The 114,340-nt window shown below is 61.0% G+C and carries 102 protein-coding genes and 1 riboswitch (1 of these 103 only partly in view); of the genes, 57 read left to right on the forward strand and 45 right to left on the reverse strand.

Annotated elements, in window-relative coordinates; all coding sequences use genetic code 11:
* Window positions 1-1,205 carry the 5' portion of a methyl-accepting chemotaxis protein gene (locus C0058_RS07780; protein ID WP_023659094.1) on the reverse strand. Its footprint begins 421 nt before the window's first position, so 1,205 of the gene's 1,626 nt are visible here — the first part of the coding sequence; it begins with the start codon at window positions 1,203-1,205; its stop codon lies beyond the left edge, outside the window.
* Between the two features lie 411 nt (window positions 1,206-1,616).
* Between C0058_RS07780 and aceK the strand changes: the two genes are divergently transcribed.
* From aceK to C0058_RS07810, 6 genes are all read left to right on the forward strand, one after another.
* Window positions 1,617-3,338, forward strand: coding sequence for a bifunctional isocitrate dehydrogenase kinase/phosphatase (gene aceK, locus C0058_RS07785; protein ID WP_102368332.1), 1,722 nt, complete (start codon window positions 1,617-1,619; stop codon window positions 3,336-3,338).
* Between the two features lie 70 nt (window positions 3,339-3,408).
* Entirely contained in the window at window positions 3,409-7,320 is a 3,912-nt protein-coding gene (hrpA, locus tag C0058_RS07790) for an ATP-dependent RNA helicase HrpA (protein ID WP_102368333.1), read from the forward strand.
* A 264-nt stretch (window positions 7,321-7,584) separates the two neighbouring features.
* The gene (locus tag C0058_RS07795; protein ID WP_003210699.1) at window positions 7,585-8,706 is read left to right on the forward strand and encodes a beta-ketoacyl-ACP synthase III; all 1,122 of its coding nucleotides are present in this window, start codon (window positions 7,585-7,587) and stop codon (window positions 8,704-8,706) included.
* 25 nt (window positions 8,707-8,731) lie between these two features.
* Window positions 8,732-9,346, forward strand: coding sequence for an RNA polymerase sigma factor (locus tag C0058_RS07800; protein ID WP_008437987.1), 615 nt, complete (start codon window positions 8,732-8,734; stop codon window positions 9,344-9,346).
* The gene (locus tag C0058_RS07805) at window positions 9,340-9,573 is read left to right on the forward strand and encodes an anti-sigma factor (protein ID WP_003210701.1); all 234 of its coding nucleotides are present in this window, start codon (window positions 9,340-9,342) and stop codon (window positions 9,571-9,573) included. Before C0058_RS07800 ends, C0058_RS07805 begins: the two co-directional genes overlap by 7 nt.
* Window positions 9,574-9,913: 340 nt before the next feature.
* Window positions 9,914-11,248 (forward strand): OprO/OprP family phosphate-selective porin, encoded by a 1,335-nt coding sequence (locus C0058_RS07810; protein ID WP_003210703.1) that lies wholly within the window; start codon window positions 9,914-9,916, stop codon window positions 11,246-11,248.
* Between the two features lie 34 nt (window positions 11,249-11,282).
* Here the strand turns inward: C0058_RS07810 and C0058_RS32990 are convergent, their stop codons facing one another.
* Window positions 11,283-11,438, reverse strand: a complete 156-nt coding sequence (locus C0058_RS32990; RefSeq protein WP_157222855.1) for a hypothetical protein — start codon at window positions 11,436-11,438, stop codon at window positions 11,283-11,285.
* Between the two features lie 39 nt (window positions 11,439-11,477).
* On the opposite strand from C0058_RS32990, the gene C0058_RS07815 reads away from it, so the two are divergent.
* On the forward strand, window positions 11,478-12,602 hold the full coding sequence (locus C0058_RS07815; protein ID WP_102368334.1) for a GNAT family N-acetyltransferase: 1,125 nt from the start codon (window positions 11,478-11,480) through the stop codon (window positions 12,600-12,602).
* An 11-nt stretch (window positions 12,603-12,613) separates the two neighbouring features.
* Here C0058_RS07815 and aqpZ read toward each other — a convergent pair whose 3' ends face one another.
* From aqpZ to C0058_RS07840, 5 genes are all read right to left on the reverse strand, one after another.
* Window positions 12,614-13,312, reverse strand: a complete 699-nt coding sequence (gene aqpZ / locus C0058_RS07820) for an aquaporin Z (RefSeq protein WP_008437990.1) — start codon at window positions 13,310-13,312, stop codon at window positions 12,614-12,616.
* Window positions 13,313-13,491: 179 nt separating this feature from the next.
* On the reverse strand, window positions 13,492-15,324 hold the full coding sequence (locus C0058_RS07825) for an ABC transporter ATP-binding protein (protein WP_003210707.1): 1,833 nt from the start codon (window positions 15,322-15,324) through the stop codon (window positions 13,492-13,494).
* A gap of 83 nt (window positions 15,325-15,407) precedes the next feature.
* Window positions 15,408-15,971, reverse strand: a complete 564-nt coding sequence (locus C0058_RS07830) for a peptidylprolyl isomerase A (protein WP_003210708.1) — start codon at window positions 15,969-15,971, stop codon at window positions 15,408-15,410.
* Between the two features lie 3 nt (window positions 15,972-15,974).
* Window positions 15,975-16,778, reverse strand: a complete 804-nt coding sequence (locus C0058_RS07835) for an alpha/beta fold hydrolase (RefSeq protein ID WP_008437992.1) — start codon at window positions 16,776-16,778, stop codon at window positions 15,975-15,977.
* 13 nt (window positions 16,779-16,791) lie between these two features.
* Window positions 16,792-17,715: a LysR family transcriptional regulator gene (locus C0058_RS07840; RefSeq protein WP_003210710.1), complete on the reverse strand. Its 924-nt coding sequence runs from the start codon at window positions 17,713-17,715 to the stop codon at window positions 16,792-16,794.
* 49 nt (window positions 17,716-17,764) lie between these two features.
* Between C0058_RS07840 and C0058_RS07845 the strand changes: the two genes are divergently transcribed.
* The 3 genes from C0058_RS07845 (at window position 17,765) to C0058_RS07855 (ending at window position 19,915) form a co-directional block, all read left to right on the forward strand.
* The gene (locus C0058_RS07845; protein ID WP_102368335.1) at window positions 17,765-18,079 is read left to right on the forward strand and encodes a 3-phosphoglycerate kinase; all 315 of its coding nucleotides are present in this window, start codon (window positions 17,765-17,767) and stop codon (window positions 18,077-18,079) included.
* Window positions 18,080-18,230: 151 nt separating this feature from the next.
* A complete protein-coding gene (locus C0058_RS07850; RefSeq protein WP_008437994.1) occupies window positions 18,231-18,830 on the forward strand; it encodes an FMN-dependent NADH-azoreductase in 600 nt (199 codons plus the stop codon).
* 203 nt (window positions 18,831-19,033) lie between these two features.
* Window positions 19,034-19,915: a carboxylate/amino acid/amine transporter gene (locus C0058_RS07855; protein ID WP_102368336.1), complete on the forward strand. Its 882-nt coding sequence runs from the start codon at window positions 19,034-19,036 to the stop codon at window positions 19,913-19,915.
* Here the strand turns inward: C0058_RS07855 and C0058_RS07860 are convergent.
* Window positions 19,860-20,765 carry a LysR family transcriptional regulator gene (locus C0058_RS07860; protein ID WP_102368337.1) on the reverse strand — a complete coding sequence of 302 codons (906 nt, stop codon included), beginning with the start codon at window positions 20,763-20,765 and terminating at the stop codon, window positions 19,860-19,862. The two genes, C0058_RS07855 and C0058_RS07860, sit on opposite strands and share 56 nt — an antisense overlap.
* Window positions 20,766-20,918: 153 nt before the next feature.
* Here C0058_RS07860 and C0058_RS07865 point away from each other — a divergent pair, with 153 nt between their 5' ends.
* Window positions 20,919-21,563 carry a hydrolase gene (locus tag C0058_RS07865; protein ID WP_003210715.1) on the forward strand — a complete coding sequence of 215 codons (645 nt, stop codon included), beginning with the start codon at window positions 20,919-20,921 and terminating at the stop codon, window positions 21,561-21,563.
* 50 nt (window positions 21,564-21,613) lie between these two features.
* Here the strand turns inward: C0058_RS07865 and C0058_RS07870 are convergent, their stop codons facing one another.
* Complete coding sequence (locus tag C0058_RS07870) at window positions 21,614-22,912, reverse strand: mechanosensitive ion channel family protein (RefSeq protein WP_003210716.1); 1,299 nt, start codon at window positions 22,910-22,912, stop codon at window positions 21,614-21,616.
* A gap of 193 nt (window positions 22,913-23,105) precedes the next feature.
* On the opposite strand from C0058_RS07870, the gene C0058_RS07875 reads away from it, so the two are divergent.
* Entirely contained in the window at window positions 23,106-24,452 is a 1,347-nt protein-coding gene (locus tag C0058_RS07875) for a DEAD/DEAH box helicase (RefSeq protein WP_063034035.1), read from the forward strand.
* 46 nt (window positions 24,453-24,498) lie between these two features.
* On the opposite strand, the gene C0058_RS07880 is transcribed toward C0058_RS07875, so the two are convergent.
* The gene (locus tag C0058_RS07880) at window positions 24,499-24,774 is read right to left on the reverse strand and encodes a hypothetical protein (RefSeq protein WP_102368338.1); all 276 of its coding nucleotides are present in this window, start codon (window positions 24,772-24,774) and stop codon (window positions 24,499-24,501) included.
* A gap of 154 nt (window positions 24,775-24,928) precedes the next feature.
* Between C0058_RS07880 and C0058_RS07885 the strand changes: the two genes are divergently transcribed.
* On the forward strand, window positions 24,929-25,318 hold the full coding sequence (locus C0058_RS07885) for a hypothetical protein (RefSeq protein ID WP_003210719.1): 390 nt from the start codon (window positions 24,929-24,931) through the stop codon (window positions 25,316-25,318).
* Between the two features lie 3 nt (window positions 25,319-25,321).
* On the opposite strand, the gene C0058_RS07890 is transcribed toward C0058_RS07885, so the two are convergent.
* The 3 genes from C0058_RS07890 to C0058_RS07900 all read right to left on the reverse strand — a co-directional run bounded on the left by C0058_RS07890 (window position 25,322) and on the right by C0058_RS07900 (window position 27,368).
* Complete coding sequence (locus tag C0058_RS07890) at window positions 25,322-26,188, reverse strand: DUF6279 family lipoprotein (protein WP_102368339.1); 867 nt, start codon at window positions 26,186-26,188, stop codon at window positions 25,322-25,324.
* Window positions 26,189-26,254: 66 nt separating this feature from the next.
* Window positions 26,255-26,980 (reverse strand): TorF family putative porin, encoded by a 726-nt coding sequence (locus C0058_RS07895; RefSeq protein ID WP_003210721.1) that lies wholly within the window; start codon window positions 26,978-26,980, stop codon window positions 26,255-26,257.
* 208 nt (window positions 26,981-27,188) lie between these two features.
* Window positions 27,189-27,368 carry a hypothetical protein gene (locus C0058_RS07900; RefSeq protein ID WP_003210722.1) on the reverse strand — a complete coding sequence of 60 codons (180 nt, stop codon included), beginning with the start codon at window positions 27,366-27,368 and terminating at the stop codon, window positions 27,189-27,191.
* A gap of 323 nt (window positions 27,369-27,691) precedes the next feature.
* Between C0058_RS07900 and C0058_RS07905 the strand changes: the two genes are divergently transcribed.
* The 3 genes from C0058_RS07905 (at window position 27,692) to C0058_RS07915 (ending at window position 30,643) form a co-directional block, all read left to right on the forward strand.
* The gene (locus C0058_RS07905; protein WP_008438162.1) at window positions 27,692-28,528 is read left to right on the forward strand and encodes a S1 RNA-binding domain-containing protein; all 837 of its coding nucleotides are present in this window, start codon (window positions 27,692-27,694) and stop codon (window positions 28,526-28,528) included.
* Window positions 28,529-28,581: 53 nt separating this feature from the next.
* Window positions 28,582-28,989, forward strand: coding sequence for a DUF2177 family protein (locus tag C0058_RS07910; RefSeq protein ID WP_008438163.1), 408 nt, complete (start codon window positions 28,582-28,584; stop codon window positions 28,987-28,989).
* A 211-nt stretch (window positions 28,990-29,200) separates the two neighbouring features.
* Complete coding sequence (locus C0058_RS07915; protein WP_087694816.1) at window positions 29,201-30,643, forward strand: NCS1 family nucleobase:cation symporter-1; 1,443 nt, start codon at window positions 29,201-29,203, stop codon at window positions 30,641-30,643.
* Here C0058_RS07915 and C0058_RS07920 read toward each other — a convergent pair.
* Window positions 30,555-31,763, reverse strand: coding sequence for an MFS transporter (locus tag C0058_RS07920; RefSeq protein WP_003210726.1), 1,209 nt, complete (start codon window positions 31,761-31,763; stop codon window positions 30,555-30,557). The two genes, C0058_RS07915 and C0058_RS07920, sit on opposite strands and share 89 nt — an antisense overlap.
* 104 nt (window positions 31,764-31,867) lie before the next feature.
* Here C0058_RS07920 and C0058_RS07925 point away from each other — a divergent pair, with 104 nt between their 5' ends.
* From C0058_RS07925 to C0058_RS07930, 3 genes are all read left to right on the forward strand, one after another.
* Window positions 31,868-32,761, forward strand: coding sequence for a LysR family transcriptional regulator (locus tag C0058_RS07925; protein WP_003210727.1), 894 nt, complete (start codon window positions 31,868-31,870; stop codon window positions 32,759-32,761).
* Between the two features lie 137 nt (window positions 32,762-32,898).
* Window positions 32,899-33,021 carry a PA1414 family protein gene (locus C0058_RS32995; protein WP_003210728.1) on the forward strand — a complete coding sequence of 41 codons (123 nt, stop codon included), beginning with the start codon at window positions 32,899-32,901 and terminating at the stop codon, window positions 33,019-33,021.
* 441 nt (window positions 33,022-33,462) lie between these two features.
* Entirely contained in the window at window positions 33,463-35,562 is a 2,100-nt protein-coding gene (locus tag C0058_RS07930; protein WP_102368340.1) for an FAD-dependent oxidoreductase, read from the forward strand.
* 61 nt (window positions 35,563-35,623) lie between these two features.
* On the opposite strand, the gene C0058_RS07935 is transcribed toward C0058_RS07930, so the two are convergent.
* The 4 genes from C0058_RS07935 to speB all read right to left on the reverse strand — a co-directional run bounded on the left by C0058_RS07935 (window position 35,624) and on the right by speB (window position 40,020).
* Window positions 35,624-37,006, reverse strand: a complete 1,383-nt coding sequence (locus C0058_RS07935; protein WP_003210730.1) for a sodium:solute symporter — start codon at window positions 37,004-37,006, stop codon at window positions 35,624-35,626.
* 111 nt (window positions 37,007-37,117) lie between these two features.
* Window positions 37,118-38,623 (reverse strand): cytosine permease, encoded by a 1,506-nt coding sequence (locus C0058_RS07940; protein WP_003210731.1) that lies wholly within the window; start codon window positions 38,621-38,623, stop codon window positions 37,118-37,120.
* A gap of 21 nt (window positions 38,624-38,644) precedes the next feature.
* Entirely contained in the window at window positions 38,645-39,070 is a 426-nt protein-coding gene (locus C0058_RS07945; protein ID WP_008438173.1) for a nuclear transport factor 2 family protein, read from the reverse strand.
* On the reverse strand, window positions 39,070-40,020 hold the full coding sequence (speB, locus tag C0058_RS07950; protein ID WP_003210733.1) for an agmatinase: 951 nt from the start codon (window positions 40,018-40,020) through the stop codon (window positions 39,070-39,072). Before speB ends, C0058_RS07945 begins: the two co-directional genes overlap by 1 nt.
* 244 nt (window positions 40,021-40,264) lie before the next feature.
* Here speB and C0058_RS07955 point away from each other — a divergent pair, with 244 nt between their 5' ends.
* From C0058_RS07955 to C0058_RS07985, 7 genes are all read left to right on the forward strand, one after another.
* Window positions 40,265-41,158 carry a LysR family transcriptional regulator gene (locus C0058_RS07955; RefSeq protein ID WP_003210734.1) on the forward strand — a complete coding sequence of 298 codons (894 nt, stop codon included), beginning with the start codon at window positions 40,265-40,267 and terminating at the stop codon, window positions 41,156-41,158.
* A gap of 6 nt (window positions 41,159-41,164) precedes the next feature.
* Window positions 41,165-41,761 carry a tRNA-uridine aminocarboxypropyltransferase gene (locus C0058_RS07960; protein ID WP_003210735.1) on the forward strand — a complete coding sequence of 199 codons (597 nt, stop codon included), beginning with the start codon at window positions 41,165-41,167 and terminating at the stop codon, window positions 41,759-41,761.
* Window positions 41,762-41,861: 100 nt separating this feature from the next.
* Window positions 41,862-42,764: a cysteine synthase CysM gene (gene cysM / locus C0058_RS07965; protein ID WP_003210736.1), complete on the forward strand. Its 903-nt coding sequence runs from the start codon at window positions 41,862-41,864 to the stop codon at window positions 42,762-42,764.
* Window positions 42,764-44,116: a 23S rRNA (uracil(1939)-C(5))-methyltransferase RlmD gene (gene rlmD, locus C0058_RS07970; RefSeq protein WP_102368341.1), complete on the forward strand. Its 1,353-nt coding sequence runs from the start codon at window positions 42,764-42,766 to the stop codon at window positions 44,114-44,116. Before cysM ends, rlmD begins: the two co-directional genes overlap by 1 nt.
* Window positions 44,117-44,252: 136 nt before the next feature.
* Window positions 44,253-46,496 carry a GTP diphosphokinase gene (gene relA, locus C0058_RS07975; protein ID WP_008438176.1) on the forward strand — a complete coding sequence of 748 codons (2,244 nt, stop codon included), beginning with the start codon at window positions 44,253-44,255 and terminating at the stop codon, window positions 46,494-46,496.
* A gap of 153 nt (window positions 46,497-46,649) precedes the next feature.
* A complete protein-coding gene (mazG, locus tag C0058_RS07980) occupies window positions 46,650-47,483 on the forward strand; it encodes a nucleoside triphosphate pyrophosphohydrolase (RefSeq protein ID WP_008438185.1) in 834 nt (277 codons plus the stop codon).
* A 25-nt stretch (window positions 47,484-47,508) separates the two neighbouring features.
* Complete coding sequence (locus tag C0058_RS07985; RefSeq protein WP_003210740.1) at window positions 47,509-48,054, forward strand: DUF2058 domain-containing protein; 546 nt, start codon at window positions 47,509-47,511, stop codon at window positions 48,052-48,054.
* Between the two features lie 188 nt (window positions 48,055-48,242).
* Here the strand turns inward: C0058_RS07985 and C0058_RS07990 are convergent, their stop codons facing one another.
* The 4 genes from C0058_RS07990 to purM form a co-directional block, all read right to left on the reverse strand.
* On the reverse strand, window positions 48,243-48,431 hold the full coding sequence (locus tag C0058_RS07990) for a hypothetical protein (protein ID WP_008438187.1): 189 nt from the start codon (window positions 48,429-48,431) through the stop codon (window positions 48,243-48,245).
* 253 nt (window positions 48,432-48,684) lie between these two features.
* Entirely contained in the window at window positions 48,685-49,398 is a 714-nt protein-coding gene (locus C0058_RS07995; RefSeq protein ID WP_003210742.1) for a DUF3108 domain-containing protein, read from the reverse strand.
* A gap of 8 nt (window positions 49,399-49,406) precedes the next feature.
* On the reverse strand, window positions 49,407-50,057 hold the full coding sequence (gene purN, locus C0058_RS08000) for a phosphoribosylglycinamide formyltransferase (RefSeq protein ID WP_008438189.1): 651 nt from the start codon (window positions 50,055-50,057) through the stop codon (window positions 49,407-49,409).
* Window positions 50,057-51,115 carry a phosphoribosylformylglycinamidine cyclo-ligase gene (purM, locus tag C0058_RS08005; protein ID WP_003210744.1) on the reverse strand — a complete coding sequence of 353 codons (1,059 nt, stop codon included), beginning with the start codon at window positions 51,113-51,115 and terminating at the stop codon, window positions 50,057-50,059. Before purM ends, purN begins: the two co-directional genes overlap by 1 nt.
* A gap of 359 nt (window positions 51,116-51,474) precedes the next feature.
* Between purM and C0058_RS08010 the strand changes: the two genes are divergently transcribed.
* The 5 genes from C0058_RS08010 (at window position 51,475) to C0058_RS08030 (ending at window position 56,094) form a co-directional block, all read left to right on the forward strand.
* Window positions 51,475-52,515 (forward strand): DUF2066 domain-containing protein, encoded by a 1,041-nt coding sequence (locus C0058_RS08010; protein WP_102368342.1) that lies wholly within the window; start codon window positions 51,475-51,477, stop codon window positions 52,513-52,515.
* Between the two features lie 53 nt (window positions 52,516-52,568).
* On the forward strand, window positions 52,569-53,642 hold the full coding sequence (locus tag C0058_RS08015) for an AI-2E family transporter (RefSeq protein ID WP_003210746.1): 1,074 nt from the start codon (window positions 52,569-52,571) through the stop codon (window positions 53,640-53,642).
* A gap of 217 nt (window positions 53,643-53,859) precedes the next feature.
* Window positions 53,860-54,564, forward strand: coding sequence for a DnaA regulatory inactivator Hda (gene hda, locus C0058_RS08020; protein ID WP_003210747.1), 705 nt, complete (start codon window positions 53,860-53,862; stop codon window positions 54,562-54,564).
* A 213-nt stretch (window positions 54,565-54,777) separates the two neighbouring features.
* Window positions 54,778-55,407, forward strand: coding sequence for a C40 family peptidase (locus C0058_RS08025; protein WP_102368343.1), 630 nt, complete (start codon window positions 54,778-54,780; stop codon window positions 55,405-55,407).
* A 144-nt stretch (window positions 55,408-55,551) separates the two neighbouring features.
* The gene (locus C0058_RS08030) at window positions 55,552-56,094 is read left to right on the forward strand and encodes a C40 family peptidase (protein WP_003210749.1); all 543 of its coding nucleotides are present in this window, start codon (window positions 55,552-55,554) and stop codon (window positions 56,092-56,094) included.
* 133 nt (window positions 56,095-56,227) lie between these two features.
* On the opposite strand, the gene C0058_RS08035 is transcribed toward C0058_RS08030, so the two are convergent.
* Window positions 56,228-57,541, reverse strand: a complete 1,314-nt coding sequence (locus C0058_RS08035) for a sorbosone dehydrogenase family protein (protein WP_102368344.1) — start codon at window positions 57,539-57,541, stop codon at window positions 56,228-56,230.
* 99 nt (window positions 57,542-57,640) lie between these two features.
* A riboswitch (cobalamin riboswitch) is annotated at window positions 57,641-57,878 on the forward strand.
* A gap of 79 nt (window positions 57,879-57,957) precedes the next feature.
* On the opposite strand from C0058_RS08035, the gene cobO reads away from it, so the two are divergent.
* The 13 genes from cobO (at window position 57,958) to C0058_RS08105 (ending at window position 70,071) form a co-directional block, all read left to right on the forward strand.
* Window positions 57,958-58,569, forward strand: a complete 612-nt coding sequence (gene cobO, locus C0058_RS08040; protein WP_003210751.1) for a cob(I)yrinic acid a,c-diamide adenosyltransferase — start codon at window positions 57,958-57,960, stop codon at window positions 58,567-58,569.
* The gene (locus C0058_RS08045) at window positions 58,566-59,957 is read left to right on the forward strand and encodes a cobyrinate a,c-diamide synthase (RefSeq protein ID WP_102368345.1); all 1,392 of its coding nucleotides are present in this window, start codon (window positions 58,566-58,568) and stop codon (window positions 59,955-59,957) included. The genes cobO and C0058_RS08045 overlap by 4 nt, the downstream gene beginning before the upstream one ends.
* The gene (gene bluB, locus C0058_RS08050; RefSeq protein WP_003210753.1) at window positions 59,954-60,604 is read left to right on the forward strand and encodes a 5,6-dimethylbenzimidazole synthase; all 651 of its coding nucleotides are present in this window, start codon (window positions 59,954-59,956) and stop codon (window positions 60,602-60,604) included. The genes C0058_RS08045 and bluB overlap by 4 nt, the downstream gene beginning before the upstream one ends.
* A complete protein-coding gene (gene cbiB, locus C0058_RS08055) occupies window positions 60,601-61,509 on the forward strand; it encodes an adenosylcobinamide-phosphate synthase CbiB (RefSeq protein WP_087694822.1) in 909 nt (302 codons plus the stop codon). Before bluB ends, cbiB begins: the two co-directional genes overlap by 4 nt.
* A complete protein-coding gene (gene cobD / locus C0058_RS08060) occupies window positions 61,502-62,491 on the forward strand; it encodes a threonine-phosphate decarboxylase CobD (protein WP_102368346.1) in 990 nt (329 codons plus the stop codon). The genes cbiB and cobD overlap by 8 nt, the downstream gene beginning before the upstream one ends.
* Window positions 62,488-63,939 carry a cobyric acid synthase gene (locus C0058_RS08065; RefSeq protein WP_102368347.1) on the forward strand — a complete coding sequence of 484 codons (1,452 nt, stop codon included), beginning with the start codon at window positions 62,488-62,490 and terminating at the stop codon, window positions 63,937-63,939. The genes cobD and C0058_RS08065 overlap by 4 nt, the downstream gene beginning before the upstream one ends.
* Before the next feature lie 844 nt (window positions 63,940-64,783).
* Entirely contained in the window at window positions 64,784-65,305 is a 522-nt protein-coding gene (gene cobU, locus C0058_RS08075; protein ID WP_102368348.1) for a bifunctional adenosylcobinamide kinase/adenosylcobinamide-phosphate guanylyltransferase, read from the forward strand.
* Window positions 65,302-66,357, forward strand: a complete 1,056-nt coding sequence (gene cobT, locus C0058_RS08080) for a nicotinate-nucleotide--dimethylbenzimidazole phosphoribosyltransferase (RefSeq protein WP_008432703.1) — start codon at window positions 65,302-65,304, stop codon at window positions 66,355-66,357. Before cobU ends, cobT begins: the two co-directional genes overlap by 4 nt.
* On the forward strand, window positions 66,354-66,929 hold the full coding sequence (cobC, locus tag C0058_RS08085; protein WP_102368349.1) for an alpha-ribazole phosphatase family protein: 576 nt from the start codon (window positions 66,354-66,356) through the stop codon (window positions 66,927-66,929). The genes cobT and cobC overlap by 4 nt, the downstream gene beginning before the upstream one ends.
* A gap of 2 nt (window positions 66,930-66,931) precedes the next feature.
* On the forward strand, window positions 66,932-67,660 hold the full coding sequence (locus tag C0058_RS08090) for an adenosylcobinamide-GDP ribazoletransferase (RefSeq protein ID WP_003214923.1): 729 nt from the start codon (window positions 66,932-66,934) through the stop codon (window positions 67,658-67,660).
* Between the two features lie 42 nt (window positions 67,661-67,702).
* Window positions 67,703-68,107 (forward strand): MarR family winged helix-turn-helix transcriptional regulator, encoded by a 405-nt coding sequence (locus C0058_RS08095; protein ID WP_003214925.1) that lies wholly within the window; start codon window positions 67,703-67,705, stop codon window positions 68,105-68,107.
* 62 nt (window positions 68,108-68,169) lie between these two features.
* Window positions 68,170-69,369 carry an MFS transporter gene (locus C0058_RS08100; protein ID WP_161635735.1) on the forward strand — a complete coding sequence of 400 codons (1,200 nt, stop codon included), beginning with the start codon at window positions 68,170-68,172 and terminating at the stop codon, window positions 69,367-69,369.
* Between the two features lie 150 nt (window positions 69,370-69,519).
* The gene (locus C0058_RS08105; protein ID WP_102368350.1) at window positions 69,520-70,071 is read left to right on the forward strand and encodes a glutathione peroxidase; all 552 of its coding nucleotides are present in this window, start codon (window positions 69,520-69,522) and stop codon (window positions 70,069-70,071) included.
* A 65-nt stretch (window positions 70,072-70,136) separates the two neighbouring features.
* On the opposite strand, the gene C0058_RS08110 is transcribed toward C0058_RS08105, so the two are convergent.
* From C0058_RS08110 to C0058_RS08120, 3 genes are all read right to left on the reverse strand, one after another.
* Window positions 70,137-71,411, reverse strand: coding sequence for an OmpP1/FadL family transporter (locus C0058_RS08110; RefSeq protein WP_026078188.1), 1,275 nt, complete (start codon window positions 71,409-71,411; stop codon window positions 70,137-70,139).
* Window positions 71,412-71,557: 146 nt separating this feature from the next.
* Complete coding sequence (locus C0058_RS08115) at window positions 71,558-72,040, reverse strand: hypothetical protein (protein ID WP_087695206.1); 483 nt, start codon at window positions 72,038-72,040, stop codon at window positions 71,558-71,560.
* 265 nt (window positions 72,041-72,305) lie between these two features.
* Window positions 72,306-72,530, reverse strand: a complete 225-nt coding sequence (locus tag C0058_RS08120; RefSeq protein ID WP_003214941.1) for a hypothetical protein — start codon at window positions 72,528-72,530, stop codon at window positions 72,306-72,308.
* An 846-nt stretch (window positions 72,531-73,376) separates the two neighbouring features.
* On the opposite strand from C0058_RS08120, the gene C0058_RS08130 reads away from it, so the two are divergent.
* Both C0058_RS08130 and rmuC read left to right on the forward strand, forming a co-directional pair.
* A complete protein-coding gene (locus C0058_RS08130; protein WP_023659092.1) occupies window positions 73,377-73,700 on the forward strand; it encodes a sel1 repeat family protein in 324 nt (107 codons plus the stop codon).
* Window positions 73,701-73,875: 175 nt separating this feature from the next.
* Entirely contained in the window at window positions 73,876-75,240 is a 1,365-nt protein-coding gene (gene rmuC, locus C0058_RS08135; protein ID WP_173406092.1) for a DNA recombination protein RmuC, read from the forward strand.
* Window positions 75,241-75,342: 102 nt separating this feature from the next.
* On the opposite strand, the gene C0058_RS08140 is transcribed toward rmuC, so the two are convergent.
* Window positions 75,343-78,813 (reverse strand): PAS domain-containing hybrid sensor histidine kinase/response regulator, encoded by a 3,471-nt coding sequence (locus C0058_RS08140; protein WP_102368351.1) that lies wholly within the window; start codon window positions 78,811-78,813, stop codon window positions 75,343-75,345.
* A gap of 120 nt (window positions 78,814-78,933) precedes the next feature.
* A complete protein-coding gene (locus C0058_RS08145) occupies window positions 78,934-79,680 on the reverse strand; it encodes a 3-oxoacyl-ACP reductase family protein (RefSeq protein WP_102368352.1) in 747 nt (248 codons plus the stop codon).
* Window positions 79,681-79,794: 114 nt separating this feature from the next.
* Here C0058_RS08145 and C0058_RS08150 point away from each other — a divergent pair, with 114 nt between their 5' ends.
* Window positions 79,795-80,718, forward strand: coding sequence for a LysR family transcriptional regulator (locus C0058_RS08150; RefSeq protein WP_008432691.1), 924 nt, complete (start codon window positions 79,795-79,797; stop codon window positions 80,716-80,718).
* Window positions 80,719-80,836: 118 nt separating this feature from the next.
* Here C0058_RS08150 and C0058_RS08155 read toward each other — a convergent pair whose 3' ends face one another.
* The 3 genes from C0058_RS08155 to C0058_RS08165 all read right to left on the reverse strand — a co-directional run bounded on the left by C0058_RS08155 (window position 80,837) and on the right by C0058_RS08165 (window position 84,195).
* Entirely contained in the window at window positions 80,837-81,565 is a 729-nt protein-coding gene (locus tag C0058_RS08155) for an aspartate/glutamate racemase family protein (RefSeq protein WP_088426086.1), read from the reverse strand.
* A gap of 13 nt (window positions 81,566-81,578) precedes the next feature.
* Entirely contained in the window at window positions 81,579-83,108 is a 1,530-nt protein-coding gene (locus C0058_RS08160; RefSeq protein WP_102368353.1) for an NCS1 family nucleobase:cation symporter-1, read from the reverse strand.
* Window positions 83,109-83,460: 352 nt separating this feature from the next.
* Entirely contained in the window at window positions 83,461-84,195 is a 735-nt protein-coding gene (locus C0058_RS08165; RefSeq protein WP_003214958.1) for a phosphoadenylyl-sulfate reductase, read from the reverse strand.
* 152 nt (window positions 84,196-84,347) lie between these two features.
* Between C0058_RS08165 and thrH the strand changes: the two genes are divergently transcribed.
* Window positions 84,348-84,965 (forward strand): bifunctional phosphoserine phosphatase/homoserine phosphotransferase ThrH, encoded by a 618-nt coding sequence (gene thrH / locus C0058_RS08170; protein ID WP_102368354.1) that lies wholly within the window; start codon window positions 84,348-84,350, stop codon window positions 84,963-84,965.
* Between the two features lie 115 nt (window positions 84,966-85,080).
* Here the strand turns inward: thrH and C0058_RS08175 are convergent, their stop codons facing one another.
* The 6 genes from C0058_RS08175 to C0058_RS08200 all read right to left on the reverse strand — a co-directional run bounded on the left by C0058_RS08175 (window position 85,081) and on the right by C0058_RS08200 (window position 90,371).
* Window positions 85,081-85,437, reverse strand: a complete 357-nt coding sequence (locus C0058_RS08175; RefSeq protein ID WP_087695204.1) for a type II toxin-antitoxin system HigA family antitoxin — start codon at window positions 85,435-85,437, stop codon at window positions 85,081-85,083.
* Window positions 85,437-85,739, reverse strand: coding sequence for a type II toxin-antitoxin system HigB family toxin (locus C0058_RS08180; protein ID WP_003214964.1), 303 nt, complete (start codon window positions 85,737-85,739; stop codon window positions 85,437-85,439). Before C0058_RS08180 ends, C0058_RS08175 begins: the two co-directional genes overlap by 1 nt.
* A gap of 228 nt (window positions 85,740-85,967) precedes the next feature.
* A complete protein-coding gene (gene pabB, locus C0058_RS08185) occupies window positions 85,968-87,308 on the reverse strand; it encodes an aminodeoxychorismate synthase component I (protein WP_102368355.1) in 1,341 nt (446 codons plus the stop codon).
* A gap of 5 nt (window positions 87,309-87,313) precedes the next feature.
* Window positions 87,314-88,300 carry an alpha-L-glutamate ligase-like protein gene (locus C0058_RS08190; protein ID WP_003214969.1) on the reverse strand — a complete coding sequence of 329 codons (987 nt, stop codon included), beginning with the start codon at window positions 88,298-88,300 and terminating at the stop codon, window positions 87,314-87,316.
* Complete coding sequence (locus tag C0058_RS08195) at window positions 88,300-89,832, reverse strand: inactive transglutaminase family protein (protein WP_003214971.1); 1,533 nt, start codon at window positions 89,830-89,832, stop codon at window positions 88,300-88,302. Before C0058_RS08195 ends, C0058_RS08190 begins: the two co-directional genes overlap by 1 nt.
* 5 nt (window positions 89,833-89,837) lie before the next feature.
* A complete protein-coding gene (locus tag C0058_RS08200) occupies window positions 89,838-90,371 on the reverse strand; it encodes an ATP-dependent zinc protease (protein ID WP_023659091.1) in 534 nt (177 codons plus the stop codon).
* Between the two features lie 272 nt (window positions 90,372-90,643).
* Here C0058_RS08200 and C0058_RS08205 point away from each other — a divergent pair, with 272 nt between their 5' ends.
* From C0058_RS08205 to prpD, 6 genes are all read left to right on the forward strand, one after another.
* Window positions 90,644-91,357: a GntR family transcriptional regulator gene (locus C0058_RS08205; protein WP_008432676.1), complete on the forward strand. Its 714-nt coding sequence runs from the start codon at window positions 90,644-90,646 to the stop codon at window positions 91,355-91,357.
* Window positions 91,354-92,247 carry a methylisocitrate lyase gene (gene prpB, locus C0058_RS08210; RefSeq protein ID WP_003214976.1) on the forward strand — a complete coding sequence of 298 codons (894 nt, stop codon included), beginning with the start codon at window positions 91,354-91,356 and terminating at the stop codon, window positions 92,245-92,247. Before C0058_RS08205 ends, prpB begins: the two co-directional genes overlap by 4 nt.
* 40 nt (window positions 92,248-92,287) lie before the next feature.
* Window positions 92,288-93,415, forward strand: coding sequence for a 2-methylcitrate synthase (prpC, locus tag C0058_RS08215; RefSeq protein WP_102368356.1), 1,128 nt, complete (start codon window positions 92,288-92,290; stop codon window positions 93,413-93,415).
* 201 nt (window positions 93,416-93,616) lie between these two features.
* Window positions 93,617-96,211 (forward strand): Fe/S-dependent 2-methylisocitrate dehydratase AcnD, encoded by a 2,595-nt coding sequence (acnD, locus tag C0058_RS08220; RefSeq protein ID WP_102368357.1) that lies wholly within the window; start codon window positions 93,617-93,619, stop codon window positions 96,209-96,211.
* A 42-nt stretch (window positions 96,212-96,253) separates the two neighbouring features.
* Entirely contained in the window at window positions 96,254-97,444 is a 1,191-nt protein-coding gene (gene prpF / locus C0058_RS08225) for a 2-methylaconitate cis-trans isomerase PrpF (protein ID WP_102368358.1), read from the forward strand.
* A 161-nt stretch (window positions 97,445-97,605) separates the two neighbouring features.
* Window positions 97,606-99,090 carry a 2-methylcitrate dehydratase gene (prpD, locus tag C0058_RS08230; protein WP_102368359.1) on the forward strand — a complete coding sequence of 495 codons (1,485 nt, stop codon included), beginning with the start codon at window positions 97,606-97,608 and terminating at the stop codon, window positions 99,088-99,090.
* Between the two features lie 113 nt (window positions 99,091-99,203).
* On the opposite strand, the gene C0058_RS08235 is transcribed toward prpD, so the two are convergent.
* The 7 genes from C0058_RS08235 to C0058_RS08265 all read right to left on the reverse strand — a co-directional run bounded on the left by C0058_RS08235 (window position 99,204) and on the right by C0058_RS08265 (window position 107,953).
* The gene (locus tag C0058_RS08235; RefSeq protein ID WP_008432668.1) at window positions 99,204-100,526 is read right to left on the reverse strand and encodes an AAA-associated domain-containing protein; all 1,323 of its coding nucleotides are present in this window, start codon (window positions 100,524-100,526) and stop codon (window positions 99,204-99,206) included.
* A 14-nt stretch (window positions 100,527-100,540) separates the two neighbouring features.
* Window positions 100,541-102,286, reverse strand: coding sequence for an ABC transporter permease subunit (locus tag C0058_RS08240; RefSeq protein WP_102368360.1), 1,746 nt, complete (start codon window positions 102,284-102,286; stop codon window positions 100,541-100,543).
* 227 nt (window positions 102,287-102,513) lie between these two features.
* Complete coding sequence (locus tag C0058_RS08245) at window positions 102,514-103,242, reverse strand: alanyl-tRNA editing protein (protein ID WP_003214990.1); 729 nt, start codon at window positions 103,240-103,242, stop codon at window positions 102,514-102,516.
* Window positions 103,243-103,244: 2 nt separating this feature from the next.
* A complete protein-coding gene (locus C0058_RS08250; protein ID WP_003214992.1) occupies window positions 103,245-104,237 on the reverse strand; it encodes a serine O-acetyltransferase in 993 nt (330 codons plus the stop codon).
* 22 nt (window positions 104,238-104,259) lie between these two features.
* Complete coding sequence (locus C0058_RS08255; RefSeq protein WP_043225528.1) at window positions 104,260-105,174, reverse strand: PLP-dependent cysteine synthase family protein; 915 nt, start codon at window positions 105,172-105,174, stop codon at window positions 104,260-104,262.
* A gap of 24 nt (window positions 105,175-105,198) precedes the next feature.
* Window positions 105,199-107,058: a molybdopterin-synthase adenylyltransferase MoeB gene (gene moeB / locus C0058_RS08260; protein ID WP_102368361.1), complete on the reverse strand. Its 1,860-nt coding sequence runs from the start codon at window positions 107,056-107,058 to the stop codon at window positions 105,199-105,201.
* A 1-nt stretch (window position 107,059) separates the two neighbouring features.
* Entirely contained in the window at window positions 107,060-107,953 is an 894-nt protein-coding gene (locus tag C0058_RS08265; RefSeq protein ID WP_166742189.1) for a DMT family transporter, read from the reverse strand.
* Between the two features lie 150 nt (window positions 107,954-108,103).
* Here C0058_RS08265 and C0058_RS08270 point away from each other — a divergent pair, with 150 nt between their 5' ends.
* Window positions 108,104-109,528 carry a PLP-dependent aminotransferase family protein gene (locus tag C0058_RS08270; protein ID WP_102370226.1) on the forward strand — a complete coding sequence of 475 codons (1,425 nt, stop codon included), beginning with the start codon at window positions 108,104-108,106 and terminating at the stop codon, window positions 109,526-109,528.
* Window positions 109,529-109,717: 189 nt separating this feature from the next.
* On the opposite strand, the gene C0058_RS08275 is transcribed toward C0058_RS08270, so the two are convergent.
* On the reverse strand, window positions 109,718-110,536 hold the full coding sequence (locus C0058_RS08275; RefSeq protein ID WP_003215001.1) for a pyruvate, water dikinase regulatory protein: 819 nt from the start codon (window positions 110,534-110,536) through the stop codon (window positions 109,718-109,720).
* A 178-nt stretch (window positions 110,537-110,714) separates the two neighbouring features.
* Between C0058_RS08275 and ppsA the strand changes: the two genes are divergently transcribed.
* On the forward strand, window positions 110,715-113,090 hold the full coding sequence (gene ppsA / locus C0058_RS08280; RefSeq protein ID WP_003215003.1) for a phosphoenolpyruvate synthase: 2,376 nt from the start codon (window positions 110,715-110,717) through the stop codon (window positions 113,088-113,090).
* A gap of 107 nt (window positions 113,091-113,197) precedes the next feature.
* Window positions 113,198-114,187, forward strand: coding sequence for an alpha/beta fold hydrolase (locus C0058_RS08285; RefSeq protein ID WP_102368362.1), 990 nt, complete (start codon window positions 113,198-113,200; stop codon window positions 114,185-114,187).
* The last annotated feature ends 153 nt before the right edge of the window (window positions 114,188-114,340 follow it).

Genomic DNA, 114,340 nt, shown 5'->3' on the forward strand with positions numbered 1-114,340 from the left:
GCCTCGCCCGCGCGTGCCGCCTCAATCGCTGCGTTGAGTGCCAGCAGGTTGGTTTGCCCGGCAATCCCGCGAATCACTTCAAGCACCTTGCTGATGTCCTGGGCCTGCGCCGCCAGGCCCTCGGCCTTGGTCGAGGCACCGAGGACTTCGTCCACCAGGTTCTGGATCGAGCTGATGGTTTCGCTGATCTGGTAGTGACCGTGCTTGCTGTCTTCGTCGGAGGCCTTGGAGGCTTCGGCGCTGGAAACCGCATTGCCCGCCACTTCATCGACTGCCGCGCTCATCTGCGTCACGGCGGTGGCAGCCTGTTCGATCTCGTCGTTCTGCGCTTGCAGGCCGCGGGTGCTCTGCTCCATTACCGAACTCATCTCTTCCGCCGCCGAGGCCAACTGCTGCGACGATTCGCTGATGCCACGGATGGTTTCCTGCAGGTTGGCCTGCATGGTGGCCAGCGCGGTGAGCAGTTGCGCCGGCTCATCCTTGCCCTCCACGACGATCGGCCGGCTCAGATCGCCGGAGGCGATGGTGCGGGCCACTGTCAGTGCCTGGCCAATGGGCGCGGTGATACTGCGGGTCAGCAGCCAGGCCAGCAACAAGGTGGCCAGCAGGGCGGTGATGATGATCAGGCCTACGATCCATTGGGCGCTGTAGTACATCTGCGCCGCCGACTCTGCGGCTTCCTGGACGCCTTTCTGGTTGAAGGTGATCAGGTCTTCCAGGCTCTTGTTGAGCACCAGGCCCTGGGGCGCGAGGCGGCTGTTGAGCAGGTCCATGGCCTGCTGCTGTTGATCCTGGTCCACCAGCTGAATCATCTGGCCCATGATGCTCATGTACGTCGATACGGTACTTTTCAGCTGGTTGAGCATCTCGGCGTCCTGCTCGTTGACCACCAGTGTTTCGTATTGCTTGAAGCTTTCCTGCAGGTCTGCCTGTTCCTTGCTGATCAGGCTCTTGCTGTTGTCGCGCACCCTGGATTCGTCGGTGGTCAACAGGCGCAGTGCTTCCAGGCGGATGCTGGCGATAAAGGCCGCGCTGTCGTGGACCGTCTCTATGCTCGGCATCCAGGAATCCTCAATCACGGTGGCGCTTTCCCGCAGCTTGGCCATTTGCCCCAAGCCAAACAGACCCACCACTACCAGCAAGCCGGCCAGTACCGCAAAACTCAGACTGGCGCGCAGGCCGATCCCCATATTCCTCAATGACATCTCAATGCTCCTTTGGCGGTTAGAACCTGTTCCCGGATCGGTCTTCTGACCTTGTTAGGTGGGAGAGGGCGCGCTATATAGCAAAGTGCCACTATCTAGGGTAGTCAGGGTTTCCCTTACGTTGGATCCAATGGTCGAGAAGCCACCAGTACCGGAGCAGTAGAGCAAAGACTCTTATTTACCCCGGCTCGCACAGACAGGCCACGTCACACAAGGCCTGTAGATGAAACGTTTAATGCGGGGAGGGTGACGCGCGGGTTTTTTGTTGACCGGTTAGTCGAATTAAATAAAGAGTAAATAAATGTACGAAATGAACAATCTTGTACAAGTCTGAATGAAAAATGATCCTTCTCCTGTTCCCGCACACTGGCTAAGCTCAGCTCACTCCAAATGCCCGCAGAGGTTTCCCGAATGCCGCAGCCAACGCCCGCCCTCGACATTGCGCAGATGATCCTCGACGGCTTCGACGACTACCGCGAGCACTTCCGCCAGATCACCGACGGCGCCCGGGAGCGTTTTGAAAAGGCGCAGTGGCAGCAAGGGCAGGCGGCATCGGCTGCGCGCATCAATCTTTACGAAGAGAAGGTCAGCGAAGTCACGGCGCGGCTGCGGGCAGCTTTCGATGAAGCCGTGTTGCTCGACATTGCCGACTGGCCGCTGGTGAAAAGTGCCTACATCAGCCTGATCGACCTGCGGTTTGACGATGAGCTGTCCGAGACCTGGTACAACTCGACGTTTTGCGGGCTGTTCAGCCATGACCTGATCAGCGACGGCTGCATGTTCATCCATACCACCCGGCCCAGCCTGCGCCGCGCCCGGGCGGCGCAAACCCGCACCTACAAGCCGGGCGGCAAGCTGGCGGGCATGCTGGAGCAGATTTTCGCCGACTACAGTTTCAGCGAACCCTACGCCGACTTGCCCGCCGACCTGCGCCGCCTGGAGGCGCAATTGCGCGAAAACCTGCCGGACTGGGTGTGCAAGGACCCGGACCTCAACGTCGAACTGTTTTCCTCGGTGCTGTACCGCAACAAAGGCGCGTACCTCGTCGGACGCATCTACACCCGCGACGAACAGTGGCCGCTGGTGATCCCGCTGCTGCATCGGGAAGGGCGCGGCATCCAGATCGACGCGCTGATCACCGACGAGGCCGATGTGTCGATCATCTTCTCGTTCACCCGCTCCTATTTCATGGTGGACGTGCCGGTGCCGGCGGAGTTTATCGGCTTCCTCAAGCGCATCCTGCCGGGCAAGCACATCGCCGAGTTGTACACCTCCATCGGCTTCTACAAACACGGCAAATCCGAATTCTACCGGGCGCTGATCAACCACCTTGCCACCACCGATGACCAGTTCATCATGGCGCCGGGCGTGCGCGGCATGGTCATGAGCGTGTTTACCCTGCCGGGTTTCAACACCGTGTTCAAGATCATCAAGGACCGGTTTTCACCGTCGAAAAACGTCAACCGCGCCACCGTGATCGAGAAGTACCGGTTGGTGAAAAGTGTCGACCGGGTAGGGCGCATGGCCGACACCCAGGAGTTCGCCGACTTCCGTTTTCCGTTGAGCAAATTCGAGCCTGAATGCCTGGCCGAACTGCTGGAAGTCGCCGCCGGTACCGTCGAAGTCGAAGGCGATACGGTACTGATCCGCCACTGCTGGACCGAGCGGCGCATGACCCCGCTGAACCTCTACCTGGAAAACGCCAACGAAGCCCAGGTGCGCGAAGCCCTGGAAGACTACGGCCTGGCGATCAAGCAACTGGCGGCGGCGAATATTTTCCCGGGCGACATGCTGCTGAAGAATTTTGGCGTCACCCGCCACGGTCGCGTGGTGTTCTACGACTATGACGAAATCTGTTTCCTGACCGAGGCCAACTTCCGCCACATTCCGGCGCCGCGTACCCCGGAAGATGAAATGGCCTCCGAGCCCTGGTATTCCATCGGTCCTCTGGACGTGTTCCCCGAGGAGTTCCCGCCATTCCTGTTTGCTGATTCCGGCCAGCGCCGCCTGTTCGACGAACTGCACGGCGAGTTGTACAACGCCGACTACTGGAAAGGCCTGCAAGAGGCGATTCGCGCCGGCAAGGTAATCGATGTGTTTCCTTACCGGCGCAAGGGCCTGGACAATGAATGAGGGGAGCGCGCGGCGGCGCTTTTCTGCGACAATCCGCCCCCTGCCTACATAGACGACCTTTGCGTACCTGATGACTGACCAAGCGCCCGCTATCGACCAACTGCTGAAAAACCTCGATCACGCCATGCTCGCCGACCGCCACCGCCTGCGGCGGCAGCTGCTTGAGCTGCGCAAGAAACCCGATGAGGAAAAACTTGCGCAGTGGGTGACGCGGATGCAGGCCTCCTGCGCCCAGGTGACGGCGCGGCGCGCCAGCCTGCCGGTGATTCGCTATGACGACAGCCTGCCGATCGCCGCCAAGCGTGACGAGATCAAGGAAGCGTTGCTCAAGCATCAGGTGCTGATCATTGCCGGTGAGACCGGTTCGGGTAAAACCACCCAGTTGCCGAAAATCTGCCTGGAAATCGGCCGCGGCCAATACGGCCTGATCGGCCACACCCAGCCGCGGCGGATTGCGGCGCGCAGCGTGGCGAGCCGGGTCGCGGAAGAGTTGGCGACGCCGCTGGGTTCCCTGGTGGGTTATCAGGTGCGGTTTGAAGACCAGAGTGATTCCAACACCCTGATCAAGCTGATGACCGACGGTATCCTGCTGGCCGAAACCCAGAACGACCGCTACCTCGAACGCTACGACACGATCATCGTCGACGAAGCCCACGAACGCAGCCTGAACATCGACTTCCTGCTGGGTTATCTGAAAACCCTGCTGCCGCGTCGCCCGGACCTCAAGGTCATCATCACCTCGGCCACCATCGACCTGGAGCGCTTTTCCAAGCACTTCGACGATGCGCCGATTGTCGAGGTGTCGGGCCGCACCTTCCCGGTGGAGACCTGGTACCGCCCGCTGACCCTGGAGCAGGACGAGGAGGGCAACCGCGTCGAGGACGACCTGACCGTCGACCAGGCGATTCTCGCCACCCTCGATGAGATCGCCGCCTTCGAGCGCAGCGAGCGCAAGAGCCCCGGCGATGTGCTGGTGTTCCTGCCCGGCGAGCGCGAGATTCGCGACGCCGCCGACATGCTGCGCAAGGCCCAGCTCAAGCACACTGAAATCCTGCCGCTGTATGCGCGCCTGTCGCCGGCGGAGCAGCAGCGGATCTTCCAGTCGCACCCGGGCCGGCGTGTGGTGCTGGCGACCAACGTCGCGGAAACCTCGCTGACCGTGCCAGGCATTCGTTATGTGATCGACAGCGGCACCGCGCGCATCAGCCGCTACAGCTACCGGGCCAAGGTGCAGCGACTGCCGATCGAGGCGATTTCCCAGGCCAGTGCCAACCAGCGTAAAGGCCGGTGCGGGCGGGTCGAACCCGGTATCTGCGTGCGCTTGTACAGCGAAGAGGATTTTATCGGGCGCCCGGAATTTACCGACCCCGAGATTCTTCGCACAAACCTCGCGGCCGTAATCCTGCAGATGCTGCACCTGCGCCTGGGCGAGATCACCGATTTCCCGTTTATCGAGCCGCCGGACGGCAAGGCCATCAGCGACGGTTTCAACCTGCTGCAAGAGTTGTCCGCCGTTGACCGCAACAGCCAGCTGACACCGATGGGCCGCCAGTTGGCGCGTCTGCCGGTGGACCCACGCATGGGCCGCATGTTGCTGGAGGCGGCCAAGCTTGGCAGCTTGCAGGAAGTGCTGATCGTCGCCAGCGCCATGTCGATCCAGGACCCGCGCGAGCGTCCGCCGGAGCGCCAGCAAGCCGCCGACCAGGCTCACGCACAATGGAAGGACGCGGATTCGGACTTCGCCGGGTTGGTGAACCTGTGGCGTGGTTTTGAAGAGCAGCGCCAGGAATTGACCGCCAGCCCGCTGCGCAATTGGTGCCGCAAGAATTTCCTGAACTACCTGCGCCTGCGGGAGTGGCGTGACTCCCACCGCCAGTTGAGCCTGATCTGTCGCGACATGCAGTTGACCGTCAACAAAGAACCGGCGGACTTCCCCAAACTGCACAAGGCGGTGCTGTCCGGCCTGCTCAGCCAGATTGGCCAGAAGACCGAAGAGGGCGATTACCTCGGCGCGCGTCAGCGGCGTTTCTGGATTCACCCGTCGTCGGGTATTGGCAAGAAGCGTCCGCAATGGCTGATGACCGCCGAGCTGGTGGAAACCACCAAGCTGTACGCGCGGATGGTGGCCAAGATCGACGCCGACTGGATCGAGCCGTTGGCCGGGCACCTGATCAAGAAAAACCACTTCGAACCCCATTGGGAAAAGAAGCGCGGCCAGGTGGTGGCGTTTGAGCAGATCACCCTGTTCGGGTTGATCATCGTCGGGCGCCGGCCGGTGCATTACGGGCCGATTGATCCGGTGACGTCTCGCGAGCTGTTTATCCGCGAAGGCCTGGTGCGCGGCGAGATCCAGTCCCGGGCCCGCTGCCTGACGGCCAACCAGCAATTGTTGGAGCAGCTCGACGAACTGGAAGCCAAGGCCCGCCGGCGCGATATCCTGGCGGACGAGGAAACGCTGTACGCCTTCTACGATGCGCGCCTGCCGGCGGAGATTCACCAGACCGCGACCTTCGACAGTTGGTACAAGGTCAACAGCCAGAAAGACCCGCAGCTGTTGATCATGCGCGAAGAAGACGTGCTGGCCCGCGAGGCCAGCGAAGTCACCGCCGCCCATTACCCCGACACCTTGCACCTGGGCGACCTGGCGCTGGCCTTGAGTTATCACTTCGAACCCAACCATCCACGGGACGGTGTGACCCTGCGCGTACCGGCGCCGTTGTTGCCGGCCTTGCCGCCCGAGCGCCTGGAATGGCTGGTGCCGGGTGTGATCGAGGCCAAGTGCATTGCCCTGGTGCGCAACTTGCCCAAGGCCCTGCGCAAGAACTTCGTGCCGGTGCCGGATTTCGTCAAGGCGGCGTTGCAACGTATCGAGTTTGGCCAAGGCTCGTTGCCTCAGGCCTTGGGGCGCGAGTTGCTGCGCATGACCGGGGCACGGGTCAGCGATGAAGCCTGGGCCGAGGCTGCGCAGCAGGTGGAGAGCCACCTGAAGATGAACCTGGAAGTGGTCGACGGCCAGGGCAAGTTCCTCGGTGAAGGCCGCGACCTGGCCGAGTTGACCGCGCGTTTCGCCGAGGCCAGCCAAGCTGCGTTGGCGGTGCCGCAGACTGCGAAGAGCCAGCAGCCGGTGGAGGCCAAGGTGTTCGCGGCGGTGGCCGAGAAAACCCAGCAAAACATAGCCGGGCTTTCGATGACGGTGTATCCGGCCTTGGTCGAAGAAAACGGCACGGTCAAGGAAGGGCGTTTCTCTACCGCTGCCGAGGCTGAGTTCCAGCACCGTCGAGCCTTGCAGCGCCTGCTGCTGCAACAACTGGCCGAGCCGGCAAAGTTCCTGCGGGGCAAATTGCCGGGCCTGACCGAGTTGGGGTTGATGTACCGCGAGCTGGGGCGTATCGAAGCCCTGGTGGAAGACATTCTGTTGGCCAGCCTCGACAGTTGCGTGCTGGAAGGCGAAGCCAGCCTGCCGCGGGACGGCGCCGGCCTGGCCGCCCTGGCCGAGCGCAACCGTGGCAGTTGGACCGAGCACGCCGAGCGCCAGGCGCGCCTGACCCTCGAAATTTTGAAACTGTGGCATGGCCTGCAAAAACGCTTCAAGGGCAAGATTGACCTGGCCCAGGCGGTGGCGCTGAATGATATCAAGCAGCAACTGAGCAATCTGGTGTATCCCGGTTTCGTACGGGAAACCCCGGCGCAATGGTTCAAGGAACTGCCGCGCTTCCTCAAGGCCATCGAGCTGCGCCTGGAGAAATTGCCAAGCCAGGTGCAGAAGGACCGGGTCTGGAGTACCGAGTTGGGCGGCTTGTGGAGCCAGTATCAGAACCGCCTGAACAAACACGCCCAGGAAGGCAAGCGCGACCCTCAGCTGGAGCTGTATCGCTGGTGGCTGGAGGAATACCGGGTTTCGCTGTTTGCCCAGCAGTTGGGCACCAAGGTACCGATTTCCGACAAGCGCCTGAGCAAGCAATGGAGCCTGGTCGAAGCGTGACCGACGTGCGGCAAGCAACTGTGGCGAGCGAGCTTGCTCGCTCGCCACAGGGAAGGTGTTTGCGCGGGATAGGCGCCAAGTGTCCGATGTTGTGGCAAACTTCGCGGTTATAAATGCCGGGATCGTCGAGTTGGGCTGGTGCAGCCGTGGCGCGATGGAATAAAGCGTTTCCAGTTTGAAGGCCGCTGGGCGGCATAAAACTACTTACGGTTTGGTACGACGGTACCAATACCCTTCTGCCTGAACAGATTTAGAGGAACGACCGTGCATAACGTCGTCATCAGCGGCACAGGCCTGTACACCCCGGCCAACAGCATCTCCAACGAAGAGCTGGTGCAGTCTTTCAATGCTTACGTGCAACAGTTCAACCTGGATAACGCCGCCGCCATTGAACGCGGTGACGTGGAGGCCCTGACCGAATCCAGCGCCGCCTTTATCGAGAAGGCCTCGGGCATCAAGAGCCGCTTTGTCATGGACAAGGCCGGCATTCTCGACCCGCAACGCATGGCGCCACGCCTGCCCGAGCGCTCCAACGACGAATGGTCGATCCTCTGCCAGATGGCCGTCAGTGCTGCCGAGCAAGCGTTGCAGCGTGCCGGCAAGACCGCCGCCGATATCGACGGTGTGATCGTCGCCTGTTCCAACCTGCAGCGGGCGTACCCGGCGATTGCCATCGAAGTCCAGGAAGCGCTGGGTATCCAGGGTTTTGGCTTTGACATGAACGTGGCGTGTTCCTCGGCGACCTTCGGTATCCAGAACGCCGCCAACAGCATCCAGCTGGGCCAGGCGCGGGCGATCCTGATGGTCAACCCGGAGATCTGCACCGGCCACCTGAACTTCCGCGACCGCGACAGCCATTTCATCTTTGGCGATGCGGCCACCGCCGTGATCCTGGAGCGGGCCGACCTGGCCACTTCCGAGCATCAGTTCGATGTGGTGAGCACGAAGTTGCTGACCAAGTTCTCCAACAACATCCGCAATAACTTCGGCTTCCTCAACCGCGCGGCGGAAGAGGGGATTGGTGCCCCGGACAAGCTGTTCGTGCAGGAAGGCCGCAAGGTCTTCCGTGATGTCTGCCCGATGGTCGCCGAGTTGATCGGCAAGCACCTGTCGGAAAACCAGCTGAATGTTGGCGATGTGAAGCGTTTCTGGCTGCACCAGGCCAACCTCAGCATGAATCACCTGATCGTCAAGAAACTGCTGGGCCGCGAGGCTTCTGTGGAAGAGGCGCCGGTGATCCTCGATACTTACGCCAACACCAGTTCGGCGGGTTCGGTGATTGCGTTCCACACCTACCAGGACGACTTGCCGAAGGGCGCTGTGGCTGTGCTTAGCTCGTTTGGCGCAGGGTATTCGATTGGTAGCGTGATCCTGCGCAAACGCTGATCATGTTTTGAAATCGAGGTCTTGAATGGCAGCAGCGGACGACGCGCACCTGCTTGAACGATTGCTCAAGGGTGAGCAGCGGGCCTACAAGGAGTTGGTCACCACTTACCAGAGCGCTATGCGCGCGGTGGCCTATGCCATTGTTGGCCAGCGCCATGCCGACGAGGTGGTGCAGGACGCCTGGCTCTCGGTGGTGCGCAACCTGGCGAAATTCGAGGGGCGTTCCAGCCTCAAGACCTGGCTGCTGACCATCACGGCCAACTCGGCAAAGGGCCGCTACAAGCAGAACCGCCGGGAAGTACTGCTCGATGACTTGCCGGCGCCCCATGGCACCATCGGTGATGATCGCTTTGTGCCCGACGATGGCCACTGGGCCGTCGCGCCGTTTGCCTGGCATCAGGACACTCCCGAAGCGCTGCTTACCGAAGACGAACTGCGTAATTGCCTGGAGCACACGCTGGCCAGTCTTTCCGAACTGCAAAGCAGCGTACTGCTGCTGCGTGAGCGCCAGGGGCTGGAGTTGGAGGAGATTTGTAATCTTCTGACGCTATCGCTCTCCAATGTTCGTGTGCTGTTGCATCGAGCACGGCTTAAAGTCTTCGCCACGGTGGAGCATTTTGAGGAAACCGGCGAATGTTGACCTGTAAGGAACAAGTGGCACGTTCCAGTGACTATCTCGATGGGCAACTGACCTTTCGCGAGCGCCTGCTGGTGCGCCATCACCTGATGTTCTGCCCCAACTGCCGGCGCTTTATCCGGCAGATGCGCTTGATGCAGGCGACGCTGAAGATCCTGCCCGAGCCGCCTATCGCCGATGTTGATGCGTTGGCCGAACGCCTGGCCGCCGAGCGCTCCCGCGACCAATAATATCCATCACTTTTCACACTGAAACGAAGCCCGCATCGATAAAAGATGCGGGCTTTTTTTTTGCTCAAAAAACAACCAAGATGAAAAATATTTCATTTTTCTCGGGTGTTTTTACATTTTGTATCATCTGCCATTTTCACCAGTTTTCAGAGCTGGAGCCTTGATTTCCGTAGGCTCTTGCTTATTTCGAATGGCTATTAAAAAGTTCCCGAGTAACAAAATATTGATGTTCCGGCAACCCAGCTGAAATATCCCCTCGCCAAGATCGCCCCCCAACACCAGCGGCTCTAAACCGCGTGTTTTACCAGTGCACAAGACCATCAATTAGGGGAATTCTTCGATGATCCGCAAGCACTTCGCCGGTTTCGCGGCCAGCGCCTTGGCCCTGGCCGTCACCGCCCAGGCTTTCGCCGGTACTGTCACTACTGACGGTGCCGATATCGTTGTCAAAACCAAGGGCGGCCTTGAGGTTGCAACCACCGACCAGAATTTCAGCTTCAAGCTGGGTGGTCGTTTGCAGGCCGACTACGGCACGTTTGATGGCTTTTACACCAAGAATGGCAACTCGGCTGACGCCACATACTTCCGACGTGCCTACCTCGAATTGGGCGGCACGGTGTACAAGGACTGGAAATACCAGATCAACTACGACTTTTCCCACAACTCCGGCAATGCCGATGATGGCTACTTCGACGAAGCGTCCTTCTCGTACGTAGGCTTCAAGCCAGTGGTGATCCGCGCGGGTCGTTTCGACCAGGACTTCGGCCTGGAAAAAGCCACCAGTTCCAAATGGGTGACCGCCATCGAGCGTAACCTCGGTTATGAAGTCGCCGACTGGATCAACTCCCACGAGAACGGCATGGGCCTGCAGGTCAGCGCCGTGGTGGCTGACATGGCCTACCTGTCCTCCAGCGTGTCGTCCAAGGACATCAACGACAAGGACGGCAAAGGCGTGAAGCAGTTCAACGGCCGTGCCGTGTTTGCGCCGATGCACGACAGCGGCAACGTCTTGCACCTGGGTGTGGACGTGGCGGTGCGTGACCTGAAGGACACCTCGTTCGACTCGCGGATCCGTCCTCGCCTGGACGCTCGTGGCGTTGCCACCAACGGCGGTAACGATGCCGGGGCCAACGGCAACCGTGCGACCTTCGGCGGCGGTGTAGGGCTGGACTCCGGCAACCTGACCGCGAACGACGCCTACGACACCGACACGGTGTTCGGCGGCGAATTTGCCTTCGCCCGCGGTCCGCTGTCCCTGCAGGCCGAATACCTGAACCGCAAGATGAAGGCCGACAGCAGCGCTTATCAGGACGTGAAGGCCACGGGGTTCTACGGCCAGGTGGCCTACACGCTGACCGGCGAGTCCCGGGTCTACAAACTCGACGGCGCCAAGTTCGACACCATCAAGCCGCAGAACAAGCAGTTCGGTGCGTGGGAAGTGTTCTACCGCTACGACAACATCAGCGTTGACGACAAAAACGTAGTGCGTAACAGCGCGACCCGTGAAGTGGGTGACGCCAAGGCAAGCCTGAACACCATCGGTGTCAACTGGTACGCCAACGAAGCGGTGAAGGTGTCTGCCAACTACCTCAAGGTCAGCACTGACAAGATCCAGAACGCCAATGGCGACGACAGCGGCGACGCCATCGTGGCCCGCGTGCAATACGTGTTCTAGGCAAGCTGTAATACCGCTCCAAAGCGCTATTTCTTCATCCGTCAAAGCGCTCCTCATTTGGTTTGCCCCGCCGTTTGGCGGGGCTTTTTTTTGCGCCGTGTCCTGTAGGCGCGAGCTTGCTCGCGAAGAACCCGAGATCACCGCGTTCTGTCAGAATGGTCGCGTTGTCGTTAACGATCATCGCGAGCACGCTCGCTCCTACACAAAGCCGTGACCGTCGGGGAATGGGATGCCGTTACAACGTTTGAATAACCTGTCCGAGATTGCGCCCGATGAATGGAACGCGTTGGTCCCCGTCGATCAGCCGTTTCTGCGCCATGCGTTCCTCAGTGCCCTGGAAGACAGCGCCAGCATCGGCCCGCACTCCGGCTGGCAGCCCGAGCATTTGCTGCATTATGAAGGTGGACGGCTGATTGCCGCGTTGCCCAGCTATCGCAAATGGCATTCCTATGGCGAGTACGTGTTCGACCACGGTTGGGCCGATGCCTGCGAGCGGGCGGGCATCGACTACTACCCGAAATTGCTGACGGCCGTGCCCTTCAGCCCGGTCAGCGGCCCGCGCCTGTTGGCCGCCAGCGCCGAGGACGGTTTCGAATTGCTTAAAAGCCTGCCCGGTTACCTGGAAATCGAAGGCCTTTCCAGCGCCCATATCAACTTTACCGACGCCCTCGCAGACACCGCACTGGCCCGGCAGCCGGGTTGGCTGCAACGCCTGGGCTGCCAGTTTCATTGGCAAAACCGCGGCTACCGCGACTTCCAGGACTTTCTCGACGCGCTGAGTTCGCGCAAGCGCAAACAGATGCGCAAGGAGCGCGAGCAAGTGGCGGGGCAGGGCATCGATTTCGAGTGGCTGCAAGGTCATGAGTTGAGCGAGGCGCAGTGGGATTTTGTCTACGCCTGTTACGCCAATACCTACGCCATACGCCGACAATCGCCGTACCTGACCCGGGCGTTTTTCAGTCTGCTGGCCGAGCGCATGCCCGAGGCGATTCGCGTGGTGCTGGCCAAGCAAGGCTCACGGCCGGTGGCCATGGCCTTCAGCCTGATCGGCGGCAACAGTTTTTATGGGCGTTACTGGGGCTGCCTGGCCGAGTTCGACCGGCTGCATTTCGAGACTTGCTTCTACCAAGGCATGGATTACGCGATTGCCCATGGCCTGCAGCGTTTCGACGCCGGCGCCCAGGGCGAGCACAAGTTGATTCGCGGGTTTGAGCCGGTGATCACGCACTCCTGGCATTACCTGCGACACCCGGGATTGAAGACCGCCGTGGCGGATTTCCTGGAGCGCGAAAGCGTGGGGATCCTGGCGTATGCCGAGGAGGCGAGGACAGCCCTGCCTTATCGGCAGGGCTGAACCTGTCTGGCTCAGGCGGTTTTTTCCGCGCCCAGCCATCGATAGGTAATGCCGCCGACCACTGCACCGAGGATCGGCGCCAGCCAGAACATCCACAACTGCTGGAGCGCCCAACCGCCGACAATCAGCGCCGGGCCGGTGCTGCGGGCCGGGTTGACCGAGGTGTTGGTGACCGGGATCGAGATCAGGTGGATCAGCGTCAGCGCCAGGCCAATGGCAATGGGCGCGAAGCCCGTCGGCACACGGCGGTCGGTGGCGCCGAGGATGATCAACACGAACATCGCCGTCATCACCAGCTCGCACACAAACCCCGCTGCCATCGAATAACCACCAGGCGAATGCTCGCCGTAGCCGTTGCTGGCCAGGCCCGAAGCCAGTTCGAACCCCGGCTTGCCGCTGGCTATGAAGTACAACAGTGCAGCGGCAACGACGCCGCCGATTACCTGGGACACGATGTACGCCGGTAACTCCCTGGCCGGAAATCTTCCGCCCACTACCAGCCCCACCGACACTGCAGGGTTCAGGTGACAACCGCTGATGTGCCCGATGGCAAATGCCATGGTCAGCACCGTGAGCCCGAACGCCAGGGCCACACCGAGCACACCGATCCCGACCGGGGACGATGCGGCCAGTACCGCACTGCCGCAGCCACCCAACACCAGCCAAAACGTACCCAGTCCTTCCGTAACGGAACGTTTGAACAGTGACATGAACACATCCTTAATAGATTGCTCTATCTGATTAACGGGTCTGTGATGCATCCCTGCTGCCTTAAATCAGGGCCCTCCTGGGGCCTGATTGGAGTACAGCAGGATTGTGTAGCAAGACCAGCGGGATAGAGAAAACTGTCAGAATTGTTCGGAATTGAGGTTGCAGTTAACCAACGGAATCAGTCTATTCCGACGAAGCCACCGGTCTGGTGTTGCCACAATCGCGCATACAAACCGCCGTGTGCGAGCAATTCGGCATGGCTGCCGGTCTCGGCGATCTGGCCTTTTTCCAGCACCACCAGCCTGTCCATTCTGGCAATGGTGGACAGCCGGTGGGCGATGGCGATCACTGTCTTGCCCTGCATCAGGGTTTCCAGGCTTTCCTGGATCGCCGCTTCGACTTCCGAATCCAGCGCGGAGGTGGCTTCGTCCATGATCAGGATCGGCGCGTCCTTGAGCAGTACCCGGGCGATGGCGATGCGCTGGCGTTGCCCGCCGGAGAGTTTCACCCCGCGTTCACCGACGTGGGCGTCGAGGCCGGTGCGGCCCTCGGCGTCCGACAGCAATGGGATGAACTCGTCGGCGCGGGCCTTGTGCACGGCGGCCCAAAGCTCTTCGTCGGTGGCGTCCGGCTTGCCATACAGCAAGTTGTCGCGGATCGAGCGGTGCAGCAGCGAGGTGTCCTGGGTGATCATGCCGATCTGTTCGCGCAAGGTTTCCTGGGCGACGTCGGCGATGTTCTGGCCGTCGATCAGGATACGGCCGCCTTGCAGGTCGTACAGGCGCAACAGCAGGTTGACCAGGGTGGATTTGCCCGCGCCGGACGGACCGATCAGGCCGATCTTTTCACCCGGTTTAATCGCCAGGTTCAAGCCGCTGATGATCCCGCTCTTCTTGCCGTAGTGGAAATCCACCTGATCGAACCGCACCTCGCCATGGGGCACTTCCAGGCGCGGGGCATTTTCCCGGTCGGTCACTGCCAACGGCTGGGCGATGGTTTTCAGGCCGTCCTGGACCATGCCGATGTTTTCGAAAATGCCGTTGACCACCCACATGATCCAGCCGGACATGTTGACGATACGAATCACCAGGCCGGTGGCCAGGGCGATGGCGCCCACCGAAATCAGGGATTGGGTCCACAGCCACAGGGCAAGGCCGGTGGTGGTGACAATCAGCAGGCCGTTCATGGTGGTAATCACGATGTCCATGCTGGTCACGACGCGGCTGGCCAGCTGGGTTTTCTCGGTCTGCTCGACGATCGCTTCCCTGGCGTAGTTCTGCTCGAAATTGGTATGAGCGAACAGCTTCAAGGTGGTGATGTTGGTGTAGCCGTCGACGATCCGCCCCATCAGTTTTGAGCGTGCCTCGGAGGAGATGACCGAGCGCTCCTTGACCCGTGGCACGAAGTACCGCAGGGCCAGGCTGTAGGCGACGATCCAGGTGATCAGCGGGATCATCAGGCGCCAGTCGGCTTCGGCGAACAGCACCAGGGCGCTGATGGCGTAGATCGCCACGTGCCAGATCGCGTCCACGGCGGCCACTGCGGAGTCGCGCAGGGAGTTGCCGGTTTGCATGATGCGCTGGGCAATGCGCCCGGCGAAATCGTTCTGGAAGAAGTTCAGGCTCTGTTTGAGCACATAGCTGTGGTTTTGCCAGCGGATCAGGCTGGTCATGCCGGGGCTGATGGTCTGGTGCACCAGCAGGTCATGCAGGGCGCCGAAGATCGGGCGCAACAGCAGGGCGACCACGGCCATCCAGATCAGCTCGGTGGCGTGGATCTGGAAGAAGTTGGCGGGCGGCGTGCCCTGGGCCAGGTCGATGATGCGGCTCAGGTAGCTGAACAGCGCCACTTCGATCAGCGCGCCGATCAGGCCCACCACCAGCAAGGCGGCAAAGCTTGGCCATACCTGGCGCAGGTAATAGACGTAGAAGGGTAGGACTTTGTCTGGAGGGGCCGCGCTGGGAGGTTCGCGGAAGATGTCGATCAGTTGTTCAAAACGACGATAGAGCATTAGGTCTGACGCCCGCGCGGCGGGCTCTCCTGTTCAAATGCGCGCGACGCCTTGCGGGCCCCGCGCGAAACTCCCTGTAGCCTTCAGTCGATGCGCTTGGCCGACTTGATCAGGACAGGATCGATTGGCACGTTCTGCATGCCCTGTTTGGTGGTGGTCTGCGAGTTGACGATGATGTCGACCACGTCCATGCCCTTGACCACTTTGGCGAACACCGCGTAACCGGCATCACGGCCCGGGTCGAGGAAGGCATTGTCCGCAACGTTGATGAAGAATTGGCTGGTGGCGGAGTTCGGGTCGTTGGTACGCGCCATCGACAGGGTGCCGCGCACGTTATGCAGGCCGTTGCTGGCTTCGTTCTTGATTGGTGCTTCGGTCGGCTTTTGCGACATTTGCTGGGTAAAACCACCGCCCTGCACCATGAAGCCCGGGATTACCCGGTGAAAAATGGTGTTGGTGTAGAAGCCCTTGTCGACATAGGCCAGGAAGTTCTTGGTACTGATCGGGGCCTTGACCGGGTCCAGTTCGATCTCGATGTCGCCATTGGTGGTGGTGATCAATACGTGGGGTGCCTTGGCGGGTTCGGCCGCCATCAGGTTGGCAGCGAACAGTACGGAACCGGCAAAGAAGGCGATTTTTTTCAGCATGGGTCAGTGATCCTGGGTTGTGGTTTCGACTGTCTTGAGAAAATCGAGCAGGGTGTTGTTGAAGCGTTCGGGTTGGTCCAGCGGCGTGGCATGGCGGGAATCCTCGATCACCACCAGCCGCGCATCGGGCAGCAGTTTTACATAGATTTCTTTCTGCGCCACGGGGGTGTAGTCGTGGTCGGCGCTGATGACCAGGGTTGGACAGGATATTTTCGAAAGTTGTTCCTGTACGCCCCAGCCAACAATCGCATCGAAGCTGGCGAGGTAAGCACGTTTGTCGTTTTTTGCCCAGCGTTCGGCCATCTTGCGCCGCAGTTCGGCCTGTTCGGGCTTGGGAAACAGCAGGCTGCCCAGGGCTTTGCCGATGGTGGTCAGGCTGAGGATGCGCGCCAGGCTCCAGCGCTTGGCCCACTGCCAATAGTCGCTGGCGCTGCGAACCTTGACCTGGGGCGCACTGTTGACGATGCACAGGCTCTTGAGCATTTGCGGCTCATCCACTGCCAGTTGAAAGGCGATCATGCCACCCATGGACAGGCCGACCACGTGGGCCGGCGGCAAATGCAGGTGTTCGATCAAGGCCACCAGGTCGGCGGTGAAGCCGGCGATGCTGTAGCGCTCACGGGGTTTGTCGGAGCGGCCGTGACCGCGCACATCCACCACCACCAGGCGATAGTGTTGGGACAGCACGGGCACTTGCAGTTCCCAGTCCAGGCAACTGGAGCCCAGGCCGTGGATCAGGATCAGCGGCGCGCCGTGGCCATATTCCTCGTAATGCAGGGTGCAACCTTCATGTTCGAAATAGGCCACGTGAACTCCTTGTTCAGGCTTGCTGCGGTGCGGCGAATGGCGCGTCCAATGGTGCAGTGTCGAAGGTGCGCAGCAACTCGACGAGAATCTGCGTGGCCGGGCCCAGGGGTTTGTCCTTGTTCGAGTAAAGATAGAAGGTCGGGTTGCGGCTGCCACCCCGTTCCAGGGGCAGTAGCTTGAGCAGGCCTTCCTTGAGTTCGCGTTCGATCAGGTGTCGCGGCAGCCAGGCGAAGCCCAGGCCGCTGCTGACGAAGGTGGCGGCGGTGGGCAGGCTGCCGACGGTCCAGCGCTGCTCGGCGCCGAGCCAGCCGACGTCCCGTGGCTGCTGGCGGCCGGAGTCGCGGATCACCACCTGCATGTGGCTTTCCAGATCCTGGAAGCTCAGTTCGCGGTGCAATTGATGCAGCGGATGTTCGGGGTGGGCCACGGCGACAAATTCGACGTCGCTCATTTCCGTACCGAGGTAACCGGGAATGATGAACCCGCTGATGGCGAGGTCGGCCATGCCGTCCATCAACAGCTCTTCGACGCCGGACAACACCTCTTCGCGCAAACGCACCCGGCAGCCACGGCTTTGCGGCATAAAGGCAGTGAGGGCGCGCACCAGGCGGGCGTTGGGGTAGGCCGCGTCGACCACCAGCCGCACCTCGGCTTCCCAGCCTTGTTCCATATGGTGGGCCAGGTCTTCCAGTTGGCTGGCGTTTTTCACCAGTTGCCGGGAGCGGCGCAGCAGCACTTCACCGGCTTCGGTGAGCACGGCCTTGCGCCCGTCAATGCGCAGCAGCGGCACGCCGAGCTGATCCTGCATGCGGGCCACGGTGTAGCTCACCGAGGATTGCGAGCGGTGCAGCGCTTCGGCCGCCTGGGCGAAGCCGCCATGGTCGACCACGGCTTGCAAGGTGCGCCATTGATCAAGGGTAACGCGGGGCGCTTTCAAGATGAGCTCCTCTTGTCCTAAGCTGGCGGTCCTTATTGGAGACTGCCGAATGAGAAAATTCTGTTGTGTGCTGCTGGCGTTGCTGCCGTTGAGTGCGTTTGCATTCAGTACCGATGTGGCGAAAGACATTCAGGGCGTGAAGATCGATTACAGCGCGTCAGACGTCGACAGCAATATCAGTTCGATCCAACTCACCAACTACGGCCCCAATGACGCGGAGTGCAAGGTACGCTTTACCAATGGTCCGGAAGCCCCGCGTACGCGCAAGGTCACGGTCGCGGCAGGGAAAACCACCAACACCACGGCCAATTTCAGCCGTGCCATCATCAAGATGCGTATCCAGCTGACCTGCGCACCGAAATAAGGCAAAAGCGGAGCTTGCGTACAGCAATACTCCGCTTATAAACAAATTTCTAGATGGGTTATAGCAGTTTTTTACGCTTTTTAATCGAACGGACCCTGTCTAACCTTCACTCCATCGCCTTACAGCATTCACCGATGGAGCTTACATAATCATGGCCCGTGTTCTGATCATCGAAAGCAGCGCCCGTCAGCAGGATTCAATCTCCCGCCAGATGACCCAACAATTCATCAGCCAATGGAAAGTCGCCCACCCGGCTGATCAGATCACCGTACGAGACCTCGCCATCAACCCGGTTCCGCACCTGGATGCCAATCTGTTGGGCGGCTGGATGAAACCTGCCGAGCAGCGCAGCACGGTTGAACAGGCCTCCCTGGACCGCTCCAACGAACTGACCGATGAGTTGCTGGCCGCCGATGTGTTGGTGATGGCCGCGCCGATGTACAACTTCGCGATTCCCAGCACCCTCAAAGCCTGGCTCGACCATGTGCTGCGTGCCGGTGTGACCTTCAAGTACACCGCCACCGGCCCCCAGGGCCTGCTGACCGACAAGCGCGCCTTTGTGCTGACCGCCCGCGGCGGCATTCACGCCGGTGGCAGCACCGACCACCAGGAACCGTACCTGCGTCAGGTCATGGGCTTTATCGGCATCCATGACGTCACGTTCATTCATGCCGAAGGGGTGAACCTGGGCGGTGATTTCCAGGAGAAGGGTTTGAACCAGGCCAAGGCGTTGTTGGCCCAAGTGGCATGAGATGTTAATCGTCAGATAATCGCCCGCTGTTTAGATAGCTCCACGCAACCCTTCAAGTACGCGTATCGAACCTCCCTTTGCACTTTTTGCTCCTGAGTGCTCCCGCCCGACTGACGCTTTTAGCGAGGTCGGGTTTTTTTTGCCTTGAGTTTCGTAACGCGCGGAAAACCGCTAATGTCGCGCCCATTCAAAATGAGGCGAGCATGGGCTATCTACTTGTTGTGACGCTGATCCAGGCGTTTTCCTTCAGCTTGATCGGCGAATACCTGGCCGGTCACGTCGACAGTTATTTCGCGGTGCTGGTGCGTGTACTGTTGGCCGGGCTGGTGTTTATCCCGCTGACCCGCTGGCGCTCGGTGGAGCCGGCGTTCATGCGCGGCATGCTGTTGATCGGCGCACTGCAGTTCGGCGTGACCTACGTGTGCCTGTACCTGAGCTTTCGCGTACTGACGGTGCCGGAGGTGTTGCTGTTCACCATCCTGACACCGTTGCACGTGACCTTGATCGAAGACGCCCTGAACCGCCGCTTCAACCCGTGGGCGCTGGTGGCCGCACTGGTGGCGGTGGCGGGGGCAGCGGTGATTCGCTTCGACCAGATCACCCCGAACTTCTTCATGGGCTTCCTGCTGCTGCAACTGGCCAACTTCACCTACGCCGCCGGGCAGGTGCTTTATAAGCATCTGGTGGCCCGTCATCCGAGTGATCTGCCGCATTACCGGCGCTTTGGCTACTTCTACCTCGGCGCGTTGGCGGTGGCGTTGCCGGCGTTCCTGATGTTCGGCAAGGCCAACTACCTGCCGGAAGCGCCGTTGCAGTGGGGCGTTTTGGTGTTCCTCGGTCTGGTCAGCACGGCACTGGGTATGTACTGGTGGAACAAGGGCGCGTGCATGGTCAACGGTGGCACGTTGGCGGTGATGAACAACCTGCATGTGCCGGTGGGGTTGTTGCTGAACTTGCTGATCTGGAATCAGCATGAACCGTTGGGCAGGTTGCTGCTGGGCGGTTTGGTGATTCTCGGGGCGGTGTGGATCAGCCGGCTGGGCCTGCGGTCGTCGGCGCCAATTGCGTCAGCAAAAAATCAATGAATGCGCGGGTCTTTTGCGGCACGCGTCGCGCTGACGAATAAACCGCATTGATGGTGATTGCCGGCGCCTGCCATTCGCAGAGCACCGGCACCAGGCGCCCGGCGCTCAGGGCGTCTTCGACGATAAAGTCCGGCAACAGCGCGATGCCCATCCCGGCCTCTGCCGCCTGGGCCAGCAGGTCGCCGTTGTTGGCGTGCAGAGGGCCGGTAATGTTGACTCGCTGGGTTTCCTGGCCCTTGCTCAATTGCAGGCTGACGCCGCTTTGCAGATACCCATAATTGAGGCATTGGTGGTGGCGCAGGTCTTGCGGGGTCTGCGGTGTGCCCGCGCGTGCCAGGTAGGCTGGCGCAGCCACCATGATCCGTGGCGCAGGTGCCAACTGGCGGGCGATCATCGTTGAGTCGGGCATGCTGGCGATGCGGATGGTCACGTCGAACCCGCCGCGTACCGGGTCGACCTGTTGGTCGCTGAGCACCAGTTGCAGCTCGATATGCGGATGCTGTTCATGGAACAGCGGAATCAACCGCCCCAGGCGATGCAGCCCGAACGACATCGGCGCATTGACCCGCAACACGCCCCTTAGCTCGCCGATACCATCCCGGGCCCGCTGTTCGGCTTCGTCCAGGGCGGCCAGTACCTCACGTGCTGCTTCAAAATACTCGGCCCCGGCCTCCGTCAAATGCAGGCTGCGGGTGGTGCGCTGAAGCAGTTGCACGCCTATGGATTCTTCCAGCGCCTGAATCTGTTTGCTGACTTTTGAGCGCGGTACGTCCATGGCTCGCGCGGCGGCCGCGAAGCCGTTCTCGCCGACCGTGACGACAAACGCCCGCATGCATTCGATACGGTCCATGATTGTCCCTTTTTTAGAATCAATGATTCTCGATTTTAGGTAATTGTCTCGATTTTATCCATCCCATAAAGTTACTTCCAAGCCGCCAGCCAAGCTTCACAGCGGCGCTGAACGCACCCCTAACCGAATCGAAACCATTAAAAGGAAGTCACCATGTCTATTCGCGAATTGCTCAACCCAGCCAACTCCACCCTGATCCTGATCGACCACCAGCCGCAGATGGCCTTTGGCGTGCAGTCGATCGATCGCCAGACCCTGAAGAACAACACGGTGGCGCTGGCCAAGGCGGCCAGGATCTTCAACGTGCCGACCATCCTGACCTCGGTTGAGACCAAGAGCTTCAGCGGCTACATCTGGCCGGAACTGCTGGACGTGTTCCCGGACCAGCAGCCAATTGAGCGCACTTCGATGAACTCCTGGGAAGACAAGGCGCTGGTGGCCGCGGTGAAGGCCACCGGGCGCAAGAAGCTGATCATGGCGGCCCTGTGGACCGAGGTGTGCCTGAACTTCCCGGCCCTGGAAGCCCTGGCCGAAGGCTACGAGGTGTACATCGTCACCGACGCCTCCGGCGGCACCAGCAAAGAAGCGCATGACATGTCGGTGCAACGGATGATTCAGGCAGGCGCGGTACCGGTCACCTGGCAGCAAGTGCTGTTGGAATACCAGCGTGACTGGGCTCACAAGGAAACCTACGACGCGGTGATGGGCCTGGTACAGGAGCACAGCGGCGCTTACGGCATGGGCGTGGATTACGCCTACACCATGGTTCACGGCGCGCCGCAGCGTCAGGTCAAGTAAGGTCCAACGCAAAAAAAACGGCACAACTCGGGTTGTGCCGTTTTTTGTTGTTACATCACTGCCTTTTCCGCCGGGGGCAGGTGACTGGCCCCCAGCACCGCCGGTAACATCCCCGCCCGCAAGTCACCGCCGCTCGGCTGCTGGTACAGGCTCAAACCAAATTCCGGCAGCACCGCCAGCAGGTAGTCGAAGATATCGCCCTGGATCCGCTCGTAGTCGGCCCATGCGGTGGTGCGGGTGAAGCAGTAGATCTCCAGCGGAATGCCCTGGGCGGTGGTCTGCATCTGCCGCACCATGCAGGTCATGTTCGGCTGGATCTCCGGATGGCTTTTCAGATAGGCCAGGGCATACGCGCGGAAGGTGCCGATATTGGTCATGCGTCGGCGGTTGGCGGACATCGCCGCGACATTGCCCTGGGCTTCGTTCCAGGCCTTGAGCTCGGCCTTCTTGCGGCTCATGTAGTCGGTCAGCAGGTGTACCTGGGTGAGCTTCAGCTCTTCGTCGTCGCGGATGAAACGCACGCCGCTGGCGTCGATATACAGGCTGCGCTTGATCCGCCGGCCACCGGAGGCCTGCATGCCGCGCCAGTTCTTGAACGACTCGGACATCAGGCGCCAGGTGGGAATCGAGACGATGGTCTTGTCGAAGTTCTGCACTTTGACGGTGTGCAGGGTGATGTCGACCACGTCACCGTCGGCGCCGACCTGGGGCATTTCGATCCAGTCGCCGACCCGCAGCATGTCGTTGCTGGTCAGTTGCACACTGGCGACGAACGACAGCAGGGTGTCCTTGTAGACCAACAGAATCACCGCCGACATTGCACCCAGACCGGAAAGCAGCAGCAGTGGCGAGCGGTCGATCAACGTGGCGACGATGATGATTGCGCCAAACACGAACAGCACCATCTTCGCCAACTGCACATAGCCCTTGATCGAGCGGGTGCGGGCGTGTTCGGTGCGGGCATAGATGTCCAGCAGGGCGTTGAGCAGTGCACTGATCGCCAGCACCATGAACAGAATGGTGAACGCCAGGGCGACATTGCCGATGAACAGGGTGGCGGTCTTGCTCAGGTCCGGCACCAGGTACAGGCCGAACTGGATCACCAGTGACGGCGTCATCTGTGCCAGGCGATGGAAGACTTTGTTGTGCCGCAGGTCATTGAGCCAGTGCAGCGCGGGTTGCCGGCCCAGCAGCTTGACGGCGTGCAGGATGAGGTAGCGGGCCACTCGTCCGAGCAGCAATGCCACTACCAGCAACACCATCAGCGCGAGGCTGGAATGCAGCAGCGGGTGTTCGTCGAGGGTGCCCCAAAGGTCTTTGACGTTGAGCCAGAGCTGTTTGATATCCATGGGTAAACGCGATTCTTCTGTAAGACGTGACGGGCCGATTAGAGCATTTAAGTAAGTCAAAGTTGTGGTTGTGGACAAATCCCCTGACAAAAAAGCGCCTGATTAACCCAGTTCGCGTAAAGAAACTCGGCCTCGGCGCCCGAAACCGTTACCCTATGCAGCTGTTTTTTTGTATTTCTTCGAGGTAGCACCCGTGTTTTCCCAATTCGCCCTGCACGAACGCCTGCTCAAAGCCGTGGCCGAGCTTAAATTTGTCGAGCCAACGCCTGTGCAAGCAGCGGCCATCCCGCTCGCGCTCGAAGGGCGTGACCTGCGGGTGACGGCTCAAACCGGGAGTGGCAAGACTGCCGCTTTCGTCCTGCCGATCCTTAACCGTCTGATCGGCCCGGCGAAAGTCCGTGTCAGCATCAAGACCCTGATCCTGCTGCCGACCCGCGAACTGGCCCAGCAGACCTTGAAGGAAGTGGAGCGCTTCTCGCAGTTCACTTTCATCAAGTCCGGCCTGATCACCGGCGGCGAAGACTTCAAGGTCCAGGCTGCCATGCTGCGCAAGGTGCCGGACATCCTGATCGGCACCCCGGGCCGGATGATCGAACAACTGAACGCCGGCAACCTGGACCTCAAGGAAGTCGAAGTCCTGGTGCTCGACGAAGCCGACCGCATGCTAGACATGGGCTTTGCCGACGACGTGCAGCGCCTGGTGCAAGAGTGCGTGAACCGCCAGCAGACCATGCTGTTCTCGGCCACCACCGGTGGTTCGACCCTGCGCGACATGGTCGCCAAGGTCCTGAACAACCCTGAGCACCTGCAGGTCAACAACGTCAGCGACCTGAACTCGACCACCCGTCAGCAGATCATCACTGCTGACCACAACGTGCACAAAGAGCAGATCCTAAACTGGTTGCTGGCCAACGAGACCTATCAGAAGGCTATCGTGTTCACCAACACCCGGGCCATGGCCGACCGCATCTACGGTCGCCTGGTGGCTCAGGAGTACAAGGCGTTCGTCCTGCACGGTGAGAAAGACCAGAAGGACCGCAAGCTGGCCATCGACCGCCTCAAGCAAGGCGGCGTGAAGATCCTGGTCGCCACCGACGTTGCCGCCCGCGGCCTGGACGTGGATGGCCTGGACATGGTGATCAACTTTGATATGCCCCGCAGCGGCGACGAATACGTACACCGTATCGGTCGTACCGGGCGTGCCGGCAACGATGGCCTGGCGATCTCGCTGATCTGCCATGGCGACTGGAACCTGATGTCGAGCATCGAGCGCTACTTGAAGCAGTCGTTCGAGCGCCGCACCATCAAGGAAGTCAAAGGCACCTACGGCGGGCCGAAGAAGGTCAAGGCATCGGGCAAGGCCGTTGGCGTGAAGAAGAAAAAGGTCGACGCCAAGGGCGACAAGAAGAAGGCCGGTGCCAAGTCGCCGACCAAGCGCAAGATTGCCAACCGTCCAAAGACCGACAACCTGTCGTTGGTCAGCAAGGACGGCATGGCGCCTCTGAAGCGCCGCAAGCCGGAAGCACCGGCTGCCGAGTAAAGCTTGAGCCATAAAAAAACCGGACAATGTCCGGTTTTTTTTCGCCTCAGTTTTTAGTTTTGTCGGTCGCCTCATTGAGTTCCGTGAGGCGCTGGTCGATCAGTTGGCACTTGTCGGGCAGGTCTGCGCTGGCGGTTTCCAGCTTCATGTTCTGCAGTTCTTCGTTGATCTCCTTGGCCTTCTCTGGATTCTGTTGGGTGAGCTCGGTCACCTTCTTGGCCAGTTGCTCACGTTTGGCGGTGGCTTCTTCCGGCGTGCAGGCCCAGGCGGGCAGGGCGGCAAGCAGCGTGGCGGCGACGGCCATATTCAGCAGGGTTTTCATGATTCGGACCTCCATGGCGGTAATGAACGGTTGAGGGCCGTGAGCACTGAAAAGTTCAGCGAAATCGCGTCCGTCCGCTAGGCTGAACGGACGACGGGTCCGGCATGTCACACCTTTGAAGGGCCTATTTCGTGTGCCTTCAGGAGGAATCAGGATGACGACTTACGATTGGGATTTGATCGAACGACTGCTGCATGAGGTACAGAACGGTGGCGCCAGCTTCGCCCCACGCAAATACGCCGAGGAAGAAGCGACTAAAAGGGCCGCCGCCGGAGAGCCCATCGGTAATCTCGATGAATTTAAAAAGCTCGCGGCGGATTACGAGGCGTTGTTGTTCAAGCACGGCTTTATTGAGTCGCGGTCAGAGGAAGAGTGCGGCAATGGTGAGAACTTCAAATTGACCCAGCGCGGCTCACAGTTGCTGAGCCTGATCGACAGCTGTATCCCCGGTGATAATCACCCGCGTCAGGTGCTGGACGAGCAGGCGGATGCTCTGGATCCGGCGACGTTTGATGAACTGGCTTCCAAACCACAGATTGCCTGATGACTATGGGGTGCCAGCCTTCAGGCATTTAAGGGCCTTGAAGTCGCTGCGCACCTTGTCGATCTTTTGTGTCAGCTTCTGGCGTTGTTGCACGGTGCTTTCCGCCATCAGGTCGACGATCAGGCTGCGGGCAGCGGCTTCGGTCTGGGCGTAGGCCTGGCGATATTCCGGCGTCCACAGGCTTTCGCGATTCACCAGCAGTTGCTCGATCTTCTGTGGGAAATCGCTGCTGTGGCGGTCTTTGACGGCTGCGATAAATAGTGTTTGCCAGTGGGCGCGGTTGCCAATCCATTGTTGGTTCTGCTCACCCAAGGCGATCGACCAGGCGGTGACGCGATTCTGCTGGCTGGCACTTAACGGCCCGAGCCACGCATCGAGGCGCTTGTTCATGCGCTCGGCGCGTTCCTTGATCTGCTGCTCGAGGGGCGGTTTCAGGTATTCGTCCTGACGCTTGCGCAGGTCCTTGGCGAACGCTTGCTCCATATCCTTTACTTGCTGATCGTCCAGCCCCTGCAGTAGCTCGACGGCGGACGGCGTGATCGCCCGGGCGCTCTCGGCAATAGCTTGTTTGGCTTCGGCGGTACGGGTTTGCAGGGCGGCGTCGGTCACCTGGTTGGTGTCGACCATCTGTTGCAGGCGATCGAGCCAGTCCAGGTAGCCCGGCAGCTGGGTGGTGCAATGCCAGGCCAGGTGTTCCTTGAGTGTGTCGTTGAACCAGCTCTTCTGCCCGGCGTTCATTTCCAGGTAGTCGCTGAGGGTCCAGGGGATGATCACATCCAGATTGCGATAGGCCAGGCCCACCCGATTGCAGCCGGCAAGCACCAGGCTGAGGGTCAGCAACATCACCAGAAATTTTAACCGACGCAGCATGAGCGAGTCCTTGCGCAGACGAGAGTATTGCATCTGAACCCGTCAGGGCAGCGACAGTTCAGCCCATCAATAAAACGCCCGCTCGGCCTTCAGGGTCAACAGCCCGTCGCATTGCGAGTTGTGTCCGGAGTAGGCGGAGCAATCGCCGCCGCTGAGGCTGGAGTCGCTGTAGATCAGGTTCAGGTCGACGCCCATCCATGGCCTGGAAAATTGTACCGACCAGTCGCTGAAGCTGCGGATCGAGCTGCCATCGGCCACCGAGACCGGGGTGCCGAGCTGGTGGGTGGTGTATTTCATGCTGACGCCGATGCCGAACGGCTTGGTGCCGCCGAGGTCGGCGAACAGGGTGCTGTCCTGCCGGTCCGGGTCGTTGCTGAAGGAGGCGCCGAAGCGATTGCCCAGCAAGGTCAGGCCGCCGTAGAACTCCTGGCTGTCGAGGGGGCTCAGCTTGGGATAGCTGTAGTGAATCATCCCCAGTTCATAACCCAGGGTCTGGTCGAAGGGGCGTTTGAAACCCAGGTAGGAGTCGACTTCCAGGTTGCTGGTCGGGGAAATGCCCATGCTCGGTGAGAATTGGCCGAGGTACAGGCCGCTGCCGTGGCTCAGGTCCAGGCCGCCATGGAACGAGTCGCTCCCGGGCGCCGTGGGCTTTACCAGGCCTTGAGCCATGCTTCGGCTGGGTGTCGTACCCAATTTCAGGTCGAAATCACCCAATTCACGCTGGAAAACCTGCGCTTCGGCGAGGGGGCTGGCCAACAGGGCACCGGCCAGGAATATGCAGGATTTGAGCATGCTTCACTCCATGAAAAGCGAGGAGCAGTAACGGGAAATATCAGGCAAATGCCCGATCTAGACGTGTGCAAGCATACCGGCGATGGTTCGCAGATGAGGCCCGTTCGTCGATTGGCGTAATAAAGGGGTGTATCAGGGGGTAGTGCGGGCTCTAGTCCTAGCGCCTTGAAAGGCAAAGCGCATAGGGACCAGGTGTAATGCGCGAGTCTTACTTTTTACCCAGGGTGATCTGCTTGGACGGGCCGAAAGTCTGGCCGCTTACGCCTTTGGCAATCTGCTGGATTTCGCCGCCCTGCTTGAGGAATGCAGCAATTTGGCTGTTGATCGATTCGCTGGTTTCAACGGCGGGAGCTGGCTTTGCTTTGCTGTTGGATGCTTTTACGCGCATGGCGGCCACTAACCTGTAGAAAATTAACTTGGCCATGCATCGTACATGAAATGCTTGACAATTGCTTGGCAAATATCCCCCTGAAATATACTTAGGGTTTATGAATCGCCTGGATTATTAAGTGAAATACTCACCTAACTTGCTGTTTTAACTCGAATCCCTCGAGGAAATCCGGCCGTGGGTACTGGCCGGATTCAGCCCGATGACCTGACGAGCGGGGCGCTTCTCGGCAAACCCATGATTTTTCAGGCCTGTACGCCGGTACGCGGGACCGCCGTCGTCAACTCGGGTAGAATGCCGCCCACGCAATGAGGGTATTTGAGATGGCTTTAGTCGGGCGCTACAACAGCTTGCAAGTGGTTAAACACACTAACTTTGGTTTGTACCTGGATGGTGATCAAGAGGGCGAAATCCTCTTGCCCAACCGATATATCCCCAAAGATATTCCCAGTGAAGATGAAGACTGGCTCAACGTTTTCATTTATCTGGACAGCGATGACAAACTTATCGCGACCACCGAAAAACCAAAAGTACAGGTGGGTGAATTTGCCAGTCTGAAAGTGGTTGAAGTCAACAGTATCGGTGTATTCCTCGATTGGGGCCTGCCCAAGGATCTGCTGCTGCCTTACTCCGAAGAAAAGCGCCAGCTGACCGCCGGTGAGTATTGCGTGGTACACGTCTACCTCGACAAACACACCAAGCGCATCACCGCCACCGCACGCCTTGACCGCTACCTGGACAAGACCCCGGCCACCTACAAGGTCGGCCAGGAAGTTGACTTGCTGGTGGCCGAAGCCACCGACATGGGCTTCAAGGCCATTATCAACAACAAGCACTGGGGCCTGATCCACAAGAACGAAGTGTTCAAGTTCCTGCGCCCGGGCAAGGAAGAGAAAGGCTTCATCAAGGAAATCCGCGCCGACGGCAATATCAGCCTGAGCCTGCAGCCTGTGGGTGAAGAAGCGGCCTCCAGCCTGAACTCGAAGATCCTCGCCAAGTTGCGCGACAACAACGGCACCTTGCCGGTCAGCGATAAAAGCGACCCGGCACTGATCAGCAGTTTGTTCGGTGTCAGCAAAGGCAACTTCAAGAAGGCCATCGGCGCCCTCTACAAGCAGGGTCAGATTGTGATCCACGCGGATCGCATTGAACTAAGCTGATCGTGGTTTGCTCTTCTGTAGGAGCACGCTTGCTCCTGCAGAAGGCCGCCTCAATGTCCAGAAAAACGCTTTTCGCCTACCTCGGTACGTTGCTTGCCTTTCTGATGCTTGACGGCCTGTGGCTCGGTGTCCTCATGGGCCCGACCTACAAAGCGCTGCTCGGCCCGTTGATGCTTGACCAGCCGCGCCTGTTCCCAGCCGTGGCGTTCTATCTCCTCTATGTATTCGGTTGTGTGGTGCTTGTCGTCCTGCCTGCGTTGGCGAGCGGCGGCTGGCAGCGTGCCGCGCGGCTTGGTGCACTCCTGGGATTGGTAGCCTACGGCACCTATGACCTGAGCAATTGGGCAACCCTGCAGGGCTGGTCCGCCGGTTTGGCCTTCATGGACATCGCCTGGGGCACCTTCCTGACTGCCGTTTGCTGCACCGTGGGCTATCAATGTGCGCGCAGGGTGCACAATTGATTGTGTACAGGATTGCCCTGCACCATCGCTGAGCGAATCACCACCGTTCAATCGTCTCTACGCCGCCTGAAGAGCCAAGCTCCACGGGGGATTGTGCCGAGTTTTATTGCATTGGCACGCATTCTGCTCATCAACTCGTATACAAACCATGCCGCCTCCCGTACGCACTCCCGTCGCGGGTGGCAGGCCGGTATTTACGAGGAGCCCTGCGATGACCGAACAATTGCCCAAAGGCTACAGCCCGCGCCTGTACAACCAGGACCTGGGACCGCTGCCGCAAAAATGGAACTGGTACAACATCTTCGCCTTCTGGATGAGCGACGTGCACAGCGTCGGCGGCTACGTATTCGCCGCCAGCCTGTTCGCCCTGGGGCTGGCCAGTTGGCAGGTATTGATCGCCTTGCTCGCCGGGATTTGCATTGTGCAATTGATCGCCAACCTGGTGGCCAAGCCGAGCCAGCAGGCGGCAGTGCCGTACCCGGTAATCTGCCGGTTGGCCTTTGGGGTATTCGGGGCGAATATCCCGGCGGTGATTCGTGGCTTGATCGCAGTGGCCTGGTACGGGATCCAGACATACCTGGCGTCCAGTGCATTGATCATCGTGGTGCTGCGCTTTTTCCCACAGATGGCGGTATACGCAGAACCGCACTTTGCCGGCCTGTCGTACCTGGGCTGGTTCGGTTTCCTCAGCCTGTGGACGCTCCAGGCGCTGGTGTTCTGGGCGGGCATGGAGTCCATCCGTCGTTTCATCGACTGGGCGGGGCCTGTGGTCTATGCGGTGATGTTTGCCCTGGCAGGCTGGATCGTCTGGAAGGCTGGCTGGGCCAATATCAGCTTCACCCTGGCGGAAAAATCCCTCTCAGGCTGGCAGGCGTTTGGCCAAATCATCGTGGCAACCGCGTTGGTGGTGTCGTACTTTTCCGGGCCGACCTTGAACTTCGGTGATTTCAGCCGCTACTGCCGCACGATGAAAGACGTGCGTCGCGGAAATTTCTGGGGCTTGCCGGTAAATTTCCTGGCGTTCTCCCTGGTCACCGTGGTGATCGTCTCGGGCACCTTGCCGGTGTTCGGCGAAATGCTCCACGACCCGATTGCCACCGTTTCGCGCATCGACAATGACATGGCTGTGTTGCTGGGGGCGTTCGCCTTTGTCACTGCGACTATCGGCATCAACATCGTCGCCAACTTCGTCTCGCCGGCCTTTGACTTCGCCAACGTGGCACCGAGCAAAATCAGCTGGCGTGCCGGTGGAATGATTGCGGCGGTGGCCTCGATCTTCATCACCCCATGGAACCTGTTCAACAACCCGCTGATGATCCACTACACCCTCGATATCCTCGCCGCGTTTATCGGGCCGTTGTTCGGGATTCTGCTGGTGGATTTCTACCTGATCAAAAAACAGAAGATCGACGTGGATGCGCTGTTCGATGACAGCCCGAGCGGGCGCTACTACTTTGACGGCGGCGTGAACTGGACGGCGGTCAAGGCACTGGTGCCCGCGACGCTGGTAGGCGTCGCGATCACCTTCACCCCGGTGCTGCAGGGCATGGCCAATTTCGCCTGGTTTACCGGCTGCTTCCTGGGTGGGCTGTTTTTCCTGGTGTTGGCGCGGCGTGAACAGGTTCGCGCGCCTGTGTCGATGGTTGCCGGCTGACCAGCACCGATCCGGCCACCAACAAACCGGCGCCTGCTACCACCAGCGCCGGTTGCAGGCCGCCGCTGAGGTGGCTGCTCACCGACGCCAGCAACGGACCGCTCAATTGGCCGATCGCAAAGCTGGCGGTCAGCAACCCGGTGCTGCGCTGGTAGCCGTGGGGGGCGACCTCACGCAAGCGCGCCATCACCAGTTGCATGCACGCCAGGAATGGCCCACCGCACAGCAACACCCCCAGCGCCAGCCCCCAACCGTTGCCCAGCAGGCAGGCAAACACGCCGGCCGCTTGCAGCCAAAGGGTTGTCATCAGCCAGCGACGGGTAGTGTCCGGGTCCTTGCGGCGCAAACTTGCCGCCACCACGCCAATCGCGGCAGCCAGGCCAAAGCAGGGCCAGAACAGGTCTGCTTGCCATGCGCCCTTGAATTGCGCGCTGGCCATCTGTGACAGGAATGTCGCCGGGATGATGTAGCCAAGGCCATACAACACGTAGATCCAGCACAGGTGTGTGATGCTGCCGTTGCTGGCCACGTCGGTGTGGCTGGCAGCGGGCGAGTCGGCAGCAGAAGGCTTGGGCAGGAACGGCAGGATTGCCAGCAGCATGACCAGGGCGACTACCCCATACACCAGCCACAAGGTTGCAGAGTCTTGCCCCAACAGGTTGGAGCCCAGCGCCAGCAACCCGGTCAACAGAATTCCCAGCCCCGGCCCCGCAAATACCAGCGCACCCAGGCGTGGGCGCCCGGCCGCAATGGCCAGCGGCTGGCTCAGGCTGGTAATCATCACCAGCGCCCAGGCACTGGCTACACCGGTACCAAAGCGCAACAACAGATGCGGCCAGAACCCGTGGGCCCAGTACGACGCCAGGGTCAGCAGCACACACAGCCACAGCCCACCGTACAAACGCCCGCGTACATGGTGATGGCTGCGGGCAAAGATCGAATCCACCGCGCCGACGAAATAACCCAGGTAGTTGGCCGCCGCAATCAGGCCGGCGCCGGTCAGGTCGATCTGCCCTTCACTGAGCAAATGCGGCATTTGCGGGGTGAGTGCGAATCGACCTATGCCCATGGCCATCATCAGGGCGATAAAGCTGGCGAGTAAGCGGATCAGCGGTGACATGGTGGGTTTTCCTGGGAGCAGCGAGTGACCATCAGGCTAAAGCGGATTGACTTTCTTTAAAAATGAATAATAGTGAGTAACTTGTTCAGTTTTGGAGAATGGTGATGGAGTTCAGTCAATTGCGGATTTTCCAGGCCGTGGCCGAGGAAGGCTCCATCACCCGTGCCGCTGAGCGCTTGCACCGGGTGCCGTCCAACCTGTCGACCCGGCTTAAACAGATGGAAGAACAACTGGGCGTCGAGCTGTTCGTGCGCGAGCGCCAGCGCTTGCAGCTTTCTCCTGCAGGCAAAGTGCTGCTGGACTACAGTGCGCGCCTGCTGGCCCTGCATGACGAAGCCCATGGCGCGGTGCAGGGCGGGCAACCGGCTGGAGACTTTGTGCTCGGCAGCATGTACAGCACGGCGGCGATTCATTTGCCCAAGCTGCTGGCGCGTTACCACAAGGCGTATCCGATGGTGAACCTGCAGGTGCAGTCAGCTCCCAGCGGTGAACTGCTGGAAGGCTTGATCACCGGGCGCCTGGACGCCGCATTGGTGGATGGGCCGTTGACCCTGGCCACCCTCGACGGCGTGCCGCTGTGCGAAGAGCGCCTGTTGCTGATCTGCGAGGCGGATCATCCGCCGGTGCGTGGGCCGCAGGATGTTGCCGGCCGTTCGGTGTTCACGTTCCGACGCAGTTGTTCTTATCGGGCGCGCCTGGAAGCCTGGTTTTCCCACGATCGCGTGGCCATGGGCCGGGCCATCGAGATCGAGTCCTACCAGGGCATGCTGGCCTGTGTAATCGCCGGTTCCGGCGTGGCGTTGATGTCGGAATCGATGCTCGACAGCCTGCCGGGCAAGGACAGCGTGTCCATTCATCCGCTGGCCGAGCCTTTTGCCAGCGCCACCACCTGGTTGATGTGGCGCAAGGGCATGCTCGGCGCTAACCTCAACGCGTGGATTGACCTGCAGCAGGAGGGCAAGGTGCTACCGGAAACCGAAACCCGAGCGATTGCTTGAACGATCCGTCAGGATTTTGATCAATTCAGTAATAGTTCGTTGTGGTTTCGTTCAAGCAATACGTAAGACTTAAGACTACTATCTGTAGGAAGCGGCCACAGAATTCCAGCCGCTCGGCATTACCCCAAGGGGGCACCATGAAAGAGAAACTGCAAAACTGGCTGCACGACCTCGGCGTCGCACTCGGCTTGATCGAGCCACCGCTGCAACCGGTGCCAATCCGCACCGATGACGAGCAGCGTCGCCCGCGTCGCAGGTAAGTCCTGGAAAGCGCTCAAGCATGTTTGTTTGGGCGCGGCCAGGTGGTTTGCCTATGTATTGGAGTCATGATTGATCATGACCCGTTGCTGTGTACTTCAATTCTTCGTCTGGCTTTGGCCGGACGTTTTCATTTCCGGGGTTTGGTGATTTTCTCAAGACACCTGCTTTCGGAATAATCCTTCAATTATTTAATTTAACAATGCCACGGTAATACCGATTGGTAGTCCGGACGTGTGCGCGTCAGTCGAGTTTTGCCATTAAGTATCGGAATTGGACTACCTGTTTGTCAGAGTCGACGGGCTTATTTGATTAATAGGATAGGCGTAGGTTGAGTTTCATCACGAAAAGATTTGTAGCGTTTGCAGTTCTTGCAAGCCCCCAACTTCATTGAGTTGCGCTCTCCGGAGTAGGAGCCAGTCAGAACTGTTGGAGACAAAACCATGATGTTCTCTTCCGTTCCGCCAGTCGCCGCGTCACTTATTGCCACCACCGAAAACATCTTGCATATCGCCCGTGCATCGCGTGGCTGGAAAGCTGATGCACCCGGCAACGTGGTGTTTTTCCCGCCGACGTTAACCAAGCAGGCTCTGCTTATACAGATTGCACTGCTGCGCCCATCAACGCTCGTTGTCGCAGACCAGGTTATTGATGCCGACGTCATCAACCAATGGCGTATATCCCACCCATTTGGCGAACTCTATTTGGTCCGCAGAGGTACAAGTCTGGATAAGATCCGATTGGATCTGTGCGAGCGCAACAATGTTCGAGTGATTAACACGCCAGGGGTCAATGCGCCGCATGTTGCTGCCTATATTGCGCACTGGCTGACGCTGGCCGATGGCTCCTTGCCCCATGACATCTGTGTACTGGGATACGGCAATGTAGGGAAAGAGCTTGTTAAGTTGTTGCTTGCTCGAGATCCGGATGTTCGGATTAAGGTGTTGGATCGACGCGATCGAGTGTCGGACAGTTTCGGGAAAGCCTCTTCCGATTGTAGGGTTTCATTGGTTGACGACTGGCTTGAGGCGCTCGAGGGGGCCAATGCAGTCGCCCTATGCTTATCCCTGAATGATGAATCCATTTATCGCATTGATCGGACCCTCATTCAGTGCCTGCACAGAAAGGCTCGCCTTGTCTGTGTCGCCAAGCCGGATGTCTTTAGCGACGATGCGTTGCAGACCCTGGCAGTCTCCGAAGATATCCAGCTCATATTGGACTACGGCCCCAGGACACTGGATGCGTTTCGGGTGCACACACAAGCGCTCGGCTGCAGTGTCTCCACATGGTACAAGCCGGCGACGCTGACCACACAGGCGGCCACCACCGAAGCCTGCCATTGCGACCTCGACTATGTGGTCTCGGTGCAACTGAGCTTGATGGCCTTGCGCGGCCTTGTCCGGCGCAAACTCGCACACTCTTTGGCGATCCCCTCTCGGCAAGCCGATGCCGGTGCGCCGCGTGTGTCGATCATCGGCAGAGGTATCAACGGGCTGCTCCAAGCCGTGATGTTCCGCCTGGCAAATTATCAGGTCACGGTTTACGGAGGAAATCAGCAGCGCGATGGTGCCAGTCACAAGCAGGTGAACATGCGTCATCTGTCGGCAACGGAGACGACTGCAAAACCGCTGCCTAACGATTACCTGACTCCCGCAAATCAGTACCTGGCCATTGAGTGCAATCGCGCAGGCATCGAGCTGTTTGAAAAATTCCTGGCCGACAACCCATCGCTGGCACGATTTGCACGGTCGCGAATTGTACGAGCCTATGTGGACGACTCCAGTGGCACGGAGGCCGCGATCCGCGAGCAACGGGATATCGAAAACAGGCCTTGGCCGAGTGGCAAGCCGGGGCGAGAGCTTGCAGAGATCAGTCAGCTGCAATTTCAGGCAATGTATGGAGTTCCCGAGGTCGGGCGGGCGATTGAGGTGTCGGGCTACGATCTGGAATTTATCCATTTAATGGATGAGATGGTGACGCTTTTGCAGCGCTCAGGGGTTGAGTTCCTGCCACGGCACCTGAGTCCGGTCCAAATTGCCGATCTGAGTAGAGAGCACTTTGTCGTCACGGCCATGGGGGTGGACGAACCAGAGGTCATCCCGATCATTGGCTGGTTTTTCAAGCTGCGCGCCGTTGATGATGAAGGTGTCGACATGCGCGGACTCAAGCTGCAGTACGACCGGCCAATCGGCGTCATGAATTGCCGCCTGGACGGGAACTGCATCCTTGTCTCCGCCGGGCAGGTGCCGCCCGATTCGACGCCGCAGTACAAGGAACAGATACGGGCGGCGTGCCTGGCTGCCGTTTCTCGACACTTTCCAAAGTCCTGCAGCCGCGCAATCGAACGTGGCGACTTGCAACAAATCGAATGTGTCAGGCCCGGCACCGCAGATGGACTTTCAATCGTGCATTGGTCCGCCTACAACCGCATTGTCGCGGGGGCAACTTATGCCGGGGGCACCACGCAGGGATTGGTATGGGCGTCTTTGGTCCAGGAAGTCATCCAGGCCAGAGCGCCGGCGGTTTCGGCAATGTGGGAATAAAAAAAACGGGTGCGACATCCGACGTCGCACCCGCTGAAGAAAGCTTCTTTCAACTGTTTTTTCAGATCGCCCGAGCCGCAACAGCCTCCGGACGACGGGACAGCAAACTCACCAGCACAAAACTCACCAGGCCCACGCCCAGGCTGTAGTAGATCGGTGTATTGGCGTCCAAACCATCCTTGATCATGAACACCAACGCGGTCACAAAACCCAGGGTCATGGAGGTGATCGCCCCGGAAGTCGTCGCACGCTTCCAGAAAATCGCCCCGATCAGCGGGATCAACATGCCGCCCACCAACAGGTTGTACGCCAGGGTCAGTGCGCTGATCACATCACTCACCACCAGCGCGATACCCAACACAGCGATACCGGTCAGCAAGGTAAACAGACGGTTGATCTTCAAGCTTGACTGCTTGCCACCACGCAGGCGCGGCAGCAGGTCTTCGGTCAATACGGTGGAAGCGGCGAGCAAGCCGGCGCTGGCGGTGGACATCATCGCGGCCAGTGCAGCGGCGATCACCAGGCCGCGGATACCGTCGGGCAGCGAGACTTTGACGATGGCGGCGAACGCATTGTTGACGTTGTCCAGGTCCGGGATCAGTACGTGGGCGGCCATGCCGATCAGCGCACAGGCCAGGCCGTAGAGAATGCAGTAGAAACCGGCGAAGGTGCCTGCGTACTGGGCGACCTTTTCGTCACGGGCGGTGAACACCCGTTGCCAGATGTCCTGGCCGATCAGGATGCCGAAGAAGTAGATCATGAAGTAGGTGATGATGGTGTCCCAGCCGATTTCAGTGAAGCTGAAATTCGACGCGGGCAGCTTGGCCACCAATTCATCCCAACCGCCGACGCGGTACAGACAGATTGGCAGCAGGATAAACATCAGGCCGACCGTCTTGATCACGAACTGCACGATGTCGGTCAGGGTCAGCGACCACATGCCGCCAATGGTCGAGTACACCACCACCACGCCACCGCCTACCAATACCGACATCCAGAACGGCAGGTCGAACAACACTTGCAGCACGGTGCCGATGGCCAGGATCGAGGTCACGCCGATCATCAGCGCGTAGGCCAGCATGATCACCGCACTGGCCTGGCGGGCCATGGGGTTGTAGCGTTTCTCCAGGACCTGGGTCACGGTGAAGATTTTCAGCTTCAGCAGCGGCTTGGCCAGGAACAGGTTCAGCGCAATGATCCCCGCGCCCAGCGCGGCGCACAGCCAGAAACCGGAAATACCATGTACATAGCCAAGGCGCACGGTGCCGACGGTGGACGCACCGCCCAGCACCGTGGCAGCCATGGTGCCCATGTACAGCGTCGGGCCGAGGTTGCGGCCGGCCACCAGGTAGTCTTCATGGGTCTTGGCGCGGCGCATGCCGTAGTAGCCGAGCACCAGCATGCCGGCGGCGTAGATGAGGACGACGAATAGATCTAAGGCCATGACGGCGAGTCTCCGATTATCTTTTTTATGTGGGGCTAAAGGGGGCTGTGTGGCGAGGGAGCTTGCTCCCGCTGGGCTGCGCGGCAGCCCCAATCCATTCCATGCAATTCATCAGGCGGCCTCGCGACTGCTGCGCAGTCGAACGGGAGCAGGCTCCCTCGCCACAGTCGGCCCGTAGACGGCAGCCGGTTCAGGGAACACGCGAAGCAGTGTCAGGTACACCAGCGAGGCCAGGCCCAGGGTCACCGGCAAGCTGATGTCGATGCCGTCGGCGAGGTTGCCCAGCGGCCCGACAAACTGCCCCGGCAGGTTGACGAAGCACAGGCCCACCAGCGCACTCGGGATCCAGGCCCCCAGGCCGCGCCAGTTCCAGCCATGGCTGAACCAGTAGCGCCCGCCGGTTTCGCCGCGAGTGAACACTTGCAGGTCATCCGGGCAGTAGTAACCCCGGCGCACGATCAGGCCGATGATCATCATCACCATCCACGGCGTGGTGCAGGTGATGATCAGCACGGCGAAGGTCGACACGCTCTGCACCAGGTTAGCGGCGAAACGTCCGATAAAGATGAAGGCAATCGACATCACCCCGATCAGCAGCGTCGCCTTGACCCGGGACAGCAGGCGCGGGAACACGCTGGACATGTCCAGGCCGGTGCCATACAGCGAGGTGGTGCCGGTGGACATGCCGCCGATCACCGCGATCAGGCACACCGGCAGGAAGAACCAGCTCGGTGCCACCGCCAGCAGGCCGCCGACATAGTTGTTGGCCGCGATATAGTCCGGTGCCTTGACCGCCACAATGGTCGCGGTGGCCAGGCCGAACAGGAACGGGATCAAGGTGGCGATCTGCGCAAACACCACCGCCAGCATGATCCGCATCTTCGAGGTTTCCCGCGGGATGTAGCGCGACCAGTCACCGAGGAACGCGCCGAAGGAAATCGGGTTGCTCATGGCCACCAGTGCTGCACCGATAAACGCCGCCCAGAAGCCGGTCTGGCCGAGGGCAACGGTGCCGGCGAAGTGGCTGTCGAAGGCCGGCGCGAAGGCGAAGATCCCCAGCAGGAACAGCAGGCTCGCCGCCCACACTGCGATGCGGTTGACCCACAGCATGAAGCGAAAGCCGTAGATGCACACCGTCAGTACCAGAATGGCGAACACGCCGTAGGCCAGGCCCAGGGTCAGGTCGGTTTCCGGCAAGCCCACCAGACGTTTCGCACCGCCCACCAGTGCATCGCCTGAACTCCACACCGACAGTGAAAAGAACGCGATAGCGGTCAGCAGCGACAGGAACGAGCCGACAATCCGCCCGTGCACACCAAAATGCGCACCGGAAGACACGGCGTTGTTGGTGCCATTGATCGGGCCGAACAGGCCCATGGGGGCGAGGATCACTGCACCCACCAGCACGCCCAGCACAATCGCCCAGACGCCGGCCTGGAACGACAAGCCAAACAGCACCGGAAAGCTCCCCAGCACGGCGGTGGCGAAGGTGTTGGCACCGCCGAAAATCAGGCGAAACAAATCCTTCGGCCCGGCGGTACGTTCGTGGTCCGGGATCTGTTCGACGCCGTTGGTTTCTATGTTGCGAATACTGTTTTCGTTGTTTTTATTATTCATGATCTGCTCCGATCACATTGGCTAATGGGGCGGCAGCCCTTCCGGCATAGCGGACAAATGTTCGTGACAGGCCAGCCACAGGCCTTCTTTTTGTTGTGTGCGAACCCCTTGCCGCTTGAAGACAATGGTCTCGCGTTCCTGGCTAAAGAATTGCTCCCCGTTCATGCGCAGCTCGGTGGCCACGTCATGCACAAATACCGCGACGTCACCGTGCAGGCTGACGAAAGCGTTGCTTGAGGTGCAGGAAAGCACCTCAAATCCCTCGTCCCGGCGCCAGCTGTCCCACAACACCTGGTAGGCATCGCGACTCAGCAGCGGCTGGGGGAGGGTGTAGAACACGAAGCTGGCGTCGGCACTGAACGCACCGAAGTAGGCGTCGCGATCATTGCGGGCGAAGGCCGACACCAGGTCGGCCGCGGCTTTTAATACCTCGGCCTGGGCGCTCATCAGCGGTGCGCCACGCCCGGCAATACGCAGAGCATTTCGTACAGCAGGTTGGCGCCCAGCAGCGAGGTGTTGCCGGTGGTGTCGTACGGCGGCGAAACTTCTACCAGGTCGCAACCAATCAGATCCAGGCCTTGGCAGCCGCGGATGATTTCAATCGCCTGGATCGTGGTCAAGCCACCGATTTCCGGGGTGCCGGTGCCGGGCGCCCAGGCTGGGTCGATGCCGTCGATATCGAAGCTCAGGTACACCGGGCCACCGCCGACTTTCTCGCGCACTTCAGCCATCAGGGGCGCCAGCGAGTGATGCCAGCATTCTTCGGCCTGGACCACGCGGAAGCCCTGTTTGCGGCTCCAGTTGAAGTCTTCGGCGGTGTAGCCCTGGGCGCGCAGGCCGATTTGCACCACGCGGTCGCAATCCAGCAAGCCTTCTTCCACCGCGCGGCGGAAGGTGGTGCCGTGGGCGATTTTCTCACCGAACATGTGGTCGTTGACGTCGGCGTGGGCATCGATGTGCACCAGCCCGACCTTGCCGTGTTTCTTGTGGATCGCCCGCAGGATCGGCAGGGTGATGGTGTGGTCACCGCCCAGGGTCATCGGGATCACATTGTGTTCGAGGATCTCGTCGTAGGCTTCTTCGATGATGCGCACAGCGTCCAGCAGGTTGAAGGTGTTGATCGCCACGTCGCCGATGTCGGCAACCGACAGCGAGTCAAACGGCGCGGCGCCGGTGGCCATGTTGTAAGGGCGGATCATCACCGATTCGGCGCGAATTTCCCGCGGCCCGAAACGGGTGCCGGCACGCAGGGAGGTGCCGATGTCCAGGGGCACGCCGACGAAGGCGGCATCCAGGCCCTTGGCCGATTGCAGATGGGGAAGACGCATCATGGTGGCGATGCCGGCGAAGCGCGGCATTTCGTTGCCGCCCAGTGGTTGGTGGAAAATCTTGTCCACGGGATTGCCTCATCGTTTTGTTTATTAGAAGCCGATTCTGCGAAATGCATGGGAAGGGAAGAATCGGCAGGGGCAAATACTTAGTTCAGATTTTTCTAAACTAATGCCTGAGGTAAACTCGGTTCAAATGTGGGAGCGGGCTTGCTCGCGAATACGGTGTGTCAGTCACGGAGGGTTCGATTGATCCACCGCATTCGCGAGCAAGCTCGCTCCCACAGGTTTTATGTTTGCCTCTGGAGAGCCCATGGCCAACGCCTTGCCCGACCTGAAACTCCTGCGCATCTTCGTCAGCGTCGTGCGGCACCAGGGTTTCGCCAATGCCCAGCACGAACTCAACCTGTCGACCTCGGCCATCAGCACTTACATGAGCCAGCTGGAAGCCGCGTTGGGCCTGGTGCTGTGCCATCGCGGGCGGGGCGGGTTCAGCCTCACCAGCAAGGGCGAGTTGTTCCATCAGGAAACCCTGCGCCTGCTGGGCGAGCTGGAAGGCTTCGAGCAATACGCCGCCGCGCTCAAAGGCGAACTGCGCGGCACCCTGAAACTCGGCGTACTCGACTCCACCGTCAGCGACAAGGCCTTGCCGTTTGCCGAAGTGATCGGCGCCTACAGTCAGGAACACCCGGCGGTGCATTTGCACCTGTCGGTGATGAGTCCTTACGAGTTGCAACTCGGCGTCCAGGATAATCGCCTGGACCTGGCCATCGGTGCGTTTTCCAACCGGATGAGCGGGCTGATCTATATGCCGCTGTACCGCGAACAGCACTGGCTGTATTGCAGCACCCGTCACCCATTGTTCAACGAGCGGCGCATTCCCGAACAAGTCATCACCCAGCAACGCATGGTCGGTCGTGGTTACTGGAGCCAGGCCGAACTGGCGCGTCACGGCTTCAAGCACAGCGCCGCCACGGTGGAAAGTATGGAGGCGCAATTGATCCTGGTGCTGTCCGGCGCCTACATCGGCTACCTCCCGGAGCACTACGCCCAGGCCTGGGCCGACAAAGGGGATTTGCGGGTACTGCTGCCGGCAACCTTTGGTTACCAGGCGCCGTTCTCGATGATCATGCGCCGGGGCCGCAGCCGCGAACCCCTGATCCAGACCTTCCGCGATTTACTCAAAGCCCAGCTCAACCAGGCCTGAAAACCCATGTCCAGACCCCAATGCTCCCGCTGCCTGCGGCCCACCACTCACTGCCTGTGCGCGCTGATTCCCCGGCTGGATAGCCGAACCCGGGTGTTGCTGTTGCAGCACCCAAGTGAGGTCAATCACGCCTTGAATACCGCGCGGTTGGCGGCGCTGGGCTTGGTGAATGCGCAGCTGGTGGTGGGGGAGGTGTTTGAGGATTTGCAGGCGTTGTTGAATCCGCCGGGTTATCAGGCGCGTCTGTTGTTTCCGGACGAAAATGCCCAACCCTTGCAGGCCTACACGCCATCCGACGAACCGTTGCTGTTGGTGGTGCCGGACGGTACCTGGCGCAAGGCGCGCAAGTTGCTGCACCTCAATCCTTTATTGGCGGCGCTGCCTCGGGTGACGCTGGCGGAAGGCGCCGTGTCCCGTTATCGGCTGCGCAAGGCACCGGGGCCCGGGGCGTTGTCGACGGTGGAGGCCATCGTGCAGGCGTTGCAGGTGCTTGAAGCGCCCACCTCATTTGAGCCGCTGCTGAAACCGTTCGAGGCATTGATCGAAGGACAGATTGCCGCGATGGGCGATGAAGTGTTCCAGAGAAACCACGGCCCCGCCTGACTTATTCCATTAAGCGATAAGCACCACACTTTGCGTGATATGGCCCGCCAGCCTTTCCCGGTATGATGGTCGCCCCCGCAGTCTGGATTGCGAATACGCCATGACCTTGCAGTACCCCACCATCGCCGATTGCGTCGGCAACACCCCGCTGGTCCGCTTGCAGCGCCTGCCGGGCAACACCAGCAATACCTTGTTGCTCAAGCTCGAAGGGAACAACCCGGCCGGCTCGGTCAAGGACCGCCCGGCGTTGTCGATGATCACCCGCGCCGAGTTGCGTGGGCAGATCAAGCCCGGCGACACCCTGATCGAAGCCACCTCCGGTAACACCGGGATTGCCCTGGCCATGGCCGCGGCGATCAAGGGCTACAAGATGGTCCTGATCATGCCCGACAACGGCAGCGCCGAGCGCAAGGCGGCGATGACCGCCTACGGCGCCGAGTTGATCCTGGTCACCCAGGAAGAAGGCATGGAAGGCGCCCGCGACCTCGCCGAGCGTATGGCTGCCGAAGGCCGTGGCCTGGTGCTGGACCAGTTCGCCAACGGCGACAACCCCGAGGCGCACTACACCACCACTGGCCCGGAAATCTGGCGCCAGACCCAGGGCACCATCACTCACTTCGTGAGTTCGATGGGCACCACCGGCACCATCATGGGCAATTCGCGCTACCTCAAGGAGCAGAATCCCGAGATCCAGATCGTCGGCCTGCAACCGATGGAAGGCGCAGCGATCCCGGGGATCCGTCGTTGGCCCGAAGAGTACTTGCCGAAGATCTACAACGCGGCTCGCGTCGATCGCATCATCGACATGGCCCAGCGTGAAGCCGAAGACACCACCCGCCGCCTGGCCCGTGAAGAAGGGATCTTCTGCGGCGTGTCGTCCGGTGGCGCGGTGGCCGGGATGTTGCGCTTGTCCCAGGAGTTGGAAAACGCGGTGATCGTCGCGATCATCTGTGACCGTGGCGACCGTTACCTGTCGACCGGCATTTTCGACGCGCCCAACTGATGGCCAAGCACGAGAGAGGCCTGCGCTTCCAACCGACGGGCGGCAGCCGGGCCCCACAGATTCCCGTAGGCAAGAAGCAGCGCCTGACCATCGAGCGCCTGGCCAACGACGGCCGCGGCATTGTGTTCTTTGAAGGCCGCACCTGGTTTGTCGTGGGTGCGCTGGCCGGTGAAGAGGTGGAAGCGCGGGTGTTGGGCGCCCACGGCAAAGTGGTCGAGGCGCGCACCGAGCGCGTATTTACCGCCAGCGAACTGCGCCGTCCGGCACCCTGTGTGCACGCCGGCCGCTGTGGCGGTTGCAGCCTGCAACACTTGCCCCATGACGAACAACTCGCCCTGAAACAGCGCATGCTCGCCGAGCAATTATCCCGTGTGGCAGGTGTCGAACCCCAGGAGTGGGCCGCGCCTTTGAGCGGGCCGGAATTCGGCTATCGTCGCCGCGCCCGCGTGGCCGTGCGCTGGGATGCCAAGGCGAAGAAACTTGAAGTCGGCTTTCGTGCCGTGGCCAGCCAGGACATCGTCGCCATTGACGATTGCCCGGTGCTGGTACAGGCCTTGCAACCGATCATGCAGCGTTTGCCCAACATGCTGCGGCGCTTGAGCAAGCCTCAGGCGTTGGGGCATGTGGAATTATTCAGTGGTTCGTCGATTGCCGTGTTGTTGCGACACATGGCGCCCTTGTCCGAAGCGGACCTGACGATCCTGCAGGAATTTTGCACGTTCCATGAAGCCCAACTGTGGCTGCATGGCGAGGGCCAGCCGCAACCGGTCGAACCAGGCCAGGCCTTGGGCTATCGTCTGGAACCGTGGGATTTGCAGTTGGCGTACCGCCCGGGAGACTTTGTGCAGGTCAACGCCGGGGTCAACCAGGCGATGGTCGCCCAGGCGCTGGATTGGCTGGCGCCGAAGCCCGACGAGCGGGTGCTGGATTTGTTTTGTGGCTTGGGCAACTTCGCCTTGCCGCTGGCCCGCCAAGTGCGGGAAGTGGTGGCGGTGGAAGGGGTGCAGGCCATGGTGGACCGGGCGGCACAGAATGCCGTCAGCAATAATTTGCATAATGTTCAGGTTTTTCAGGCCGATTTGTCCCAGCCTTTGACCGACGCGGAATGGGCCAAACAGGGCTTTTCTGCGGTACTCTTGGACCCACCCCGCGATGGTGCCCTGGAGGTTGTGCGCAAGCTCGCTACCCTGGGGGCTGATCGCCTGGTGTATGTGTCCTGCAATCCGGCAACGCTGGCGCGGGACACGGTCGAGTTGGTCAAGCAAGGCTACCGGCTAAAACGTGCCGGGATCCTCGACATGTTTCCCCAGACGGCCCATGTCGAGGCCATGGCGTTATTTGAAGCGGGCTAGGATGCCCGTTTAATCCGACTGGCCTGCATCTCCTGGGCCTGTGACCTGCCAGGGAGCGTGCACAAGCTTTTTTTGTAAAGCAGGTCAGCGATGATTTTGACGCACTAAAAGGTGCGTCGTAGGGAAGGTAAGCAAGATGGTACAGGTGAGAGCACACCAGCCGATCAACACCGACGGCAGTATCAATCTCGAGGCATGGCTGGATCATGCCATCAGTGTCGACCCGGCACTGGACCGTGAAGCCTTGAAAGCAGCCTGCGAGTTCGCTCGTGAGTCTGAACAGCAAGACAATGCGGCGAAGAACCTGTGGGCCGAAGGCACTTCAAGCTTTCGCACCGGGTTGGAAATCGCCGAGATCCTCGCCGATCTCAAGCTCGATCAGGATTCGCTGATCGCGGCGGTGCTGTATCGCGGCGTGCGCGAAGGGCACATTCAGTTGCCCACCATCAGCCAGCGTTTCGGCACCGTGGTGGCCAAGCTGATCGACGGCGTGCTGCGCATGGCGGCGATCAGTGCCAGCCTCAGCCCGCGCCAGTCGATGGTGCTGGGCACCCAGGGCCAGGTGGAAAACCTGCGCAAGATGCTGGTGGCGATGGTCGACGACGTGCGCGTCGCCTTGATCAAGCTGGCCGAGCGTACCTGCGCGATTCGGGCGGTGAAAACCGCCGACGACGAAAAGCGCAACCGCGTCGCCCGCGAGGTGTTCGACATCTACGCGCCGCTGGCCCACCGCCTGGGCATCGGCCATATCAAGTGGGAACTGGAGGACCTGTCCTTCCGTTACCTCGAACCCGATCAATACAAACAGATTGCCACGCTGCTCCATGAGCGGCGGCTGGACCGTGAGCGCTTTATCGCCGACGTGATGAGCCAGTTACGCACGGAATTGCAGGCCACCGGCGTTGAAGCCGACATCAGCGGCCGGGCCAAACACATCTATTCCATCTGGCGCAAAATGCAGCGCAAGGGCCTGGCCTTCAGCCAGATCTACGACGTGCGCGCCGTGCGTGTGCTGGTGCCGGAAATGCGCGACTGCTACACCGCGCTGGGTATCGTGCACACGCTGTGGCGGCACATCCCCAAGGAATTCGACGACTACATCGCCAACCCCAAGGAAAACGGTTACCGCTCACTGCACACGGCAGTGATCGGCCCCGAGGGCAAGGTGCTGGAAGTACAGATCCGCACCCACGCGATGCACGAAGAGGCGGAGCTGGGCGTATGCGCTCACTGGCGCTACAAGGGCACCGACGTCAAGGCCGGGTCGAACCAGTACGAAGAGAAAATCTCCTGGTTGCGCCAGGTGCTGGAGTGGCACGAAGAGCTGGGCGACATCGGCGGTTTGGCCGACCAGCTGCGGGTAGATATCGAACCTGACCGGGTCTACATCTTCACCCCCGACGGCCACGCGATCGACCTGCCCAAGGGCGCCACACCGCTGGATTTTGCGTACCGGGTGCACACCGAGATCGGCCACAACTGCCGTGGCGCCAAGATCAACGGGCGCATCGTGCCGCTCAACTACAGCCTGCAGACCGGTGAACAGGTCGAGATCATTACCAGCAAGCACGGTACGCCGAGCCGCGACTGGCTGAACCCGAACCTGGGCTACATCACCACGTCCAGGGCGCGGGCGAAGATCGTCCACTGGTTCAAATTGCAGGCGCGCGACCAGAACGTCGCCGCCGGCAAGACCTTGCTCGAGCGCGAATTGGCACGCCTGGGCCTGCCGCAGGTGGACTTCGACAAGCTGGCCGAAAAGGCCAACATGAAGATCGCCGAAGACATGTTCGCCGCCCTCGGTGCCGGCGATCTGCGCCTGGCGCAGTTGGTCAACCTGGCCCAGCAACTGGTTGAGCCGGAGCGGGGCAGCGAGCAGCTGGAACTGATTCCACGCAAGGCCACCGGCTACAAGCCGGGCAAGCGCGGCGATATCCAGATCCAGGGCGTCGGCAACCTGATGACGCAAATGGCCGGCTGCTGCCAGCCATTGCCGGGCGACGCCATCGTCGGTTACATCACTCAGGGCCGCGGGGTGAGCATTCACCGCCAGGACTGTGCCTCGGTGTTGCAACTGGGCGGGCGCGAGCCGGAGCGGATCATCCAGGTCAGTTGGGGCCCGGTGCCGGTGTTGACCTATCCGGTGGACATCATCATTCGTGCCTACGACCGTTCCGGGCTGCTGCGTGATGTGTCGCAGGTGCTGCTCAATGAGCGGATCAACGTGCTGGCGGTCAACACCCGCTCGAACAAAGAGGACAACACGGCGCTGATGTCCCTGACCATCGAGATTCCGGGGCTGGACGCGTTGGGTCGGTTGCTGGGGCGTATTTCCCAGTTGCCGAACATCATTGAGACCCGGCGTAATCGCACGCCATGAGTAGCTGGATGAGCGCGGACTGAAATGTGGGAGCGGGCTTGCTCGCGAAGGCGATGTGTCTGTCAAATATCAGGCAACTGACACGACGCCTTCGCGAGCAAGCCCGCTCCCACATTTGATCCTCAGCGTTCCCACTTCTGCGGAAAGAGACTGATGTATTCACTTGAAGACCTGCTGCACCTGATGAACCGCCTGCGCGACCCGCAATACGGTTGCCCGTGGGACATCAAGCAAACCTACGCCACCATCGTCCCCCACACCCTGGAAGAAGCCTACGAAGTCGCCGATGCGATCGAGCGCGGGGATTTTGATCACCTGCAAGGTGAGCTGGGCGACCTGTTGTTCCAGGTGGTGTATTACAGCCAGCTGGCGCGGGAAGAAGGGCGCTTCGAATTCGCTGGGGTGATCGACAGCATTACCCGCAAGTTGATTCGCCGTCACCCGCATGTGTTTCCCACGGGAGACTTGTACGCGCCGCTGGATATTCCGCAGCTGAGCGAAGAGCAGGTCAAGCAGCGTTGGGAAGAAATAAAGGCCGAGGAGCGTGCGGAAAAGTCCGACGTCCCACAGCAGTTATCCCTGCTGGATGATGTGCCCACGGCCTTGCCGGCGCTTTCCCGCGCCGCCAAATTGCAAAAGCGCGCCGGGCAGGTGGGTTTCGACTGGCCGGCCGCGTTGCCCGTGGTGGATAACGTGCGCGAAGAGCTGGATGAAGTGCTCGAAGCCATGGCCGATAACGACCCGGCAGCCATCGCCGATGAAGTAGGTGACCTGCTGTTTGCGGCGGTCAACCTGGCCCGTCACCTCCAGGTCGACCCGGAAGCAGCCTTGCGTTTAGCCAACGCTAAATTCGAACGACGTTTCCGATTTATCGAACAGGCATTGCGCGAGACCCACCGTCCCATAGAAGATTGCACCCTCGAAGAGTTGGACGCCCTGTGGGGCGAAGCCAAACGCCAGGAAAAGAATCTGTCCAGCTGCGGCTGAGCCGTTGCCCAAGTGAGTAAGCACCATGAGCATTTCCCTTCGCGACCAGTTGCTCAAAGCAGGCCTGGTCAACCAAAAGCAGGCCAAGCAGGTCGGCAAAGAGAAACAGAAACAGCAGCGCCTGGTGCATAAAGGCCAGGCCGAAGCGGACGACAGCCAGGCGCGCCTGGCCATCCAGGCGCATGCCGAAAAGGTCAAGCGCGACCAGGAGCTGAACCGTCAGCAGCAGGAAAAAGCCGAGGCCAAGGCCCGCGTTGCGCAGGTCAAGCAATTGATCGAAACCTCGCGCCTGCCCAAGCTGACCACCGAGGACTACTACAACTTCGTGGATGACAAGAAGGTCAAGCGCCTGTCGGTCAACACGCTGATGCGTAACAAGCTGAGCAACGGCTCCCTGGCGATCGTGCATCACGGTGGCGGTTACGAGGTGATCCCGCGCGAAGCCGCGCTGAAGATCCAGGAGCGGGCGCCAGAGCGCATCGTCCAGATGAACGTCCTGACCGAAAGCCAGGTGCCGGATGAGGATGATCCGTACGCCGCCTACCAGATCCCTGACGACCTGATGTGGTAATGCGTTAGAAACACACATTGTGGCGAGACGGCTTGTTGTGGCGAGGGAGCTTGCTCCCGCTGGGGCGCGAAGCGCCCCCAAAATCCCAACCCCCAACCCCCAAAACACAAACCCCGCTCAAAAGGCGGGGTTTGTGTTTATAGACACTCCAGCTGCGTGGGGCTGGTTATCTACAGGATTTCAGAGTTTCAGGAGCTTTGCGCCTGGCGTTTCATCTCAAGGGTCTCGAGCTCGTTTTTATAATTATGAGCTTCGGTCTCGTCGTGAAACATGCCGACCAGCAGGTCTTGCTGGTGTACATCCCAGATGTGAATCCCGTGGGCTACTGCTTCATGGGACATATGTTCATCGTCGCGTTCAGTTACTTTTACAGTCATCTGCTTGCTCCAATCTCTGGTTGATCTGCGGCAAGGCGTCGCAGGCCTTTGTTATATGATTTGTTAGCTTGCTAAGTAAATAACCAGGAATTGCAACACACCTTTACAGAAACTGGAGTAATCCCGCGAGCCCACGGAAACCGCGACATTGCGTCGCAGGGCGCTGAGTTTTATGACAAAAGTTTCATGTTGGCGTCAGGCGACAGGCGAAAAAAAGCCCCGCGTACGCGAGGCTCTTTCATTGCGCAGAGGATCAGCTGCCTTTGACAGCCTTGCCGTCAACGGTACCGTCTTGCAGCATGATGTTGTATTCCTTGCCGTCAGTCTCGACCTGGCGCAGGGCAACCAGGATGCCGCCCCAGTCCTTGGCAAACCACATTTGGGTAATGCGCTTGCTTTGAGTCGGGTCACGCACGCGCTCGACCTTGATCGCATCGATGGAGCCGGCTTTGGTCTGGACCTTTTCCGGGCCGATCACGCGGAAGTCGTAGGTATCGACATCAGTGCCTTCGACGACGTTGTAGCTCATGCTTTTCTTGCCGGCTGCCACATCGCGCTGCAATGCCAACTGGTAGGTCGACTTGTCGAGCATGCCGCTTTGAAGGGCCACGTTGACCGGGTCCTTGTTTTCAAAGCCGGTGACTTTCTTGGCCGTCTGATCGAAGTCGAGGTTGATCTTCTTCGTCTTGCCCAGGCCACCGCGTTCGAAGGTGTAGCTCACCGGTTGCAGGGCGTCTTTGTCGAAGCGGATCACGCTGGTTTCAGTCAGGCTGGCGATCATCATGGAAGCCTTGAAATTCAAGGTCCAGCTGCCGTTGTCATTCTTGGTCAGGCTGCGTTCTGCCGAACCACTCATGGGCAACTGTTTCCAGTCGGCGGTGTAGCTGGCGGAGAAAGGGTGAAGGTCTGCCGCTTGCACGGCAGGCAAGGCGAACAGCGCAAAAGCGAAGAGCAGGGCGCGACGCATAAAGTCTCCTAGGTTCGAATCAAGTGGCCGCTGGCCGCAAGTAACTGACCGTCCAATAATGCACCGTGGTCGCCAAGAATCAACCGCCCCTCAGCGAACCAGCGAACAGCCAGCGGGTAAATCCTGTGTTCCTGGGTGTGAACCCGTTGCGCAAGCGTCTGCGCAGAGTCCGCAGACTCTACCGGAACTACTGCCTGTACGACCAGAGGCCCGCCATCGAGTTCCTCGGTGACAAAGTGCACGCTGCAGCCGTGCTCGGTGTCGCCGGCCTCCAGGGCACGCTGATGGGTGTGTAACCCTTTGTATTTTGGCAGCAGGGACGGGTGGATATTCAGCAGACGCCCGTTGTAGTGACGCACGAAGTCAGCGCTGAGAATGCGCATGAAGCCGGCCAGTACCACGAGTTTGGGGTTGAAGGCGTCGATCAGTTCGATCAAGGCGCTGTCGAAGGCCTCGCGGCCTTCAAAAGCCTTGTGATCCAGGGAGCGGGTGTCGATACCTGCGTCCCTGGCGCGTTGCAGGCCGTAGGCGTCGCTGCGGTTGGAAATCACCGCAGCGATGCGCACCGGGCTGTCGCCGGCGCGCGTGCTGTCGATCAGGGCCTGCAAGTTACTGCCGGTGCCGGAGAGCAGCACCACGACATCACAGGTTGCAGGCATCAGTGCGCCTTAAGGTTCTTCAGTTCAACCTGAGCCGCGCCTTCAGGGGCGGTAGCGATCTGGCCGATGACCCAAGGCTGTTCGCCGGCTTCACGCAATACGTTCAGCGCGCTTTCAACGTGCTCTTGAGCCACGCAGATGACCATGCCCACGCCGCAGTTCAGCACGCGGTGCATCTCGGTTTCGTTGACGTTGCCTTTCTCTTGCAGCCAGTCGAAGACTGCCGGGCGCTGCCAGCTGGCCACGTCGACAATCGCCTGGGCGCCTTCAGGCAGTACGCGCGGGATGTTGTCCAGCAGGCCGCCACCGGTGATGTGGGCCATGGCCTTGACCGCGCCGGTGTCCTTGATCAGCTTGAGCAACGGCTTCACGTAGATGCGGGTCGGGGCCATCAGCAGGTCGGTCAAGGGCTTGCCGTCGAGCTGGATGGTTTCGATGTCGGCGCCGGACACTTCGATGATCTTGCGGATCAGCGAGTAGCCGTTGGAGTGCGGGCCGGACGATGGCAGGGCCAGCAGGGCGTCACCGGCAGCCACCTTGGAACCGTCGATGATTTCGGATTTTTCGACAACGCCGACGCAGAAACCGGCCAGGTCGTAGTCTTCGCCTTCGTACATGCCTGGCATTTCAGCGGTTTCGCCGCCGACCAGGGAGCAGCCGGACAGTTCGCAGCCAGCGCCAATGCCGGTGACCACCTGGGTAGCGGTCTCGACGTTGAGCTTGCCGGTGGCGTAGTAGTCAAGGAAGAACAGCGGTTCGGCGCCGCACACCACCAGGTCGTTCACGCACATGGCAACCAGGTCGATGCCGATGCTGTCGTGCTTGTTCAGGTTCAGTGCCAGGCGCAGCTTGGTGCCCACACCGTCGGTGCCGGAGACCAATACAGGCTGCTTGTAGCCGGCCGGGATCTCGCAGAGGGCGCCAAAACCGCCCAGGCCGCCCATGACTTCGGGGCGCGCAGTGCGCTTGGCGACGCTCTTGATGCGTTCGACCAATGCTTCACCGGCGTCGATGTCTACACCGGCGTCCTTGTAGCTCAGGGAGGGTTGCTTGCTCATGATCCAGGCCTTTAGGGGGGATTCAGGGGTAACGACCGAATGCGGCGGGTGTACCGAAACCTGAAGTTTCAGCACGGCCTGCCATTGACGGTCTGCGAAGGCGCGCGATTTTATCAGGCTTGAGGGGCAGCGGCCATCCTCGGGCCGACGGGCAGGGGCAATAGCTGTTAAAAAAATCGCTAATCGAGTCGGTCACAGGCCCTATTAAGGTATAGCCTTTAACTCGCTATCGTTATGACAGTACAAAAACTTGCCGAGACCCTGTGAATGTTTTGCCGGTCGCTGTGGTCACAGCCTTGCTCAACAGTGTTCACGCGGTCTGTTCCAACCGCTTATTTGCCGTTCGGGAATCTTCTTTCATGGGTCTGAGTAAATATTTTTTTGTGGGCTGCTTGTCGTTGGTCAGCCTGGCGAGTCATGCCGAAACCCTCAATGGTCTCTATCAAGTGCTGGAGCCGGTCAGCAGTCAGTCTCCCCAGGAGCGCGACCAGGCGACCCAGCGTGCCCTGCAAACCCTGGTGATCCGCCTGACCGGCGACGCCAAGGCCGCCGATGGCCCGGGCCTGGCGGCGATCCGCAAAGACCCGCAACAAATCATCAGTCAGTATGGCTACGACGCCGGCCCGCCGGAAAGCCTGCAGGTGGATTTCGACCCGGTCAGCACCGACCGCGCGTTGCGTGGCGCGGGCCTGGCGCTGTGGGGCAGCAATCGGCCATCGATCCTCGGTTGGTGGCTGAACGATTCCGTGGAAGGCAGCAGCCTGGTCGGTGATGGCCAGGCCGTCGCCCAACCGCTGCGTCGCGCGGCCCAGCACCGTGGTTTGCCTTTGCGCCTGCCGCTGGGTGACCTGGACGAACAGATCGTCGCCACTGCCCCGAATCTTGAAAGCCCCGACGCCACGCCGCTGCGTGCCGCGTCCGAACGTTACGGCGCCGATGCCTTGCTGGCGGTGCATGCTCGCGAAGACGGCGGCCAATGGTCGGCCAAATGGCGCCTGTGGCTGGGGGATAAAAGCGAGCAGGGCACCGCCACCGGCACTGATACTGCCGCATTGGCTGACGCCGTGCTGCTGGCCGTCAGCGAACGCCTGGCACCACGCTTTGCGGTCAAGGCCGGCGCTGCCACCAGTGATCAGTTGCTGGAAGTGCAGGGCATGACTCTCGAGCATTACGCCGCCCTCGGCCATCTGCTGGAACCGTTCGGTGCCCAGCCGGTGCGCGTGGACGGCACTCGCATCGTTTATCGGGTGAATGGCAGCGCCGAGCAGCTGCGCACCCAGTTGAGCCTGGCCAAGTTGCAGGAAATCCCGGCAGGTGAAGCTCCGGCTCCGCAGCCGGTGGTAGAAGGCGCGCAACCGGCACCGGTCGAGCCGACGCCGCAGCTACGTTTTCATTGGTAAGTGTTCTTCCTTCTTATATAGAAGCAGGAAGCAAATAACAGAGGGAGTGGTTTATGGCGGATACGCGTCGTTGGGTGTGGCTTGGCGGGATTGTCCTGCTGTGCGTTTTTGTGTTCCTGCTGCATTCGATCCTGACGCCGTTCCTGGTCGCGTTACTGCTGGCCTACCTGTTCGATCCGGTGGTGGATCGCCTGGAAAAGATCGGCCTGTCACGTACCTGGGGCGTGGTGGCGGTGTTTGCGTTGTTCACCTTGATCATCACCGCGCTGGTCCTGGTGCTGGTGCCGATGTTGGCCAAGCAGCTGTTCAAGCTCTATGAGCTGGCGCCGCAGATGCTCGACTGGCTGCAACACACGGCCATGCCGTGGGCGCAGGCCAAGCTGGGGCTGGCAGACGGCTTCTGGAAGTTCGATAAGGTCAAGGCGGCCATCAGCGAGCACATGGGCCAGACCACCGACATTGTCGGCGTGGTGCTGAGCCAGGCGACGGCGTCGAGCCTGGCACTGATTGGCTGGCTGACCAACCTGGTGCTGATCCCGGTCGTGGCGTTCTACCTGCTGCGGGACTGGGACATCATGATGGCCAAGATCCGCGGCCTGCTGCCGCGCGACCGTGAGGAGCGCATTGTCTCCCTGGCCGAGGAGTGTCATGAGGTGCTCGGCGCCTTCGTCCGTGGCCAGTTGCTGGTGATGCTGGCGCTGGGGATCATCTACGCGGCGGGGTTGATGGCGATCGGCCTGGAACTGGGGCTGTTGATCGGCCTGATCGCCGGCCTGGCAGCCATCGTGCCTTATATGGGCTTTGTGATTGGTATCGGTGCGGCGCTGGTGGCCGGGTTGTTCCAGTTCCACGGCGACCTGTACCCGATGCTCGGGATTGTCGCGGTGTTCATGGTCGGCCAGGCCCTGGAAGGCATGGTGCTGACGCCATTGCTGGTGGGCGACCGGATCGGCCTGCACCCGGTGGCGGTGATCTTTGCGATCCTGGCGGGCGGCGAGCTGTTCGGCTTTACCGGCATCCTGCTGGCGCTGCCGGTGGCGGCGGTGATCATGGTGCTGGTGCGCCATGTGCACGACTTGTACAAGGACTCGGACATGTACGCCGGAACCGACGAACCGGAGTTATAACCGCAGCATCACAAACCCGGCTCAAGGCCGGGTTTGTCATTTATCGGCTCTGGCGTTTCGCCATTGCGTCAAACATTCCTCACCAAATCCAACAAGTTAACGCAAACCTTTGATTTTGCTTGTGGTCTGCTGCATTGTGCGCCCGGCGTCACGGGTATAAACTTTGCAAACTTTACACAGAGGTCACTAACGGTTCGATTGGAACCGTTCAGTCAGCATGAAACCGATTCAGCTGCCCCTAGGTGTGCGTCTGCGTGACGACGCCACCTTTATCAATTACTACCCAGGCGCCAATGCCGCTGCACTCGGCTATGTCGAGCGGCTCTGCGAAGCCGACGCCGGGTGGACCGAAAGCTTGATCTACCTCTGGGGCAAGCACGGCGTGGGGCGTACCCACTTGTTACAGGCCGCTTGCCTGCGCTTCGAACAGATGGGGGAACCGGCGGTGTACCTGCCGCTGGCGGAGCTGCTGGACCGCGGTATCGAGATCCTCGACAACCTTGAACAATACGAACTGGTCTGCCTGGACGATTTGCAGGCAGTGGCGGGGCGGGCAGATTGGGAAGAGGCACTGTTCCATCTGTTCAACCGATTGCGTGACAGCGGCCGGCGTTTGTTGATTGCCGCCTCCACCTCGCCACGTGAGCTGCCGGTGAAGCTGGCGGACTTGAAGTCGAGGCTGACCCTGGCGCTGATTTTCCAGATGCGCCCGTTGTCCGACGAAGACAAACTGCGGGCCCTGCAACTGCGTGCTTCGCGCCGCGGGTTGCACCTGACCGATGAAGTCGGGCATTTTATTCTCACTCGCGGTACACGCAGCATGAGCGCACTGTTCGACTTGCTCGAACAGCTCGACCAGGCTTCCTTGCAAGCCCAGCGCAAGCTGACTATTCCCTTCCTCAAAGAAACCCTGGGCTGGTAGCCAGCCCTTTAAAACCGGGGCTTTCGGCAAATTACAGGCGCCAGAAAACCTGCGTTTGGGCCGTTTTGGCCACGCAAATGGCTGGCATAGGGTGTTAAGGGCTTAGATGTCATAGTCCAAACAAGAAGTCACATAGATCACGATTGAATTTGCAAATCGATGTGATAGAAGGCATAGTCTCGGCTTCTTTACACATCAGCCACGGTCGTGCCCATGCTAAATCGCTTCGCACCCCTCGTGCCTCTCGCACTCGTTACCCTGTTGTTTGGTTGCGCCACCCACACTCAAAACGTGGCTGAGCAGCAAAAACCAGTACAGCAGTCTCAGGCAAAATTCGTTGCGTCGCAGTCTTCCACTGTTTATCAGGAAGAGATCGCAACTGAAAAAGAACTCGCCGACTTCACCGGCGCCAAGCCTTACCAGCTTCCAGTTCTGGCCGACAGCATTCTCGAACGCGGCATGTCCCTGATCGGAACCCGTTACCGTTTCGGCGGTACCTCTGAAGCCGGTTTCGACTGCAGCGGTTTCATCGGCTACCTGTTCCGCGAGGAAGCCGGCATGAACCTGCCGCGTTCCACCCGCGAAATGATCAACGTGGATGCACCGTTGGTCGCGCGGAACAACCTCAAGCCCGGTGATCTGCTTTTCTTTAGTACGGCTGGCCGTGGTCGTGTCAGCCACGCCGGTATCTACCTGGGCGACAACCAGTTTATCCACTCCAGCAGCCGCCGCAGCGGTGGTGTGCGAGTCGACAACCTGGGTGACAGCTACTGGAGCAAAACCTTCATCGAAGCCAAGCGCGCCCTGGCGATGGCCCCGACTACCGTTACCGCCAGCAAGTAAAGTTAAAGTGATACTTGAAGTTTGACGTGTAAGCGCTAGAATCCCTGGACATTGTTGTAAATTGATCGCGCGAGCTTTGCTTGCGCGTTCTGTTTTTCAACGTTCGGCAGCGAAAGCCGCATCCAGATCAGGATTGTTCTGCCCATGTCGACCTCGGCCCGCCTAATTCTTCTCGTTTGCGCCGCGCTGCTCAGCGCCTGCGCAAGTCGTCCTCCGCCTGCTCCCGTGGCCGTCAAGCCCAAGCCGGTGTTCAACACCTATGCCACCCAAAGTTTCTCGCCTGCGGCCGAAGACGTGCTTTTTCGTGCACTGGGCCTGGTCGGCACGCCTTATCGTTGGGGCGGCAACACGCCGGACTCGGGGTTTGATTGCAGTGGCTTGATCGGTTTCGTCTACCGTGACGCGGCGGGCATCTCCTTGCCACGTACCACTCGCGAGCTGATCGTGATGCGCGCCCAGGACGTGAGCGAAAACAACCTGCAGACCGGTGACCTGATCTTCTTCGCCACGGGTGGCGGCTCGCAGGTCAGCCACGCCGGGATCTACGTGGGAGAAGGGCGCTTTGTGCATGCGCCGCAAACCGGCGGTACGGTGAAGCTGGACACGCTGTCCAAAGCCTATTGGCAAAACGCCTACCTGAGCGCCAAGCGTGTGTTGCCAGCCGAGCACCTGGCACGAAACCCATAGGAAAACACGAAACCAAATGTGGGAGCGGGCTTGCTCGCGAATGCGGTGGATCAGTCGACAACAAGCTGACTGACACACTGCATTCGCGAGCAAGCCCGCTCCCATATTTGTTTTGCGGTGTTTGCGAAGCTGGCTATTTAGCCGCCGACACTCGCCACACCTTGTTCCCCACGTCATCCGCCACCAGCAAATCCCCCTGCTTGTCGATCACCACGCCGACCGGGCGGCCCATGGCTTTCTCATCGCTATTGAGGAACCCGGTCAGCACATCCACCGGCTGGCCTTTGGGTTTGCCGCCTTCAAACGGCACGAAGATCACCTTGTAGCCACTGTGGGGCTTGCGGTTCCAAGAACCATGCTGGCCGATAAACGCGCCATTGCTGAATTGTGCCGGTAGCTTGCTGCCCTCGGCAAAGGTCAGTCCCAGGGAGGCTGTGTGCGGGCCCACCGCGTAGTCCGGGGCAATCGCCTTGGCTACCAGTTCCGGGTTCTGCGGACTCACCCGCACATCCACGTGCTGCCCGTAGTAACTGAAGGGCCAGCCATAGAACGCGCCATCCTTGACCGAGGTGATGTAGTCCGGCACCAGGTCGCTGCCGATTTCATCGCGCTCATTGACCGCCGTCCACAGCTTGCCGCTTTGCGGTTCCCAAGCCATGCCGTTGGGGTTGCGCAGGCCGGAGGCGAAGATGCGGTGCTGGCCGGTGGCGCGGTCCACTTCCCAGATCGCGGCGCGGCCTTGTTCGGCTTCCAGGCCGTTTTCCGCGACGTTGCTGTTGGAGCCCACGCTGACGTACAACTTGCTGCCGTCCTGGCTCGCGACCACGTTCTTGGTCCAGTGATGGTTGATGCTGCCGCCCGGCAAGTCGGTCACCGTGGTGCCGGCTTCCTTGATCGAGGTTTCGCCTGGCTGATAGGGGAAGCGCAGCAGCTTGTCCGAATCGGCCACATACAGGTCGCTGCCCACCAGTGTCATGCCGAACGGCGAGTTCAGGTTCTCCAGGAACACCGTGCGGGTTTCGGCTATGCCGTCGTGGTCGGCGTCCCGCAGCAGGGTGATGCGGTTGGGGCTCGGCACGGCGGCCCCGGCGCGGCCCATGACTTTCTCCATCACCCAGCCACGAATACCCTTGGAATCGTCCGGTTTGGGCGGCGCATTGGTTTCTGCCACCAGCACATCGCCATTGGGCAGCACATACAGCCAGCGCGGATGGTCCAGGCCTTCGGCAAACGCCGCTACTTGAGTGCCTGCCGCCGCCGTTGGCTTGGTGCCTTCGGGCCAGCCGATGGCCGGGGCGATATTCACCGTGGGGATCAGGGTTTTATTCGGTTCCGGCAGTTTGGGCGAGGGCCCGGTGCCGTCGGACACTTGCAGGGTAGAGCTTTCGCCGCAGGCGGCGAGGGTGCCGGCGAGCATGATCAGTAGGGCAAGTCGGGTCTTGTGCATGGTTTTCTCCTTAATACCTGTAGCGGTAGAGGCACGCAGCGGCCCGATGGTTCACGCGCATGTCCGGCTTTAATTGACGCTCCACCCCCAACCCACTAACCTTCGCGGCTTGTTTCAGGTGCTCTGTGGCGTACGCGCCGACTGAGTGAAACAGGGAAGCCGGTGAGTGAGCGCATTTTTCTACAGTGCTGCCACGATCCCGGAGCTGCCCCCGCAACGGTAAATGAGTCAAGACGGTGCCTTAAGCCACTGTATCGCCCGCGATATGGGAAGGCGCACCTTCGGCATCCAATGCCACTCATGAGCCCGGAGACCGGCCTGATCCATCCAACAGCATCACGGTGGGCGATGCTTGGCTGTCTGTATGTGTCTTTTTCCTGCCCGCCGTTTTTGTCCAGCCCCAACGGAGAGCTGCCATGACTGAATCCCCCGATCGTGACGAACGCCACCTGGCGCGCATGCTGCGCAAAAAAGCCGTGATTGACGAGCGCATTGCCAATTCACCGAACGAGTGCGGGTTGCTGCTGGTGCTTACCGGCAATGGCAAAGGCAAGAGCAGCTCGGCCTTTGGCATGCTCGCCCGGGCCATGGGCCACGGCATGCAGTGTGGCGTGGTGCAGTTCATCAAGGGCCGCAACAGCACTGGCGAAGAACTGTTCTTCCGCCGTTTCCCCGAGCAGGTGCGCTTCCACGTGATGGGCGAAGGTTTTACCTGGGAAACCCAGGACCGCGCCCGCGACATCGTGGCCGCCGAAGCCGCCTGGGCGGTCTCCCGGGAAATGCTGCAGAACCCGGCCATCGGCCTGGTGGTGCTGGATGAACTGAACATCGCCCTCAAGCACGGCTACCTCGACCTGGACCAGGTACTCAGCGACCTGCAGGCCCGCCCGCCGATGCAACACGTGCTCGTCACCGGCCGTGGCGCGAAACCCGAATTGATCGAAATGGCCGACACCGTAACTGAAATGGGCATGCTCAAGCATGCGTTCCAGGCGGGTATCAAGGCGCAGAAAGGCATCGAACTTTGAATCAGCCCCGTCACTGTCCTGCTGTGCTGATCGCCGCACCGGCGTCCGGCCAGGGCAAAACCACCGTCACCGCCGCGCTCGCCCGTTTGCACCGCAACCTGGGGCGCAAGGTGCGAGTGTTCAAATGCGGCCCGGACTTTCTCGACCCGATGATCCACGAGCGCGCCAGTGGTGCGCCGGTCTATCAATTGGACATGTGGATGGTCGGCGAGCAGGAAAGTCGCCGATTGCTGTGGGAAGCGGCGGGGGAAGCCGACCTGATCCTGATCGAAGGCGTGATGGGCCTGTTCGACGGCACGCCGTCCAGCGCCGACCTGGCGCGGCATTTTGGCGTGCCGGTACTGGCGGTCATCGATGGCACGGCCATGGCCCAGACGTTCGGTGCCCTGGCATTGGGCTTGGCGCGTTACCAGGCGGACCTGCCGTTTGCCGGCGTGCTGGCCAACCGCGTCGGCACGCTGCGCCATGCGCAACTGCTTGAAGGCAGCCTGACCGAAGGCCTGCGTTGGTACGGCGCACTGTCCCGGGAAACCGGGATCGAATTGCCCAGCCGCCACCTTGGCCTGGTGCAGGCCAGCGAATTGAACGACCTCGACCTGCGCCTCGACGCCGCCGCCCAGGCCCTGGGCAGCAGCTGTGAGGTAGCGCTGCCACCGCCGGTGGAATTCGCTGCGCCCGAGGTGATCGAGGCCCAACCGTTGCTGGCCGGCGTGCGCATCGCCGTGGCCCGCGACGAAGCCTTCGCGTTTACCTACGGCGCCAGCCTCGACCTGTTGCGAGCGATGGGCGCCGAGCTGCGCTTCTTCTCGCCGATTCGTGACCGCGCATTGCCCGAAGCTGACAGCCTCTACCTGCCCGGCGGTTATCCGGAATTGCATCACCAGGCGCTGTCGGAAAATACCGCGATGCTCGACGCCATCCGCGCCCACCACACTGCTGGCAAGCCACTGCTGGCCGAATGCGGCGGCATGCTCTATCTGCTGGACTCACTCACCGATGTCGACGGCACCCGTGCCGAACTGGTCGGCCTGCTCCAGGGCGACGCCGTGATGCAAAAGCGTCTGGCGGCACTGGCCCTGCAAAACGTCGAACTGCCCGAAGGCCTCTTGCGCGGTCACACCTACCATCACTCGCTGACCAGCACCGAGTGGCAGCCGATTGCCCGGGGCCTGAGCCCGAATGGCGGGCGCGGTGCCGAGGCGGTTTATCGTCAGGGCCGGATGACGGCTTCCTACGTGCACTTTTATTTCCCGTCCAACCCGATGGCGGTGGCTGCCTTGTTTGCGCCAAGCCTTGAGACCGCCATCGCAGGCAAGCCAGCTCCCACACTTGACCGAGTTGAAACGCAATCCAATGTGGGAGCGGGCTTGCTCGCGAAGAGGCCATGACTGACAACGCCTTTCCGGAAGCCGACCGCGAAGCCGTCTACCGCGCTATCGCCGAACGCCGCGACATGCGGCACTTCAGCGGTGGCAGCGTGGCGCCGCAATTGCTCCATCGCCTGCTGCAAGCCGCGCACCAGGCGCCGAGCGTCGGCTTGATGCAGCCCTGGCGTTTTATCCGCATCAGCGACCGCAACCTGCGCGGCCAGATCCAGCAGCTAGTGGAAGAAGAACGCGTACGCACCGCCGAGGCTCTCGGCGAGCGCTCCGACCAGTTCATGAAGCTCAAGGTCGAAGGCATCAACGATTGCGCCGAAGTGCTGGTGGCTGCCTTGATGGACGACCGCGAGCGGCATATCTTCGGGCGCCGCACCTTGCCGGAAATGGACATGGCATCGTTGTCCTGTGCGATTCAGAATCTATGGCTGGCGGCTCGTGTCGAAGGGCTGGGCATGGGCTGGGTCTCGCTGTTCGAGCCCCAGGCCCTGGCCGATCTGCTGGGCCTGCCGCCCGGTGCCAAGCCGTTGGCCGTGTTGTGCCTGGGCCCGGTGGCCGAGTTCTACCCGGCACCGATGTTGCAGCTCGAAGGCTGGACCGAACCACGGCCGCTGAGTGACATGTTGTACGAGAATGTTTGGGGAGTGAGTCAATGAGTGTGGCCTTGCTGAGTGTCGCTGCCGTGGCGCTGGATGCGCTGCTGGGCGAGCCCAGGCGCTGGCATCCGCTGGTGGCGTTCGGTAATTTTGCCGGGCGTATCGAGCAGCGTTTCAACTCCGGCGGCCGTGGCTGGCGCAGCCATGGCGTTACCGCCTGGGTGATCGCGGTGGTGCCGCTGACCCTGCTGGCCACGGCCCTCTCGTGGGCGCCCTACATCGGCTGGGTCCTGGAAATCCTCGCATTGTATTGCGCCCTCGGCATGCGCAGCCTCGGCGAACACGTGCTGCCGGTGGCGCAAGCGTTACGCAGTGATGATCTGGACGAGGCCCGCAAGCGTGTCAGCTATCTGGTGAGCCGCCAGACCAGCGAGCTGGATCGCACCGAAGTCGCCCGTGCAGCCACCGAATCGGTGCTGGAAAACGGCAGCGACGCGGTATTTGCCGCCTTGTTCTGGTTTGTGGTCGCTGGCGTGCCCGGCGTGGTGCTCTATCGCCTGAGCAACACCCTGGATGCCATGTGGGGCTATCGCAATGAACGCTTTGAGCGTTTCGGCTGGGCCGCAGCAAAGATCGATGACGTGCTCAACTACATTCCGGCGCGCCTGGTGGCGTTGACCTACGCGCTGCTGGGCAAAACCCGCCTGGCTCTCAAATGCTGGCGCACCCAGGGCCCGACCTGGGACAGCCCCAACGCCGGCCCGGTGATGGCTGCGGGTGCCGGTGCCCTTGGCGTGGAGTTGGGCGGTGCAGCGATTTATCACGGTGAGCTGCACCAGCGCCCGCCACTGGGCGAAGGCCCGCCGGCGGATGCGGATTCCATCGAGCGTGGCTGGCAACTGGTGCAACGCGGCGTGTGGCTGTGGTTGCTGATCCTGTGTGTGGGGGCTGAGTTTTATGCTTGAGCACGGTGGCCGCTTGCGCAAGGCGGCGATGCAGTACGGCATTCCAGAAGCAGACTGGCTGGACCTGTCCAGCGGCCTGGCGCCATGGCCGTTTCCGATTCCGGAAATCCCGCTGCGGGCCTGGGCGCGCCTGCCTGAAAACGACGACGGCCTGGAGCAGGCTGCCTGTGAATATTACGGCACGCCCCATGTATTGCCGGTGGCCGGCTCCCAGGCCGCGATCCAGTTATTGCCGCGCCTGCGCCGGGCCGGCAAGGTCGGTGTGCTGTCGCCGTGTTACGCCGAACACGCAGAAGCCTGGCGTCGCGCCGGCTACATCGTGCGCGAAGTGCTGGAGCAGGAAGTCGACTTCTTCCTCGACAGCCTCGACGTGCTGGTGGTGGTCAACCCCAACAACCCCACCGGCCTGAGCCTGACGCCGCAACGCCTGCTGGACTGGCATGCTCGCCTGGCCCAACGCGGCGGCTGGCTGGTGGTGGATGAAGCCTTCATGGACATCACCCCGCAACTGAGCCTGGCGGGCCAGGCCCATCAAGTCGGCCTGATCGTGCTGCGCTCGTTCGGCAAATTCTTCGGCCTGGCCGGAGTGCGGCTGGGGTTCGTGCTGGCCGAGCGCAAGCTGCTCAAGCTGCTCGCCGAACAGGTGGGGCCGTGGGCCGTCAGCGGGCCGACGCGGGTGCTTGGGCAAGTATGCCTGCGCGATACGGCCGGCCATGCGCAACAGCGGCTGCGTTGCGAATCGGCCAGCCAGCGCCTGTTTGATGTGCTTGAACGCCACGACTTGCGGCCCCAGGGCGGCTGCGCGTTGTTCCAGTGGATGATCACGGACCGGGCTGAGCAGCTGCATGAATTCATGGCCCAGCGCGGCATTCTGCTGCGCTTGTTTGTCGACAACAGCAGCCTGCGTTTCGGCCTGCCGGATACCGAGGCCGACTGGTTGCGGCTGGAACAGGCACTGAAGACCTACAAGGAAGCCTCATGAGTACCTTGATGGTGCAGGGCACCACCTCTGACGCCGGCAAAAGCACGCTGGTGACCGCACTCTGCCGCTGGCTGGTGCGCCAGGGCATCCCGGTGGTGCCCTTCAAGCCGCAGAACATGGCGCTCAACAGCGCCGTGACCGCCGAAGGTGGCGAGATCGGACGGGCCCAGGCGGTGCAGGCCCAGGCCGCGAACCTGGCGCCCCATACCGACATGAACCCGGTATTGCTCAAGCCCAACAGTGACACGGGCTCCCAGGTGATTATCCATGGGCGCGCCGTGACCACCATGAATGCGGTGGCCTACCACGATTACAAAGCCATCGCGATGCAGGCGGTGCTGGCCTCCCACGCGCGCTTGAGTGCGGCGTATCCGGTGGTGATGGTCGAGGGTGCGGGTTCACCGGCCGAGATCAACCTGCGGGCGAATGATATTGCCAACATGGGCTTTGCCGAGGCGGTGGACTGCCCGGTACTGCTGATTGCCGACATCAATCGTGGCGGGGTGTTTGCGCACCTGGTGGGTACGCTGGAATTGTTGTCGCCGACCGAACAGGCGCGGGTCAAAGGCTTCATCATCAACCGGTTTCGCGGGGATATTGCGCTGTTGCAGCCGGGGCTGGATTGGCTGGAAGCGCGCACGGGCAAGCCGGTGGTGGGGGTGTTGCCGTATGTGATGGATTTGCACCTGGAGGCCGAGGACGGCATCGACCAGCGCCAGATTGACAAGGCGGCGCAGGTGCTCAAGGTGGTGGTGCCGGTGTTGCCGCGGATCAGTAATCACACGGATTTTGATCCGTTGCGCTTGCACCCGCAGGTGGATTTGCAGTTTGTGGGGCCGGGGCAGGCGATTCCTGCGGCGGACCTGATTGTTTTGCCGGGCTCGAAGAGTGTGCGCAGTGATTTGGCGTATTTGCGGGCCAATGGGTGGGACACGGCGGTGGCGCGGCACCTGCGTTATGGCGGGAAGGTGCTGGGGATTTGTGGTGGGTTGCAGATGCTCGGCGAGCAGGTGCACGACCCGCTGGGGTTGGAAGGGCCTTGTGGTTCTAGCGCTGGGCTGGGGTTGTTGGCGTTCAGTACGACCCTGGAGGAGGAGAAGCAGCTGCGTAACGTGCGGGGGCGGTTGTTGCTGGAGGATACCGAGGTGAGTGGGTATGAGATCCACGCGGGTGTAACCAGTGGCGCTGGCTTGGTGCGGGCTGCGGTGCAGTTGGACGATGGGCGCCTGGATGGGGCTCAGAGTGAGGATGGGCAGGTTCTCGGGACCTATCTGCACGGGGTGTTTGAGACGCCGGCTGCATGTAGTGCGTTGTTGCGGTGGGCGGGGTTGGAGGATGTGCAGGAGGTGGATTATCACGGGTTGCGGGAGCGGGATATTGAGCGGTTGGCGGACTTGGTAGAGCGGCATCTGGATACCGGGTTGCTGCGTTCGTTGTGTGGGGTTTGAGTTGGTTGTAATGGACCGTGTACATATCCGTTGCTGCGGTAACGGCCGCTTATGGTTCCGCTCTTACAGCGGGTCACTTTTGGCAAACGCCCCAAAAGTAACCAAAAGGTCTTTGCCCCACCACTCGGTGCCTCGCCTAGGCTCGGCATGCCCGCACTCCGGCCCGGTTCCGCGGGCCGCCGCGACGGGCCATCCATGGCCCGGCGCGGCTAAATCGGCATCCTTGCCGATTTACCCGCTCCACCGTGCCTACTTGCGGCCATCGTGGTTGACGGGGCCCGCAGATCAAAATCAAAAGCAGATCAAGATCAAAGGCACGCAGCCTCGCTGGCGCTCGACAACTGCTACGGGCGGTGTGGCTCTGCTTTTCTGTAGGAGCTGGCTTGCCGGCGATGCAGACAACTCGGTGCATCAGGTACACCCAGTTGATGCTATCGCAGGCAAGCCAGCTCCCACATTTGACCGTGCCCGATTCTGATCTTGCTGTTGCTGTTGCTTCACCACACTCAAGCCGGCCGGTAGGCCGCTGTGCTCTTGATCTGCTTTTGATCTTGATCTTGGGCGCCCCGTTAAACCACGCTGGCCGAACGCAGGCTTTGGAGCGTGGGTAACCCGGCAGGACGCCGGGTTAGCCGTCATGGGCCAGGGATGGCCCATGACGGCGGCCCACGGTCCAAAGCCGGAGTGAGGGCACACCGAGCCTAGGCGAGGTGCCGAGTGGTGGGGCAAGAGCGTTTTGCTTACTTTTGCGCTTTTCAAAAGTGAGCCGCTGTAAGAGCGGAACCATAAGCCGCCGTTACCGAAATAACGGATATACACACCGTCAAAAACAGAGGCACACCCCATGCTCCAGTTGATCCTCGGCGGCGCCCGCTCCGGCAAAAGCCGCCTGGCTGAAAAACTCGCCACCGACAGCGGCCTAAGCGTCACCTACATAGCGACCAGCCAACCCCTGGACGGCGAAATGACCGCACGCGTCGCCCACCACCGCGAGCGGCGCCCGACCGAATGGGGCCTGATCGAAGAGCCCATCGAACTGGCCCGTGTCCTCAAGGAAAACGCCACCCCGAACCATTGCCTGCTGGTTGACTGCCTGACCCTATGGCTCACCAACCTGCTGATGCTCGAAGACCCCGACCGTCTCAAAGAAGAGCGTGAGGCCTTGCTCCAAACCCTGGCCACCCTCCCAGGAGAAATCATTTTTGTCAGCAACGAGACCGGAATGGGTGTCGTGCCGCTGGGCGAATTGACTCGCCGCTATGTCGATGAAGCCGGTTGGCTGCATCAAGCCTTGGCCGAACGTTGTCAGCGCGTTGTCCTGACCGTCGCCGGCCTGCCCCTGACTTTGAAAGGTACTGCGTTATGACCGACACCTGGTGGCTCAACCCCTGCAAGGCGATCGACCCCCAAGCCCACGAACAAGCCCTGGCCCGTCAGCAGCAACTGACCAAACCCGCCGGCTCCCTCGGCCAGCTGGAAGCCGTGGCCGTCCAACTGGCCGGCCTCCAGGGCCAGGTCAAACCCAGCGTCGACCACCTGTGGATCGCGATCTTCGCCGGCGACCACGGCGTCGTCGCCGAAGGTGTCTCCGCCTTCCCCCAGGAAGTCACCGGCCAGATGCTTCACAACTTCGTCACCGGTGGCGCCGCCATCAGCGTGCTTGCGCGCCAACTCGACGCCAAGCTGGAAGTGGTCGATCTCGGCACCATCACCCCGACGTTGAACCTACCGGGCGTCCGCCACCTGAATATCGGTCTCGGCACCGCCAACTTCGTCAACGGCCCGGCAATGACCGAAGCCCAGGGCCAACTGGCCCTGCAAGCCGGCCGCGACAGCGTGCACCGCGCTATCACCAGCGGTGCGCAACTGTTTATCGGCGGCGAAATGGGCATTGGCAACACCACCGCCGCCAGTGCCCTGGCCTGCGCGCTGCTGGATTGCCAGGTCAGTGACTTGACCGGCCCCGGCACCGGCCTGAACGCCCAGGGTGTCAGCCATAAGGTCGCCGTCATCGAGCGCGCCCTTGCGCTGCACGCCAGCGACCGCGACGACGCACTGAAAACCCTGTTCAACCTCGGCGGCTTTGAGATTGCCGCACTGGTCGGTGCCTATCTGGCCTGTGCCCAAGAAGGTGTCGTGGTGCTGGTGGACGGTTTTATATGCACCGTCGCCGCCTTGGTCGCGACGCGCCTGAACCCCGGCTGTCGTGAATGGCTGCTGTTCGGCCACCGCGGTGCCGAGCCCGGCCATCGTCACGTGCTGCAAAGCCTCAACGCCGAGCCTTTGCTGGAACTCGGGCTGCGCCTGGGTGAAGGCAGTGGCGCCGCGCTCGCTGTGCCGTTGCTGCGCCTGGCCTGCGCGCTGCACGGGCAGATGGCGACCTTCGCCGAAGCAGCCGTAGCGGATCGCCCGGCATGACTTTGCGCCTGGACCTGCTGCGCCACGGCGAAACCGAACTGGGCGGCGGCTTGCGCGGCAGCCTGGACGATGCGCTCACGGCCAAGGGCTGGGAGCAGATGCGTGAGGCGGTGGTGGCGCAGGGCCCTTGGGAGCGTCTGGTCAGTTCGCCGCTGCAACGTTGTGCGCGGTTTGCCGAGGAGTTGGGCACGCGCCTGAACCTGCCGGTCACCCTCGAAAAGGATCTGCAGGAACTGCACTTCGGCGCCTGGGAAGGGCAGAGCGCTGCAGCCTTGATGGAAACCGACGCCGACGCGCTGGGCCTGTTCTGGGCTGATCCCTACAGTTTCACGCCGCCGCAGGGCGAGCCGGTTTCACAGTTTTCCGCGCGTGTTTTGGGGGCTGTCGGCCGCTTGTATCAAGCTTATGCCGGCCAGCGAGTGCTGCTGATCAGCCATGGTGGAGTCATGCGTTTGCTGCTGGCCCAGGCGCGAGGCCTGCCGCGTGAGCAACTGTTGAATGTCGAAGTCGGCCATGGTGGCCTGTTCAGCCTGCAGGTCGAGGCGGATGGCGTATTAAGGGAAGGACGCTGAGCATGTTGCCGTTCTGGATCGCCTTGCAGTTTCTCAGCAGCCTGCCGATTCGCTTGCCGGGCATGCCGCAGCCCCAGGAACTGGGGCGTTCGTTGCTGTTTTATCCGGTGGTGGGGCTGCTGTTCGGGCTACTGCTGTGGGGCTTGAACGCCGTGTTGATGGGCGCGCCATTGCTGCTGCACGCCGCGCTGCTGTTGACCGCATGGGTGCTGCTCAGTGGCGGCCTGCACCTGGACGGCCTGGCCGACAGCGCCGACGCCTGGCTCGGTGGCTTCGGTGACCGCGAGCGCACCCTGACCATCATGAAAGACCCGCGCAGCGGCCCGATCGCGGTGGTCACCCTGGGCCTGGTGTTGCTGCTCAAATTCACCGCGCTGGTGGCATTGATCGAGCAGCACAACGGCGCCGCGCTGATCCTCGCACCGTTGATTGGCCGCGCTTCGATGCTGGCGCTGTTTCTCACCACGCGCTATGTGCGCGCCGGTGGCCTGGGGCAGGCCCTGGCGGATCATTTGCCACGGATCGTCGGCCAACAGGTGCTGATCCTCAGCGGCCTGGCGTGTATCTTGATCGGCGGTTTCAGTGGCGGGATTGCCGTGCTGGTGGCTGCCCTTTGTTTTATCGGCTTGCGCCAATTGATGGTCAATCGCCTCGGCGGCACCACCGGCGACACCGCCGGCGCGCTGTTGGAGCTGCTGGAAGTGGCGGTGTTGATCAGTCTGGTGCTGTAACACTTTCTTGCATTTCATTAATCCCGGGTATATACACGCTCCATGCTTGCCTCCCAATGTTTATGCACAAACCTGCGTCGCGCCGCTCGTGGCGTCAGCAGGCATTACGACGGCGCTCTCGACGGCTTCGGGATCAACGTTGCCCAGTATTCTTTGCTGTGTAATCTGCAGCGCCTCGATCAACCGAGCATTTCCAGCCTGGCCGACGCCATGGGCCTGGATCGCAGCACACTGGGGCGCAACCTGCGGGTGCTGGAAGGCGAGGGCCTGGTGCAGTTGGTGGAGGGCGATGACTTGCGCAACCGCCTGGTCTTGCTGACCGAGGCGGGTATCGAACGGCTCGCCGCCGCATTGCCGGCCTGGGAAGCGGCGCAGCAGAAATTGATTGATAAGTTGGGCGCCGAAAAGCGCGAAACCCTGTTGGCCTTGCTGGATGAACTCGCTTGACGCGAGTTTGTTCGATGATAAGCGGGTATATACCCGCGAACGGAGAATAAGAAATGACCTCGATGTGGCGCACCAGCGGCTGGATTCTTGTGGGGAGTGCGCTGATCCTCGCGTTGTCCCTCGGCGTGCGACATGGCTTCGGCCTGTTCCTGGCGCCCATGAGTGCCGAATTCGGCTGGGGCCGTGAAACCTTTGCCTTTGCCATCGCCCTGCAAAACCTGATCTGGGGCCTGGCACAGCCATTTACCGGCGCCCTGGCCGACCGCTTCGGTGCGGCCAAGGTGGTGATGATCGGTGGCGTGCTCTACGCGCTGGGCCTGGTGTTCATGGGCCTTTCGGATTCAGCGTGGTCGCTGTCCCTGAGTGCCGGGTTGCTGATCGGCATTGGCCTGTCGGGTACTTCGTTCTCGGTGATCCTCGGGGTGGTGGGGCGTGCCGTGGCGCCGGAAAAACGCAGCATGGCCATGGGTATCGCCAGCGCCGCCGGCTCGTTCGGCCAGTTCGCCATGTTGCCGGGCACCCTCGGTTTGATCGGCTGGCTTGGCTGGTCCGCCGCGTTGCTGGTGCTGGGCCTGATGGTGGCGCTGATCGTGCCGTTGGTGACCATGCTCAAGGACCGACCGTTGCCTGCGGTGGCTGGCCAGCAGACCTTGCGCGAAGCCTTGGGTGAGGCCTGCTCCCATTCAGGGTTCTGGCTGCTGGCGTTCGGCTTTTTTGTCTGCGGTTTCCAGGTGGTGTTTATCGGCGTGCACTTGCCATCGTACCTGGTGGACCAGCACTTGCCGGCCTCGGTGGGGACGACCGTGCTGGCATTGATCGGCCTGTTTAATATCTTTGGCACCTATACCGCCGGATGGCTCGGCGGGCGCATGTCCAAACCCCGTTTGTTGACCGGTTTGTACTTGCTGCGGGCGGTGGTGATCGTGATCTTCCTGTGGGCGCCGGTGACGCAGACCAGCGCCTACCTGTTCGGCATGGCGATGGGCTTCTTGTGGCTGTCCACGGTGCCACTGACCAACGGCACGGTCGCGACCTTGTTTGGTGTCAGAAACCTTTCCATGCTCGGTGGGATAGTGTTCCTGTTCCATCAACTGGGCTCGTTCCTCGGCGGCTGGTTGGGCGGGGTGGTTTATGATCGAACCGGCAGCTACGATTTGATCTGGCAGGTGGCAATCGTCCTGAGCCTGGTGGCAGCGGCGCTGAACTGGCCGGTGCGCGAGCGCCCGGTGGCACGTTTGCAGGCGCAAATGGGGGTGGCATGAATTCGACCTGGCATTGGCTCGGCGCAGCAGGAGCAGGACTCTTGCTGCTGCTGGCGTGGTGGGGCTGGCAACAGGGCGGCCTGGCATTGATGCAGTTGGGCATGGCGATCTGTTAAGTTCTGTGTCTGAGACTTTTCAAGGACACCTCACATGCAGATGCGCTGGTTCGCAGTACCCGCTCTGATGGTGGCTTTTGGCGGTGTCGCCATGGCTGCCGATTGCCCGCCGTTGCTTGAAGGCCAGTTGCCCAAGCTGCGCGCCAAGGAATCCATCGACCTGTGCCAGCGCTTTGCCGGCAAGCCGCTGCTGATCGTCAACACCGCCAGCTTCTGCGGGTTTGCGCCGCAGTTCAAAGGGCTTGAAGCGTTGTACCAGCGCTACAAGGGCCAGGGGCTGGAAGTGATTGGCGTGCCGTCCGATGACTTCAAGCAGGAAGCCAAGACCGGGGAGGAAACTGCCAAGGTTTGTTACGTTAATTACGGCGTGACCTTCACCATGACCGAACCACAGAAGGTCAAGGGCCCGGACGCGGTGCATCTGTTCAAGATCCTGGCGCAGCAGAGCAGTGCGCCGAAGTGGAATTTCTACAAGTACGTGGTGGACCGCCAGGGCAAGGTGATCGCCAACTTCTCCAGCCTGACCAAGCCGGATAGCCCGGACCTGGTCAAGGCAGTGGAAGAGGCGCTGGCTTCGAAACCCTGATGGGCACCCACTAAAAAGCCCCGCCTCTTTTGCTAGAGTGCGGGGCTTTTTTGTGCCGCTTTACATCAGAACTTGTACGTCACGCCCAGGCCGAAACCGTTGGCGCTGTTTTCGTACTTGGCGCTGTAGGAACCCAGTGCGTTGGACTTGTTAACTTTTACCGGCTCTTCCTTCAGGTAGGAATAAGCCAGGTCAACAGTCATGTTATCCATCACGGCATAACCCAGGCCCACACTGAAGATGGTCCGGTCGCCAGTAGGAATACGTGGGGAACGGTCAGTGTTGTTGGTTGGCGACTGGTCGAAAGTCAGGCCGGTACGCAGTACCACTTGCTTGGTGACCTGGTACGAAGTACCAAGGGCGTAGGCCCAGGTGTCGTGCCAGTTCTGAGGTTCAGTGATAGTGCCGATGACCGACGGTGCGAGGAAGCCGTTGGCGCCCGTTACACCCTGGTTCTTGACAGTGATGTCTTTCAGGCGGCTCCAGCGGGTCCAGGTAGCACCGCCATAGAGTTTCCAGGCGTCAGTCAGGTCCTGGGTTACCGACAGGTCGTAAGACTCTGGCGTGTCGATGCTCAGCGAGGCGTCGTAGCGGCCACTGCCAATGGCACCGGCAGTCGGGGCAGGCGCTGTCACCTCGGTGTGGCCGTCAAGCTTGTAGCTGACCTTGGAGTGGTAGGTCAGGCCGACGCGCGTGGTATCGGTGGCCTGTACCAGTACGCCGACGTTGAAACCAATGGCGGTATCGTCGCCCTTGATCGTGACGTTGGTCGAAGGCACGGCAGGGTTCAGGGTCAGTTCGGACTCCAGCTTGCCGGAGATCCGGTTGATGGTAGGACCGAAACCGATGGAAACCCGGTCGTTGAATGCGTAGCTGACCGTTGGCTGCAGAGTGATTACAGATACTTTGCTGTAGCTGCCGAACCCGCTGCCCTGGAAGCCGCGTTCGTAATCAGTCACCAGGCCGAACGGTGCGTAAACACCAAAGCCGACAGCCCACTGATCGTTGAGTTTGTTGGTGTAGAAGCCGAACGGTACGCCGGTGAAGGGCACCATGTCGCCTTTGTTGGTGCCCCTGGAACGGCCGCCGGCATCTTTGATGTCGGTCGAGGCATCGATGGCTGCAACACCACCCGTGATTTGCTGGCCTTCAAGGCGAGCCATACCGGCAGGGTTGCCATAAACAGTGCTTGCGTTATCGGCAGATGAAGAACGTCCCGCAAAACCGGTACCCATCCCGGCAACGTCTTGTTCGTTGAGGGCGAAGCCGCTCGCGAACACGTGGGAGGATGCCATTGCAACGGCGAGGCTAAGTGTCGTCTTGAGCATTACTTTTTTCATTATTAGAACTCCGTGGTGATCACCGCTGCGGAAAGTAACAATAAATTTATGTTTGCGCTATAGGCTCAAACACAGGAGATAGAGCGGTTTTGTAGGACAATCCGACCAAAATCAACGTTTTTAGCCGAATCTTGCAAATCGCCCGGTCAACAGGCGACGTGATTCATGGGTGAAACACAGGTTTGCCAGGCCTGGGTGAAATCCCGGAGCCGGCCTTGAGGGTGAAATATTTCTTTCCAGATACGTGCCATCGCCAATACGTCGTCGGCCGGTGGCAGGTTTGGGCGGTGTTGTTCCACCAGCAGCCAGGCGATGGCGGTGGCGTAACGCAGGTTGACCGTCAGCTCAAGCTGCGGCCCGCTGAGGAAGGCATGCTGGCTGGCGAGTCCGCGTACCAGGCTGGCGCGCTCGGGGTCCAGCGCCAGATAGTTATCCCACAGCGCGCGATGGCGCGGCTCGGTGATGCTGTAGAGGCCATGGCCGCGGCGGTCGTGCAGGGCTGAGCCGAGCGCCGACTGGCTGGCGGCGATGCCCAGCAGCAGGGATTCAGCCGTCTGGTTATGGCGACCCAGGTAAAGCAGGGTGGGCCGGATCACATAACGACACAATTCGCTGGCGGCGATGCCCATAAATGCCTCAATCCATGAAATTAATCGGCGATACCTGAGCGAGGGCTTGGCAGCGGTGAATCGGATCTCAGGTCCGCCGGAAGCGGATCATGCCGCTTGAGTTGAAGTGTAGTGTCATATTTACGATGTAAAGGACTGTTTTTAAAATATTTTCATCATTTAGTTATATCGTTTATATCAATTTAAACTTAGCGCGCCTGAATTTCAGGCAATAAAAAACCCCGGGTTTTAACCGGGGTTTTTGTGTTTCAGCGATTCGGGTCGATCAGGCAACCAGTGCCTGGCGAGTACGATCGATCACGGCCTGCAGCGGTTCTGCGCTGGAGTATTGATCGGGGTACAGGCGTTCGCTGTGACGAGCGATGCCGTGTTCGTTGACCAGGGTAAAGCTGAAGCAGCCTTTGCGAGCGGCCATGATCAGGCAGTTCATTGGTGCAAAAGCGTTGGTGAGGGTGCGAATGGCATCCTGAGTGTGGATTTGAGTGGACATATTATTGGTGTTCCTACAAATGACACGGTTAAGAACCGTGCAACGTTAAAACGTTCCAGTGACGTTGATCACCATTGATCGAACGAAGAACCCGACTGGAACAAAGCAGCCAGTTTGAAGCGCTATTAAGTTGGCGCGCTTGGGCTGGCAGGTAGGTACTTAGGAGGGCAGGCAACACAACAGGGGCAAAGGTTCTGGGCCCGGGGTGAAGATCCTGATCAATTTGCAGGTTGGTTCTTTCAGAGTATGGAAACTTCGCGACACCCTTTGCATTGTTCAAAGGCCGTGTCGTCGCAAGTGATACCTGGAAACCATCGAGGTGGTCGATCCCTTTTTGTCGGCGGTGCCGTGAGGGAGTTGTTCGACCAGAATTGACTTTCAGCTTGGTACTAACGCCGCGGATAGTAACGGATTGAAACGATGAAAGGAAGTGTGCTAGGCAAAAAACTTTTCGTGCCCTGGGCCTGCGGTAACATTCCTCAGCCGCTGTCTGAGCAAAAAACCCGGTTGATATAACCGGCAAGTGGGTAGTTGTGCACATTGGTGGCGCCCTGTGTAACTGAACTGACATACGCCCCGCAAAGCGCCCGGGTGCCTGCAACTAAAATTTAAGTCAATGAAAAATCGAGCTTTTTTTTATTGGTGAAAAAATCGTCAGTTTGACTGCGGCCCCCGTTCCATGGGCCTTTGCGGGACTTACAGAACGGTTGTCCACTGAGTTATCCACAGCTTCTGTGGATTGTCCCAAGCGCTTGCTCTAGAACGGGCGTGCAGGCTTTTTTCAGCTTTACCTGTACGAAAAAAAGAGTAGAGTGGCGCGCCTTCCGTTCTGTCCCACAGTGCTTTATGAAGTTTCGCTCAGTATCACCTTCTGTTACCGACAGCCCTCAGGTTGTTACCGCACCCAAGCGTTTTTCCCTGAAAGTTGCCTTGTGGTTGCTCGACAGCCCGCGCCTGGGCCACAGCCCCAACGTCAAACATTTTGCAGGGCATTTGCTCAAGCAACCGGCTCGTGCTGGCGTGGTGGTGGCGCAAAGCCGTCTGGGCCAGTTGATGTGCCGCGAGTGCGGCAATGCCCGCGACCGCCGTATCGGCCACGAACTGCTGCGCCAGGCCGCCCGCGCCGGTGACCGCATCGCCCAGCGTGAACTGGGCCAGATCGAAGACTGAGCTGTCCTCAATGCGCTGGCTTGGTTAACCTTCTTCTTTTCGGGTGACGGCAGGAATCGCTATGGCTTTTGACTGGACCAGTGTTGTGCTGGGTCTCGCCGCTGCTGGGTTGCCGCTGTTGGGGCTGTGCTGGCAGATTCAGCGCCGACTGAGCGCGCGAATGGCCGGCTGGGAATTGCTCGAAGAGCGCCTGGCCACCGCACAACTGGCCCAGGAAGGGCTCGCCGCGCAGTTGGACGCCAGCCGTGACGAAATCAGCGACCTGAGCCAGGCCAACGCTGCCAAACAGGCTGATCTGGCCGCCGTGCGCCGGGAAGTCGAACTGCTGCAGATCGACCGTGACAACGCCCGCGACGCCGCCCACGCCTGGAACCTCGACCGTTCCGCCAAGGAAACCGAACTACGCCGCCTGGATGCCTTGTCCGCGTCCCTGCGCGCCGAATTGCGCGAGCAACAGGAAAGCCATCAGCAACGCCTCAGTGACCTGCAAGGTTCCCGTGATGAGCTGCGCGCGCAGTTCGCTGAACTCGCCGGGAAGATCTTCGACGAGCGCGAGCAACGCTTCGCCGAAACCAGCCAGCAGCGCCTCGGCCAATTGCTCGACCCGCTCAAGGAGCGCATCCAGTCGTTCGAAAAGCGCGTCGAAGAAAGCTACCAGAGCGAAGCCCGCGAGCGGTTCTCCCTGGCCAAGGAGCTGGAGCGCCTGCAACAGCTGAACCTGCGCCTGTCCGATGAAGCCACCAACCTGACCCGCGCCCTCAAGGGCCAGAAAACCCAGGGCAACTGGGGCGAGTTGATCCTGGAGCGGGTGCTGGAACATGCCGGTCTGGAAAAGGGCCGCGAGTACCAGACCCAGGTCAACCTCAAGGGCCCGGACGGCGAACGCTTCCAGCCCGACGTGTTGATCATGCTGCCGGGGGACAAGCAGGTAGTGGTGGACTCCAAGGTCAGCCTGACCGCCTATCAACAGTACGTCGCCGAGGACGACCAGGCGATCGGCCAGGCAGCCCTCAAGCAGCACGTACTGTCCTTGCGCAACCACGTCAAAGGCCTGGCCGGCAAGGACTACAAACGTCTGGAAGGCCTGCACAGCCTGGATTTCGTGCTGCTGTTCGTGCCCATTGAAGCCGCATTTTCGGCGGCGCTTCAAGCCGAGCCGAACCTGTTCCAGGAAGCCTTCGACCGCAACATCGTGATTGTCAGCCCGACCACGTTGTTGGCCACCTTGCGGGTGATCGACAGCCTGTGGAAACAGGAACGGCAAAGCCAGAACGCCCGGGAAATTGCCGAGCGCGCCGGTTGGCTGTACGACAAGTTCGTGCTGTTTATCCAGGACCTGGACGAGGTAGGCAACCGCCTGCAGCAGCTGGATAAAGCCTACAGTGCAGCGCGCAACAAGCTGACCGACGGACGCGGAAACCTGGTGAGCCGTACCGAGCAACTGAAGCTGCTCGGCGCCCGCGCCAGCAAAAGCCTGCCGGCCGACTTGCTGGAACGGGCGATGACCGATGAAGACGGCGTGGCGCAGTTGCCAGAATAGTCACCGGTCTCTGTGGGAGCTGGCTTGCCTGCGATGCAGACACCTCGTTCCTCCAGATACACCGAGGCGATGCCATCGCAGGCAAGCCAGCTCCCACATGGGCTAAAGCGGCAGGTGCCGGCTCAACAAGGCCCGCAACGCCGCCGGCTTCACCGGCTTGGCCAGGTAATCCAACCCTGCCGCATGCACCTGGGCCACCATCTCCGGCCGCCCGTCGGCACTGATCACCACACCCGGAATCGGCTCTGCCAGTTGTGCCCGCAGCCAGCCCATCAACTCGGTGCCGGTCTCGCCGTGGTCGAGGTGGTAATCCACCAGGGCCAGTTGCGGCCGCACACCCTCGGCCAGCAACGCGGCACATTGCGCCTGGTCGCGGGCGGTCCAGACTTCACAGCCCCAGCGCGTGAGCAAACTGCGCATGCCGATCAGGATGCTTTCTTCGTTATCCACACACAGCACCTGTGCACCGCTCAACGGCTGGCCGCTTTCCTGCGCCGGCTTGGCAGGCGCGCTGACCTGAGTGCGCGCCAACGGCACACGCACGCTGAACACGCTGCCTTTGCCCGGCCATGAACGCACGCTCAAGCGGTGCCCGAGCACGCGGCACAGGCCATCGGCAATCGCCAGGCCCAGTCCCAGGCCTTTCTCGGCACGGGTCTGGTGACTGTCCAGGCGTTTGAATTCCTCGAAGATGACTTTTTGCTTGTCCTGGGGAATCCCGGGACCACGGTCCCATACTTCCAGGCACAACTCGCCGCGACGGCGCCGCGCACCCAATAGCACCGGCCCGTCGGCGTACCGGAATGCGTTGGTGAGGAAATTCTGCAACACCCGCCGCAGCAACTTGATGTCGCTGTCGACCCGCAAACGGCTGCCCCGCAGGCGGAAGCGCAAACCCTGCTCCTGAGCCAGAGCCTTGAACTCGGCGCCTAGCGTATCGAACAGTTCATTGAGCACGAAGGGCTGGCGCTGCGGATTGATCTTGCCGTTTTCCAGGCGCGAAATATCCAGCAGGTCGCTGATCAGGTCTTCCGCCGAACGCAACGAGCTGTCCAGATGCTGCACCAACTGCCGGGCATCCGGCGACATGCCGTCGTTCTGGTGGGAGAGGGCGGCAGAGAACAGCCTTGCGGCGTTCAACGGTTGCATCAAGTCGTGACTGACCGCTGCGAGGAACCGGGTTTTCGACTGGCTGGCGGTCTCGGCCACGCCCTTGGCATCGGTCAGCGCGACGTTGAGTTGCGACAGTTCGTGGGTTCGCTCGGTCACCCGCTGTTCCAGGCCTTCATTGGCCTCGGTCAACGCCTGCTCGGCTTCGCGGAACGCGGTGATGTCGGTGAAGCTCATCACAAACCCGCCACCCGGCATCGGGTTGCCGATCAGCTCGATCACCCGGCCATTGGGAAACAGCCGCTCGGAGGTATGCGCACGGCCCTGGCGCATCCAGTGCAGGCGGCGCGCCACGTGTACTTCCGCCTCGCCCGGGCCGCACAGCCCGCGCTCGGCGTTGTAGCGAATGATGTCGGCAATCGGCCGGCCCACGCTGATCAGGCCCTCGGGGTAATTGAACAGCTCCAGGTACCGCCGGTTCCACGCCACCAGCCGCAGGGACTGGTCGACCACGCTGATGCCCTGGGTGATGTTTTCGATGGCGCCTTGCAGCAGTGCCCGGTTGAACTGCAGTACTTCCGACGCTTCGTCGGCGATGCGAACTACGTCCTCCAACTGCATTTCCCGGCCTTCAATGGCGGCTTTCACCACCGCCCGGGTCGACGACGCACCGAGCACGCCGGCCAACAGGCGTTCGGTGTGGGCAATCCAGTCATTGTCGGCGTTCTGGTTGGGGTTAAACCCTTTGCCTTGGCGATAGGCGAAGCGCACAAAACTCTGGTGAGCCCGTTCTTCACCGACAAACCGCGCTGCGAGGCTGAGCAAATCATTGATCTGCACCGAAAGCATTGAGCGGGCGCTGGCCCGCTGGCTGATTTCCTGGCCAATAAAACGCCCGGCCTGCCAATGCTCCGACACCCGCGTGCGGGACAGCATCGAGACCCACACGAACAACGTGAAGTTACCCGCCAGGGAAAATACGGTGCCCAGCGTCAGAGAAGTTACAGACAAGCCCAGCGGGTGCGAATGCAGCCACGTCATGCCCGGGAAAAGGCTGAACGACCAGCCCAGACTTTTCGCGGTGACCGGCAGGACCAAGGTGTAGAACCACAGGAACGTACCCGCCGCCAATCCGGCAAACACGCCGCGCCGGTTGGCCTGTTTCCAGTACAGCGCACCCAGCATCGCCGGTGCCAGCTGGGTCACGGCGGCGAACGCAATCTGGCCAATGGTTGCAAGGCTGGCGGAGGACCCCAGCAGCCGGTAACTGACGTAAGCCAGCAGCAGGATGATGACAATGCTCACCCGGCGTACCGACAGCATCCAGTGACGGAACACTTCGAACGGCCGCTCGGCACTGGAACGGCGCAGCAGCCAGGGCAGCAGCATGTCGTTGGAGACCATGGTCGACAGGGCGATGCTTGCGACGATCACCATGCCCGTAGCCGCCGAGGCGCCGCCGATAAACGCCAGCACGGCGAGCGCCGGATGGGCTTCGGCCAACGGCAGGCTGATCACGTAGGAATCCGGCAATACCGAACCCGGCAGCAGCATCTTCCCGCCGAGGGCAATCGGGATCACAAACAGGGCGGCCAGGATCAGATAGGCCGGGAACACCCACTTGGCCAGCCGCAGGTCCTGGGGGTCGATATTTTCCACCACGGTGACATGGAACTGCCGGGGCAGGCAGATGATCGCCATCATCGCGACGCCGGTCTGCACCACCATCGAGGGCCAGTTGACGGTCTCTTTCCAGTATTCCTCCAGCCGTGGCGCGAGCATCGCCTGGCTGAACAAATCGTCGAAACCGTCGTACAGGCCGTAGGTCACAAACGCACCGACGGCGAGAAACGCGAACAGCTTGACCAACGATTCAAAGGCAATCGCCAGCACCATGCCGCGGTGGTGTTCCGTGGCGTCCAGGTTGCGGGTACCGAACACAATGGTGAACAACGCCAATACCAGCGACACGATCAGCGCCGTGTCCTGGGAGCGGGTGCCGGTGGTGTCGGCGCTGGCGCCGATCAGCAGGTTCACCCCCAGCACGATGCCTTTGAGTTGCAAGGCAATATAAGGCAGGACGCCCACCAGGCAGATCAGCGCCACCACCACCGCGAGGGATTGGGATTTGCCGTACCGGGCGGCGATAAAGTCGGCGATGGAGGTGATGTTTTCCTGTTTGCTGATCAGCACCATCTTCTGCAGGACCCACGGCGCGAGCACCAACAGCAGCACCGGTCCCAGGTAGATCGGTAAAAACGCCCACAACTGTTCGGCCGCCTGGCCTACGGCACCAAAGAATGTCCAGCTGGTGCAATACACCGCCAGCGACAGGCTATACACCCAGGCACGCATCCGCGGCGGCAGCGGCGCATGGCGACGGTCACCGTAAAAGGCGATGGCAAACATAATGGCCATATAGGCCAGGGCAACGGCGGCGATCAGCCCGCTGGACAGCGTCATGAGAACTCCAGACATAAGAACGCCCGGGCATTCCCGGCCCGGGCGAACAGTCTCGCATGATGCTTGGCGTTAGTCAGTGTCGACCAAGGTCGGAGCGTGGTGTGATGTCGCAGCGTTGGTTCAGGCGCCGAAACCGCCGTCGATGGTCAGGCTGGCGCCGGTGATGTAGCCGGCCTCAGGGCCTGCCAGATAGGCGACGAAACTAGCGATCTCTTCTACATGGCCATAACGGCCCACGGCCATGAAGCCGATCAGGCTTTCGGCGAAATCACCGCTTGCCGGGTTCATGTCGGTGTCCACCGGACCTGGCTGCACGTTATTGATGGTGATGCCCCGTGGGCCCAGGTCGCGGGCCAGGCCTTTGGTCAGGCCGACCAGCGCCGATTTGCTCATGGCGTACGGGCCGCCACCGGCAAACGGCATGCGATCGGCATTGGTGCTGCCGATGTTGATGATGCGGCCACCTTCGCCCATGTGCCGCGCGGCTTCCTGGGTGGCGACAAATACGCTGCGTACGTTGATGGCGAGGGTGCGGTCGAAGTCTTCCAGCTTGAAATCTTCCAGCGGGCCGACGGCCAGCACGCCTGCGTTGTTGACCAGGATATCCAGGCGCCCGAAGGCTTCGACGGTGGCGTTGACGGCGCTGCGGATGGCGGCTGCGTCGGCGCTGTCAGCGTGGATCGCCAGGGCTTTGCCGCCTTGGCTGATCACGCTGTTCTGCAACGCTTCAGCCTTGGCAGCCGAACTGACGTAGGTAAAGGCGACGGCAGCGCCCTGTGCGGCCAGACGCTTGACGATGGCGGCGCCGATACCGCGGGAACCGCCCTGGATCAAGGCGACTTTGCCGCTGAGGTTTTGTGTGGTCATGTCGTTCTCCAAAAGGTGTGTTGAGGTTGGAGTCGAGTATCGACCTCGTGTGGCGTCCTCGGTAGACCGTGATTGCTATAGTCTGTGTAAACCAAAAGTTTAGAGTGGGGCGATATGGAAAGCTTTGGCAGTATCGAATGCTTCGTGCGCAGCGCCGAAGGCGGCAGTTTTGCCGAGGCTGCCCGGCACCTGAGCCTGACCCCGGCGGCCGTGGGCAAAAGTGTGGCCAAGCTGGAGGCGCGCCTGGGTGTAAGGCTGTTCCAGCGCAGTACCCGGCGCCTGACGCTGACTGAGGCCGGCAAGCTCTTCCTCGAAGAAGTCAGCGGCAGCCTCACCACCATTCAAAACGCCGTGGCTAACCTGGCCAGTGCCGAAGGGCGGCCAGTGGGCACGCTGAAAGTGAGCATGGGCACGGTGTTCGGCAACCGTTATGTGGTGCCGTTGCTGGGGGAGTTTCTAAAGCGCTTTCCTGATATCAACCCCGACTGGCATTTTGATAACCGCCAGGTGGACCTGATCGGGCAGGGCTTCGATGCCGCGATCGGCGGTGGTTTTGAGCTGCCCCAGGGCGTGGTCGCGCGCAAGCTGGCGCCGGCGCACCGGATCCTGCTGGCCTCACCGGAATACCTCGCCAAACGCAAGCCGGTGGTCGTGCCCGAGGACTTGTCTGTGTGCAACGGCATCCTGATCCGCTCACCGCAAACCGGCCGCGTGCGTTCGTGGCAACTCACCCACCGCACGCGCGAACAACGCCCGCTGGTGCTCAAGCCGCGCATGACCATGAGCGACTCGGGCGCTGCCTGCTGCGCCAGTGCCCAGGGCCTGGGGATTGCGCTGGTCAGCATGCCGATGGCGGTGCCGTATCTGGACAGCGGCCAACTGGTGCGAGTGCTGCCCGACTGGTATGTCGACGACGGCAACATCTCGCTGTACTACGCCGAACACAAGCTGCTGCCCGGCAAGACCCGGGCGTTTGTGGATTTCATCCTGGAGCAGTTTGTCGAACGCGAGTTGGGGCGGCGGTTCAGCGCCATTTGATCCTTGTGGGGATCAAAGTGTGGGAGCGGGCTTGCTCGCGAAGGCGGTGTGACAGTCACCACATGCATCGACTGATCCACCGCTTTCGCGAGCAAGCCCGCTCCCACCTTTCGGATCTTCAGTGTCCGAACTTTCCGGGCCAGCCGATCACTTTCTTCGGCCTCGGCGTCGCATACGTGCGGATCTTCGAGGTCGACAGCCCTAACCGCACCAGCCCTTCAGCAATGGTCACCGCTGCGGTCACGCCGTCCACTACCGGCACACCCGTGCGGTAGCGAATCTGCTCATCCAGCCCGGCCATGCCGCCGCAGCCCAGGCAGATCACTTCGGCCTTGTCTTCGCTGATCGCCAATTCGGCCTGGCGCACGATGGCCTCCATGGCCCGCAGCGGGTCTTCTTCCAGCTCCAGTACCGCCATGCCGCTGGCCCGTACCGACGCGCAGCGCTGATACAAACCCGCCAGTTTCAGTCGGTCCTCGATCAGCGGCACGGTGCGGTCCAGGGTGGTCACCACCGAATAGGCATGCCCGAGGAACATCGCGGTGCTGGCGGCGGCTTCGGTGATGTCCACCACCGGCACGTTGAGCAACTCCTGCAAGCCTTCGCGGCCATGTTCGCCGTAGCCGGCCTGGATTACCGCATCGAACGGCTGGTCGTAGGCCATCACCCGGTCCATCACCGCGATGGCCGCCAGGTAGCTTTCGAAATTGCCTTCCACCGATTCGGCACCGAAAAACGGAGTCAGGCCGACGATCTCGGTGCCGGGGGACGCCACCGCCCGTGCCTGTTTGGCGATGGCCTCGGTGATGGACTCGGTGGTGTTGACGTTGACCACAAGGATGCGCATGGAATGTCCTTACTTAATGACTGATGTTATCGACTGCAATGCTTTCGCCGCTCACATCGGCGTAGTACGGCTGGCGCTTGGCGAACAGCAGGTACAGCAGCCCTGCAATACCGGCGCCAATCAGCCAGGAGAAGGGCGAGACGAGGGCGAAACCGGGCAGCAGGGCGAGGAGAATGGCGATCACCGCCGCAGGAATAAACGCCGCCACCGCCCGCAGATTGACTCCGCGGCTGTAGTAATAAGCGCCATTCGGGTCTTCGCTATACAGCTGCGGCACGTCCACCTGGCTTTTGCGGATCAACCAGTAGTCGACCATGATCACCCCGTACAACGGCCCCAGCAGAGCGCCCAGCCCCGAGAGGAAATACACGATCACCAGCGGGCTGTTGTAGAGGTTCCACGGCAGGATCAACACCGCCACGGTGGCGCTGATCAGCCCGGCGCGGCGGAAGTTCAGGTACTTGGGCGCCAGGTTGCTCAGCACAAAGGCGGGTGCGACGAAGTTGGCCATGATGTTCACCGCCACGGTCACAATCAGGAACGCCAGGCAGCCCAGTACCAGGAAGAACGTATTCGGAATCGCCGCAATGATTTCCGTAGGGCTCTCGATCACCCGGCCATTGAGGTGGAACTGCCCGCCGCACAGCAGCACGGTGATGGCCGCGAATACCAGAATATTCACCGGCAGGCCCCAGAAGTTGCCGACCTTGATGGTCTTGCGGCACGGCGAGGAGCGGGCGAAGTCGCAGAAATTCAGGATCAGCGTGCCGTAGATCGCCAGCCACAGCGCGCCGCCGGCAAAGATATTGCGCCACATCTCACCACCGGTCAGCGGCTCGCGGATCGACCAGGCGATCTGGCCGCCGGCCTGGAAATACATCCAGCCGGCCAGGGACGCTACTGTCAGCAGAATCACCGGCCCGGCGAAGGCTTCATAGCGGCGCACCATCTCCATCCCATAGGCGAGGATGGCGAGCTGCACAAACCAGATCGCCACAAAACACGCCCAGCCCAGGGTGGACAGGCCGAGGATCGAGTTGTGGTCGTAGTCGGCAAAACCTGGATGAACCGCTGTCAATAGAACGCGGAAAACCACCGAGGCCAGGTAGGTCTGTATCCCGAACCAGGCAATCGCGATCACCGCACGAATCAGTGCCGGAATCTGCGCACCATGGATGCCAAAACTGATGCGGCTGATCACTGGAAACGGTACGCCGGTCTTCTGCCCCATATAGCCCGACAGGTTCATGAAGAAGTACACCAGCGCCGCGCCGATCCCCAGGGACAGCAGAATCTGCCAGCCACCCAGGCCCAGCGCATACAGGCCGATGGCGAAGGAGTAGTTGGCGATGTTGTGCACATCGTTGGTCCACAAGGCAAAGATGCTGTAGCGGCCCCAGCGCCGGCCTTCGGCCTTGGTAGGCGCCAGGTCCTTGTTGTGCAGGCGCGGGCTGAGGACCAACGGGCCGGGGCTCGTGGCCTCGGGGTTCAGGGTGGAGGAGGGCAGATCCAGTGCGATGTTATTGGAGAGACTTGTACGCATTCCGGCAGGCTCCTGGACATCAGCAGGAGAGCGGCTGATGTCAAAGTGTATGTATCTTTTTTATTAATTGTATACAAAGTGTGTTTTGCCTTAAGCCACATGCGTGCCAGATTTTCGCCGGGTGAAATACACGGCGATTTGGTTTTTAGCGTGATTGGAAATAACAGACTGAATTTAAAGCGATATAAATTGACCGTTTGAACAGCTATTTATTTTGTGGTGCAGAGAGGGGCGGGGATTTTAGAAGAGGTGTGACGAGGGAGGATGTAACTTTTCGGTGCAGGATTTTATAAGTGCACACAAAAATGGCACCGATGGTGACATTTCTGTGTACAGGATTCTGGCTCAGGCGTTATGCCTTGCTGATGATGTTCCCGGCGTGCAACCCGCATTCTTTTTGGGTTGCTTCTTCCCACCACCAACGGCCTTCGCGTTCGTGCTGGTTCGGCAGTACCGGACGGGTGCACGGCTCACAGCCGATGCTGATAAAACCGCGCTCGTGCAGGCTGTTGTACGGCAACTCCAGCATGCGGATGTAACCCCATACTTCCTCACTGGTCATCTGCGCCAGCGGGTTGAACTTGTACAGGGTGCGTTCCGGGGTGGAAAAAGCCGTATCGATTTCCAGCGCGGCCACCTGGCTGCGGGTGCCGGGGCTCTGGTCGCGGCGCTGGCCGGTGGCCCAGGCGCTTACACCGGACAGCTTGCGGCGCAGCGGTTCGATCTTGCGCACGCCACAGCACTCGCCATGGCCGTCCTTGTAGAAACTGAACAGGCCCTTTTCCTTGACGAAGGGTTCCAGCTTGCTCTGGTCCGGCGAGATCAGTTCGATGTCGATCTTGTAGAACTCACGCACCTGCTCGATAAACCGGTAGGTCTCCGGGTGCAGGCGACCGGTGTCGAGGCTGAACACCTTGACGTTCTTGTTCAGCTTCCAGGCCATGTCTACCAGCACCACGTCCTCGGCACCGCTGAAAGAGATCCACAGGTCGTCGCCAAACTGGCTGAAGGCCAGCTTGAGAATGTCCTGGGCGGATTTGTTGGCGTAAGTCGCGGCGAGTTCAGCGACGTCGAAGGCTTGGTTCATCAGGACGGTTCCTACAGGTCAGTGGCGCTGAGCGCTCTATAGGGGGGCGATGGTAACAAAATCCCGCCTGCGTTGCGGCGGCCAGCGTGAATCGCTAGAGTTCGGCAGTCCTTTTGCTCGCTCAACTCAATAACTTTAAATGGGAGTGTCTTGTGGAAATTGCCTGTCTCGACCTGGAAGGGGTGCTGGTTCCGGAAATCTGGATCGCCTTCGCCGAAAAAACCGGTATTGAATCCTTGCGGGCCACCACCCGGGACATCCCCGACTACGACGTGCTGATGAAACAGCGCCTGCGCATTCTTGATGAGCATGGGCTGAAGCTCTCGGACATCCAGGAAGTGATCGCCACCCTCAAGCCGCTGGACGGCGCCATCGAGTTCGTCAATTGGCTGCGCGAGCGCTTCCAGGTGGTGATCCTGTCTGACACCTTCTATGAGTTCTCCCAGCCGCTGATGCGCCAACTGGGTTTCCCGACCTTGCTGTGCCACCGGTTGATCACCGACGAGAGTGACCGGGTGGTGAGCTACCAGCTGCGTCAGAAAGATCCCAAGCGTCAGTCGGTGCTGGCCTTCAAGACCCTGTACTACCGCGTGATTGCCGCCGGTGATTCCTACAACGACACCACCATGCTGGGTGAGGCCGACCGTGGGATTCTGTTCCACGCGCCGGAGAACGTGATTCGCGAGTTCCCGCAGTTCCCGGCGGTGCATACGTTTGAGGATTTGAAGAAGGAGTTCATCAAGGCGTCGAATCGGCAGTTGAGCCTGTAAGTTATTTGGCGTGGCTGACGCCTCAGCGCAGGCAAGCCAGCTCCCACATGTTGACCGCGCTCCCATGTGGGAGCCGGGCTTGCCCGCGATAGGGCCGGTATGGCCACTGCACAGCCTAGACCCCTGCCAGCAAACTCTCATAAGGAATGCGCAAGCCTTCATGCAGGCGTTTGATCATCGACAAGCTCAGCTTGCGCTTATGATTCAACACTTCGGAAACCCGCCCGCTCGGACCTATGAAAGGCTCCAGGTCACGGGCGGTCAGGCCTAGTTGCTCCATTCGAAATTTAATCGCTTCTACGGGATCCGAAGGCGGCATTGGGAAATGCTCCGCTTCGTACTTTTCGATAAGTATCGCGAGAATTTCCAGCTCGTCACCCTCGGGCGAGCCGATTTCCGCTTCCCAGAGCTGTTCGACGCGCGCGAGCGCAGCGGTCAGGTCTTCCTGGGAATGAATGGGTTTGATGTTCATCACACGGTCTCCGCATTGATCTGATCGTACTGCGCGTGGGTCCCCACGAAGCGAATGAACGCAAGCTGTCGCTGATAATTGATCGCCATGATCACTCGATACTTGTTGCCGCCTATGTTGAACACAACCCTGCCCCCTTTGAGAATGCTCGCTGTCCTTAGCTCTGCCTTGAGGGCCTGAGGGGTTGGGTAAACAGCTTTTTCCATATGGCGATACAGCTCGACCAGCGGCGTTTTGGCATCCATGCAACCAGGGTGGTTTTCCCAGAATATTCGTAGGGCAGACAGAGCGATTATCCGCATCGCTGCGACCTCCCAATTTGGGAGATAATAGGTGCGGTTGAGGGCAGATGCAATCTCGGAAATCTTTCCTGACAAGTAGGCAGTCGTTTCATGTGATCCTTCACAGACGGCTGGTGGACGGTTGAAACCGGACGCTATCCTCCGGCTTCGACCCCGTCTACTTCGGTACTGATTCAGGTCTTTTCCGCTGCGTGGCTCTACGTCAGCGAGCCAGGAAGGGGCTGCGTGCTACAGGCTTTCCAAGGTTTGTAACAACACCCGCACCTTGGTCATCGACTCCTGATACTCCGCCTGCCACTCCGAGTCCGCGACAATCCCGCCGCCGCCCCAGCAGCACACCTGACCATCCTTGACCAACAGGCTGCGAATGGCGATGGAGCTGTCCATCTCGCCGCGCACGTCCAGATACACCAGCGAACCGCAATACAACCCGCGCCGGGTCGGCTCCAGCTCGTCGATGATCTGCATCGCGCGAATCTTCGGTGCGCCGGTGATGGAGCCGCCGGGGAAGCTGCCGGCGATCAGGTCGAGGGCGTCTTTATCGTCGGCCAATTCGCCGGTCACGCTGCTCACCAGATGATGCACATTTGGATAGCTTTCCAGGCTGAACAACTCCGGGACCCTCACCGAGCCGGTGCGGCAGGTGCGGCCCAGGTCGTTGCGCAGCAGGTCGACGATCATCAGGTTTTCGGCACGATCCTTGGGGCTGGCCAGCAATTCAGCGGCGTTGGCTGCATCTTCCTCGGGCGTCGCCCCCCTTGGCCGGGTGCCCTTGATCGGGCGGGTTTCCACCTGGCGCTGGCTGATTTTGACGAAGCGCTCCGGCGATAAACTCAATACCGCGCCATCATCCGGCAAGCTCTGGAACCCGGAAAACGGCGTCGGGCAGGCTTCGCGCAAGGCGCAGTAGGCCACCCACGGATCGCCACTGCACGGGGCACGGAAACGTTGGGCAAAGTTGACCTGGTAGCAGTCACCCGCCTGGATGTAATCCTGGATGCGGGCGAGTGCGTGTTTGTAGGTGTCGGCTGTCACGTCCGGGGCCATTGGGCCTTGCAGCTTGAAGGTGGCCGATGCGCTGATGGTCGGCTGACCGAACAAGGTAATCAGGTGTTGCCGTTCGCTTTCCGCCAGTTTGGGGTGGAACACCAGTTGGCTGGTCTGCGCCTGGTGATCGCTGATCAAGGCCCAGGCGTACAGGCCAAAGCGTGCATCCGGCAGGTGCAGGTCGTCCACCGCCAGGTGCGGCAGTTGTTCCAGATGGCGACCGAAGTCGTAGCTCAGGTAGCCGATGAGGCCACCGGCAAACGGCAGTTCGTAGGGCGCGGGGATCGTGGCTTCACCCAGCAACGTCAGGTTTTCCCGCAGGCGCTGCAGGAAATCACTGCCGCTTTCGTCGGGCAGTACCGCCAGGGTCGTCTCGGGCCAGGCGCTCAGCAGGTCATAACGGCCGCGCTCGGCCGCCGGTCGGCCACTGTCCAGCAGCACCGCGCCGGGCGCATGGCGGATTGCTGCAAAGTATTCGGCAGGGTTGGCCCGGTAGGGCAGCGGGTGTACGGAGCAGGTCACTGGGTTTATCCCTCGACCGCCGGAATATGCCCAAACATTTCCTGCACAAACTTAACCCGTTCCTCCGGTGTTTCCGTCACGCCCGCCGCCTTCAGCTCTTCCAATCGAGCCTCCACGGCATGGGTGCGCAAGGTCAGGCCGCAGTCGTTGGCAATCTGGATGTTCAGCCCCGGGCGAGCGTTAAGTTCCAGGATCAACGGACCCTTTTCCTGGTCCAGCACCATGTCCACGCCGATATAGCCCAGGCCGCACAGCTCGTAGCAGCCGGCGGCGAGCTTCATGAAACCGTCCCAGTTGGGCAGTTGCACGCCGTCCACCGCATTGGTGGTGTCGGGGTGCTTGGTGATGATGTTGTTCAGCCAGGTGCCGCGCAGGGTCAGGCCGGTGGCGAGATCGACACCCACGCCAATCGCGCCCTGGTGCAGGTTGGCCTTGCCGCCGGACTGGCGGGTGGGCAAGCGCAGCATGGCCATCACCGGGTAGCCCATCAGCACGATGATGCGGATGTCCGGTACGCCTTCGTAGCTGATGCTTTTGAAGATCTGGTCGGGCACCACCCGGTATTCGATCAGCGCGCGGTCACGGTGGCCGCCGAGGGAATACAGGCCGGTGAGGATGCTGGAAATCTGATGCTCGATTTCTTCATGGCTGATGATCTTGCCGGAGACCGTTCGATAGCGCCCTTCAAAACGGTCGGCGATCACCAGGATACCGTCACCACCGGCGCCCTGGGCCGGCTTGATCACGAAGTCGCTGCGCCCGCCGATGATCTCGTCGAGCTTGTCGATTTCCTTCTCGGTGGAAATGACCCCGTACATTTCCGGCACGTGGATGCCGGCGGCCATGGCCCGTTCCTTGGTGATGATCTTGTCATCGACGATCGGATACAGGCTGCGCTTGTTGTACTTGAGCACGTAGTCGGCATTTCGCCGGTTGATGCCCATGATCCCCCGCGCTTCCAGGGCCTTCCAGGTCTTCCAGAAGCCGAACATTACGAGTCAGCCTTGAGGAAGGCCTTGAAACGCACCAGTTCGGTCAGGCGGTAGCCGCGATAACGACCCATGGCCAGCATGAAGCCCACCAGGATCAACAGGATCGCCGGGAAGGTGAACACGAAGTAGATCAGTTCCGGCACGCTCATGATGATGTGCGCCAGGGACGCGGCGAACAGCGTGCCGATCGCGACTTTCATCGCATGGCCGCCACCGCGTTCTTCCCAGGTGATCGACAGGCGTTCGATGGTCATGGTCAGGATCACCATCGGGAACAGTGCCACCGACAACCCGCGCTCCAGGCCGAGCTTGTGGCTGAACAGACTGATGGCGGCGATCAGCACCACCACGAAGGTCAGCACCACCGAGAGCCTCGGCAGCATCTGCAGCTTCAAGTGTTCCAGGTAAGACCGAAGCGACAGCCCCAGCGCCGTAATAATGGTGAACAGCACAATCCCGAAGCCCAGCTGTGTCTCTCGGAACGCCAGGGCAATCAGCACCGGGGTAAACGTGCCAAGGGTCTGCAGGCCGATCAGGTTGCGCAGGATCAGGATCACCAGCACGCCAATCGGGATCATCACCATGATCATGAAGGTCTGCTGGGTTTGCAGCGGCAGGCCGTACAGCGAGTACTCGAGGAAGTTGGCGTCGGTGTTTTCGTCCGTCAGCTTGGCCAGGCGAATCGCGTTCATTTCGCTGTTGTTGAGGCTGAAGGTCACCATGGCCTTCTTGCCGCCGTCGACGGTGATCAGGTTTTCATCACCGGTCCACCACAGCAGGCGGTCGGCCGGCAGCCCTTGCTCGCCGGTGTCGGGGTTGAAGTACAGCCAGTCGTTGCCATTGAAACTGCGCAGCCAGAGTTCCGGGGTTTGCGGCTGGTCGGCCACCAGGCGGATGGTGTGGACCTTTTCCACCGGCACATGGGCGATGGACAGCAGCAACTCGACGATCTTGGCCTTGTGCGGCGTCGACGGGTCGCCCGCCAGCAGCAGCTTCACGTTGTCGTCGTTGAGGTTGTTGGTGCGCTTGATGGCTTCGCTGATAAAGGTCTCGACGTCGGCCGAGTGCTGGCGGATCGGCGCCAGCAGGGCTTCGGCGGCGATTTTTTCCGGGCCTTCGACGGCGATGCTGTCGCGGAAGGTCGGGCCCTTGACCTTGACCTTTTCACCGCTGTAACGCTTGGTCAGCACCAGGCGGTAGTAGAGGGTCTGGTTGCCCTTGGCCCGGCGTGCCGACCAGGTGACCTTGCGGTTGCCGTCGAGGCGATTGACGCTGACGCCGTAGTTATTCGAGATAAAGCTTTCATTCAGGCTGACGAAGTCGCGGCTCAGGGGCGGCACGAACATCTGGATTTTCACCGGGTCCTTGGCGCTGGCGACGAACTCGACCTTGGCGTCGATGTTCCACAGGTCGTCGGTGGCGTCCTCGGTGACGGGAATCCCCAGCACGAAAATCTGATAGGCGGTGACCGAAATGCCCAAGACCACCAAAACGGCGATCAGGATTTTCAGGTGCAGATTAAGAGAGCGCATTCAAATTACTCAGCGGTATGAGCGTCGGAGGCGCAGGCAGGTTTGCCCGCCGCGTATTTAAGACTGGGGTCGACCAGCGCATCAAAGCGTTTCAGCGCTTCGGAGCCGATCAGCAGCGGGTATTGGAAGGCGCTGCGGTCAGTCAAGTTCACTTCGATACTGCGTAAAGCGGTGCCCATGCAGATGTCCAGGGCGATGACTGGACGGGCGGTGTAGTTCTTGTCTTCATCGGGGTCGTAGTCACCGGCGCGGCGCTTGATCTTGCTCACGCGGGCCAGGGGACGCTCGATGGGGTGGGAGTGTGCGGTGTCGATGGCCAGGTAGAAGCGCACCCAGGACTCGCCGTTGCGCTTGAAGCGCTTGATGTCGCGGGCGCTCAAGGACGCGGTCTTGGCCCCGGTGTCGAGCTTGGCGGCCACTTCCAGGTCAATGCCGGCCAACTTGGCGTATTCATTGAGTCCATAAACGGTCTTCTCGGCAGCAACGCCAAGGCCCGGGATAAACAGTAGAAGCAAAAGGGGGAAGGGCTTGAGTCTCATAAATCCTGACGCGGTGCAGTGCGATGTTCAATTCAAGGCGACTGGCATTGCTGCGCAAGCTCCCTCGTGCGCCTTTTCATCCAGGGATGTGAGGCAAAAGTGGCCGGCATTCTAACATGAAGGTTTTCTGGCGCCAGCGCTGGCAGCCGGCCATGCCCCGATAGAGTGCAAGGCGGGTTATTAGACGATTGTCGACAATGTGTATTTATTCTTTGACTATCCTGGGCTGATTGGCTAGTTTTTGCGGCATTGCTTTTAAAGGTGTCGACAATATGCTGGATCAACTGGAAACCCCAGTGATGGCCCAAGACGATTCCCAGACCATGTCCGAGAACGTCTTCCGGCGTATCCAGGCCGCCATCGTCAAGGGCGAAATCGCCCCCGGCAGCAAGATCTCCGAGCCGGAACTGGCGCGCACCTATGGCATCAGCCGTGGCCCGCTGCGCGAGGCGATCCACCGCCTGGAAGGCCAGCGCCTGCTGGTGCGCATCCCCCATGTGGGCGCGCGAGTGGTCTCGTTGAGCCATGAAGAACTGATCGAACTCTACGAAATCCGCGAATCCCTGGAAGGCATGGCCTGCCGCCTGGCCGCCGAGCGCATGACCGACGCCGAGATCGAAGAGCTGCGCCAGGTGTTGCACACCCACGAGCGCGATGCGGCCTTCCAGGCCGGTGTCGGCTACTACCAGCAGGAAGGCGACTTCGATTTTCATTACCGGATAATTCAAGGCGCCGGTAACCGCACCCTGACCCAAATGTTGTGCGGCGAGCTGTATCAGTTGGTGCGCATGTACCGCATCCAGTTCTCCGCCACCCCCAATCGTCCACGCCAGGCCTTTGCCGAGCATCACCGCATTCTTGACGCGATTGCCGATCGCGACGGTGAACTGGCCGAGTTGTTGATGCGCCGGCATATCGGTGCCTCCAAACGCAACATTGCCCGTCACTTCCCGGACGGCGCTCCCCAATCACGAGGTGAGTCATGAGTTCCAATAACAACACCACTCCAGGCCAGCGTTTCCGTGACGCGGTTGCCAGCGAGCACCCGTTGCAGGTAGTCGGCGCGATCAACGCCAACCACGCGCTGCTGGCCAAGCGCGCCGGCTTCAAGGCGATCTACCTGTCGGGTGGCGGGGTGGCTGCCGGCTCCCTCGGTGTGCCGGACCTGGGCATCACCGGCCTGGATGACGTGCTGACGGACGTGCGCCGCATCACCGACGTGTGCGACCTGCCGCTGCTGGTGGACGTGGACACCGGTTTCGGCTCCTCCGCGTTCAACGTGGCGCGCACCGTCAAGTCGATGATCAAGTTCGGCGCGGCGGCGATCCATATCGAAGACCAGGTGGGCGCCAAGCGTTGCGGCCATCGCCCGAACAAAGAAATCGTGTCCCAGCAGGAAATGGTCGACCGCATCAAGGCTGCGGTGGATGCGCGTACCGATGACAGCTTCGTGATCATGGCCCGCACCGACGCACTGGCCGTGGAAGGTTTGGAATCCGCCCTGGAACGTGCGGCCGCCTGCATCGAGGCCGGTGCCGACATGGTGTTCCCGGAAGCCATCACTGAGCTTGAGATGTACAAGCTGTTCGCCTCCCGGGTGAAAGCGCCGATCCTGGCCAACATCACCGAATTCGGTGCGACACCTCTCTATACCGTCGATCAACTGAAATCTGCGGATGTTTCCATCGTCCTGTACCCGCTCTCGGCCTTCCGCGCCATGAACAAGGCGGCCGAGAACGTCTACACCGCGATCCGTCGCGACGGCACCCAGCAGAACGTGATCGACACCATGCAAACCCGCATGGAGCTTTATGATCGCATCGACTACCACACCTTCGAGCAGAAGCTCGACGCGCTGTTCGCCGCCAAGAAGTAACGCGAGCGCCTCACTAATAACTACAAGATTGGAGATAACCATGGCCGAAGCAAAAGTACTCAGTGGAGCTGGCCTGCGTGGCCAGGTTGCCGGGCAAACCGCACTGTCCACCGTGGGCCAGGCCGGTGCCGGCTTGACCTATCGCGGCTACGACGTGCGCGAACTCGCCGCCGATGCCCAGTTTGAAGAAGTCGCCTACCTGCTGCTCCACGGCGAACTGCCGACCAAAGCCGAACTGGCCGCCTACACCGCCAAGCTCGGCAAACTGCGCGACCTGCCCCAGGCGCTGAAAGAAGTGCTGGAACGCATCCCCGCCGACGCGCACCCGATGGACGTGATGCGCACCGGTTGCTCGTTCCTGGGCAACATCGAGCCGGAGAAAGACTTCTCCGTGCAGCGCGACGTGACCGACCGCCTGCTGGCCGCGTTCCCGGCGATCATGTGCTACTGGTACCGCTTCAGCCACGACGGCCAGCGCATCAACTGCGTGACCGACGAGCCGAGCATCGGCGGGCACTTCCTGCACCTGCTGCACGACAAGAAGCCCAGCGACTTGCACGTCAAGGTGATGAACGTGTCGCTGATTCTCTACGCCGAGCACGAATTCAACGCCTCGACCTTCACCGCCCGCGTGTGTGCGTCGACCCTGTCGGACCTGTATTCCTGCGTCACCGCCGCCATCGGCTCCCTGCGTGGCCCGTTGCACGGTGGTGCCAACGAAGCGGCGATGGAGATGATCGAGCGTTTCTCTTCCGCCCAGGAAGCGGTGGAAGGCACCCTCGGCATGCTGGCGCGCAAGGACAAGATCATGGGCTTTGGCCACGCGATCTATAAAGACAGCGACCCGCGTAATGAAGTGATCAAGGCCTGGTCGAAAAAACTCGCCGACGAAGTGGGCGACACCGTGCTGTTCCCGGTTTCTGAAGCCATCGACAAGACCATGTGGGAGCAGAAGAAACTGTTCCCCAACGCCGACTTCTACCATGCCTCGGCGTACCACTTCATGGGCATCCCGACCAAGCTGTTCACCCCGATTTTCGTCTGCTCGCGGCTTACAGGGTGGGCCGCGCATGTATTTGAACAGCGTGCCAACAACCGCATCATCCGTCCGAGCGCCGAGTACATCGGCGTTGAGCAGCGCAAGTTCGTGCCAATCGAACGTCGCTGAGTGGAGAAACCGCTGATCTTGGGGTGAAACCGGATCAAAAATGTGGGAGCGGGCTTGCTCGCGAAGGCGGTGTGACAGTCGCCATGTGTGTTGCATGACACACCGCTTTCGCGAGCAAGCCCGCTCCCACATTTTGATCGCATTCCACCTTGGATCAGCACCGGTTCTTCCTTTTGCAACTACCGTGACCGAGTCCTGACGATGAACACTGAACACCGCAAACCGCTCCCCGGCAGCCGCCTCGATTTCTTTGACGCCCGCGCGGCAGTCGATGCAATCACCCCCGGCGCCTACGCCACACTGCCGTACACCTCCCGCGTGCTCGCGGAAAACCTGGTGCGTCGCTGTGACCCGGCGACCCTCAACGCGTCCCTGAGCCAACTGATCGAGCGCAAGCGCGACCTCGATTTCCCATGGTTCCCGGCCCGCGTGGTATGCCACGACATCCTCGGCCAGACCGCCCTGGTGGACCTCGCCGGCCTGCGCGACGCCATCGCCCTGCAAGGCGGTGACCCGGCCCAGGTCAACCCGGTGGTGCCGACCCAACTGATCGTCGACCACTCCCTGGCCGTCGAAGCCGGTGGTTCTGACCCGCAGGCGTTCGAGAAAAACCGCGCCATCGAAGACCGTCGCAACGAAGACCGTTTTCACTTTATCGAATGGACCAAAAAGGCCTTCAAGAACGTCGACGTGATCCCGCCGGGCAACGGCATCATGCACCAGATCAACCTGGAGAAAATGTCTCCGGTGATCCAGGTACGTGACGGCGTGGCCTTCCCGGATACCTGCGTCGGCACCGACAGCCACACGCCTCACGTTGATGCCTTGGGCGTGATCGCCATCGGCGTTGGCGGCCTTGAAGCAGAGAGCGTGATGCTCGGCCGCGCCTCGTGGATGCGCCTGCCGGAAAGTGTCGGCGTGGAGCTGACGGGCAAGCTGCAACCGGGCATCACCGCCACCGACATGGTGCTGGCGCTGACCGAGTTCCTGCGCAAGCAGAAGGTCGTCGGTGCGTGGCTGGAGTTCTTCGGTGAAGGTGCTTCGGCGCTGACTCTGGGCGACCGCGCCACCATCTCCAACATGGCCCCGGAATATGGCGCCACCGCCGCGATGTTTTACATCGACCAACAGACCATCGCCTACCTGAAACTCACCGGTCGTGAAGACGAGCAAGTCACCCTGGTGGAGCAGTACGCTCGCCACACCGGCCTGTGGGCGGACGACCTCAAGGGCGCGCAATACGAGCGTGGCCTGAGCTTCGATTTGTCCTCGGTGGTGCGCAACATGGCCGGCCCGAGCAACCCCCACGCCCGCGTCGCCACCAGCGACCTGGCGGCCAAGGGCATCTCCGGCCAGTGGGATGACGTGCCGGGGCAAATGCCCGACGGCGCGGTGATCATCGCCGCCATCACCAGTTGCACCAACACCAGCAACCCGCGCAACGTGATTGCCGCCGGCCTGCTGGCACGCAATGCCAACAAGCTCGGCCTGGCCCGCAAGCCGTGGGTCAAGTCGTCCCTGGCACCGGGTTCGAAAACCGTCGCGATGTACCTCGACGAAGCCGGGCTGACCACCGAACTGGAGCAACTCGGTTTTGGTGTGGTGGCGTTCGCCTGCACCACCTGCAACGGCATGTCCGGTGCACTCGATCCGGTGATCCAGCAAGAGATCATCGACCGCGACCTGTACGCCACCGCCGTGCTTTCGGGTAACCGCAACTTCGACGGCCGTATCCACCCGTACGCCAAGCAAGCGTTCCTCGCGTCGCCGCCGCTGGTGGTGGCCTATGCGATTGCCGGCACCATCCGTTTCGACATCGAAAAAGACGTGCTGGGCCTGGACGCCAATGGCAAGGAAATCCGCCTCAAGGACATCTGGCCAAGCGACGAAGAAATCGACGCGGTGGTCAAGGCGTCGGTCAAGCCGGAGCAGTTTCGCCAGGTGTACATCCCGATGTTCGCGATCCACGAAGACACCGGCCCGAAGGTCACGCCGCTGTACGACTGGCGCCCGCAGAGCACCTACATCCGTCGCCCGCCGTACTGGGAAGGTGCCCTGGCCGGTGCACGTCCGCTCAAGGGCATGCGCCCGCTGGCGGTGCTGCCGGACAACATCACTACCGATCACCTGTCGCCGTCCAACGCGATCATGCTCGACAGCGCCGCGGGAGAATACCTGGCGAAAATGGGCCTGCCGGAAGTCGACTTCAACTCTTACGCGACCCATCGCGGCGACCACTTGACCGCGCAGCGCGCCACCTTCGCCAACCCGAAACTGTTCAATGAAATGGTGGTTGAAGACGGCAAGGTCAAACAGGGTTCGCTGGCGCGCCTGGAGCCGGAAGGCAAGGTCACGCGCATGTGGGAAGCCATCGAAACCTACATGGAGCGCAAGCAGCCGCTGATCATCATTGCCGGCGCCGACTACGGCCAGGGTTCGTCCCGGGACTGGGCGGCCAAGGGCGTACGCCTTGCCGGTGTTGAAGCGATTGCCGCCGAAGGTTTCGAGCGCATCCACCGCACCAACCTGGTGGGCATGGGCGTGCTGCCGCTGGAGTTCCTGCCGGGCACCGACCGCAAGACCCTGAAGATCGACGGCACTGAAACCTACGACGTGATCGGCGAACGCACCCCGCGTGCGCAACTGACGTTGCTGATCAACCGCAAGAACGGCGAGCGTGTCGAGGTGCCGGTGACCTGCCGGCTGGACACGGCTGAAGAAGTGTCGATCTACGAGGCGGGCGGCGTGTTGCAACGTTTTGCCCAGGACTTCCTGGAATCGGCTGTTACTGCCTGATAACTGCGGCCGGGGTCAACGCCCCGGCCCATGAGGACCACCATGGCACACGTACCGCAGATCAAGATTCCCGCCACCTACATGCGTGGCGGCACCAGTAAAGGCGTGTTTTTCAGCCTCAAGGATTTGCCCGAGTCGGCCCAGGTGCCGGGCGCGGCGCGGGATGCGTTGTTGTTGCGGGTGATCGGCAGCCCCGACCCGTATGACAAGCAAATCGACGGCATGGGCGGCGCGACTTCCAGCACCAGCAAAACCGTGATCCTGGCCAAAAGCACCCGCGCCGATCACGACGTGGACTACCTGTTCGGCCAGGTGTCCATCGACAAACCGTTCGTGGACTGGAGTGGCAACTGCGGCAACCTGTCGGCGGCGGTGGGTTCGTTCGCCATCAGCGCCGGCCTGGTAGATGCCGCGCGCATTCCGCACAACGGCGTGGCCGTGGTGCGGGTGTGGCAGGCGAATATCGCCAAGACCATCATCGCTCACGTACCGATCACCGACGGTGCGGTGCAGGAAACCGGCGACTTCGAACTCGACGGCGTGACCTTCCCGGCCGCCGAGGTGCAGTTGGAATTCATGGACCCGGCGGCGGAAGAAGAGGGCGGCGGTGGCTCAATGTTCCCTACCGGCAACCTGGTGGATGACCTGGAAGTGCCGGGTGTCGGCACGTTCAAGGCGACGCTGATCAATGCCGGGATTCCCACCATCTTCATCAACGCCCAGGACCTGGGTTACACCGGCGCCGAGTTGCAGGGCGCGATCAATGGCGACCCCAAGGCCCTGGCGATGTTTGAAACCATCCGCGCCCATGGTGCGCTGCGCATGGGCTTGATCAAACACCTGGACGAAGCGGCCCAGCGTCAGCACACGCCGAAGGTGGCGTTTGTGGCGCGGCCTGCGGACTACGTGGCGTCCAGCGGTAAGGCGATCAAGGCGGGTGATGTCGACCTGCTGGTGCGGGCGCTGTCCATGGGCAAGTTGCACCACGCGATGATGGGCACGGCGGCGGTGGCGATTGGCACGGCGGCGGCGATTTCCGGCACGCTGGTGAATTTGGCGGCGGGCGGCGTGGAGCGCAATGCGGTGCGGTTCGGGCATCCCTCCGGGACGTTGCGCGTAGGCGCCGAGGCCAGCCAGGTCGACGGTGAATGGGTCGTGAAAAAAGCCATCATGAGCCGCAGTGCGCGAGTGTTGATGGAAGGGTTCGTACGCGTCCCCGGCGACGCTTTCTAACCGATCGTTCCCACGCTCTGCGTGGGAATGCATCCCGTGACGCTCTGCGTCACCCTTTTACGGGACGCAGAGCGTCCAAGGCGGCGTTCCCACGCAGAGCGTGGGAACGATCACCCTGACCCTGAGGATGGACCACACCTAACCCACTTTGGAGTACTGCCATGAGCGCCAACGTCGACCAGAACAACCGCCCCGACTACGACCAGGTCCTGCAGGACATCGCCGACTACGTACTGAATTTCAGGATCGAATCCCGCGATGCCCTCGACACCGCCCGCAACTGCCTGATGGACACCCTCGGTTGCGGCCTGCTGGCCCTGCGTTTCCCGGAGTGCACCAAGCACCTGGGGCCGATCGTCGAAGGCACGGTGGTGCCGTTCGGCGCACGGGTGCCGGGCACCTCGTTCCGCCTGGACCCGGTCAAGGCCGCATGGGACATCGGCTGTATCGTGCGCTGGCTCGACTACAACGACACCTGGCTTGCCGCCGAATGGGGTCACCCTTCCGATAACCTCGGTGGCATCCTCGCGGTCGCCGACCATCTCTCGCAAAAACGCGTGGCCAACGGCGACGCACCGCTGACCGTGCGGGCAGTGCTGGAGGCGATGATCATGGCCCACGAAATCCAGGGTGTGATTGCCCTGGAAAACTCCTTCAACCGTGTCGGCCTTGACCACGTGCTGCTGGTGAAAGTCGCCTCCACCGCCGTCACCGCCAAGCTGATGGGCGCCAACCGTGAGCAACTGCTGTCGGCCCTGTCCCAGGCGTTTGTCGATGGCCAGGCATTGCGTACTTATCGTCATGCGCCGAACGCCGGTTCGCGCAAGTCGTGGGCGGCGGGGGATGCGTCGAGTCGCGGGGTGCGCCTGGCGGATATCGCCATGCGCGGCGAGATGGGCATTCCCGGTGTGTTGAGCGCGCCGCAGTGGGGCTTTTACGACGTGCTGTTCAGCCACACCAACAAGGACCTGGCGCTCAAGCCCGAAGACAAGCGCGCCTTCAGCCTGTCGCAGCCCTACGGCACGTATGTGATGGAGAACGTGCTGTTCAAGATCAGCTTCCCCGCCGAGTTCCACGCACAAACCGCCTGCGAGGCAGCAGTCACCCTGCACCCACAGGTGAAGCACCGCCTGCATGAGATCGACAAGATTGTGATCACCACCCACGAATCGGCGATCCGGATCATCTCCAAGGTCGGGCAGTTGGCCAACGCGGCGGACCGCGACCATTGCCTGCAGTACATGACCGCCGTACCGCTGGCGTTTGGCAACCTGGTGGCCGAGCAATACGAAGATGAATTCCACGCGGCCCATCCGATCATCGATGAGCTGCGGGAGAAGATGGTGATTGTCGAGGAGCCGCGCTACAGCCGCGAATACCTGGAGGCCGACAAGCGCTCCATCGCCAATGCGGTGCAGGTGTTCTTCAAGGATGGTTCCAGCACCGAACAGGTGGCCGTGGAATACCCGATTGGCCACCGTCGCCGTCGGGTGGATGGCATTCCGTTGCTTGAAGACAAGTTCAAGGCCAACCTGGCGACCCGGTTTACCGCGCAGCGCAGTGCCGAGATTTTTGCGCTGTGCAAGGATCAGGCACGGCTTGAGGCCACTCCGGTAAACCGGTTTGTGGACCTGTTCGTCATCTGAAGAACACCACTGGTCAAATGTGGGAGCGGGCTTGCTCGCGAATGCGGAGTGTCAGCCAATACATATATGGCTGATCCACCGCATTCGCGAGCAAGCCCGCTCCCACATTAAACCTACATGCTGCCTTCCACATCATCCAGGCTGAACGTCTCGGTATGGTCGTCATAGGAGAAGATCTCCGCATACCGCCCCCAGGCCACCACGCTTTCCAGGGTTTTCTCCACAAAGGCTTCCGTCATCGAGTCTTCCAGTTCCTGCTCGAAGCGCACCCGTGGCGCCCGGTGGCCGCTGCGCTCAAGCAACACCTGGTGAATGCGCGCGGCCAATGGCACGTGGCGGATCAAGTGTTCGGCGAACAGGGTTTTACGCTCCTGGGTGCCGTAGTCGGCGAACAGTTTGCCGGCATCGGTCAGGGTGATATCGGCACCCTTGAGTTCGGCGAAGCCCAAATGCTCAAGCATCTCCGCCACCGGGAACAGATCGTCGACTTCCAGCAAACGCCGTTCAGCCACGGTCGGCAGGCCGGCGTGGCCATTGTAGGGCTCGGCGGCCAGGGTTTCGATCAGGCCAGCCATCAGGTTGGTGGAGACTTCCGGCAACAGGCTGCCCATTTTCAGCTCAGGCAAACCTCTGCTCGCGTCGGCGCTGCGGCGGTCGGTCATCAGGGCGTAGATGTCGTCGACCATTTGCCGGAAGGTCGGGTCCAGGCGGTTGCGCGGGTGGGCAAACGGCACCTTGATCTCGGCCACCACCCGGCCAGGGTTGGACGACAGCACCAGGATGCGGTCGCACATCAGCACGGCTTCTTCGATGTTGTGGGTCACGATCAGGATCGACTTGATCGGCAGTTGCTTGCCGCTCCACAGATCCAGCAGGTCGGTGCGCAGGGTTTCGGCGGTGAGTACGTCCAGCGCCGAGAACGGTTCGTCCATCAGCAGCAGGGTCGGGTTCACCACCAGCCCGCGGGCGAAACCCACGCGTTGGCGCATGCCGCCGGACAGTTCGCGCGGGTAGGCGTTTTCAAAACCGTCCAGGCCGATCAGGTCGATGGCCGCCAGGGCGCGCCTGCGGGATTCCTTGCGCTCGACCTGCAAGGCTTGCAGGCCGGCCTCGACGTTTTCCAGCACGGTCAGCCACGGGAACAGCGCGAAGGTCTGGAACACCATGGCCACGCCTTCGGCCGGGCCGGTGAGTGGCGCGCCGTTGTAGCGCACTTCGCCCGACGACGGCTGAATCAGCCCGGCGATGATGCGCAGCAAGGTCGACTTGCCCGAGCCGGACCGGCCGAGCATGCCGACAATCTCGCCTTCGTGCAGGCTCAAGTTCACGCCGCTGAGGACTTGCAGCTCGTCTTTACCTTTGCCGAACACCCGGTTCACGTTTTTCAACGAGTAGATTTCCGGAGTGTCGGCGGCATGCTCGGTATAGGTAGTCATCACAGCGAGTCCCATCAATTCAGACGAAGTTTGTTTTCAGCCATGGCGTACATCGGCCGCCACACAGCGCGGTTGAACGCCACCACGAAGATCGACATCACCACCACGCCCAGGGCGATCTTCGGGAAGTCGCCGGCCGCGGTGGTCTGGGCGATGTAGGCGCCCAGCCCGTGGGCGACCACGTTGTCGTGGCCCCAGGACACGTACTCGGACACGATACTGGCGTTCCAGGCACCGCCCGAGGCGGTAATCGCGCCGGTGACGTAGTACGGGAAAATCCCCGGCAGCATCACCTTGCGCCACCACAACCAGCCGCGAATGCGGAAGTTGGCGGCGGCTTCCTTGAAGTCATTCGGGAACGCGCTGGCTCCGGCGATCACGTTGAACAGGATGTACCACTGGGTGCCCAGCACAATCAGCGGGCTCAGCCAGATATCCGGGTTGAGGTTGTAGTGCAGGATCACGATGACGAACACCGGGAACAGCAGGTTCGCCGGGAAGGCCGCGAGGAACTGCGCCAGCGGCTGGATCTTTTCCGCCAGGGCCGGGCGCAAGCCGATCATCACGCCCAGCGGCACCCAGATCAGCGAGGCGATCAGGATCAGGCCAGCCACACGCAGCAGCGTGATGAAGCCCAGCACAAATACGTGGCCGACTTCGGCCAGGGTCACTTCGGTGCCGACGTACTGCACGATGTGGTACAGCGCATAAGCGGCCAGCAGCGCGATGAGTGCGCCCCATACCCAGTCGATCACTTTTGACGCTTTCGGGGTTTCTGCCGGCAGCGCCTTGAGTGCACCGCCCGCCAGGCTGAAGCGCTTGTTGCCAATGCGGCTGATGGCGCGGGTGACAGGCCGCAGGACGCGCTGGACGATGCGCGTGCGCTGGATCAGGTTCAGCAGCCAGGATTGCGGCGCGGCACCCTGGGAGGCGGTGGTCTCCATGCGGAACTTGTCGGCCCAGGCCACCAGTGGGCGGAACAGGAACTGGTCGTACATCAGGATGACCACAATCATCGCCAGGATCACGTAGCCCACGGCGTGCAGGTCTTTCTGGGCAATCGCCAGGGCCAGGTATGAGCCCACGCCCGGCAAGGTGATGGTCTTGTCGCCGACGGTAATGGCCTCGGAGGCGACCACGAAAAACCAGCCGCCGGACATGCTCATCATCATGTTCCACACCAGCCCGGGCATGGCGAAGGGTACGTCGAGCTTCCAGAACCGCTGCCAACCGGAAAGCCGCAGGTTGGTCGACACTTCCACCAGGTCATGGGGCAGCATGCGCAGCGACTGGTAGAAGCTGAACGTCATGTTCCAGGCCTGGCTGGTGAAAATCGCAAAGATGGCCGCGAACTCCGCGCCGAGCACACGCCCGGGGAACAGCAGCAGGAAGAACGTCACCGTGAACGAGATGTAACCCAGTACCGGTACCGATTGCAGGATGTCGAGCACGGGCACCAGCAGTTTCTCGGCGCGCCGGCTTTTGGCGGCCAGGGTGCCGTACAACAGGGTGAACACCAGCGCTGCAACCATCGCCGCCAGCATGCGCATCGTGGTGCGCATCGCGTATTCCGGCAGGTTGGCCGGGTCCAGCGAGATCACTTCACTCTGCAGGGTGGCGATAGGCGCCCAGGTTTCCCGCGCAGTGATGGAGAAAAACAGTAAAAAGCCGATCACCAGGGGCAGGGCGACCAAATCCCAGCGGTTGGGTAGCAAGCGCAATGTGGATGCAGGGATGTAGTGACGGAACACTCTTTTCATAGGCAGTCATTCCTGCAGCGTTCAGGTTCAGGGGCGTGATGGGAGTGAGCTTAGCTGCTGCACGAATGACCCACCGAGAAGGGCGGGCGCTGTTTTCGCGAGTCAGGGGCAACGAGGCGTTGCTGGCGGGATTGTACGTTTCTGAATGTTACAAGCGCATAAATTTGCTGTCAGTTTCCTGTACGAACGGCGACTAGGGCGTCGGCGCCCCGGTCGTCGCTCGGCGGTTATTCAAACCGCAGGATCACCCTGCGATTGTGTTTGCTCTTCTTCTCGATTTTTTCGCAGAACACCCGGCCGATTTCCTCGGTATTGGTCACATGGGTGCCGCCGCAGGGCTGGATATCGATCCCGGCGATTTCAATCACCCGTACTGCCCCCTGGATGACCGGTGGCGCCACCGCCTGGGTGCGAGTGATCTGCAGCAGGGTTGAATACTCCGAGGCGGGCATGGACAGGGTTTTCACCCCATGAGCCTGTTCGATCAAGGCATTGAGGTCACGGGTGATGGTCTCTTTGTCGAGGGTCATTTCCGGCAGGTCGAAATCCAGGCGGCCCTTGTCGGCGCCGATACTGCAACCGGTCACCGGAGCGTCGATGATCGAGCACAGGAGGTGCAGGCAGGTGTGCATTTTCATGTGCTGGTAGCGACGTTCCCAGTCCAGGCTGGCGTCTACCTGCATCCCGGCGGCCAGTTGCTCGGGGCAGTGTTCTACCTGGTGCCAGATGATCGAGCGCAGCACCGGGTCACGCACGGTGCCGGTGATGTCGACGCGGCTGCCGTCGGGCAGGATGAAATGGCCGGTGTCCCCCGGTTGGCCGCCGCCGGTGGGGTAGAACAGCGTGTGCTCCAGGGCGATTCCCTGTTCGCTGACGGCAATCACCCGCGCACTGAAGGCATTTTGGTAAGGCGCGCTGTCGAACAGCGCGAGGGTTTCCATGGTGTGCACGGACATGTTCAACCTCCGACGATCAGTGGGCTGGCTTGCAGCAGGCGACGAACCATCGCGCTCAAGCCAGGAGGAGATAGCAGGGTGATTTCAAATTCGGGCCCGGTCACTTTCAGGTTCAGCGGCAGGCGCGGCGGGTAGGCGTTGGTTTCGATGTGCCGCAGGCGGAATTGCAGGTGATGACGTTCCTTGACTGTCGGCTCCAGCAGCAGGCCGGGCAGGGGATGAAAGTCAGCGTCCAATACCGTCACCTTGTGGCTGGCGTTGACTTCGCCCACCACGTGCAGGCGTTCGTCGAGGGCAAACGCGCCGAGGTAATTGCTGTGGTCCGACTCATCGTTTTTCTGCAACTGGATCTGGTTGACCACCTTGACCTTGGTGCCGGCCGGCACGTCCTGGGTGATCACGCAGGACGGGCTGATGAACACGTTGTCGCCGATCAGCACGTAACCGAGCACCCGTGCGCCGGAGCCGACTTCCACGTTGTTGCCCAGCCGCGGGTGGCGCTTGCCGTCCGGGTTGTTGGCGATGCCCCGGGCGCCGAGGGTCACGCCGCAGAGGATGTAGCAGTCGTTGCCGATCTCGCAGGTTTCACCGATGACCGTGCCGTAACCGTGGTCCAGCACAAAGCGCCGGCCGATCCGCGCCGCAGGGTGAATTTCGGCGCCGGACAGGATCTTGCCCTGGTTGCTCAGCTTCAGGGCGATGGCGGAAAACACGCCGTTGTTCTTGTCCGGGAAATTCCACACCAGGTGGGCCAGGCGGTAATACAGCACGGCCTTGAACGAGGCGTAGGACTCCAGGATCAGCTCTCCGCGCCCACGGGACGCCGGGTCGCGCCAGGCATAGGCGATCAGGTCTTCGGCCACCGCCTGGGCCGCCGCCTGGATCAGCGGCGCGAGATGCGCCTCCAGCTGCTTCAACTGCGCAGGCGTAAGCGTGGTGATGAGGTGGGTGAGCAACTCATCGTGCAGTTGTTGCATGTCGATAAAGCCCCCCATGGAGGCACCCCCGCAATAGTTGTTATTCAAAACAGGGCAGATAGCTGTCGGCACTGTCGTAGACCATGGTCAGCACGACGGTGTCGGTGGGCAGCTCCGGCGCCAGCTTGGCGATGGCTACCATGTTGGCGGCCGACGACAGCCCGAGGCTGATGGCGTCGGTGCGCATGATGCGTTTGATCATGTCGAGGCATTCCTGGCGCGACACCTTGAGCATTCCGTCAATGATCGCGACGTTGAGAATGCTCGGGATCAAGCCGATCGACAGGCCCTGGATATGGTGCGGCGCATGGCGGTCGCTGAGCAGGTCGCACTCTTCCGGCTCCACCCCCATCACGCGGATCGCCGGCCAGGTGCTCTTGAGGGTTTCGCCGATGCCGGTGATATGGCCGCCGGTGCCGATGCCGCTGACGAAGTAGTCCACACGCAGCTCGCCGAAGGCGCGGATGATTTCCCGGGCGGTGGTGTCACGGTGGGTCTGCGGGTTGGCGCCGTTGCGCTGCTGGTTGAGCATCACGTAGCTGGGGTTTTCCAGCTGCAGCTCCATGCACTTTTCGCCGTGGGAATTGTTGCCCAGGCGGCTGTCCGACAGCACCACCCTGGCGCCGTACAGGCGCAGCAGTTTCTGCTTCTCGGGGCTGTAGTTGTCGGGGATCACCAGCACCACTTTGTAGCCCAGCACGTTACCGGCCATCACCAGGCCGATGCCGGTGTTGCCGCCGCTGGGCTCAATGATGGTTTGCCCTGAGCCACGAATCAGAATGCCCCGGCGCTCGGCGTCGAGGATCATGCCCAGGGCGATGCGTGCCTTGTGGCTGCCGCCGGGGTTGAGGGATTCCAGCTTGGCGTAGACCTCGATGCCGAGGTCTTCGGAAAACTGTTCCAGGCGCACGATGGGCGTTTGGCCAATGGCGTCGAGTATCGAGTTATGCAACATCAAGTAAGAGCCCATGGCCGCTGATCAGTACAAAGGCATGTCGGGTTCGACGTCGCGAACCCAGTGTTTCATGCCACCTTGCAGTACTTTGGTGTTGGCGAATCCGGCGGCCAGCAAGGTGCTGGCGGCTTGCTCCGCGCGGGTCCCGGCGTAGCAGATGAGGTAGTGGGTGTTGTCGCGGCTGAGGTTGGCGAGTTGCCCGTCGAGCTCGGCCAGCGGGATGTGCACCACCCCCGGCAACTTGCACACTTCCAGCTCGCTGGCGTCCCGCACATCCAGCAGTACGTCGGCCTTGCTGTGTTGCTCGAGCAGTTGCTTGAGCACCCGCGGCTTGATGTAGCGTTCTTCGGCCAGGGAAGGTTGGCTTGGCAGGGCGTCGGCGCAGACGGCGGGGGCGATGGTTTGGCTGTGGCGCAGTTCCGAGCAGCAAGGGCAGTCGGCGCGGCGCTTGAAGCGGATCTCGCTGAACTTCATCGCCAGCGCATCAAAGCGCATCAGCCGGCCCGAGAGTGGTTCGCCAATGCCGATCAGCAGCTTGATCGCCTCGGTGGCCTGGATCATCCCGACCACCCCGGGTAATACGCCGATGACCCCGCCGGCGCTGCAGTTGGGCGCCAGTTCCGCCGGTGGTGCCTGGGGAAACAGGCAGCGATAGCACGGCCCGCCTTTATAGTTGAGCACGCTGATCTGCCCGTCGAAGCGGTAGATGGCGCCGTACACCAACGGCTTGCCCAACTGCACGCAAGCGTCGTTGACCAGGTAGCGGGTTTCGAAATTGTCGGTGCCGTCGATCACCAGGTCATAGGCGCCCACCAGTTCCAGGGCGTTGTCGGTGTTGAAGGCGGTGTCGTAGGTGTTGATCTGGATGTGGCTGTTGAGGTCCTGCAAGCGCTGCTTGGCGGACTCGACCTTGGGCAGGCCCAGGGTGCTGTTGCCGTGGACGATCTGGCGTTGCAGGTTGCTGCTTTCCACCACGTCGAAATCCACCAGCCCCAGGGTGCCGATGCCGGCTGCCGCCAGGTACAGGCTGATGGGCGAACCGAGGCCGCCGGTGCCGATGATCAGCACGCGGGCTTTCTTCAGGTTCAACTGGCCTTCGCGGCCGACGCCGGGCAGGGTGATGTGGCGCACGTAGCGCTGCACTTCTTCGTTGCTCAGTTGGTCGACGTCCATGCCGCCGGAGGTGGCCAGCAACACTTCGATTTTGGCTTTTTCGGGCAACCGGTCGTTGGCGTCGATCAGTTCCTCTTCGGCGGTGAACAGGAAGTGTTCCTTGAGCTGGTTGTTCTCGTAGAGCAGGTGCGCCCGCAATTGCGGGTGCTCGATGCAGAGGTTTTCAATGACTTCGCGCAATGTCGATCCGGCACCCTCGAGGGTCGATGCTGGCAGCTTGGCCACGCGGACCAGGATGTCGGGGAAAGAGACAGCGTTCATGCACAACTCCGTTTGCAGGTCGTTGAAGGGGTTTTGGGCGAAACGTTTGCCATCCCAGGCAAACAGCTTGGAACCTTGGGTCTTGCCCTGGCGAACATCCACCACCAGGTAACTTACGGGGTAGATCGGCTCGCCCATGAAGAGGGCCTTGTCCTGGTCTTCGTCGCTGAAATACGCGCCGACGTCAGGGTGGGAGTGGTAGATCACCACCACCGGGTTATCACCGCGAAACGCCTTGTTCATCATCAGCGTGTCGGCCACCGAAAAGGTGTAGCCGTTGGCGGCGCTGCGTGGATACATCTCGGGGTTCTTGCGGTGCAGCTCGTTCTGGATGTTGCTGCCCAGGTACACGCTGCCATCGGCGAAAACGAAGCCGCAGCATTCCTCGGGGTAGCTGCGGTCGGCGTGGGCGTAGATCTGCTCCAGTGCGCTTGGGCTCAGGACCTTCATCTCAGTTTTTCTTCGCCAGGAGCTTTTCGATGGGCAGCTTGGTGATGGCAAAGCCGGCCAGCAGGATCGCCGAATACATCATCAGGTCCCTGGAAATCTGCACGCCCTCGTACCAGGCCCCGATGATCACCGCGAACACCGGGAAGATGATGAACACGAAGGACAAAATGATCGGGCTCAGGCGCTTGAGCAGCATGAAATACACGATAAAGCCGCCCACCGAGGCCACCAGCCCGAGGTAGAACAGCGCACTCCAGGAACGCAGGGTGATGTCTTCAAAGGTCGGGGTTTCAAACCACAGCCCGGCGACAAACAGCATCAACCCGGCGATGCCGATGGGCAGGGTGTTGTAGGTGATCACGCTGATGGCACTGCCTTGTTTCTTGGTAATCACGTAGCACAAGGCATGCATGATCGCCGCAGCGAGGATCGCCAGCACGCCGAAGAACTCGGCGTGGTCCAGGTGCAGGCCCTGGCTCTTGATGATCATGTACAGGCTGCCGAACCCGATGGCGATGCCGATCACCTGGGAAAAGTAGATGCGCTCGCGCAGGAACAGCGCGGAGAAAATCAGGATAAACACCGGCATGCAGCTGAACAGCAGCGCGGTGAGGCCGGACGAGACATGCATTTCGCCGTAGTTGAGCAGGTAATACGGAACGCTGAAGTAGGACAGCGTCACAAACACGAAGAACCAGCGGCTTTCCCGGGGAAACAGGATCGGCTCGCGGCGCACCCAGGCGAAACACAGGAACAGCGGAAACGCGATCAGGAACCGCAGCCCGGCGGAGGTCAGCGGTGGCACGCTTTCCACGGCGATCTTGATGCCCAGCCAGGTAGTGCCCCAGCTGAGACACACGATCAGGAACATCACACTGGTAATCAGCCCGGCCAACCACTGCTTGTGAGTTTTTGTTTTTCCAGCATTTTCGAGAACGGCGGACATTGGCATCGTGACATTGCTTCCATGAGACCGAATTGACCTCTATATTGAGTGCCGTGATTCGGTGATTGAACCCGTAAAAGCACACTATTAGGGCGAATGATGGCTGTCAAAACAAATATTGACATGGTGTCAATTATGCGAGAAGGACTCTCCAACGGGCAGGGCGTGAAGTACAAGCGCCTGTCCGATGTCATGGAGCGAGGCATCCTTGAAGGCTTGATTGAACCGGGAAGAAAACTGCCGCCTCATCGGGTGCTTTCCGACAATCTGGGGGTCACCATTGGCACCATCAGCCGCGCCTACGGCGAGCTGGAACGCCTGGGGCTGGTAGTGGCGCGGGTCGGCGACGGTACTTTCGTACGCAAGCGTGGGATGGAGCGCCAGCGGGATGAAGGCTTTCGCAACTTCAGCGACGAGCCGCGGCAATACTTTGATATGAGCCGCAACATGCACATCCCCGGGCAGGAGACCACGTTCCTGGCCCAGAGCTTCCAGACGCTGGCGAACAACGCCAAGTTCTTGCAGGACATCAGTGCCTACACCCCGGATGCCGGGCTGCCGCGTTACCGGGCGGCGGGTGCGCAGTGGCTGGTGCAGCGGGATTTCCACCCGATTCCCGAGCAGGTGATTTGCGTGAACGGCGGCCAGCATGGGTTGCTCTGCGCAATGATGGCGCTGTTGCGAGCCGGTGATACGGTGGTGACCGAACAGTTGACCTATCCAGGGTTGATCACCGCCGCGCGCATGCTGGGCATCCGCCTGATCGGCCTGGAAATGGATGAAGAAGGGCTGCTGCCGGGGGCGCTGGATGAAGTCTGCCGCAATCACCGGGTGTCGGCGTTGTACTGCACGCCGACCATCCAGAATCCTACGACAGCGGTGCTATCGGTCCCGCGCCGTGAGGCATTGGTGAAGGTCTGTCGGGAACACAACCTGCTGATTCTCGAGGATGAGGCCCACGGTGTGCTGGTGGAAGACCGTCCGCCGCCCCTGAGTCATTTTGCCCCGGAGCGTACGATTCTGATCAGCAGCCTGAGCAAGGCGGTATCGGCAGGCTTGCGCGTTGGGTACGTGCATGCACCGCCGGCGCTGGTCAGCCGGATTTCTGCGGCCTTGCGTTCCACCTGCTGGATGGCCACGCCGGTCACCCTGGAACTGGCGACCCAGTGGATCGAAAACGGCACGGCGGAACACCTGTTGCACCAGCAGATCCAGGAAATCAGCCGCCGCAAGGCACTGGTGGAAGGTTTGTTGATCGGGCTGGAGTACCGCACTCACCTGAACAGCCCGCACTTCTGGATCGAAGTCCCGGAGCCATGGCGCGCGTCGGAAATCGAAGCGGAGTTAAAGCAGAACAATTACCTGATTGCGACAGCCGAAGCGTTCGCGGTGGGGCAGACGGCGGTGCCGCAATTCATTCGGGCGAGCATCTGCAATACGTCGGGGGATGATCAGTTGCTGCTGGATGGGTTCGATGCGCTGGCGACGGCGCTGGGGCAGGGTGGGGGGCGGTTTCACCTGTGAACCCAACAGCTTGTGTGAACATGACCCCTGTGGCGAGGGAGCTTGCTCCCGCTGGGCTGCGAAGCAGCCCCAAAGCCATTCACTAAATACCAGTCGTCTGGTTTGCGACTGCTGCGCAGTCGAGCGGGAGCAAGCTCCCTCGCCACAGAAGCTCCCTCGCCACACAAGCACCTTGGCCAGCGCGCGGAGTTACTTGAACCGCCGCTCCACCCCTTTCTCCACCAGTATCTTCGCCGAAATCTCTTCCACCGAAAAATGCGTGGAATTGATGTGCGCAATATTTTCCCGGCGGAACAGATTTTCCACCTCCCGCACTTCAAATTCGCACTGCGCATAGCTGGAGTAACGGCTATTGGGCTTGCGCTCGTTGCGAATCGCCGTCAGGCGGTCCGGGTCGATGGTCAGCCCGAACAGCTTGTGCTGGTGCGCGCGCAGGGCGCTCGGCAGCGTCAGGTGCTCCATGTCGTCTTCGGTCAGCGGGTAGTTGGCCGCGCGAATCCCGAACTGCATGGCCATATAAAGGCAGGTCGGCGTCTTGCCGCAGCGGGACACGCCCACCAGGATCAAATCAGCCTTGTCGTAGTAGTGGGTGCGGGCGCCGTCGTCGTTGTCGAGGGCGAAGTTCACCGCCTCGATCCGCTCCATATAGTTGGAGTTATGGCCAATGGAGTGAGATTTTCCGACAGAGTATGACGAATGTTCACTTAACTCTTGTTCCAGCGGCGCCAGGAAGGTAGAGAAGATGTCGATCATGAAACCATTGGAGGTGGCGAGGATCTCACGAATGTCCTGATTGACGATGGTGTCGAAAATGATCGGACGAAATCCGTCTTTTTCGGCCGCCAGATTGATTTGTTGTACCATGGCTCGCGCTTTATCCACGCTATCGATATAGGGTCGCGTGAATTTGCTGAAGGTAATGTTTTCGAACTGCGCCAGCAGGCTTTGACCCAGGGTTTCGGCTGTAATGCCGGTGCCGTCGGAGATAAAGAAAGCAGATCGTTTCATTTGAGCCTTGGGCCTTAAGCTGATGACGAATCTTGGATATGATAGGCGCGATTTTGCCGTCCCGCAGTGGGCCGCATTCTCACTTATTTTCCAGGTCCAGGCCACAAACGCCGGTAACCGCTCCTACTGAGCCGCCGGCGTCCTGAGCTTTTCCAACACAGAAAGTGGAGAGATCACCTTGGTAGAGTACGTAGTTTCCCTCGATAAGCTCGGCGTCCATGATGTAGAGCACGTAGGGGGCAAGAACGCATCCCTGGGCGAGATGATCAGTAATCTTGCGGGCGCCGGTGTATCGGTGCCAGGTGGTTTTGCCACCACCGCCCAGGCTTACCGTGATTTCCTCGAGTTGAGCGGCCTCAACGATCAGATCCATGCCGCCCTCGATGCGCTGGACGTCGATGACGTCAACGCCCTGGCCAAGACTGGCGCCCAGATCCGTCAATGGATCATGGAAGCCGAGTTCCCCGAGAAGCTCAACGCCGAGATCCGCACCGCGTTTGCCACGCTGTCGGCCGGTAACCCCGACATGGCTGTCGCCGTGCGCTCCTCGGCCACCGCCGAAGACCTGCCTGACGCCTCCTTTGCCGGCCAGCAGGAAACCTTCCTGAACATCCGCGGCGTGGAAAACGTGATCCGCGCAGCCAAGGAAGTGTTCGCCTCTCTCTTTAACGATCGCGCCATTTCCTACCGCGTGCACCAGGGTTTCGACCACAAGCTGGTGGCCCTGTCTGCCGGTGTGCAGCGCATGGTGCGTTCGGAAACCGGCACCGCCGGCGTGATGTTCACCCTGGACACCGAATCGGGCTTCCGCGACGTGGTGTTCATCACCGGCGCCTACGGCCTCGGCGAAACCGTCGTACAAGGCGCGGTGAACCCGGACGAATTCTACGTCCATAAACACACCCTTGAAGCCGGCCGCCCGGCCATCCTGCGCCGCAACCTGGGCAGCAAGGCGATCAAGATGATCTACGGCGACGAGGCCAAGGCCGGTCGCTCGGTGAAAACCGTTGATGTCGACAAGGCCGAACGCGCGCGTTTCTGCCTGACCGACGCCGAAGTCAGCGAACTGGCCAAACAAGCGATGATCATCGAGAAGCACTACAAGTGCCCGATGGACATCGAATGGGCCAAGGACGGCGACGACGGCAAGCTGTACATCGTCCAGGCCCGCCCTGAGACCGTGAAGAGCCGCACCTCGGCCAACGTCATGGAACGCTACCTGTTGAAAGAAACCGGCACCGTGCTGGTGGAAGGCCGTGCCATCGGCCAGCGCATCGGCGCCGGCAAGGTGCGGATCATCAAGGACGTGTCCGAGATGGACAAGGTCCAGCCAGGCGACGTGCTGGTCTCCGACATGACCGACCCGGACTGGGAACCGGTGATGAAGCGCGCCAGCGCCATCGTCACCAACCGTGGCGGGCGTACCTGCCACGCGGCGATCATCGCCCGCGAGCTGGGGATTCCGGCAGTGGTCGGTTGCGGTAACGCCACCCAACTGTTGAAAGACGGCCAGGGCGTAACCGTGTCCTGCGCTGAAGGCGACACCGGCTTCATCTTCGAAGGTGAGCTGGGCTTCGATATCAAGCAAAACTCCATCGACGCCATGCCCGACCTGCCGTTCAAGATCATGATGAACGTCGGCAACCCGGACCGCGCCTTCGATTTCGCGCAATTGCCGAACGCCGGTGTGGGCCTGGCCCGCCTGGAGTTCATCATCAACCGCATGATCGGTGTGCACCCCAAGGCCCTGCTGAACTACGACGGCCTGCCGCCGGACATCAAGGAAAGCGTCGACAAGCGCATCGCCGGCTACAACGACCCGGTGGGCTTCTACGTCGAGAAGCTGGTGGAAGGCATCAGCACCCTGGCAGCGGCGTTCTACCCGAAAAAGGTCATCGTGCGCCTGTCGGACTTCAAGTCCAACGAGTACGCCAACCTGATCGGCGGCAAGCTTTACGAGCCGGAAGAAGAAAACCCGATGCTCGGCTTCCGTGGCGCCTCGCGCTACATCAGCGAAGCCTTCCGTGACTGCTTCGAGCTGGAATGCCGCGCCCTCAAGCGCGTGCGCAACGAGATGGGCCTGACCAACGTCGAAATCATGGTGCCGTTCGTGCGCACCCTGGGTGAAGCGAGCCAGGTGGTGGACCTGCTGGCTGAAAACGGCCTGTCCCGTGGCGAGAACGGCCTGCGCGTCATCATGATGTGCGAGCTGCCATCCAATGCCATCCTGGCTGAAGAGTTCCTGGAGTTCTTCGACGGCTTCTCCATCGGTTCCAACGACCTGACCCAGCTGACCCTGGGCCTGGACCGCGACTCCGGGATCATCGCCCACCTGTTCGACGAGCGTAACCCTGCGGTCAAGAAGCTGCTGGCCAACGCCATCCAGGCGTGCAACAAGGCCGGCAAGTACATCGGGATCTGCGGCCAAGGCCCTTCCGATCACCCGGACCTGGCCAAGTGGCTGATGGAGCAGGGCATCGAAAGCGTCTCGCTGAACCCCGATTCCGTACTGGAAACCTGGTTCTTCCTGGCTGAAGGCCAAGCTCAGGCGTAACACGCAACACCCAAAAGTGCCGGTCAACCTTGCGGTTGGCCGGCATTTCTCATTCTGTACAGGGCGGAACTCCTTCCGGACGCCGCCCTTTTTTGTGCAAGAGCATTATGCAAAGCAGCAGCAACCTGTTTCCCGTCGCCTTGATCAGCGCTGAGCGTCGTGGCGACCTGAGTGAAGATGTGTATCGGCTGAAACCCGGCAACAGCCCTGACGGTACCGTCGAGCTGGCCGTGACCCGCCTGGGCCTGGCTGACGTCCCGGAAAACCGGGGCGTGCCGGTGGTTTTGTTGCATGGCAGTTTTTCCAACCGCCGCTTCTGGTACTCGCCCAAGGGGATCGGCCTGGGCGCCTACCTGGCGCGCGAAGGGTTTGACGTCTGGATCCCGGAAATGCGCGGTCACGGGCTGTCCCGGCGCAACCAGGACTACGCCAGGAATCGTGTCGCCGACTATGCTCGCTACGACTTGCCGGCCATTGCCGCCTTCGTGCGTGAGCAAAGCGGGCAGATTCCCCACTGGATCGGGCATTCCCTGGGTGGCACAACCCTGGCTGCGGCCCTGGGTGGGCAGCACCTTGGCGCGCCGGCAGTGGCCTCGGTGGCGCTGTTTGGCTGCCAGGTCAGTCGCACGCATTGGCCGTTGAAGTTGCCACCGGTGGAGTGGACCGGTCGCCTGCTCTTGAAACGTTTCGGCCAATTGTCCGGCGCTCGGTGGAAACGCGGCCCGGAGGACGAGCCGGCGGGCGTATTGATTGAAGCCATGCGCTGGAATGGGCTGTTCGGCCGCTTTGGCGAAGGTAAGCAGGATTGGTGGAAAGGCCTGGCCGAGGTTGACGTGCCGCTGTTGGCGGTGAGCGCCGCCGGCGATCACCAGGACCCGGACTGGGCCTGTCGCAAGCTCTTTGAGCAGGTCGGCTCCGAGCATCGCCAATACCTGTGCCTGGGGCGCCAGCAAGGGTTCAGCGGGAATTTCGGGCATGTCGAGATGCTCGTCAGCAAGGCCGCCCAGGCTGAAGTGTGGCCGCTGGTGACGCGCTGGTTGAAAAATCCGCTTACACCTTTGCTGGGGGCGCAGGCGCAGGAACTGGCAGCGGTTTGAGCGCAAGGCTCTATCAGGGGCGTTTCGCTTGTTTGCCGTAGAGGCTAAGATATGACGCGTTGGGTGGTTCTGGTCATATTCAGTCGCGCAGTGGGTCTTGCGTTGCTATCCGATGGGCCTGACTATTCGGCCCGGATTAAAGAACCTTCACGG

Origin of the sequence: Pseudomonas sp. NC02, assembly GCF_002874965.1 — a bacterium.
Taxonomy (GTDB): domain Bacteria; phylum Pseudomonadota; class Gammaproteobacteria; order Pseudomonadales; family Pseudomonadaceae; genus Aquipseudomonas.

What these genes read in the sequence shown, in the direction of transcription:
- aceK (WP_102368332.1), top strand. Translation starts at nt 1,617, where the DNA reads ATGCCGCAGCCAACGCCCGCCCTCGACATTGCGCAGATGATCCTCGAC.
- hrpA (WP_102368333.1), top strand. Translation starts at nt 3,409, where the DNA reads ATGACTGACCAAGCGCCCGCTATCGACCAACTGCTGAAAAACCTCGAT.
- C0058_RS07800 (WP_008437987.1), top strand. Translation starts at nt 8,732, where the DNA reads ATGGCAGCAGCGGACGACGCGCACCTGCTTGAACGATTGCTCAAGGGT.
- C0058_RS07805 (WP_003210701.1), top strand. Translation starts at nt 9,340, where the DNA reads ATGTTGACCTGTAAGGAACAAGTGGCACGTTCCAGTGACTATCTCGAT.
- C0058_RS07810 (WP_003210703.1), top strand. Translation starts at nt 9,914, where the DNA reads ATGATCCGCAAGCACTTCGCCGGTTTCGCGGCCAGCGCCTTGGCCCTG.
- C0058_RS07815 (WP_102368334.1), top strand. Translation starts at nt 11,478, where the DNA reads ATGCCGTTACAACGTTTGAATAACCTGTCCGAGATTGCGCCCGATGAA.
- aqpZ (WP_008437990.1), bottom strand. Translation starts at nt 13,312, where the DNA reads ATGTCACTGTTCAAACGTTCCGTTACGGAAGGACTGGGTACGTTTTGG.
- C0058_RS07825 (WP_003210707.1), bottom strand. Translation starts at nt 15,324, where the DNA reads ATGCTCTATCGTCGTTTTGAACAACTGATCGACATCTTCCGCGAACCT.
- C0058_RS07830 (WP_003210708.1), bottom strand. Translation starts at nt 15,971, where the DNA reads ATGCTGAAAAAAATCGCCTTCTTTGCCGGTTCCGTACTGTTCGCTGCC.
- C0058_RS07845 (WP_102368335.1), top strand. Translation starts at nt 17,765, where the DNA reads ATGAGAAAATTCTGTTGTGTGCTGCTGGCGTTGCTGCCGTTGAGTGCG.
- C0058_RS07850 (WP_008437994.1), top strand. Translation starts at nt 18,231, where the DNA reads ATGGCCCGTGTTCTGATCATCGAAAGCAGCGCCCGTCAGCAGGATTCA.
- C0058_RS07855 (WP_102368336.1), top strand. Translation starts at nt 19,034, where the DNA reads ATGGGCTATCTACTTGTTGTGACGCTGATCCAGGCGTTTTCCTTCAGC.
- C0058_RS07860 (WP_102368337.1), bottom strand. Translation starts at nt 20,765, where the DNA reads ATGGACCGTATCGAATGCATGCGGGCGTTTGTCGTCACGGTCGGCGAG.
- C0058_RS07865 (WP_003210715.1), top strand. Translation starts at nt 20,919, where the DNA reads ATGTCTATTCGCGAATTGCTCAACCCAGCCAACTCCACCCTGATCCTG.
- C0058_RS07870 (WP_003210716.1), bottom strand. Translation starts at nt 22,912, where the DNA reads ATGGATATCAAACAGCTCTGGCTCAACGTCAAAGACCTTTGGGGCACC.
- C0058_RS07880 (WP_102368338.1), bottom strand. Translation starts at nt 24,774, where the DNA reads ATGAAAACCCTGCTGAATATGGCCGTCGCCGCCACGCTGCTTGCCGCC.
- C0058_RS07885 (WP_003210719.1), top strand. Translation starts at nt 24,929, where the DNA reads ATGACGACTTACGATTGGGATTTGATCGAACGACTGCTGCATGAGGTA.
- C0058_RS07890 (WP_102368339.1), bottom strand. Translation starts at nt 26,188, where the DNA reads ATGCTGCGTCGGTTAAAATTTCTGGTGATGTTGCTGACCCTCAGCCTG.
- C0058_RS07895 (WP_003210721.1), bottom strand. Translation starts at nt 26,980, where the DNA reads ATGCTCAAATCCTGCATATTCCTGGCCGGTGCCCTGTTGGCCAGCCCC.
- C0058_RS07900 (WP_003210722.1), bottom strand. Translation starts at nt 27,368, where the DNA reads ATGCGCGTAAAAGCATCCAACAGCAAAGCAAAGCCAGCTCCCGCCGTT.
- C0058_RS07905 (WP_008438162.1), top strand. Translation starts at nt 27,692, where the DNA reads ATGGCTTTAGTCGGGCGCTACAACAGCTTGCAAGTGGTTAAACACACT.
- C0058_RS07910 (WP_008438163.1), top strand. Translation starts at nt 28,582, where the DNA reads ATGTCCAGAAAAACGCTTTTCGCCTACCTCGGTACGTTGCTTGCCTTT.
- C0058_RS07915 (WP_087694816.1), top strand. Translation starts at nt 29,201, where the DNA reads ATGACCGAACAATTGCCCAAAGGCTACAGCCCGCGCCTGTACAACCAG.
- C0058_RS07920 (WP_003210726.1), bottom strand. Translation starts at nt 31,763, where the DNA reads ATGTCACCGCTGATCCGCTTACTCGCCAGCTTTATCGCCCTGATGATG.
- C0058_RS07925 (WP_003210727.1), top strand. Translation starts at nt 31,868, where the DNA reads ATGGAGTTCAGTCAATTGCGGATTTTCCAGGCCGTGGCCGAGGAAGGC.
- C0058_RS32995 (WP_003210728.1), top strand. Translation starts at nt 32,899, where the DNA reads ATGAAAGAGAAACTGCAAAACTGGCTGCACGACCTCGGCGTCGCACTC.
- C0058_RS07930 (WP_102368340.1), top strand. Translation starts at nt 33,463, where the DNA reads ATGATGTTCTCTTCCGTTCCGCCAGTCGCCGCGTCACTTATTGCCACC.
- C0058_RS07935 (WP_003210730.1), bottom strand. Translation starts at nt 37,006, where the DNA reads ATGGCCTTAGATCTATTCGTCGTCCTCATCTACGCCGCCGGCATGCTG.
- C0058_RS07940 (WP_003210731.1), bottom strand. Translation starts at nt 38,623, where the DNA reads ATGAATAATAAAAACAACGAAAACAGTATTCGCAACATAGAAACCAAC.
- C0058_RS07945 (WP_008438173.1), bottom strand. Translation starts at nt 39,070, where the DNA reads ATGAGCGCCCAGGCCGAGGTATTAAAAGCCGCGGCCGACCTGGTGTCG.
- C0058_RS07955 (WP_003210734.1), top strand. Translation starts at nt 40,265, where the DNA reads ATGGCCAACGCCTTGCCCGACCTGAAACTCCTGCGCATCTTCGTCAGC.
- C0058_RS07960 (WP_003210735.1), top strand. Translation starts at nt 41,165, where the DNA reads ATGTCCAGACCCCAATGCTCCCGCTGCCTGCGGCCCACCACTCACTGC.
- cysM (WP_003210736.1), top strand. Translation starts at nt 41,862, where the DNA reads ATGACCTTGCAGTACCCCACCATCGCCGATTGCGTCGGCAACACCCCG.
- rlmD (WP_102368341.1), top strand. Translation starts at nt 42,764, where the DNA reads ATGGCCAAGCACGAGAGAGGCCTGCGCTTCCAACCGACGGGCGGCAGC.
- relA (WP_008438176.1), top strand. Translation starts at nt 44,253, where the DNA reads ATGGTACAGGTGAGAGCACACCAGCCGATCAACACCGACGGCAGTATC.
- mazG (WP_008438185.1), top strand. Translation starts at nt 46,650, where the DNA reads ATGTATTCACTTGAAGACCTGCTGCACCTGATGAACCGCCTGCGCGAC.
- C0058_RS07985 (WP_003210740.1), top strand. Translation starts at nt 47,509, where the DNA reads ATGAGCATTTCCCTTCGCGACCAGTTGCTCAAAGCAGGCCTGGTCAAC.
- C0058_RS07990 (WP_008438187.1), bottom strand. Translation starts at nt 48,431, where the DNA reads ATGACTGTAAAAGTAACTGAACGCGACGATGAACATATGTCCCATGAA.
- C0058_RS07995 (WP_003210742.1), bottom strand. Translation starts at nt 49,398, where the DNA reads ATGCGTCGCGCCCTGCTCTTCGCTTTTGCGCTGTTCGCCTTGCCTGCC.
- purN (WP_008438189.1), bottom strand. Translation starts at nt 50,057, where the DNA reads ATGCCTGCAACCTGTGATGTCGTGGTGCTGCTCTCCGGCACCGGCAGT.
- purM (WP_003210744.1), bottom strand. Translation starts at nt 51,115, where the DNA reads ATGAGCAAGCAACCCTCCCTGAGCTACAAGGACGCCGGTGTAGACATC.
- C0058_RS08010 (WP_102368342.1), top strand. Translation starts at nt 51,475, where the DNA reads ATGGGTCTGAGTAAATATTTTTTTGTGGGCTGCTTGTCGTTGGTCAGC.
- C0058_RS08015 (WP_003210746.1), top strand. Translation starts at nt 52,569, where the DNA reads ATGGCGGATACGCGTCGTTGGGTGTGGCTTGGCGGGATTGTCCTGCTG.
- hda (WP_003210747.1), top strand. Translation starts at nt 53,860, where the DNA reads ATGAAACCGATTCAGCTGCCCCTAGGTGTGCGTCTGCGTGACGACGCC.
- C0058_RS08025 (WP_102368343.1), top strand. Translation starts at nt 54,778, where the DNA reads ATGCTAAATCGCTTCGCACCCCTCGTGCCTCTCGCACTCGTTACCCTG.
- C0058_RS08030 (WP_003210749.1), top strand. Translation starts at nt 55,552, where the DNA reads ATGTCGACCTCGGCCCGCCTAATTCTTCTCGTTTGCGCCGCGCTGCTC.
- C0058_RS08035 (WP_102368344.1), bottom strand. Translation starts at nt 57,541, where the DNA reads ATGCACAAGACCCGACTTGCCCTACTGATCATGCTCGCCGGCACCCTC.
- cobO (WP_003210751.1), top strand. Translation starts at nt 57,958, where the DNA reads ATGACTGAATCCCCCGATCGTGACGAACGCCACCTGGCGCGCATGCTG.
- bluB (WP_003210753.1), top strand. Translation starts at nt 59,954, where the DNA reads ATGACTGACAACGCCTTTCCGGAAGCCGACCGCGAAGCCGTCTACCGC.
- cbiB (WP_087694822.1), top strand. Translation starts at nt 60,601, where the DNA reads ATGAGTGTGGCCTTGCTGAGTGTCGCTGCCGTGGCGCTGGATGCGCTG.
- cobD (WP_102368346.1), top strand. Translation starts at nt 61,502, where the DNA reads ATGCTTGAGCACGGTGGCCGCTTGCGCAAGGCGGCGATGCAGTACGGC.
- C0058_RS08065 (WP_102368347.1), top strand. Translation starts at nt 62,488, where the DNA reads ATGAGTACCTTGATGGTGCAGGGCACCACCTCTGACGCCGGCAAAAGC.
- cobU (WP_102368348.1), top strand. Translation starts at nt 64,784, where the DNA reads ATGCTCCAGTTGATCCTCGGCGGCGCCCGCTCCGGCAAAAGCCGCCTG.
- cobT (WP_008432703.1), top strand. Translation starts at nt 65,302, where the DNA reads ATGACCGACACCTGGTGGCTCAACCCCTGCAAGGCGATCGACCCCCAA.
- cobC (WP_102368349.1), top strand. Translation starts at nt 66,354, where the DNA reads ATGACTTTGCGCCTGGACCTGCTGCGCCACGGCGAAACCGAACTGGGC.
- C0058_RS08090 (WP_003214923.1), top strand. Translation starts at nt 66,932, where the DNA reads ATGTTGCCGTTCTGGATCGCCTTGCAGTTTCTCAGCAGCCTGCCGATT.
- C0058_RS08095 (WP_003214925.1), top strand. Translation starts at nt 67,703, where the DNA reads ATGCTTGCCTCCCAATGTTTATGCACAAACCTGCGTCGCGCCGCTCGT.
- C0058_RS08100 (WP_161635735.1), top strand. Translation starts at nt 68,170, where the DNA reads ATGTGGCGCACCAGCGGCTGGATTCTTGTGGGGAGTGCGCTGATCCTC.
- C0058_RS08105 (WP_102368350.1), top strand. Translation starts at nt 69,520, where the DNA reads ATGCAGATGCGCTGGTTCGCAGTACCCGCTCTGATGGTGGCTTTTGGC.
- C0058_RS08110 (WP_026078188.1), bottom strand. Translation starts at nt 71,411, where the DNA reads ATGAAAAAAGTAATGCTCAAGACGACACTTAGCCTCGCCGTTGCAATG.
- C0058_RS08115 (WP_087695206.1), bottom strand. Translation starts at nt 72,040, where the DNA reads ATGGGCATCGCCGCCAGCGAATTGTGTCGTTATGTGATCCGGCCCACC.
- C0058_RS08120 (WP_003214941.1), bottom strand. Translation starts at nt 72,530, where the DNA reads ATGTCCACTCAAATCCACACTCAGGATGCCATTCGCACCCTCACCAAC.
- C0058_RS08130 (WP_023659092.1), top strand. Translation starts at nt 73,377, where the DNA reads ATGAAGTTTCGCTCAGTATCACCTTCTGTTACCGACAGCCCTCAGGTT.
- C0058_RS08140 (WP_102368351.1), bottom strand. Translation starts at nt 78,813, where the DNA reads ATGACGCTGTCCAGCGGGCTGATCGCCGCCGTTGCCCTGGCCTATATG.
- C0058_RS08145 (WP_102368352.1), bottom strand. Translation starts at nt 79,680, where the DNA reads ATGACCACACAAAACCTCAGCGGCAAAGTCGCCTTGATCCAGGGCGGT.
- C0058_RS08150 (WP_008432691.1), top strand. Translation starts at nt 79,795, where the DNA reads ATGGAAAGCTTTGGCAGTATCGAATGCTTCGTGCGCAGCGCCGAAGGC.
- C0058_RS08155 (WP_088426086.1), bottom strand. Translation starts at nt 81,565, where the DNA reads ATGCGCATCCTTGTGGTCAACGTCAACACCACCGAGTCCATCACCGAG.
- C0058_RS08160 (WP_102368353.1), bottom strand. Translation starts at nt 83,108, where the DNA reads ATGCGTACAAGTCTCTCCAATAACATCGCACTGGATCTGCCCTCCTCC.
- C0058_RS08165 (WP_003214958.1), bottom strand. Translation starts at nt 84,195, where the DNA reads ATGAACCAAGCCTTCGACGTCGCTGAACTCGCCGCGACTTACGCCAAC.
- C0058_RS08175 (WP_087695204.1), bottom strand. Translation starts at nt 85,437, where the DNA reads ATGAACATCAAACCCATTCATTCCCAGGAAGACCTGACCGCTGCGCTC.
- C0058_RS08180 (WP_003214964.1), bottom strand. Translation starts at nt 85,739, where the DNA reads ATGCGGATAATCGCTCTGTCTGCCCTACGAATATTCTGGGAAAACCAC.
- C0058_RS08190 (WP_003214969.1), bottom strand. Translation starts at nt 88,300, where the DNA reads ATGTTCGGCTTCTGGAAGACCTGGAAGGCCCTGGAAGCGCGGGGGATC.
- C0058_RS08195 (WP_003214971.1), bottom strand. Translation starts at nt 89,832, where the DNA reads ATGCGCTCTCTTAATCTGCACCTGAAAATCCTGATCGCCGTTTTGGTG.
- C0058_RS08200 (WP_023659091.1), bottom strand. Translation starts at nt 90,371, where the DNA reads ATGAGACTCAAGCCCTTCCCCCTTTTGCTTCTACTGTTTATCCCGGGC.
- C0058_RS08205 (WP_008432676.1), top strand. Translation starts at nt 90,644, where the DNA reads ATGCTGGATCAACTGGAAACCCCAGTGATGGCCCAAGACGATTCCCAG.
- prpB (WP_003214976.1), top strand. Translation starts at nt 91,354, where the DNA reads ATGAGTTCCAATAACAACACCACTCCAGGCCAGCGTTTCCGTGACGCG.
- prpC (WP_102368356.1), top strand. Translation starts at nt 92,288, where the DNA reads ATGGCCGAAGCAAAAGTACTCAGTGGAGCTGGCCTGCGTGGCCAGGTT.
- acnD (WP_102368357.1), top strand. Translation starts at nt 93,617, where the DNA reads ATGAACACTGAACACCGCAAACCGCTCCCCGGCAGCCGCCTCGATTTC.
- prpF (WP_102368358.1), top strand. Translation starts at nt 96,254, where the DNA reads ATGGCACACGTACCGCAGATCAAGATTCCCGCCACCTACATGCGTGGC.
- prpD (WP_102368359.1), top strand. Translation starts at nt 97,606, where the DNA reads ATGAGCGCCAACGTCGACCAGAACAACCGCCCCGACTACGACCAGGTC.
- C0058_RS08235 (WP_008432668.1), bottom strand. Translation starts at nt 100,526, where the DNA reads ATGACTACCTATACCGAGCATGCCGCCGACACTCCGGAAATCTACTCG.
- C0058_RS08240 (WP_102368360.1), bottom strand. Translation starts at nt 102,286, where the DNA reads ATGAAAAGAGTGTTCCGTCACTACATCCCTGCATCCACATTGCGCTTG.
- C0058_RS08245 (WP_003214990.1), bottom strand. Translation starts at nt 103,242, where the DNA reads ATGTCCGTGCACACCATGGAAACCCTCGCGCTGTTCGACAGCGCGCCT.
- C0058_RS08250 (WP_003214992.1), bottom strand. Translation starts at nt 104,237, where the DNA reads ATGGGGGGCTTTATCGACATGCAACAACTGCACGATGAGTTGCTCACC.
- C0058_RS08255 (WP_043225528.1), bottom strand. Translation starts at nt 105,174, where the DNA reads ATGTTGCATAACTCGATACTCGACGCCATTGGCCAAACGCCCATCGTG.
- moeB (WP_102368361.1), bottom strand. Translation starts at nt 107,058, where the DNA reads ATGAAGGTCCTGAGCCCAAGCGCACTGGAGCAGATCTACGCCCACGCC.
- C0058_RS08270 (WP_102370226.1), top strand. Translation starts at nt 108,104, where the DNA reads ATGGCTGTCAAAACAAATATTGACATGGTGTCAATTATGCGAGAAGGA.
- C0058_RS08275 (WP_003215001.1), bottom strand. Translation starts at nt 110,536, where the DNA reads ATGAAACGATCTGCTTTCTTTATCTCCGACGGCACCGGCATTACAGCC.
- C0058_RS08285 (WP_102368362.1), top strand. Translation starts at nt 113,198, where the DNA reads ATGCAAAGCAGCAGCAACCTGTTTCCCGTCGCCTTGATCAGCGCTGAG.